We start from the raw sequence: 115,343 nt of genomic DNA, 5'->3' as shown, positions 1-115,343 counted from the left end.
GGCGCAGGTCGTCACCGTGCCGGTAGCCGCGAGGGATCACGTCGTCCTCGCCCGCCAGGGCGAGCGAACGCTGCCTGCCTTCGCCGTACCCGGCCGCTTCACCGGTGAGCCGTACCGGCGGCAGCGGTTCGGTCCTGGGGATGACGGTCAGGGTGTCGTGCGAACTGAACGAGCGGGTCAGCTCGCACATCCCGAACGGGTCGCTCAGCCGCAGCTGGAGCGGGCCCAGCGGATAGCGCCCGCGCAGATCCGACCGGACCCGGTAGGACACCTCACGCCGACCGCCCGCCTCCACCCGGTCGAGTACGAACCTGGGGCGCGGCCCCAGCACGTACGGCACCCGGTCCTGGAGCATCAGCAAGCCCGTGGGCAGCCGCGAGACGTTCTCCATCCGCAGATGGACACGTGCCTCGGACCCGGCGGGCACCCGGGCGGGCGAGAGCCGTCTGCTGCCCGAGACCCGGTGGCGCGTGCGGTGCAGCACGGTGACGCAGACCAGCGGCAGCACCGCCAGCAGCAGCCCCACGCGCAGCAGATCGCCCTGACCCAGGACGTACGCGCACGCTCCGGCGGCGACCCCGGCCGCCAGGAACGAACGGCCGCGCGTGGTCAGCCCGGACAGCGCCGTCCGCAGCCCGCCCCTGTCCTCGTCGACGGCGGTCCCGGCACCCCCGACGGTCATCACAGCCGCCGGGCGCCGGGCTGCTGACGGTTGTCGTGCGCGGGCACCGGGGTCTGCTGGACGATCTCCAGCACGACCTGCTCCGCGGTGCGGCGGCTCAACTGGGCCTGCGCGGTGGGCAGCAGTCGGTGCGCGAGCACCGCGACCGCCAGCGCCTGGACGTCGTCGGGCAGCGCGTACTCCCGTCCGCTCAGCGCCGCGGCGGCCTTCGCGGCGCGCAGCAGATGCAGCGTGGCCCGCGGGGATGCGCCGAGTCTGAGGTCCGGGTGGCTGCGGGTGGCCGTGACCAGCTGCACCGCGTACCGCCGGACCGCCTCGGCGACGTGGACCGCCCGTACTGCGTCGACGAGCTTCAGGACCTCGTGGGCGTGCGCCACCGGCTGGAGATCGTCCAGCGGCGAGACCGAACCGTGCACATCGAGCATCCGCAGCTCGGCCTCCGGGCTCGGATAACCGATGGAGACCCGGGCCATGAACCGGTCCCGCTGCGCTTCGGGCAGCGGGTACGTGCCCTCCATCTCCACCGGGTTCTGCGTGGCCACCACCATGAAGGGGCTGGGCAGTTCGTACGTCTGCCCGTCGATGGTGACCTGGCGCTCCTCCATCGATTCGAGCAGCGCCGACTGGGTCTTCGGAGAGGCGCGGTTGATCTCGTCGCCGATCACGATCTGCGCGAAGATCGCCCCCGGTTTGAACTCGAACTCGCGCCGTTGCTGGTCGAAGATCGACACACCGGTGATGTCCGACGGCAGCAGGTCGGGCGTGAACTGGATACGCCGTACCGAGCAGTCGATGGAGCGCGCCAGCGCCTTGGCGAGCATGGTCTTGCCCACGCCCGGTACGTCCTCGATGAGCAGATGCCCCTCAGCGAGAAGCACGGTCAGCGAAAGCCGTACGACCTCAGGCTTGCCCTCGATCACACCCTCCACCGACCTGCGGATGCGCTCCGCTGTGGTGGTCAGATCTGTGAGGCTCGCTCGATCGTCATAGGTCGTCACCCGGCCCTCCTCGGCCCTTCCCCCACGCTCCTGAGGAGCAGGGGATACCCCTTTCACGGACCAGGGCACTGCGCACGGCCCGGCCCACCCCGAACAGCGACGCCCCGTCCGGTGAGACCTGACGAGGTGCCGCCCCCGCATTCTTGTTGCCGTTACCGCTTCGTGTCACTTGCCTGTGGACAAGTGGGCGGGATATGTCGTGGGTTGCCGTGATTTCGTCCTGCGCCGATCGCTCAGACGACCGGGTCGATCTCCCTGAGCAAGCCGGTCGTCACGTCGAAGACGAAGCCCCGGACATCGTCGGTGTGCGGCAGGAACGGTGAGGTCCGGACCCGCTGCATCGACTGACGCACGTCCTGGTCCACGTCGCTGAACGACTCCACGGCCCAGGCCGGACGCTGACCGACCTCCACCTCCAGCTCCTGCCGGAAGTCCTCGGTGAGACTCTCCAGGCCGCACGTGGTGTGGTGGATCAGTATGACGCTGCGGGTGCCCATGCCGCGCTGACTGATGGTCAGTGAGCGGATCACGTCATCGGTGACCACGCCGCCCGCGTTGCGGATCGTGTGGCAGTCACCGAGTTCGAGACCGAGGGCGGCGTGCAGGTCGATACGGGCGTCCATGCAGGCGACGACGGCGACGTGCAGCACCGGACGGGAGTCCATGCCGGGGTCCGTGAACGCACTGGCGTAGCTCCGGTTGGCTCCCACGAGCCGGTCGGTCACGGTGCCGCTGTCCCCCGTGGTGGGGCGCGGACGCGGAGCGGAGGGCTCTGCGGGGAGGTTGGCAGGTGTCGACATACGTATGACGGTAGCTGTCGTGGCTCGATCGGTCCCGCGCCGAGGCAGGAAAAACAGTGTCAACTCGGTCTGTTGTGAGCTAACCCACAGGCTTGACGCCCGTTGGCCTGTCCGGGTGAAAAGTGGACTCCGCGACGCGCTGGGCGGTTGATTGACCGGCGGGACCGGTGGACTAAAGTGGCGCGAAGTGGGAGGCGTGATGCGTCCTCTCTGCTTCACGCACACACCCCGCACACCCGCGCATGCGCGGCGTACGTACGGCCCGGCCCTCTCCCGCTCGCCGGCCGGTCGACGCCCTTCCCGGCGCCGGCGGACCGTCCCCTTCCGAGCGGGCGGGGACCCGGCAGTACGTGCGACCGCGCCGTATCTGAGAGGGCGCATGAGCCAGTCCCGACATGTCCCGGTGATGCTCCAGCGATGCCTGGATCTGTTGGCCCCGGCCCTTGCCCAGCCCGGTGCGGTCGTCGTCGACTGCACCCTCGGCCTCGGCGGTCACAGCGAGGCGCTGCTCTCGACGTTCCCGGCGGCCCGGCTGATCGCTCTCGACCGGGACAAGGAAGCCCTGCGCCTCTCCGGCGAGCGCCTCGCGCCCTTCGGCGACCGGGCCACCCTGGTGCACGCGGTCTACGACGAACTGCCCGAGGTCCTGGACCGGCTGGACGTCCCGCGCGTCCAGGGCGTCCTCTTCGACCTCGGTGTCTCGTCGATGCAGCTGGACGAGGCGGACCGCGGTTTCGCCTACGCCCAGGACGCCCCGCTCGACATGCGCATGGACCAGACGACCGGCATGGGCGCCGCCGAGGTGCTCAACACCTATCCGCCGGGCGAACTGGTACGGATCCTGCGCGCGTACGGCGAGGAGAAGCAGGCCAAGCGGATCGTCTCCGCGGTCGTCCGGGAGCGGGAGAAGGAACCCTTCACCAACAGCGCCCGGCTGGTCGAGCTCATCCGCGACTCGCTGCCGCAGGCCGTCAAGCGCACCGGGGGCAACCCCGCCAAGCGCACCTTCCAGGCCCTGCGGATCGAGGTCAACGGCGAACTCGCCGTACTGGAACGGGCGATCCCGGCCGCGGTGGACGCGCTCGCCGTCGGCGGCCGTATCGCCGTCCTCTCGTACCACTCGCTGGAGGACCGGCTGGTCAAGCAGGTCTTCGCGGCGGGCGCCGCGAACACGGCACCGGCCGGACTTCCGGTCGTCCCCGAGCGCTACCAGCCCCGGCTGAAACTGCTCACCCGCGGCGCGGAACTCCCGACGGAGGAAGAGGTCGCGGAGAACCGGCGTGCGGCACCGGCACGGCTGCGGGGTGCGCAGCGCATCCGCGAGGAGGCGCTGTGAGCAAGCCGGCCACAGCACTGAAGGGGCGGGCCGCTCGGCTGGCCCGGCTGCTGCCGTCCGCACCTCCCAGGGCGGCGCGGACCCCCTTCGTCCTTCTGGTCGTCCTGCTGCTGGGCAGCGGTCTGATCACGCTCCTGGTGCTGAACTCCGCACTGAACGAAGGTTCCTTCAAGCTCAGCAGGGAACAGAAGCAGATCGGTGAGCTGACCGACGAGGAACAGGCGCTGCAACGGGACGTCGACGACCGTTCGGCACCCGGCGCACTGGCCAAGCGGGCCGGGGAGCTCGGCATGGTGCCCGGCGGCGGCCCCGCCTTCCTCGGCCGTGACGGCAAGGTCCTGGGCGTCGCCGCCGAGGCCACCCAGCCACCGGTCCCGCCGAAGCCGAAGCCCTCCGCGACACCGTCGGCGCCGACAGTGCCGGTCCCGGGTTCGGCCACCGCGACGAACACGGCCCCCTCGGGCGGTGTGTCGTCCACCGCGCTCGAAGCCCCCTCACCACCCGCCCCCGCGGGGACGACAGCAGAGCCGACCCAGACCCCCGGCAGGTGACGCAGTGCCGTCCAAGGAACCTCCGCGCCGCCGAGTTCCGCCCCCGGCACGCCAGGCGCGGGCCGCCCGCCCCGTGCGCCCGGCGCAGCGCCGCCCGCGCCCGCCGCGCAAGACCGCCCGGACGCTGCGGCTGGGCAGTCCGCGCCCCCGGCTGCGGCTCGTCGGTCTCGCGCTGACCCTGGTGATGGCGGTCTTCGTCGTACGGCTGCTCCAGGTGCAGGCCGTCGACGCCAGCGCGTACGCGGCCAAGGCCGACAAGAACCGCTACCTGAGCCATACGCTCACCGCCGAACGCGGCGAGATCACCGACCGCAGCGGCGTCGCACTGGCCGCCAGCGTCGACGCGTACGACATCACCGCCGACCCGACGATGTTCACCCCGGAGCAGAGCCACGCGGCCGACGCCCCGGAGCAGGCGGGCGCGCTGCTCGCGCCGATCCTCGGTCAGGACGCCGACGTGCTGGCGAAGAAGCTCAGGACGCCCAGGACCCGGTACGTCCTGCTGGCGAGCCGCCGGACCCCGCAGGTCTGGAACCAGATCAAGGACCTCAAGGGCGTCTTCGCGCAGAAGGCGAGCGCGGACAAGGCCAAGGGCGGCAAGGGCGCCGATGTGATCGCCGGGGTCTTCCAGGAGCCGAGCACCAAGCGGGTCTACCCGAACGGCGACCTCGCCGCCGGGGTGCTGGGCTGGGTCAACTCCGAGGGCAAGGGCGCGGGCGGTCTGGAGTCCTCGCTGGACAAGGAGCTGTCGGGCAAGGACGGCAAGATCACCTACGCGCAGTCGGGCGGCCGTCAGGTGCCCACGGCCGGGGCCAGCGAGGTGCCCGCCGTCGCGGGCTCGGACGTCGAGCTGACGCTGGACCGGGACATCCAGTGGGCCGCGCAGAGCGCGATCGCCGACCAGGTGAAGAAGTCCAAGGCCGACCGCGGCTACGTGGTCGTGCAGGACACCAGGACCGGCCAGGTCCTCGCCATGGCCAACGCCCCCGGCTTCGACCCCAACGACCTCACCCACGCCAACCCCTCCGCGCTGGGCAACGCCGCGCTCCAGGACGCCTTCGAGCCTGGCTCCACCAGCAAGGTCATGTCCATGTCCGCCATCATCCAGGAGGGGGTCGCGACACCGGGCACCCATGTGACGGTGCCCAACACCCTGCACCGCGGCGACCGGGTGTTCCACGACGACATCGACCACCCGACCTGGTCGCTGACGCTCAACGGCGTGCTGGCCAAGTCCAGCAACATCGGCACCATCCTGGCCGCCGGACAGCTCGGGAAGACCCAGCCCGAGGCGAACAAGGTCCTCTACTCGTACCTGCACAAGTTCGGCATCGGCGTGCCGAGCGGTGTCGGCTTCCCCGGTGAGACCGCGGGGATCCTGGCCAAACCCCAGGACTGGTCGACGTCGCAGCAGTACACGATCCCGTTCGGCCAGGGGCTCTCGCTGAACGCCCTGCAGGCGGCGTCCGTGTACTCCACCATCGGCAACGGCGGCGTACGCGTGGAGCCCTCGCTGATCAGCGGTACCAGGGGACCCGACGGACAGTTCACCCCGGCACCGGCCCCGAAGGAGACCCGCGTCGTGAGCGAGAGCACGGCCAGGACGGTCGCCAGGATGCTGGAGTCGGTCGTCGGCGACCAGGAGGGCACCGGGATCTCGGCCCGGATCCCCGGATACCGGGTCGCGGGCAAGACCGGAACGGCCAACCGGGTGGATCCGGAGAAGGGGGGCTACCACGGCTACACCGCCTCGTTCGCGGGCTTCGCTCCCGCCGACCAACCCCGTGTCACCGTCTACTGCGCCATCCAGAACCCGATGAGCGGCAGTTACTTCGGCGGCTCGATCTGCGGGCCCGTATACAAGAAGGTCATGGAGTTCGCGCTCAAGACCCTCCAGGTCCCACCGACCGGCCGGGAGGCCCCCGGGCTGCCGGTCACCTTCGACCCCCACCAGTGATCCAGGAACCATCAGTGACGACCATCACCCCGGATCCCGGGAACCGAAACACCCCCCGACCCTCACTTCGCGGCGAGCCCGGTGCGCCCGGTACGCTCACCGCCGTGCCACTCGCTGATCAGTACCAAAAGACCCAGAAGGACCTTTTTGTGACCTATCCGGGAGCACCCCGTCCGGCAGAGGTCCGACCGACCCCCCTGGGGGAGCTGGCAGGACAACTGGGTATCGCGTCACCGGGCGCCGGTGAGGTCACCGGCATCACCCACGACTCCCGGGCGGTCCGCCCCGGAGACCTGTACGCGGCCCTGCCCGGCGCCCGTCTGCACGGAGCGGACTTCGTCGAGCAGGCAGCCGGTCTGGGCGCGGCAGCGGTGCTGACGGACCCGGCCGGCGCCGAACGGGCGGCGGCCACCGGGCTGCCTGTCCTGGCCGTCGCCGACCCGCGTGCCGTGATGGGTCAGCTCGCCGCCGAGATCTACGGCCACCCCGGCCGTGACCTGCTCCAGATCGGCATCACCGGCACCTCGGGCAAGACCACCACCGCGTACCTCGTCGAGGGCGGCATCCGCGCGGCGGGACACCTCAGCGGTCTCATCGGTACGGTCGAGATGCGGATCGGCGACGAACGCATCAAGTCCGAGCGCACCACCCCCGAAGCCACCGATCTGCAGGCGCTCTTCGCGGTCATGCGCGAGCGCGGCGTCGACACGGTCGCCATGGAGGTCTCCAGCCACGCGCTGGTGCTGGGCAGGGTCGACGGCTGCGTCTTCGACGTGGCGGTCTTCAACAACCTCAGCCCCGAGCACATGGAGTTCCACTCCGGCATGGAGGACTACTTCCAGGCCAAGGCGCAGCTGTTCACCCCGCGGCGCAGCAGGGTCGGCGTGGTGAACTTCGACGACGAGTACGGCCGCCGCCTCGTCGACGAGGCCACGGTCCCCGTCACCACCTTCTCCGCCGAGGGCCACCCGGACGCGGACTGGCGGGCCGAGGACGTCGAAGTCTCGCTGTTCACCAGCACGTTCACCGCGGTCGGCCCGAAGGGCGAGCGCATCGCCGCCAAGTCGCCGCTGGCGGGCCCCTTCAACGTCGCCAACACCCTCGCCGCCATTGTCACCCTCACCGTCGCCGGGGCCGACCCGCAGACCGCGGCGGACGGCATCGCGGCCGTGCCCGGTGTACCGGGCAGGCTGGAGCGGATCGACGCCGGACAGCCCTATCTCGCCGTCGTCGACTACGCCCACAAGACGGACGCCGTCGAATCGGTCCTGCGCGCCCTGCGCAAGGTCACCGAAGGCAGGCTGCACATCGTGCTCGGCTGCGGCGGGGACCGCGACAAGACCAAACGCGGGCCGATGGGCGCCGCCGCCGCACGGCTCGCCGACACCGCCGTACTGACCTCCGACAACCCCCGTGGCGAGGACCCGCTCGCGATCCTCGCCGCGATGATCGCCGGCGCCGCCGAGGTGCCGGTGCACGAGCGGGGTGACGTGCTGATCGACTCCGACCGCGCAGCCGCCATCTCCGCGGCCGTCGCCCGCGCCCGGCCCGGCGACACCGTGCTGGTCGCAGGCAAGGGTCATGAGCAGGGTCAGGACATCGCCGGCGTGGTACGCCCCTTCGACGACCGCCAGGTCCTCCGCGCAGCAATCGAGCGCGCAGCAATCGAGAACAACAGTCAGGGATGACCAAGTGATCGCCCTCTCCCTCACCGAGATCGCCGAAATCGTCGGCGGGCAGCCGCACGACATACCGGATCCGTCCGTCACGGTCGCCGGTCCTGTCGTCATGGACTCCCGCGCGGTAGAGCCCGGCAGTCTCTTCGTCGCCTTCGCCGGCGAACGCGTCGACGGCCACGACTTCGCGCGGCGCGCCGTCGAAGCGGGCGCCGCCGTCGTGCTCGCCACCCGGCCCGTCGGCGTCCCGGCGATCGTGGTGCCCGACGTCACCGCCGCGCTCGGTGCGCTCGCCCGCACCGTCGTCGAGCGCCTGGGCACCGAAGTCGTCGCACTCACCGGCTCCGCGGGCAAGACATCGACGAAGGATCTGATCGCCCAACTCCTGGAGCGCAAGGGCCCGACGGTCTACCCGGCGGGCAACCTCAACAACGAGATCGGCCTGCCGCTGACCGCCCTGCGGGCCGACGAGAACACCCGGTACCTGGTCCTCGAAATGGGTGCGCGCTACATCGGCGACATCCGCTACCTCACCGGCCTCGTACCGCCGAAGACCGGTCTCGTACTGAATGTCGGGACCGCCCACATCGGCGAGTTCGGCGGCCGTGAGCAGATCGCCCAGGCCAAGGGCGAGATGGTCGAGTCGCTTCCCGAACACGGAACGGCCGTGCTCAACGCGGACGATCCGCTGGTCCGGGCCATGTCCTCGCGTACCAAGGCGAGCGTGCTGCTCTTCGGAGAGGCGGAGGAAGCGGACGTACGGGCAGAGAACGTCCGGCTCACGGACACCGGACAGGCCGCATTTACGCTGCACACACCCACCGGGTGCAGCGATGTGACCTTGCGCCTGTACGGTGAGCACCACGTGTCGAACGCGCTCGCCGCGGCCGCCGTCGCGCATGAGTTGGGCATGTCCGTGGACGAGATCGCACCGGCGCTCTCCGAGGCGGGCACGCTGTCCCGCTGGCGCATGGAGGTCACCGAGCGTCCGGACGGTGTGACGGTTGTCAACGACGCCTACAACGCAAACCCCGAGTCCATGCGAGCTGCGCTGCGTGCGCTGGCTGCCATGGGCAGGGCCGCACAGGCCAAGGGGGGACGCACGTGGGCGGTGCTCGGTCTCATGGCCGAGCTCGGTGACGAGTCGCTCGCCGAGCACGACGCGGTCGGACGGCTGGCTGTCCGGCTCAACGTGAGCAAGCTCGTGGCAGTCGGGGGCAGGGAAGCGTCCTGGCTGCAATTGGGCGCCTATAACGAGGGTTCGTGGGGTGAGGAGTCGGTGCACGTGTCCGACGCGCAGGCGGCCGTCGACCTGTTGCGCAGTGAGCTGCGTGAGGGAGATGTCGTGCTGGTGAAGGCGTCCAGGTCGGTGGGGTTGGAGCAGGTCGCGTCAGCCCTGCTCGACGGTGGTACCGAGGGCGAGGTCGCCGCCCGATGAAGCAGATTCTCTTCTCGGGAGTCATCGGACTCTTCCTGACCCTGGTCGGCACTCCGCTGCTGATCAAGCTCCTTGCGCGCAAGGGGTACGGGCAGTTCATCCGGGACGACGGACCGCGCGGCCACCACGGCAAGCGCGGTACCCCGACCATGGGTGGTATCGCCTTCATCCTGGCGACGATCATCGCTTACCTCGCCACCAAGGCGATCACCGGCGCTCCGATGACCTTCTCGGGTGTGCTGGTGCTCTTCCTGATGGCGGGCATGGGCCTGGTCGGCTTCCTCGACGACTACATCAAGATCGTCAAGCAGCGTTCGCTGGGTCTGCGGGCCAAGGCGAAGATGGCCGGCCAGCTGATCGTCGGTATCGCCTTCGCGGTGCTGGCACTCCAGTTCAAGGACTCCAGCGGTTACACCCCGGCCTCCACCAAGCTCTCGTTCGTCACGGACTTCGGCTGGTCGATCGGCCCGGTGCTCTTCGTCGTCTGGGCGCTGTTCATGATCCTGGCGATGTCGAACGGCGTGAACCTCACCGACGGCCTCGACGGTCTCGCGACCGGTGCCTCCGTGATGGTCTTCGGCGCGTACACCTTCATCGGTGTCTGGCAGTTCCAGGAGTCCTGCGCCAACGCGCAGACCCTGACCAACCCCAGCGCCTGCTTCGCGGTCCGGGACCCGCTCGACCTGGCGGTCGTCGCGTCGGCCCTGATGGGTGCCTGCTTCGGCTTCCTGTGGTGGAACACGTCCCCCGCCAAGATCTTCATGGGCGACACCGGTTCGCTCGCCCTCGGCGGCGCGCTCGCCGGTCTGGCCATCTGCTCCCGCACGGAGTTCCTGATGGCGATCCTCGGCGGCCTCTTCGTCCTGATCACCATGTCCGTCGTGATCCAGGTCGGCTCCTTCAAGATGACCGGCAAGCGGGTCTTCAAGATGGCGCCGCTCCAGCACCACTTCGAACTCAAGGGGTGGTCCGAAGTCCTTGTCGTGGTCCGCTTCTGGATCATCCAGGGCATGTGCGTGATCGTCGGTCTCGGACTCTTCTACGCGGGCTGGGCGGCCGAGAAGTGAACTGGCAGGGCAAGCGGGTCACCGTCGCGGGCATGGGCGTCTCCGGGCTTCCGGCGGCGCGTGCCCTGCACGGTCTGGGAGCGGTCGTCACCGTCGTCAACGAGTCCGACGACGAGCGCTCCCGTACCGAGGCCGCTCAACTGACGCCCCTGGGCGTCACGGTGCGCCTCGGTGACGGGGCGACGCTGCCCGAAGGCACCGAACTGGTCGTCACCGCACCGGGCTGGCGGCCCGACAAGCCGCTCTTCCGGGCGGCGGCCGAAGCGGGTGTCCCGGTCTGGGGCGACGTGGAACTGGCCTGGCGGCTGCGCCGGCCGGGCGCCGCCCCCTGGCTCGCGGTCACCGGTACCAACGGGAAGACCACGACCGTACGGATGCTCGCCTCGATCCTGCGGGCGGCCGGACTGCGCACCGAGGCCGTCGGCAACATCGGCGTCTCGCTCCTCGACGCCGTGCTCGGCGACCAGGAGTACGACGTACTCGCCGTCGAACTCTCCAGCTACCAGCTGCACTGGGCGCCCAGCCTGCGCGTGCACTCGGCCGCCGTGCTCAACCTGGCCCCCGACCACCTCGACTGGCACGGCTCCATGGAGGCGTACGCCGCAGACAAGGGCCGGGTCTACGAGGGCAACAGCGTCGCCTGCGTCTACAACGTGGCCGACCCGGCCACCGAGGAACTGGTCCGCGCCGCGGACGTCGAGGAGGGCTGCCGTGCCATCGGCTTCACCCTCGGCGCCCCCGGTCCCTCCCAGCTCGGTGTGGTCGACGGCATCCTGGTGGACCGCGCGTTCGTGGCGAACCGGCAGAAGCAGGCCCAGGAGCTCGCCGAGGTCACCGACATCGGCCGGCCCGCCGAGGACGTTCCGGGCCCTCGCACGGTCGCCCCGCACAACATCGCCAACGCCCTCGCGGCAGCCGCCCTGGCCCGCGCGTACGGCGTCCCGCCCACCGCCGTACGGGACGGGCTCCGGGACTTCCGTGCCGACCCGCACCGTATCGAGCAGGTCGCCCGGATCGCCGATGTCACCTATGTCGACGACTCCAAGGCCACCAACACCCATGCCACCGAGGCTTCCCTGGCCGCCTACGACCCGATCGTCTGGATCGCGGGCGGCCTCGCCAAGGGGGCGAGCTTCGACGATCTCGTCATCGGGTCGGCGAAGCGGCTCCGCGGGGTCGTACTCATCGGCGCCGAGCGCGCCCTGATCGCCGAAGCCCTCGCGCGACACGCCCCGGAAGTCCCGGTGGTCGACCTCGACCGGACCGACACTGGGGCGATGTCGGCTGCGGTCCGGGAAGCGGCGCGCCTCGCCCGGCCGGGAGACACGGTTCTGCTGGCTCCGGCCTGTGCCTCCATGGACATGTTCGCCAACTACAACAAGCGCGGCGAGGCATTCGCCGACGCGGTGCGCGAGTTGGCCGCCGAGAGCTGCTAGGAAGGCGTCTCCTGGTCGGCCGTACGGCCCCGCGCCGGGACCCGGCGGAGCCGGGCACGAGTGGAGGGGACAGACATGCCGGTCAAGGACAGAGGCGGGCGTGGTGGCACCGGGACGGCCCGCCGTTCCGCGGCCACGGGGCGGGGCCCCGGGCCGCGCGGCTCGCAGAGCAGCGGGATCGGCCAGCTGCGACGGGCGTACGAACAGGCGAGAAGCGCCTGGGACCGGCCTCTGACGGCTTACTACCTCATCGTGGGCTCCGCCTTCCTGATCATCGTACTGGGCCTTGTCATGGTCTACTCAGCCTCGATGATCAAGGCTCTGGAACTCTCCGAGCCCGGCACGTACTTCTTCCGCAAGCAGTTGTTCGCCGCGGCCCTGGGCGGCGGCCTGATGTTCGTCGCGACCCGGATGCCCGTGAAGCTGCACCGCGCCTTCGCGTACCCGCTCCTCGCGGGAACCATCTTCCTGATGGTGCTCGTGCAGGTGCCGGGGATCGGCCGGTCGGTCAACGGAAACCAGAACTGGATCTCGCTGGGCGGCCCGTTCATGCTCCAGCCGAGCGAGTTCGGCAAACTCGCCCTGATCCTCTGGGGCGCCGATCTGCTCGCCCGTAAACAGGACAAGAAGCTGCTGACCCAGTGGAAACACATGCTCGTGCCGCTCGTTCCCGGCACCTTCGTGCTGCTCGGACTGATCATGCTCGGCGGCGACATGGGAACTGCGATCATTCTCACCGCGATCCTCTTCGGCCTGCTCTGGCTCGCGGGGGCGCCCACCCGGATGTTCGCGACCGTGCTCGGCGTCGCGGCCTTCCTGGCCTTCGTGCTGATCAAGACCAGTCCCAACCGGATGGGCCGGCTCGCCTGCATCGGCGCGACCGACCCGGGCCCGAACGACCAGTGCTGGCAGGCGGTGCACGGAATCTACGCGCTGGCCTCGGGCGGCTGGTTCGGATCCGGACTGGGGGCGAGTGTGGAGAAATGGGGTCAACTCCCCGAACCCCACACCGACTTCATCTTCGCCGTGACGGGTGAGGAGCTGGGTCTCGCGGGGACTCTGTCGGTACTCGCCCTCTTCGCGGCTCTAGGCTATGCGGGTATCCGCGTGGCCGGACGCACGGAGGACCCCTTCGTGAGGTACGCAGCGGGAGGTGTGATCACCTGGATTCTGGTCCAGACAGTGATCAACGTCGGTGCGGTGCTCGGTCTGCTGCCGATCGCCGGTGTCCCGCTCCCGCTGTTCTCCTACGGGGGCTCAGCCCTGCTGCCGACCATGTTCGCCGTCGGGCTGCTGATCGCCTTCGCGCGGTCGGACCCCGCAGCGAGAACGGCTCTGGCCTTGCGGAGGCCCGGGGTGAGATGGAAGTCGATGAGACGGCGCGTCAAGAAGCGTCCGTCCGGAGAGCGGTGAATTTCGGTGCATGTCGTACTCGCCGGCGGGGGGACCGCCGGCCACATCGAGCCGGCGCTCGCCCTTGCGGATGCCCTGCGCAGGCAGGACCCGACCGTAGGCATCACGGCCCTCGGCACGGAGCGCGGACTCGAAACCCGTCTCGTGCCCGAACGGGGCTACGAGTTGGGGCTCATCCCCGCCGTACCGCTGCCCCGCAGGCCCACGCCTGAGCTGATCACCGTCCCCGGACGGCTGCGCGGCACCATCAAGGCGGCCGAGCAGATCCTTGAGCGGACAAGGGCCGACTGCGTCGTCGGGTTCGGCGGCTACGTGGCCCTCCCCGGCTATCTCGCGGCCAAGCGGCTCGGGGTGCCGATCGTCGTGCACGAGGCCAACGCCCGGCCCGGACTGGCCAACAAGATCGGCTCCCGGTACGCCGCCGCGGTGGCCGTCTCCACGCCGGACAGCAAGCTCCGGGGCGCCCGCTACATCGGCATCCCGCTGCGCCGCACCATCGCCACCCTCGACCGCGCCCGGGTCCGCCCGGAGGCGCGCGCCGCCTTCGGGCTCGACCCCAACCTGCCGACGCTGCTGGTCTCCGGCGGCTCGCAGGGCGCCCGCCGCCTCAACGAGGTGGTCCAGCAGGTCGCTCCGGTGCTCCAGCGCTCCGGGATCCAGATCCTGCACGTGGTCGGCCCGAAGAACGAACTGCCGCGTGTCGACAACATGCCCGGAATGCCGCCCTACCTCCCGGTACCGTACGTGGACCGGATGGACCTCGCGTACGCCGCGGCCGACATGATGCTCTGCCGCGCGGGCGCGATGACCGTGGCCGAGCTCTCCGCCGTCGGGCTGCCCGCCGCGTACGTCCCGTTGCCGATCGGCAACGGCGAACAGCGGCTCAATGCCCAGCCGGTGGTGAACGCGGGCGGCGGCCTGCTGGTGGACGACGCACAGCTGACCCCCGAGTGGGTCCAGGGCAACGTCCTTCCGGTACTCGCCGACCCGCACCGGCTGTTCGAGATGTCCCGCGCTGCCGCCGAATTCGGCCGCCGGGACGCCGACGACCTGCTCGTCGGCTTGGTGTACGAGGCGATTGCCGCACGCCGCCAGGCGTGACCCCCTAAGGAGCGAGCGTGGCCGGACCGACGACCGCACAGCGCGGTGGACGCAAACCAGCGGCGGAGTCCGGCCGCACCCGCCCCCCGGGAGCCGGCGGCCCAGGCCGTCTGCGGCTGCGCGGCAGACGACTGCTGATCCTGGTACTCGCTGTCGCTGTCGTGCTGGTGTCCGGCGGAATCTGGGCGCTCTACGGCTCGACCTGGCTGCGCGCCGAGCGGGTTCGTACCAGCGGGGTGCGCGTTCTGACCCGGGACCAGGTGGAGTCGGCGGCAGCCGTTCCGATCGGTGCACCGCTGATTTCCGTCGATACGACCGCCGTGGAGAACAGACTCCGGAATAAATTGCCGCGAATCGACTCGGTGACCGTCACCCGTTCATGGCCGCACACCATCAGCCTGAAAGTGACCGAGCGAAAGCCGGTACTGCTCATGAAGTCGAGCGGTAAGTACACCGAAGTGGACGCGAAGGGCGTCCGTTTCGACACGGTGGACAGCGCACCCAAGGGAGTGCCGCTCCTCGAATTGACGGCCGATCAGTCACCGAGCCATCTGCGTTTCGGTACGGACCGGCTACGGGTCGAGGCGGTCCGGGTGGCCGGAGAACTTCCGTCCGCTGTAGCCGCGGAAACCCTTTTCGTCCGGGTCCGTTCGTACGACTCCGTCTCGCTGGAGCTGACCGGGCACCGCGTGGTGACATGGGGGAGCAGCGAGTTCGGCCCCGCGAAGGCGCACACGCTCATTGCGCTGATGAAAGCGGATCCGAAGGCCTCGCACTTCGATGTGAGTGCCCCCACCGCCCCTGCTGCGTCAGGGAGTTGACGTACATCCTTGCTGGCCAGCACCCTGGTTGGTCAGCGCAACGGCTGATCACATAGGGTGAAAAGAAAAACGGGAGGTTCGGCGTGTTCGTTGAACGTGCGCCACTTGTCGACTTAGTGTCCTGTTCGGAGAGTCCAAGGAGCAGACACACTGGTAACCCTGAACTTCACAGTTAGGGTTCGGGTCGGCGTTCGGACCGTCCCATCGGCATCCGTCGTCGCGACGCGACAAGCGCGCAGCGGCGACACGTAACTCGAGGCGAGAGGCCTTCGACGTGGCAGCACCGCAGAACTACCTCGCAGTCATCAAGGTCATCGGTGTCGGCGGCGGTGGTGTCAATGCCATCAACCGAATGATCGAGGTCGGCCTCAAGGGCGTCGAGTTCATCGCGATCAACACCGACGCACAGGCCCTGTTGATGAGCGACGCCGACGTCAAGCTCGACGTCGGTCGTGAACTGACCCGCGGCCTCGGCGCCGGGGCCAACCCGGCAGTCGGTCGCAAGGCGGCAGAGGACCACCGTGAGGAGATCGAGGAGGTCCTGAAGGGGGCCGACATGGTCTTCGTCACCGCAGGAGAAGGCGGCGGCACCGGCACCGGTGGCGCACCCGTCGTCGCCAACATCGCCCGTTCGCTGGGCGCACTCACCATCGGCGTGGTCACCCGCCCCTTCACCTTTGAGGGCCGGCGCCGCGCCAACCAGGCGGAGGACGGCATCGCCGAACTCCGCGAAGAGGTCGACACCCTCATCGTCATTCCCAACGACCGGCTGCTGTCCATCTCGGACCGCCAGGTCAGCGTGCTGGACGCGTTCAAGTCCGCGGACCAGGTACTGCTGTCCGGTGTCCAGGGCATCACCGACCTGATCACCACCCCGGGCCTGATCAACCTCGACTTCGCGGACGTCAAGTCCGTGATGTCCGAGGCCGGATCGGCGCTCATGGGGATCGGCTCGGCCCGCGGCGACGACCGCGCGGTGGCCGCCGCGGAGATGGCGATCTCCTCGCCGCTCCTCGAGGCGTCCATCGACGGCGCACGCGGGGTGCTGCTCTCCATCTCCGGCGGTTCGGACCTCGGTCTCTTCGAGATCAACGAGGCCGCGCAGCTGGTGAGCGAGGCCGCCCACCCCGAGGCCAACATCATCTTCGGTGCCGTCATCGACGACGCCCTCGGTGACGAGGTACGGGTGACGGTCATCGCGGCGGGCTTCGACGGCGGACAGCCGCCCACCCGCCGGGAGAACGTGATCGGTTCGAGCTCCGCCAAGCGCGAGGACCCGACTCCGGTCCGGGTCAACGAGCCCCCGCGTTCGCTCGGCGGTCTCGGCGCGGTCACCCAGCGGGAGGAGACCCCGGCACCCGCCGAGGCGGAGCGTACGCACGAGGCTCCGGCCGCGCCGTCCGCCCCGCTGCAGGTCCCGCCGGCCCGTCCGTACCAGGACTCGCAGGCCGAAGAGCTGGATGTCCCGGACTTCTTGAAGTGATGCGGCGTCCCATAACCGCGTACGACACCGCGATGTCCACGAACGGCGCGCACTTCGCTTTCACCGACAGGTGGGGCGGAGTGAGCGCCGTTCCGTACGAGGAGCTCAATCTCGGCGGAGCGGTCGGCGACGACCCGGCCTCCGTCCTCAGGAACCGCGAACTGGCCGCCCGTTCGCTCGGCCTCGACCCCGCACGGGTCGTCTGGATGAACCAGGTGCACGGGCGCGAGGTGGCGGTGGTCGACGGGCCGTGGAGTTCGACCGTCAGCAGCAATCAGGACATTCCGGCCGTCGACGCCGTGGTGACGGCCCGGCGGGGACTGCCCCTCGCGGTTCTCACCGCGGACTGTGTACCCGTACTCCTCGCCGATCCCGTCGCGGGCGTCGTGGCCGCGGCCCACGCGGGCCGTCCCGGCCTGGTCGCCGGGGTCGTTCCGGCCGCCGTCGAGGCGATGGTCGCGCTCGGTGCCGATGTGGCCCGGATCGCGGCCCGTACCGGACCGGCGGTCTGCGGCCGTTGCTACGAAGTCCCCGCGGAGATGCGGGCCGACGTCGCCCGGTCCGTTCCGGAAGCCTGGTCGGAGACGAGCTGGTCCACCCCGTCGGTGGATGTCACCGCCGGAGTGCTTGCCCAACTGGAGGCGCTCGGCGTCGTGGACCGGCAGCAGTCGCCGGTCTGCACCCTGGAGTCTCCCGACCACTTCTCCTACCGCCGCGACCGCACCACTGGGCGGCTCGCCGGATATGTCTGGCTGGACTGATAGGACATGACGGACCGTAAGTGTCAACTCGCCGCAAATCTGGCGCGGGTGGAGGATCGTATTTCCTCCGCCTGTGCGTCCGCCGGGCGCGACCGCGAGGAAGTGACCCTGATCGTGGTCACCAAGACCTACCCCGCGAGCGATGTGCGACTTCTCTCGGAACTGGGCGTACGTCAAGTTGCCGAGAATCGCGATCAGGACGCCGCACCCAAGGCTGCAGAGTGTGCAGATCTTGTATTGAAGTGGCACTTTGTTGGTCAACTTCAGACCAACAAGGTTCGTTCTGTGGCGAGTTATGCCGATATGGTGCAATCGGTCGACCGCACCAAGCTGGTCACCGCGCTGTCCACGGCCGCGGTCCGGGCCGGGCGTGAGCTGGGTTGTCTGATCCAGGTCGCACTGGACGCGGAGTCCGGCGAGCGGGGTGCGCGCGGTGGTCTCGCGCCGGACGGCGTCGAGGAGTTGGCCGATCAGGTGGCCGGTGCGGCAGGGTTGCGGCTCGACGGTCTGATGACCGTCGCACCGCTGGCCGGTCCGTACGCGGGTCGGCAACAGGCGTCATTCGAGCGGCTGATGGAAATCTCATCCCGCCTGCGCGCGGCTCATCCTGCTGCCACCATGGTGTCGGCAGGGATGAGCGCGGATCTCGAAGAGGCGGTTGCGGCGGGTGCGACACATGTCCGCGTCGGCACTGCGGTACTCGGTGTCCGTCCCCGGCTCGGGTAACGTCGCGAAGCAAGTCGGACCACAGCAGAAAATATGGTCATTCCCGCCGATCGGCGGGCAGACCCAGTGGATCGCGGGCACTTGGTGACGCTGCGAAATTGGCACAAGGGCGATCCACCACAGAGCGGAGGACTCAGAGCATGGCCGGCGCGATGCGCAAGATGGCGGTCTACCTCGGCCTCGTGGAGGACGATGGGTACGACGGCCCGGGGTTCGACCCCGATGACGAGTTCGAGCCCGAGCCCGAGCCCGAAAGGGACCGACGGCGGCACCAGCCCCCTCATCAGTCGCACCAGTCCCAACAGGACGAACCGGTGCGAATGGTGCAACCCCCCGCCCAGCGCGAGCCAGTTGCGCTTCCGGCGGAAAGCGGACGACCCGCCCGAATCGCCCCCGTGGCGTCCATCACACCTGAACGTCCGAGTATGGAGAAGAACGCCCCGGTGATCATGCCCAAGGTTGTGTCCGAGCGGGAGCCCTACCGCATCACCACGTTGCACCCCCGGACCTACAACGAGGCCCGTACCATCGGGGAACACTTCCGCGAAGGCACTCCGGTGATCATGAATCTGACGGAGATGGACGACACGGATGCGAAGCGACTTGTCGACTTTGCCGCAGGGCTCGTCTTCGGTCTGCATGGCAGCATTGAGCGGGTGACGCAGAAGGTGTTCCTGTTGTCGCCTGCTAACGTCGATGTCACGGCGGAGGACAAGGCCCGTATCGCAGAGGGCGGTTTCTTCAACCAGAGCTGAGACGAGACACCGGGACAACCCCGGCCGGAAGGCCGGAAGAACGAGAGCATCAGGGGAGAGGGAAGCGCTAGATGGGCATCGCATTGGATGTGGTCTACATCGCGCTGATGTGTTTCCTCATCGTGTTGATCTTCCGGCTTGTCATGGACTACGTCTTCCAGTTCGCCCGTTCATGGCAACCTGGCAAGGCGATGGTGGTCGTTCTGGAGGCCACTTACACTGTCACCGATCCACCGCTCAAGCTTCTGCGGCGGTTCATTCCGCCGCTGCGTCTCGGGGGCGTGGCACTCGACCTGTCCTTCTTCGTTCTGATGATCATCGTCTACATCCTGATCAGCATTGTGAGCCGGGTGTGAACGATTCGGTCCTGCCGACTGCCGACGACTACGTAGAGGTGAAGAAGAGATGCCGCTGACCCCCGAGGACGTGCGGAACAAGCAGTTCACGACCGTCCGCCTCCGAGAAGGCTATGACGAGGACGAGGTCGATGCCTTCCTCGACGAGGTCGAAGCCGAACTGACGCGATTGCTCCGCGAGAACGAGGATCTGCGCGCCAAGCTCGCGGCTGCCACACGTGCCGCCGCACAGAACCAGCAGCAGGGCATGCGCAAGCCCGAGCCGCAGGACGGTCGGGGCGGTCCGAACGCACCTGTGCCCGCCGCCATATCTGGCCCGCCGCAGGTCCAGCAGCAGCCGCAGATGGGTCCGCCCCAACTGCCGGGCGGTCAGCCCCAGCTGCCTGCAGGACCTGGCGGTCACGGCCCTGGTCCCCAGGGCCAGCACGGTCCCGGCCCGCAGGGTCAGCACGGCCCCGGTCCGCAGGGCCAGCACGGTCCCGGCCCGATGGGGCAGGGCCCGATGGGCGGTCAGGGCCAGCTCGGCCAGGGCCCCATGGGCCAGGGTCAGCTCGGTCAGGGGCAGCTCGGTCAGGGTCCCGGCCCGATGGGTCAGGGCCCCATGGGTCAGGGTCCGATGGGCCAGGGTCAGCTCGGTCAGGGTCAGCTCGGACAGGGCCCCATGGGCGGTCAGGGCCAGCTCGGTCAGGGGCCCGGCCCGATGGGCGGCCACGGTGGTCCCCCGCAGATGCAGCAGCAGGGCCCCGGTGGCGACAGCGCCGCCCGTGTTCTCTCGCTCGCACAGCAGACCGCCGACCAGGCGATCGCGGAGGCCCGTTCCGAGGCCAACAAGATCGTCGGCGAGGCGCGCAGCCGCGCCGAGGGTCTGGAGCGGGACGCCCGTGCCAAGGCCGACGCGCTGGAGCGGGACGCACAGGAGAAGCACCGCGTCGCGATGGGCTCGCTGGAGTCCGCCCGCGCCACGCTGGAGCGCAAGGTCGAGGATCTGCGCGGCTTCGAGCGTGAGTACCGGACACGGCTGAAGTCGTACCTGGAGAGCCAGCTCCGTCAGCTGGAGACGCAGGCCGACGACTCGTTGGCGCCGCCGCGGTCCCCGGCCGCTGCTTCGCTGCCGCCGTCGCCCTCGATGGCTCCGGCCGGTGCGGGCGCGATGGGGCACACCCAGCACGCGATGGGTGGCAACCCGTCCATGGGTGGCCAGTCGTCGATGGGAGCACCGTCGTACGGCGGCCAGCAGCAGATGTCCCCGGCGATGACACAGCCGATGGCACCGGTGAGGCCGCAGGCTCCGCAGCCGATGCAGCAGGCGCCTTCGCCGATGCGCGGCTTCCTGATCGACGAGGACGACAACTGACGGCGGGCGCGTCGAGCGCAGCGCAGTCGGCAGACTGAGGGCCGGGCCCCGGGGATCTCCCCGGGGCCCGGCCCGTTTGTGCGGGCGGGACCCCGAGAGGCAGGACGCGAAGGGGACTTGGGAGGGGGACGGGAGGGGGGAACGGGAAAGGTCCGGCCGGGGTGATCCAGGCCGGACCTTTCTGTGCTGCGGGTTACGGCTCGGGGCGCGGCAGGGAGCAGGCTCCCCACCGCGCCCCGAGTCGTTATGCCTGCGTCTTGTGGAGCCGGAACGTGAGCGAAAGCCCTTCGTCCGTGAACTCCGCCCCGTACGCGGTGTCTCCTTCGCCCTCCGCGTAGTCCAGCGCGAGCACCTCGTCCGCGATGAGTTCCGCGTGCTCGGCCAGCGCCTCGGTGGTCGCGGGGTCGGTGGCCCTCCAGCGGACGGCGATACGGTCCGCCACGTCCAGGCCGCTGTTCTTGCGGGCCTCCTGGATCAGCCGGATCGCGTCACGGGCCAGTCCTGCCCGGCGCAGCTCCGGTGTGATCTCCAGGTCCAGGGCCACCGTCGCGCCCGAGTCGGACGCCACCGACCAGCCCTCGCGCGGCGTTTCGGTGATGATCACCTCGTCCGGGGAGAGCGTGACCTCTTCGCCGTCCACCGTCACCGACGCCGTACCCGCGCGCAGTGCCAGCGAGAGCGCTGCCGCGTCCGCCTCGGCGACCGCCTTGGCCACCGCCTGCACGCCCTTGCCGAAACGCTTGCCCAGCGCACGGAAGTTGGCCTTGGCCGTGGTGTCCACCAGGGAGCCGCCGACCTCGGAGAGGGAGGCCAGCGAGGAGACGTTCAGCTCCTCGGTGATCTGGGCGCGGAGTTCGGCGGACAGCGCCTCGAAGCCCGAGGCCGCCACCAGGGCGCGGGAGAGCGGCTGCCGGGTCTTGACGCCCGACTCGGCACGCGTCGCACGGCCCAGTTCGACCAGCCGTCGGACCAGCGCCATCTGCTGGGAGAGCGTCGGGTCGATCGCGGCGAGGTCCGCCTTCGGCCAGGTGGAGAGGTGCACCGACTCGGGGGCGTCCGGGGTCACCGGAGCCACCATGTCCTGCCAGACCCGCTCGGTGATGAAGGGGGTGAGCGGGGCCATCAGCCGGGTCACCGTCTCGATCACGTCGTGCAGCGTGCGCAGCGCCGCCGCGTCGCCCTGCCAGAAGCGGCGGCGGGAGCGGCGTACGTACCAGTTGGACAGGTCGTCCACGAAGGCGGAGAGCAGCTTGCCGGCCCGCTGCGTGTCGTACGCGTCCAGGGCCTGGGTGACCTGGTCCGTCAGCGCGTTGAGCTCGCTCAGCAGCCAGCGGTCCAGCACCGTGCGGTCCTCGGGCGCCGGATCGGCGGCCGACGGGGCCCAGTTGGACGTACGGGCGTACAGCGCCTGGAAAGCCACCGTGTTCCAGTACGTGAGGAGCGTCTTGCGGACCACTTCCTGGATCGTGCCGTGTCCGACCCGGCGGGCCGCCCACGGGGAGCCGCCGGCTGCCATGAACCAGCGCACCGCGTCCGCCCCGTGCTGGTCCATGAGCGGGATGGGCTGGAGGATGTTGCCCAGGTGCTTGGACATCTTCCGGCCGTCCTCGGCGAGGATGTGGCCCAGGCAGACGACGTTCTCGTAACTCGACTTGTCGAAGACCAGGGTGCCGACCGCCATCAGCGTGTAGAACCAGCCGCGCGTCTGGTCGATGGCCTCGGAGATGAACTGCGCCGGGTAGCGCCGCTCGAAGAGCTCCTTGTTCCGGTACGGGTACCCGTACTGGGCGAACGGCATCGAACCGGAGTCGTACCAGGCGTCGATGACCTCGGGGACCCGGGTCGCCGTCTTCGCGCACTGCGGGCAGGGGAACGTGACCTCGTCGATGTACGGGCGGTGCGGGTCGAGTTCCGACTGGTCGGTGCCGGTCAGGTCGGTCAGCTCGGCGCGCGAGCCGATGACGGTGAGGTGGTTGTCCTCGCAGCGCCAGATCGGCAGCGGGGTGCCCCAGTAGCGGTTGCGGGAGAGCGCCCAGTCGACGTTGTTGTTCAGCCAGTCGCCGAAACGGCCCTGCTTGACCGAGTCGGGGAACCAGTTGGTCTTCTCGTTCTCCCGCAGCATCGCGTCCTTGACCGCGGTGGTCCTGATGTACCAGGAGGGCTGCGCGTAGTAGAGCAGCGCGGTGTGGCAGCGCCAGCAGTGCGGGTAGCTGTGCTCGTACGGGACGTGCCGGAAGAGCGCCCCGCGTTCCTGGAGATCGGCGACCAGGAGTTCGTCGGCCTTCTTGAAGAAGATGCCGCCGACGAGCGGCACGTCCTCCTCGAACGTTCCGTCGGGGCGGACCGGGTTGACGACGGGCAGGCCGTAGGAACGGCAGACCTTGAGGTCGTCCTCACCGAAGGCGGGGGACTGGTGGACGAGGCCGGTGCCGTCGTCCGTGGTGACGTACTCGGCGTTGACCACGTAGTGGGCCTCGGCGGGGAACTCCAGGAGTGAGAACGGGCGCTGGTACGTCCAGCGCTCCATCTCCGCACCCGTGAAGCTCTGGCCGGTGGCCTCCCAGCCCTCGCCTAGGGCTTTCTCCAGGAGCGGCTCCGCGACGACGAGCTGCTCGTTGCCGTCGGTGGCGACGACGTAGCGGACATCGGGGTGGACGGCGACGGCCGTGTTGGAGACCAGCGTCCACGGGGTGGTCGTCCAGACCAGGAGTGCGGCCTCGCCGGCCAGCGGGCCGCCGGTCAGCGGGAAGCGTACGAACACGGAGGGGTCGACGACCGTCTCGTACCCCTGTGCCAGCTCGTGGTCCGAGAGGCCGGTACCGCAGCGCGGGCACCAGGGGGCGACGCGGTGGTCCTGGACCAGCAGGCCCTTGCCGAAGATCTCCTTCAGCGACCACCAGACGCTCTCGACGTAGCTGGGGTCCATCGTCCGGTAGGCGTTGTCGAGGTCGACCCAGTAGCCCATCCGGGTCGTCAGCTCGGTGAAGGCGTCGGTGTGCCGGGTCACCGAGGCACGGCACTTGGCGTTGAACTCGGCGATGCCGTACGCCTCGATGTCCTGCTTGCCGTTGAACCCGAGCTCCTTCTCGACCGCGAGCTCGACGGGCAGGCCGTGACAGTCCCAGCCGGCCTTGCGGGGGACGTGGTAGCCCTGCATCGTGCGGAAGCGCGGGAAGACGTCCTTGAAGACACGCGCCTCGATGTGGTGGGCGCCCGGCATGCCGTTCGCGGTGGGCGGGCCCTCGTAGAAGACCCACTCGGGGCGGCCCTCGGACTGTTCGAGGCTCTTCGAGAAGACCTGGGCCTCGCGCCAGAAGTCGAGCACGGCGTGTTCGAGGGCGGGCAGGTCGACCTGGGCGGGTACCTGGCGGTACTGCGGCGCTGTCATGGACGGAACTCCTCCAACGGACGTTTCTCTCTCCGTCGGAGGGACGAGAGCCCAGTCGCTCCCGCGGTACCACCCTCCTTGGCCCCGGGTGTGTGCCCGTGGCCCCCTCATTGGGGTCGCGTAGCCGGTTCTACTCGCCCGCTGGGCTTTCTTCCGACGGCTCCGGGGTGATCTTCACGTCGTGCCTGCCTCCGGGCTCGCACCGTCCCCGGATCGCTCGTGGCCGCCTGCGACGCTACTCGTCCCATCCATGCCTTCCGCTGGGGCCAGTGTACGGGGCCGTTCCCGGGATGTCGGACCGTTTTCCGGGCGCGCGCTCCGGCACGCTCCGCTGACCCGAATGGCCATACGCGCCCCCCGGGAATGCCGGGGAGGCCCAGGTGGCGGATTACCGGGCGGGGAGCTGGGCACAACGCATGGAGGCTCGGCTTGGCACGGACGTGAGGAGGGCTGAATCGGCGGCGTGCCCCGTTGCCGCGGGGCTGGGGTCGACTTATCGTCCCAGCAGATTCGCGAGCAAGATCACAAAATGTGAAGGGGCCGCGGCCATGGTGGCGAAGAAGACCGCCGAATCGAGATCGGCGTCCGCAGAATCCACCGGCGCGACGGCCGAGGAAGCGGCGGGCGAGCAGAGCGCCGCCGCGGACGGAACCGTCGCCGGGAACACCACCGCGAAGAAGGCGGCGGCGAAGAAGACCGCGGCCGGGAAAGCGGCAGCCAAGAAGGCGTCGGCCCACGAGGCGCCTGCGAAGAAGACCGCAGCAAAGAAGACCGCAGCGAAGAAGACCGCGGCCAAGAAGACGGCAGCGAAGAAGGCGCCGGCCCACGAGGCAGCGGCCAAGAAGGCCGCAGCCGCGGCCCAGGGGGCGGCCCAGGCCGCGGAACAGACGGGAGCCGAGACGTTGGTTGCGAAGAAGAGTGCGGGGGGAAGCGCGGCGGCCAGGAAGCGTGCCGCGGCCTCCGCCGTGCCCAAGGCCGGTGTCACCGCACCCGTGGCACCCGGTGAGCTGCCCGTACGGCCCGGAGAGGACCCCTGGACCCCGGACGAGGTCGCGGACGCCCGCGCCGGGCTGCAGAGCGAGGACCTGCGGCTGGCCGCGGAGATCGCCGCGGCCGAGACGGCACTCGCCGGGCTGATGCGTGATTCCGGCGACGGAGCCGGTGACGACCAGGCCGACACGGGAACCAAGAACATCACCAGGGAGAGCGAACTGGCACTGGCGGCCAACGCCCGGGAGATGCTGGAACAGACCGAGCGCGCGCTGGAGCGGCTGGACGCCGGCACCTACGGGCTCTGCGAGAACTGCGGCAATCCGATCGGGAAGGCGCGGATGCAGGCGTTCCCGCGGGCCACCCTCTGCATGGAGTGCAAGCAGAAACAGGAGCGCAGGTACTGAGGGCTTCGGTACCCGTGTGTCGTACCCTCGTCTCAGTCAGGTACTAGGGCGAGGGAATCACGTGGCAGAGGCGGAGCGCATCATCGGTACGCCGGACATTCCCAAGGCCGCGGGGGCCGGGGAGCACTCCACCGAGGAGCGCTCCACCGAACCCGTGTCCGCCGGGAAGCCGTCCGCGGAGGAGAAGTCCGCGGAGGAACCGCCGGCGGAGGAGTCGGCCTCCGCGGCGGGGGCGTCGCCTGCCGCGCCGCCCAGGGGTAAACGCCGGCTCACGGTGCTGCTGGCCGTGGCCGTCTTCGCCTATCTGCTCGACCTCGTGAGCAAGATGATCGTGGTCGCCAAGCTGGAGCACCACGCGCCCGTCAAGGTCGTCGGCGATCTGCTCCAGTTCGAGGCGATCCGGAACGCGGGCGCGGCCTGGGGGGTCGGATCGGCCTACACCGTGATCTTCACCGTGGTCGCGGCGTCCGTGATCGTGGTGATCGTCCGGCTCGCCCGCAAGCTCTACAGCCTGCCCTGGGCCGTCGCGCTCGGTCTGCTGCTCGGCGGTGCGCTGGGCAATCTGACCGACCGCGTCTTCCGCTCGCCCAGTGCTTTCCAGGGCGCGGTCGTCGACTTCATCGCCCCCGCGCACTTCGCGGTCTTCAACCTCGCCGACTCCGCGATCTGCTGCGGCGGCGTCCTGATCGTGCTGCTCTCCTTCAAGGGACTCGACCCCGACGGGACGGTCCACAAGGACTGAGCGGGGCCGCCCGGACCCTCCGCCGGACCGGCGGCTCCTCCGGGCAAGGCATACTCGACGAGTGAGTACAGTTCCCGAGATCCGCACCCTGCCCGTTCCCGATGGCCTTGAGGGCGAGCGCGTAGACGCCGCCATCTCCCGTATGTTCGGGTTTTCCCGTACCAAGGCGGCCGACCTCGCCGCTGCGGGAAAGGTGCAGGTCGACGGGTCAGTGGTCGGGAAGTCCGATCGGGTCCGGGGCGGTGCGTGGCTGGAGGTCGAGATGCCGCAGGCCGCCGCTCCGGTGCAGATCGTCGCCGAGCCCGTCGAGGGCATGGAGATCGTCCATGACGACGACGACATCGTGGTGATCGTGAAGCCCGTCGGCGTCGCGGCCCACCCGAGCCCCGGCTGGACCGGGACGACCGTCATCGGTGGCCTCGCCGCCGCCGGGTACCGGATCTCCACCTCGGGTGCCGCCGAGCGCCAGGGCATCGTGCACCGGCTGGACGTCGGTACGTCCGGGCTGATGGTCGTCGCCAAGTCGGAGCGGGCGTACACCCTGCTCAAGCAGCAGTTCCGTGAGCGCACGGTCGACAAGCGTTACCACGCGCTGGTGCAGGGCCACCCCGACCCGATGAGCGGGACGATCGACGCCCCCATCGGGCGTCACCCGCAGCACGACTACAAGTGGGCCGTGACGGCCGAGGGCAAGCCGTCCGTCACGCACTACGACCTGATCGAGGCGTTCCGTGCGGCCTCGCTGCTGGACATCAAGCTGGAGACCGGGCGTACGCACCAGATCCGGGTGCACATGTCCGCCCACCGGCACCCCTGCGTGGGCGACCTGACCTACGGTGCCGACCCGACGATGGCGAAGCGGCTCGGCCTGACCCGGCAGTGGCTGCACGCGATGCGGCTGGGCTTCGAGCACCCGTCCGACGGCCGGTGGGTCGAGTTCGAGAGCGCGTACCCGGCGGATCTGCAGCACGCGCTGGACGCGATCCGGGCGGAGAGCGAGTAACGATGACCCGCGGGTACGAGGTGCGGGTCGTCGGCACCCCGGACGAACTGGAAGCGTGCTTCGCGGTCCGCAACGGAGTCTTCGTCGTGGAGCAGGGTGTGTCTGCCGCGATCGAGTACGACGCGCACGACGCGACGGCGGTGCATGTGCTGGCCGTTGACGCGGAAGGACCGCTGGGCACCGGCCGGTTGCTGCTGCCGGATCCCGCTTCGGGCGAAGCGGTGGGCTCCCTCGGGCGGCTGGCCGTGACCCCCGTGGCGCGCGGCAGGGGGGTCGGCGCCGCGCTGGTGCGGGCCATCGAGGACACGGCGCGCGACCGCGGCCTGAGCGCGGTCGATCTGCATGCGCAGACCCACGCGCTGGGGTTCTACGAACGGCTCGGGTACGAGGCGTACGGCCCCGAATTCCTGGACGCGGACATCGAGCACCGGGCGATGCGCCGGGCGATCTGAACGCCCCTCCGCGCTCCTCGGAGGGCGGGCGGGGCGTGCTGACGGACACGGACGGTTAGGAAAGTTTCCTGTTGGTATTGACGGCCTGCAGGGAACCCCTCTAGCTTTTTCCGCACCGCCACCGTCCTTCCCTCACGGAGTTCGGCATGAAGCACCGCAGGAACCGCCCTGTCATGGCCATGGTCTCCGCCGTCGCCGCAGCCGCCGCGCTCACGCTCGCCGGAATGTGGCACGCATCCGCCGGGCAGGAGACGCCGACCGCTTTCGCCGCCCGGACCCCGCACACCGCGGCCCCGCTCTGGCGGGCCGACCCGGCCAGGGGGACCACCGTCTTCGAGGGCACCGAGACCAAGCCGGGCGCGGTCTCCGTCGTCGCCGATCCCCGGGGCAGGTACGGCAGTACCTACCGCCTCACCACCTCCGGGCAGAAGATCTCCGACACCGACCGCGTCCGGGTCGAGACCCGCGGCCACCGGACCCCCGACGGGAAGGCGCTGCGCTTCACCGAGGGCGACACCGTGTACGTGGGCTGGCGGTCGATGTGGGGGCCACTGCCCACCACCCCCGCCGACTGGGTCGTGCTCTGGCAGCTCAAGGACTACGGAACCGGCGCCGCCACCCCGCCCCTCTCACTGCGGGCACGGGGCGACGGCACCGTCGATCTGGAGTACTGCGACCCGGACCTGAAGACCACTCAGCTCTGGCACGCCCCGCTGCGGACCGGCCAGTGGCACTCGTTCGTCGTCGGGATCACGGTCTCCGCGTCACCTTCCAAGGGTGCGGTGCGGTTCTGGTACGACGGCAAGCAGCAGAAGGTGAACGGCGGTTCGGCCTTCAGAGGTGCGACGCTGCGCGGCGACTGGGTCACCGACAAGTGGGGCGTCTACCGCTCCGACGGAGTCAAGGGTGCGGCCACCGCGTACCTCAACGGCGCGAAGGTGGCGACCAGTTACGCCCTGGCCGCCCCCTGACCCTCCGTCACATCACCTCGCTCAGAGCGGAAGCCCCCACGGAACTGCCGTACCGTTCGCCGGTACGTCCCGGGGGCCGCGCCCCGCCTGCTTCCCGCGGGGTGTGATCACGGCGGTCGCGCCGCGCTCCAGGCGTACGGAGATCCGGCCCGGCCCGCTCTCCCGCCAGGACAGCGCGCGGCCGTGCTCGTTCCGTACGTCCACCGCGCCCGCGATCCCGTGCTCCAGGGTCAGCGGCTCGCCCGCCTCGCTCCGGATCCGTATCCACCGGGTGGCACCGGCCGACCGGTCCGCGTCGACGAGGAACGCGCCCTGGGTGCGCAGCGAGGCGATCGACGCGTCCGCCCAGCGGTCGGACACCGAAGGGAAGACCTTCAGCACACCGTCATTGCCCTGCACCGCCATGTCCAGCATCGACTGGACGGCGGCCAGCGGGGTTTCGAGCGCGAGGTTGCTGCCCTCGCGGTACATCGTGTTGGCCGTCAGTTCGCAGTCCGCGACGACGTTCCGGTCGGTGAAGAAGTAGGTCAGCTGGTCGAGGGCCTTCTCCGGTTCGCCCGTCACCGAGTACATGGACGACAGGTTGGCGTAGCTGTAGCCGTGCCAGGCGCTCTGCATGCCGGACCAGTGGTTCATGGACCGGCGCATCACCTCGCGGTCCTCCGGCCGGTCCCAGTTCCGCTCGCGCAGCGGGTAGATCCAGAGCAGGTGCGAGTGGTGGCGGTGCGAGTCCGCCAGCGGGACGTCCTTGCCGATCATGACTCCGTCCACCGGGTCCTCGGCGTACGGGGTCAGCCGCGCCACGATGTCCCGCCACTGCCCGGCCCGCGGGTCGTCGACGCGCAGCAGCCGGGCGGAGTCGAGGAGGGTCCGGGCGCCCCAGCGGATCAGTGAGAGGTCGTACGTGCAGTCGGCGGCGTTCGCGTACTCGGGGGAGCGGGTGGTCAGCAGGTGCAGCTTGCCGTCGCCTCCCTCGTGGAGGAAGTGGGCGTAGAAGTTGATCGCCTTCGCGAGGATCGGGTACACGACGTCGCGCAGGATCCGCAGATCCATCGAATGACGGTACGACTGCCAGACGTTGTGCAGCGCCCAGGTGAGATTGCCGAAGTTGTCGGAGATGTGGTCCGAGCCCGGCGCCCCGACGTCGTAGGTGTCGCCCGCGCGCAGCTGCCAGTCGGAGGGGTGGCCCAGCGCGTAGCTCCGGCCGTCGCGGTAGGCGGCGGGGACGGACATCGGGAGGTTCTTCTCGAAACGCCGGAAGGCGTTCGTCACCGAGTCCAGCTCGGGATGGTTGGTGCCGTGGATCGGGGCCATGCCGATCTGCACGTTGAGGTTCCACCACACCGCGGTCCAGTTGTTGCCGACCTCGGGGAACCACGGCCCCCACTCGGAGATCGTCGGACCTTCGGCGCGGGTCGACGACGCCAGCTTGTAGAGCTGGATGACGTAGAAGGACTGGAGCCGCTTGTCCGGTACGGAGAGGAAACTGCGCCGGTAGTACGCGTGCCACCACGCGCGGTGCCGGGCGATCAGCCGGTCGGGCCCGGTGGCGAGGGTCCGGTCCACCGCCCGTACGGCGTCCGCGGTCGCCCGCGACACGTCCCCGGGGAAGCGGTACACCAGGTGCGCGGCCAACAGTCTCCCGGTTCCCTCGCGTTGCTCACGCCAGGCGGTGGTCCAGCCGCCGCCCGCGAGCAGCGGCTGCTCCACGAAGCCGTCACCGACCCGGGGGTCCGGGTTGGGGGTGTAGTCGTCGGGCTTGCCGCTGGTGCGGGTGGAGGACGCCTGCAGCCACTGGAAGCTCCAGGCGGCGGCCTCCTCGCCCGCGCTCGGCCGGGTCGAGATCAGCAGGGCGCCCGTGTCGTTCTGGACGAGTGCGGAGAAGGCGAGGGAGCCGCGGGTGGTGGTGAGGGTGCCGTGCAGCTCCGCGTCGTAGGGGTCGAGCGTCCAGTCGACCGCGGTGATCTCCCCGGCCAGGGTGAGCGTGAAGTACCCGATGGGCAGCCGCGAGTACCCCGTCCCGCCGCGCCACTGGCCGCGCTGGTCCTGGACCTCGGAGTGGCTGAGCATCACCTTCAGGGTGTTCGCCGTCGCACCCCGGTAGAGCTGGGCGCCGAAGTAGCCGTTGGCGAGGAACGGGGCGTCCTGCCAGCCCGTCGGAAGCCGCCGCCACTTCATGGCCGCGGCGCGGACCGACTCCTCGTACGCGTCGGCTCCGTGCCCGCTGCCCCGGGCGGCGGCCGCCCAGGCGGTACGGGAACCCGCCAGCCAGAGCGCGGCGCTGGTGCCGGCCGCCGTACCGACGAAACGTCTCCGGGAGAATTCAGTCACCTTGGTAGCTCCTGTTCCAGATGGGGCCGGGCGGTCGGTGGCGCGGGTCGTGAGTGGCGCCGGTCGTGGGAGGTGCCGGTCGTGAGTGGCGCCGGTCGTGGGAGGTGCCGGTCGTGAGTGGCGCCGGTCGTGAGTGGCGCCGGTCGTGAGTGGCGCCGGTCGTGGGAGGTGCCGGTCGTGGGAGGTGCCGGGAGGGCGTTCCGCGTGCGGCGCTTCATGCGGCGAGCAGCTTGCGGCAGGCATCGACGGACGGGCCCATCCCGTGGTCGGGGTCCGCGTCGTACACCCCGTCGGCATCCTTCTGGCCGAAGCCCAGGGGCTGGTAGAGCGTGGCGCAGGACGGCCGGCTCGTCGCGAGCCGCTGCCAGGAGGTCCAGGCGTCGTCGTACGCCCGCAGGTGCCGGGCCATCAGGCTGCTCCGCTCGCCCGCGTAACCGCGCAGCATCACCTGCCAGCCGTGGTGGATGACCGAGTAGAGGTGCAGGCCGTAGCGGGACGAGACGCGCAGGTAGTCGCGGTCGTCGTGGTCGCGCAGCGGCAGCCGGTCGGAGAGCGCGCTGATCTCCTGCCAGATACGGGCCGCCTGTTCCTTCTCGGCCAGTACCTCCTCGACCCGGCCCGCGGCGACGATCGCCCGGTAGTCGCCCGCCAGATCCTTGTCGGAGCCGCCGAGGAACTGGTCGCGGGTCCAGGTCGTCCTCGTGACCGGGGTCGGGACGAGCGCGCTGTAGTGGCCGCGCAGGGTGCCCGCCGCCGAGAGCAGCGCCAGCCGGTGGAAGCGCTCGACGGCGTTGCCGGAGAGCCCGGCGCGGTGGGCGTACGCGCGGAAGGCGCCCGCCTCGCCGAGGCCGGTGTTCCGTGTCCAGCGGGCCATGACCCACATGTTGAGGTCGCACCACAGCTCGTTGGAGATGTACGGGCCGCGCCAGCCGCCGCCGCGCGACCAGGTCCACACACCGGCGAGCAGCGGGTTCTCGGCGAGGGCCGCGAGCCCCTGGGGGCCCGGCCGTCCCGCGTACTCCTCGAAGCCGTTGATCACTCCGTCACCGATGTAGTCCGGGCAGGCGCCCTTCGCCTCGTACTCGCGGGCGCACTCCACCTCGACGATCTGCCGGTGCGTCCCGACGCCGAGCGTCGGGTTGAAGGCGACGGTCCGCCAGAAGTCGGTGGCCGTGTGCTTGACCGAGAAGAGCAGGTTCTGGTGCGGCTCGACGGCGCCGGTGACGGTGCGGTAGTAGTCCGGGTCGTTGGTGAGCGGGTCGCCGCCGGTGGACCAGGTGCGGTAGAAGAGCCGCTTCCCGGCGCGTACGCACACCTCCTCACGCAACAGGTCGATCAGCAGGAGGTGGCTGGCCTGCCCCTCGGTGATCGGGTTGTTGCCGGTGTGGAACGGCACGTTCTGCAGATACGTCTCGCCGGTGCGGATCACCAGGCCGTCGATCCCGGGGAAGCGGGCGAAGACCTCACGGAGCATCAGCCGGTGGATCTCCAGGGTGCGCGGGCGGTGCAGACTGATCCGGCCCTGGTCGTCGAGCACCTCGTCGCCGTACAGCTCCACCAGCCGCTCGGGCAGCACGATGATGTCGGTGAAGAAGTACGAGTCGATGCCGGCCGCGTGCGCGCGGCTGATGTGTGCGTCGATGCCCCGGGCGTTCTCCTCCACCCAGGCGCGGGCGTCCGAACCCGCCGGAAAGATCCGATCGTCGACGGTGTCGAAGGTGACGCCGGTGTGCGGCGGCCGGAACTCGTTGATGACCTGGCCGTCGTAGTCGTACGCGGCGAGCGTGCGCGGGTCGGTGTAGCGGGACTCGGTCATCGGCTCGCCCGGGTTGGCCTGAACCATGTCGAGCAGGAAGGGCAGTCGTCTGCCCCGGTGGTGCGTCGGTGCGGTGGAGGCGTACGCGTGCGGGGCGGCGCCCAGGGTCAACAGCGCGCCCGCGCCGGCCGCTGCGGTGCCCAGAACCCTTCTCCTGGACGGCGGTTGGTGCGCGGAGGGCATATGAACTCCAGTCAGGTATGTGTCGACAGTTCTCGTCCCTGAATCCATGCACCCCGCATAGTGCCCTCGCTCGGAGCGGACGGGAAGACCTCGCGCACCACAAACATCGGATGAAAAGGTCATCGAGGGGAAAGGGAAGCCCGATAGCGTGGGGCTATTGAGTCGATACACGCCAATTGCATGGCACGCTTGAGTCATTGATCGTCAAGGTTTCGACCGACCGCCCCCCATGTGCCGGTCGGTCTTGGACAGCCCGGAGGGCACCCCTGTGGACCAATTGGCACTGCTGCTCGCGTTGTTGATCGGGGCGGTGGTCTCGGTGCCGATCGGGGAGCGGCTCGGGCTGCCCGCCCCCGTGCTGATGACGCTCGGCGGGGTCTGTCTGGCGCTGCTCCCGTTCGTACCGAATGTCGACATCCCCTCCGGTCTCATCCTGCCGCTGGTGCTGCCACCGTTGCTGTACGCGGCCGTACAGCGCACGTCCTGGCGGCAGTTCACCGCGAACTTCCGGCCGATCCTGCTGCTCGCCGTGGCACTGGTGTTCGTGACGACAGCCGCGGTGGCCGCCGTCGCGAGTGCGATCGTGCCCGGTCTGCCGATCGCCGCCGCCGTCGCGCTGGGCGCGCTGGTGGCGCCGCCCGACCCGGTGGCGGCCACCGCGGTCGCGGGCGCGCTCGGGCTGCCGCGGCGACTGGTCTCGATCCTGGAGGGCGAGGGGCTGTTCAACGACGTGACGGCGATCGTCCTCTACCACGTGGCGATCGCGGCGGCCCTCACCGGGACGTTCTCCTGGCCGGTCGCCGCAGGGCAGTTGGTGCTCTCCGCGGTCGTGGCGGTGGTGGTGGGTCTTGCGCTCGGCTGGCTCACCAACAAGCTCATGGGGCTGCTGGGGGACACCACCCTGCAGATCGGGCTGACGCTGCTGGTGCCCTTCCTCAGCTATGTCCTGGCCGAAGAGCTGCTGGGGTCCGGGGTGCTCGCGGTGCTGACGTCCGCGCTCTTCCTCGCCGAGCACACCGCCGACGCCGACGACGTACGCGGCCGTCTGGAGGGGAACGCCTTCTGGGAGATCGTCGACACCCTGGTGACCGGGGTGACGTTCGGGCTCATCGGACTCGAACTGCACGTCGTGTTCGGCACGGCCAGCGGTCATGTGGGGCAGATGTTCGGCTGGGGCGCGGCGATCGTCGGGGTGGTCCTCGCCGTACGGCTGGTGTGGCTGCTGCCCGCCACCTGGCTGGCGAAGCGGCTGCACTCCATGCGGGACTACGACGAGGAGATCCCCACCAGTTGGCGTGAGACCGTCGTCATGTGGTGGGCGGGCATGCGCGGGGTGGCCTCCGTCGCCCTGGCGCTCGCCATCCCGCTGACGAAGGACAACGGGGAGCCATTCCCGGGGCGCAGCGAGGTGGTCTTCATCGCCTTCGCCGTGGTCATGGCCACCCTGGTCTGCCAGGGGCTGACGCTGCCCTGGCTGGTGCAGAAGCTCGGTGTCCGGTCGGACACGAACGCCGAGCGCGAGCTGGAACGGACCCTGGCGATCCGGGCGGCCAAGGCCGCCAGACACCGGCTCAAGGAGATCCAGGAGGTCGAGGAACTGCCCGAGGACCTCGCCGAACGGATGGCGCGCGGCGCGTTCGAGATCGGTGCCCGGATCAGCCCCGACATGGTCGACGAGGAGCGGCACGCCGCGTATCTGCAGCGAGCCGAGCGGATGAAGACCGTGCAGCGGATCCAGCGGGAGATGATGTCGGCCGCCCGCCACGAGGTGCTGTCCGCCCGTAGCGAGCCCGGCGCGGACCCGGAGATCGTGGACCGGGTGCTGAGACATCTGGACGTGCGGAGCCTGCGGTAGCCGGTCGGGTGCGGTCGGGGTGTGTGCTGTCGTCACGCGTGTGGACTGTTCACGTGCGTGGGCCGGTCACGTCGTGCCGGGAACCGTTGCGGGCGCGGCCGGTTCGGCGCGGTCGGGCCGGGCGCGGGGCAGTCGGCGCACGGCGGTGGAGGCCAGCGGGAGCACGGCCGCGGCGGCGGACAGCACACCGGCGACCGCGACCACCCGGAAGCCGCCGAACGCCTGGGCCAGCGGGCCGACGGACAACTGGCCGACCGGGACCGCGAGGTAGGACAGCAGGTCGTCGTAGGAGGCGACCCGCGACAGCACCTGTGCGGGAACGTGCTCCTGCAGGGAGGTGTCCCAGCTGACAGCGGTGACGGAGGAGCCCAGCCCCGCCACGAACGCGCCCGCGATCAGCCACGGCGCGTCCAGGTGCGCGCCGAGCACCAGCAGCGGCAGCGCGGCCAGCGCGCTCGTCAGCTGTCCCAGCCGCAGCAGGTGCCTGACCACCAGCCGGTACATCAGCAGGCTCGCCGCCAACAGGCCGACCCCGCGGGCGCTGAGTACGAATCCCCAGGTCGCCTCGCCACTGAGCTGCCGGGTGAGCTGGGGGCCCAGGATCTGCCAGCTGCCCGTCTGGACCAGGTTCATCAGGCAGAAGGACAGGGTGCCGATCCAGACCCAGGGGAGTGCGCGGAACTCGGTCCACCCCTCACGGATGTCGCGCAGGACCGTGGTCCGCCGGGCCGTGGCCGTGTCCGTGTCCGTGTCCGTGTCCGTGTCTGTGCGGTCGGCGAGGGTGAGCCGCGCGAGGAGACCGGCCGCGAGCAGATAGGTGAACGCGTCGAAGGCGATGGCGGGTCCACTGCCGGCCACCACGACGAGCACGCCCGACAGGCTCGGCCCGAGGATCTTCGTGGCGTTGCGCGCCGAACCGAGCAGCGAATTCGCCTGCTGGAGCAGGGTCTTGTCGACGAGCTGGGGCACGACCCCGCGCAGGGCCGGAGTGGTGAAGGCGCCGAGTACGCCGTTGAGGAACTCCAGTACCGCCACCGGCGCCAGCGCGTAGTGCCCGGTCAGCAGGAGCGCCGCGACGCCGCCCTGGGTGAGCGCCGAACCCAGATGTGCGGCGATCAGCACGGTCCGGCGCGGGAACCGGTCGGCGACGGCCCCGCCCACCAGCAGGAGCGCCAGTAGCGGCAGCATGTGGGCGGCGAGGACGATACCGAGGTCGTGCCCGTTGCCCGAGGCGTCCAGTACCGCGAACGCCAGCGCGACCGGAGCCATCGAACTGCCGAGCAACGACACCAGGCGTCCGGCGAAGAACCAGCGGAATTCTGCTTGTTGGAAGAGGGAGGAGTGCACCGGCCGGAGTCTGCTCGGCCGCTGCCGGGCACGCTAACGTTTCGGCAGGAGGCGAAAGATGGTGTTGCTGCGGTTGAGTTCGATGGCCCTGTCACAGTCCCGGTTCGCGCTGTCGCCGATCGCCGAGACCCTGGGCTCGATGAGCGTGCTGACCAAGCCCTGTTCCGACCCGTGGCTCGACCCCTGGTACGCCCGCCACCATGCCGCGTTCGGCGCGGCCCTCGACGCCGATCCCTTCGCCAGGGGGCTGGTCGAGCTGATCGGTTCGACCAAGTACCTGCCCGGGTTCGTCACCCGCCCGCCGGCCGGCGGGATGCGCACCGCCCTCGCCGAAGAACTGGAGGCGGTCACCGCCACGCGCGACGAGGACGTACGCGCCGACCTCGAAGCGGCGGTGGCCCGCAGCTGGAAGCGGCACGACCTCAACTGGCTGACCGGGCGCGGCTGGGGAGCCCGCACGGCCGACCTCTTCCGGTACGCGTGGACCACCCATGTGGTCCCGGACTGGCCGCGCCGCCGGGCCCTGCTGGAGCGGGACGTCACCCACCGCGCCGGACTGCTGGCCGCCTACGGCTGGCCGCGCGCCCTCCAGCACATGAACCGCCGCAGCGCCTGGGTCGGTACCGACGCGATCCGGTTCAGCGACCAGCCGGGGCCGGACGAGATCGTCGGCGACGAAGGAATGCTGTTCGTGCCGGTCGGCGTGACCAGCGGCACCTGGCTGTGCGAGGCGCCGCCCGGCCGGTACGCCCTGGTCTACCCGGCCCGGGGTTCGGCCGCGACGGACGGGCGGCCCGCACCGGCGCGCGCCCTGGAGCGGCTGATCGGCACCGGCCGCGCCGCCCTGCTCCACGCACTCGAACGTCCCGCGACCAGCAGCGAACTCGCCGCACAGTTCGGCCAGTCGCTGGGTACCGTCGGCGGTCACCTGGCCGTCCTGCGCGACGCGGACCTGGTCACGGGTACGAGGGTCGGGCGGCGCGTCGTGTACCGGCGTACCGGGACCGGCGATCTCCTCGCCGGTACGGGCGGCGAAGCGGTACCAGAGGCCTGAGCGGCACGCTCCGCAAGCCGCCATGGGCCGGTGCCGTCAGCCCCGGTCCGTCCGTGGCCCCGTCCCGCCGGGCTTCGACAGGTCGGCCCCCCGCTCGGCCTCCCACGCGTTCCTCGGCGCGGGCACCGCGGGTCCGGTGGCGACGCGCGGCAGGGCGTACGGGTGGTGCTCGTTCAGCCAGGCGATCAGCTGCTCCCGCACCGCGCACCGCAGGGTGAAGATGTCCGAGGCGTCCTTCGCCGTCACCACGGCCCTGACCTGGAGGGTGCTCGGGGTGGTGTCGGTGACCGCGAGCGACCAGCTCCGGCCGTCCCACGAGGGGCACTCGTGCAGGATGTCCTGCAGCTTCTCGCGCATCAGGGGCAGCGGCGCCGAGTGGTCGAGGTGGAAGTACACCGACCCGGTCATCTCCGCACCGCCGCGCGACCAGTTCTCGAACGGCTGGCTGGTGAAGTACGAGACGGGCATGGTGATCCGGCGCTCGTCCCAGGTGCGTACGGCGAGGAAGGTCAGCGTGATCTCCTCGATCGTGCCCCACTCGCCGTTCACCACCACCGTGTCCCCGAGCCGGACCATGTCGCCGAACGCGATCTGCAGCCCCGCGAAGAGATTGCCGAGCGTGGACTGGGCGGCGACACCGGCGACGATGCCGAGGACACCGGCGGAGGCGAGCAGCGAGGCGCCCGCGGCGCGCATCGCGGGGAAGGTCAGCAGCATCGCCGCGACGACCACCGTCCCGACGATCGCGGTCACCACCCGCTGGATCAGGGTGACTTGGGTGCGGACCCGGCGGACCCGGGCCGCTTCGTGGGTGGACGCGGCATAGCGGGCGTAGGACGACTCGACGACGGCCGCGGCGATCCGGAGCACCAGCCAGCCGGTGGACCCGATGAGCACGAGTGTCAGGACCTGCCCGATCCCTGCCTCGTGCCGCTGGAGCCAGTCGACCCCGGTCTGCCGGAAGGACCCGCGCAGCAGGGCGGAGCACAGGACGAGCTGCAGCGGCACTCTGCACCGGCGCAGCATGCCCCACAGCGGAGTCTCGTGGTGGCGGGCGTCGGTCTGCCTGAGCATGCGGTCGGCCAGCGCGCCGACCAACAGCGTGAGCACGACCGAGCCGCCGAGGACGATCAACGGACGCAGTACGTTCTCCATCCCCCGACCGTAGCTGGCACCATGGCCGGGTGAATATTCTGCTCTTCCATTCGACGTTCGGCCTGCGCCCCGCGGTGCACGCCGCAGCTGAGCGGCTGCGCGCCGCCGGACACCAGGTGCAGGTGCCCGACCTCTTCGACGGCCGGACCTTCGAGACCGTCGAGGAGGGCATGGCCTTCAAGGAGGAGCTCGGCTCGGAGGAGCTGCTCAAGCGCGCCGTGACGGCCGCCGCGCCCTACTCGGACCAGGGACTCGTCTACGCGGGGTTCTCGCTGGGCGGTTCGCTCGCACAGAATCTGGCCCTCGCCGACGAGAAGGCCCGCGGGCTGCTGCTGTTCCACGGCACTTCGGACATCGCGGACAACGCATCGGTGGACGACCTGCCCGTACAGCTCCATGTCGCGGACCCCGACGCCTTCGAGCCGCACGACTGGCAGACCGCCTGGTACCTGCGGATGCGGCAGATCGGGGCCGATGTGGAGGTGCACCGCTACCCGGGTGCGGGCCACCTCTACACCGACCCCGATCTCGCGGACTACGACGAGGAGGCCGCCGAGCGGACCTGGCAGGTCGCGCTCGGCTTCCTCGAAACGCTCTGACGCCGCGCTGGAGCCGCCAGGAACTAGGCCTTCAGCGCCTTGTCCAGCACGGTGTTGAAGTCGGCGACGGTCATGGGCGCGTTGTCACTGCCCTCACTGGTCAGCTTCTTGCCGTCCATCTTGAGGCTGGGCGTGCCCGTGACCCCGCTCTTGTCGAACTTCGCGGACATCTTCATCGCCCACGCGTCATAGGTACCGTCGTTGACGGCCTTCTGGAAGGCCTTGTTGTCCTTCAGCTCGGGCACGGTCTGCGCGATCTTGATCAGATACGCGTCGTCCTTGAACTTGTCGTCCGTCTCCTCCGGGTGCCACTTGGCGGAGTACATCGCGGTCTTGTAGTGCTCGAAGGCGGCGGGGCTCACATCGAGTGCGGCGCCCAGCGCGCTCAGACCGTTCTTCGAGCCCTCGCCGCCGTTGTTGTCGAGGAACGTCGCACCGATGTACTGGATCTTGTACTTGCCCGCGTCGACATCCTTCTGCACCGTCGCCCCGACCGTCTGGTCGAACGTGGCGCAGATCGGGCAGCGCGGGTCCTCGTACATCTCCAGTGTCTTCTTGGCGGACGCCTTGCCGATGACGACCGTGGTGCCGTTCTCGCCCGTGGCGTTCTTCGGGACGACGACCTTGTCGCTCTTCGCGGCCTCCCAGTGGGAGGGCTTGTTCAGCTGCATGACGCCGTAGCCCACCCCGGCGGCTATCGCCAGGACGACGACGATCGACCCGGCGACGAAGACCTGCCGGCGGGTCTTGTCCTTCTTCGCCTGACGCTCGCGCTCGGCGCGCAGCCGGTCGCGGGCCGCTGCCTTGTTGGCCTGGTTGTTGCGTGCACTCATGGTGATATCTCCGTAGGGACTTCTGGGACTTCCGGGAACTGCCGTACTCAGGCGAGGGCGAACGCCTGGCGCGGAGGTCCGCGAAGACCCACGGAGTGCACGAGGAGCTGCGTGCGGGAAGTGCGCGGGCGGTGCGCGGGAAGCGCCCCGCAGCGTGCGGCGGGGCGCGCCGCAGCGACGACCGCGACCGCGATCAGCAGCGGCCGGAAGGCGAAGGCGCCGACCGAGCGCAGGAGCGAGGCCAGCGCGCTCTCCCCGCGCCGCAGCCAGAGCGCGGCCAGCAGTCCGACCGTCACATGCGCGGCGAGCAGCAGCCAGGGCAGGGCGGGCGCGGGCGAGTCGAGGAGCGCCGCCGCGCCCTTCCCCGGGCCCGCCACGGAGGCCAGTGGTGTCCCGACCTGGCCGCCGCACAGCACGTCCACCCCGACCGAGCGCAGCGCCCCCGCGACGGGGCCGCCGGAGGGGCCGTAACAGACGTGCTGGCCCGTCGTGAAGACGGTGTCGGCGGCCAGCTCCAGCGGAACGAGTACGCCCGCGATCGCCCCGAAGCCGCGCTCCCGTCCGGCCAGCGCGAAGGCGACGGCGAAGACGGCGGCCGTCAGCGCGGCGACGGTGGGCAGCGGCAGCGGGACCTGCGAGAGCAGGACATGGGACCCGGCGGACAGCGTCACGACGAGCGCGGTGAAAAGCGCCGCGCGAACCGCTCTGAGCTGCGTCCCTGATATGTCCATCGGGCCAGAGTCTGTCATGCGCCGGGGTAAGGGTCCCTTAAAGGTTCATGAGACCGGATTCAGGACCGGATCACGGGGCCGGATTCAGGACCGGATTCAGAGTGAGATTCAGGACGGGGTTCAGGACCGGATCACGGGGCCGCGTTCCGGTCGGCCGGGTTCACGAGACCGGGGCCGCCCGCCCCGGCCGGTCGTTCGCCCGGAGGCCGGGGACGCGGCCGTTGCGGAACAGCTCGACGAAGATCGCGTGGTCGGCCCGGGTCCGCTCGCCGTACGCGTGCGCGAAGTCCACCAGCAGCCTGCCGAACCCGTCCTCGTCGGCGGCGATCGCCGCGTCGATGGCCCGCTCCGTCGAGAACGGCACCAGCGAGTGCCCGCTCTCGTCGTCCGCGGCGGCGTGCATGGTCGCGGTGGCCCGCCCGAGGTCGGCGACCACGGCCGCGATCTCCTCCGGGTCGTCGATGTCCGACCAGTCCAGATCCACCGCGTACGGCGAGACCTCCGCCACCAGCTGCCCGGCCCCGTCCAGCTCGGTCCAGCCCAGCCACGGGTCGGCGGCGGCCTGGAGCGCGCGCTGCGAGATCACCGTGCGGTGGCCCTCGTGCCGGAAGTAGCCGCGGACCGCCGGGTCGGTGATGTGCCGGGAGGCCGCCGGGGTCTGCGCCTGCTTCATGTAGATGATCACGTCGTTCTCCAGGGCGTCGCTGTGGCCCTCCAGCAGGATGTTGTACGAGGGCAGCCCGGCCGAGCCGATCCCGATGCCACGGCGGCCCACCACGTCCTTGACGCGGTACGAGTCGGGGCGGCCCAGGCTGGACTCGGGCAGCGTCTCCAGGTAGCCGTCGAAGGCGGCCAGGATCTTGTACCGGGTGGCGGCGTCCAGTTCGATCGCGCCGCCGTCGGCGGTGAACCGGCGCTCGTGCTCCCGTATCTCGGTCATCGAGTCCAGCAGCGCGAACCGGGTGCGCGCACGGGCCGAACGCAGGGCGCCGAGCAGCGGCCCCCCGGCGGTGTCCAGCATGAACGGCGGTACGTCGTCGTCCGGGGCGCCCGACGCCAGGACGTGGATGCGCTCGCGGTAGGCCGCCGCGTAGATCTCCACCAGCTCGGTGATCTGGGCGTCGCTGAGCGCCTTGGCGTGGCCGAGCAGCGCCAGGGAGGCGGCGAAGCGCTGGAGGTCCCAGGTGAAGGGACCGACGTAGGCCTCGTCGAAGTCGTTCACGTTGAAGACCAGCCGGCCGTTGGCGTCCATGTAGGTGCCGAAGTTCTCGGCGTGCAGATCACCGTGCACCCAGACCCGGCCCGTACGCTCGTCCAGGTACGGTCCGCCCTCGGCGCTCCCGCGCAGGTCCTGGTAGAAGAGGCAGGCCGAGCCGCGGTAGAACGCGAACGCCGAGGCCGCCATCTTCCGGAACTTGACCCGAAAAGCGGCCGGATCGGCGGCCAGCAGCTCACCGAAGGCGGTGCCGAAAACGGCGAGTATCTGCTCGCCGCGCTCCTCGGAGCTGGACTGCGGGACCGACATCGCGAGTGCCTCCAGGTACATGACATTTGGGACAGCTGTTCCACCGGGCTCAACGCACGGCGTGGTGCGGGAGTGCCCCACCGTTGTCAGTGGGTCGACGTAGACTTCCACGCTGTTCCCTCACTCAGCTCGCCGGAGGCATCCACCGTGACCAAGCCGCCTTTCACGCACCTTCACGTCCACACGCAGTACTCCATGCTGGACGGTGCCGCGCGGCTCAAGGACATGTTCGACGCCTGCAACGAGATGGGGATGTCGCACATCGCGATGTCCGACCACGGCAACCTCCACGGGGCCTACGACTTCTTCCACTCGGCGAAGAAGGCGGGTGTGACGCCGATCATCGGCATCGAGGCGTACGTCGCACCGGAGTCCCGGCGGAACAAGCGCAAGGTCAAGTGGGGCCAGCCGCACCAGAAGCGCGACGACGTGTCCGGTTCGGGTGGATATACGCATAAGACGATCTGGGCGGCGAACAGCACGGGTCTGCACAACCTCTTCAAGCTGTCCTCGGACGCGTACGCGGAGGGCTGGCTGCAGAAGTGGCCGCGTATGGACAAGGAGACGATCTCCCAGTGGTCCGAGGGCCTGATCGCCTCCACCGGCTGCCCGTCGGGCGAGGTGCAGACCAGGCTGCGGCTCGGCCAGACCGACGAGGCGCTGCAGGCGGCGTCGGACTACAAGGACATCTTCGGTGAGGGCCGGTACTTCCTGGAGCTGATGGACCACGGCATCGAGATCGAGCGCCGGGTCCGCGAAGGCCTGCTGGAGATCGGCAAGAAGCTCGGCATCCCGCCGCTGGTGACGAACGACTCGCACTACACGTACGCCCACGAGGCGACCGCGCACGACGCCCTGCTCTGCATCCAGACCGGCAAGAACCTCTCGGACCCGGACCGCTTCCGCTTCGACGGCACCGGCTACTACCTCAAGACGACCGACGAGATGTACGCCATCGACTCGTCGGACGCCTGGCAGCAGGGCTGCGCCAACACCCTGCTGGTCGCGGAGCAGGTCGACACCACGGGGATGTTCGAGAAGCGCGACCTGATGCCGAAGTTCGACATCCCGGACGGCTTCACCGAGATCACCTGGTTCCAGGAAGAGGTCCGGGTCGGCATGGGCCGCCGCTACCCGGGAGGTGTCCCCGACGACCGCCAGAAGCAGGCGGAGTACGAGATGGACATCATCATCCAGATGGGGTTCCCGGGGTACTTCCTCGTCGTCGCCGACTTCATCATGTGGGCCAAGAACAACGGCATCGCGGTCGGCCCCGGCCGTGGTTCGGCCGCCGGTTCGATCGTCGCGTACGCCATGGGCATCACCGACCTCGACCCGATCACGCACGGGCTGATCTTCGAGCGGTTCCTCAACCCCGAGCGCGTCTCCATGCCCGACGTCGACATCGACTTCGACGAACGCAGGCGCGTCGAGGTGATCCGGTACGTGACCGAGAAGTACGGCGCGGACAAGGTGGCCATGATCGGCACCTACGGAAAGATCAAGGCCAAGAACGCGATCAAGGACTCCGCGCGGGTGCTGGGCTACCCGTACGCGATGGGCGACCGCCTCACCAAGGCGATGCCCGCCGACGTCCTCGGCAAGGGGATCGACCTCAGCGGTATCACCGACCCGAAGCACCCCCGGTACAACGAGGCGGGCGAGATCCGGGGGATGTACGAGAACGAACCGGACGTGAAGAAGGTCATCGACACCGCCAAGGGCGTCGAGGGCCTGGTCCGGCAGATGGGTGTGCACGCGGCCGGCGTGATCATGTCCAGCGAACCCATCGTCGACCACGCCCCGGTCTGGGTCAGGCACACGGACAACGTCACCATCACGCAGTGGGACTACCCCCAGTGCGAGTCGCTCGGCCTGCTGAAGATGGACTTCCTGGGCCTGCGCAACCTGACGATCATGGACGACGCCGTCAAGATGGTGAAGGCCAACAAGGGCGTCGACCTGGAGATGCTGGCCCTCCCGCTGGACGACCCGAAGACCTTCGAACTGCTCTGCCGCGGTGACACGCTCGGGGTGTTCCAGTTCGACGGCGGCCCGATGCGCTCCCTGCTGCGCCAGATGCAGCCCGACAACTTCGAGGACATTTCCGCCGTCTCGGCCCTCTACCGGCCGGGCCCGATGGGCATGAACTCGCACACCAACTACGCGGAGCGCAAGAACAAGCGCCAGGACATCACCCCGATCCACCCGGAGCTGGAGGAGCCCCTCCAGGAGGTCCTCGGTCTCACCTACGGCCTGATCGTGTACCAGGAGCAGGTGCAGAAGGCCGCCCAGATCGTCGCCGGTTACTCGCTCGGCGAGGCCGACATCCTGCGCCGCGTGATGGGCAAGAAGAAGGCCGACGAACTGGCGAAGAACTTCGTGCTCTTCGAGACCGGGGCCAAGAACAAGGGCTTCTCGGACGCGGCGATCAAGGCGCTCTGGGACGTGCTGGTGCCGTTCGCCGGATACGCGTTCAACAAGGCGCACTCCTCCGCGTACGGCCTGGTCACCTACTGGACCGCCTACCTCAAGGCCAACTACCCGGCCGAGTACATGGCGGCGCTGCTCACCTCGGTGCGCGACGACAAGGACAAGTCGGCGATCTACCTCAACGAGTGCCGCCGCATGGGCATCAAGGTGCTGCCGCCCAACGTGAACGAGTCCGAGGCGAACTTCGCCGCCCAGGGCGACGACGTGATCCTCTTCGGCCTCACCGCGGTCCGCAACGTCGGTACGAACGTGGTGGAGTCGATCATCCGCTCGCGCAAGGCCAAGGGGAAGTACAGCTCCTTCCCCGACTACCTCGACAAGGTCGAAGCGGTCGCCTGCAACAAGCGCACCACGGAATCCCTCATCAAGGCGGGCGCCTTCGACGAGATGGGCCACACCCGCAAGGGCCTCACCGCGCACTTCGAGCCGATGATCGACAACGTGGTCGCGGTCAAACGCAAGGAGGCCGAGGGGCAGTTCGACCTCTTCGGCGGCGGCGAGGAGGACAGCAGCGAGCCGGGCTTCGGGCTCGACGTCGAGTTCTCCGACATCGAATGGGAGAAGTCGTACCTCCTCGCCCAGGAACGGGAGATGCTCGGGCTCTACGTCTCCGACCACCCGCTCTTCGGCCTGGAACACGTCCTGTCGGACAAGAGCGACGCGGCCATCGCGCAACTGACCGGCGGTGAGCACTCCGACGGCGCCGTGGTCACCATCGGCGGCATCATCTCCGGCCTCCAGCGCAAGATGACCAAGCAGGGCAACGCCTGGGCCATCGCGACCGTCGAGGACCTGGCGGGCTCCATCGAGTGCATGTTCTTCCCGGCGACCTACCAACTGGTGTCGACCCAGCTGGTCGAGGACACCGTGGTGTTCGTGAAGGGCCGCCTCGACAAGCGCGAGGACATCCCGCGCCTCGTCGCCATGGAACTCCAGGTCCCCGACCTGTCGTCGGCGGGCACCAACGCCCCGGTGACGATCACCATTCCCACGGTGAAGGTCACCCCGCCCATGGTCAGCAGGCTCGGCGAGATCCTCTCCCACCACCGCGGCAACTCCGAGGTCCGGATCAAGCTCCAGGGCTCCCGGAAGACCACGGTCCTCCGGCTCGACCGGCACCGGGTCCAGCCCGATCCGGCCCTGTTCGGAGATCTGAAGGTGCTGCTCGGCCCGGCATGCCTGGCCGGATGACCGACCGCTTCACCTGACCGACCGCTTCACATGACCGAGGGGCGCGCCGTGCACGGCGCGCCCCTCGACATCATTACGGCGAAGATCAGTTGTGGCCGAATCGCCTCTGGTGCTTACGCGCAACATCAGCCGGGCTGCCCTGCGGCGTCGACTGCGAGGACTGGTTCTCGGACTCGAAGGAGCTGGACTGCGCGTCCTGGCTGCCGCGTTCCGCGGCGGACGAGCGATCATGCTGACTGCCCTGCTTGTTGCGGTTCTTGTGCTTGGCCATGGTGATGCCTCCTTGACGGGGATCAGGGCCGGCCCGGCGGATCGGTGCCGGGCGGACCCCAGGGGCCAGGGTCGCGATCAGATTCACATACCGCCCGGACCGCCGCATTTTGGATCATTACCGTGCGTAATGAGGGCTTGTGCAAGGCCACTTCGGACCAACTTCGGGTGGCGCCACGCCGATGATCGAGTTCCGGCCGTTAACCCTCGCGCGGTCGGGCAGACTCGAAGGAAACCCGAAACACTTCCCCTTCTCCCGAGGTACCCGAAAGAGGGTGGATCGCGTGGACCGCTGCGTAGTCCTGGTGGACGCCGGATACCTGCTGGGCGCCGCCGCGAGTCTCCTCGCGGGGGAGCCCGCCCGCTCCCGGATCACCGTCGACCACGCCGCCCTCATCCAGGGGCTGCGCGAGCGGGCCGAGGGCGACACGGAGCAGCCGCTGCTCCGGATCTACTGGTTCGACGGCGCCCCCGACCGCGTACCGCAGCCCGAGCACCGCAGGCTGCGGGTCATGCCACGGGTGACCGTCCGGCTGGGGGCACTGACCAGGAGCGACGGGCGCTGGGCACAGAAGGGCGTCGACGCCGCGATGCACGCCGAGCTGACCGAACTGGCCAGAAACCGCGCCTGTTCGGACATCGTGCTCGTCACCGGCGACGGTGATCTGCTGCCGGGGCTGATGTCCGCCAAGGAACACGGCGTCGCCGTGCACCTGTGGGCCGTGCAGGCCGCCGACGGGGACTACAACCAGTCCGAGGACCTGGTGGCCGAGGCCGACGAACGCCGGGTCCTCGACCGGGCCTGGATCACCAAGGCGGTCCGGGCCAGGGATCTCGGCGGGGTCTGCGCGCCCCCTCCCGTGCCCCGCCCGGAGATCGCCGCGATCCTCTCCGCCCCGCTGCCCGAGTCCGCGCTCGCCGCGTCGGCCGAGCGCGCGGCCCAGGCCGCTGCCGTGCACAACGCCTCGACGACAGGACCGGCCCCCCAGGCACCGACCGAGGCGGAGCACGAACACGCCGCGGCCAAGGGCGGCGTACCCACCCCCAAGGACCTGGCGGGCCTGCGCGGCCCCGGCCCGCAGCCCCCCGCCCCGCAGCCGGCCAACGCGACCCTGCGCTGGTCCTCCGAACGGGGTTGGGTGGAGCGTCCCGGCAGCCAGATCGGCGAGCCCCCGGAGACCGCGTCCCTGCTGACACTCGCCCAGCTCACCAGCGCCGAGCAGCGGTGGGCGGACCGCGAGGAGGACATCACCACGGTCGGCGGCGACCCCTTCGAGGTCGGACAGGTCTTCGCCAGGCGGTGGATGGAGCGCCTGCCCGACCCGGGCCACGTGCAGAAACTCTCGACGATGTACCCGCGCATCCCGCACCGGATCGACGGCGAGCTGCTGCGGTACGCGGCCCGGTTCGGCCTGCTCGCCCACAAGGACGACCAGATCGACGAGCACGACCGTTATGCGATCAGGGCCGGATTCTGGCGTGAGATCGACGTGCGGGCCGCGGCGGAGCACGCACCGGCCGGGGAGTAGGCCCTGTCCGGGGCGCCGAACCGGCCCCGGGGGCGTTCGGGGCCGCGGAACCCCGTAGGCTCGTCCCTCGTGAGTACGGGCAATGTGTGCGTGGTGCGCGATCTGGTGAAGACGTACCCGGCCGCGCGCGGCAGGCGCGGGACCCCCGCCACGCCCGAAGTACGCGCCACCGACGGGATCTCCCTCACGGTGCGGCGCGGCGAGATCTTCGGACTCCTCGGGCCCAACGGCGCGGGCAAGTCCACCCTCGTACGCCAGCTCACCGGCCTGATGCGCCCCGACTCGGGCAGCGTCGACGTCCTCGGCCACGATCTCGTACGGCACCCCGAGCGGGCCGCGCGGCTCCTCGGGTACCTCGGGCAGGAGTCGACGGCGCTCGACGAGCTGACCGTCGCCCTCGCCGCCGAGACCACCGGACGGCTGCGCGGACTCGCCACCCGGGACGCGCGCAGGGAACGGGACGCGGTCCTGGAGGAGCTCGGCATCACCGACATCGCCGGACGGCCCCTGAAGAAGCTCTCCGGCGGACAGCGGCGGCTCGCCTGCTTCGCCGCGACGCTCGTCGGGGACCGCCGGCTGCTCGTCCTGGACGAGCCGACCACCGGTATGGACCCGGTCGCCCGGCGCGCGGTGTGGGCCGCGGTCGACCGGCGGCGGGCCGAGCACGGGGCGACCGTCCTGCTCGTCACCCACAACGTCATCGAGGCCGAGACCGTGCTGGACCGGGTCGCCGTGATCGAACGCGGACGGGTGATCGCCTGCGACACCCCCGCCGGACTGAAGGCCGAGATCGCGGGCGAGATCCGGGTCGAACTGGTCTGGCGGGAACGGGCGCCGCTCGACATCCCCGAGGTCGCCGCACTGCGCGAGGCCGCCCAGGAGTCGGGGCGCCGCTGGGTGCTGCGGCTGCCCCCCGACGAGGCGCGCGCCGCCGTCGCGGCCGTGACCGGCGGGCCCGCCTTCACCGCACTCGACGACTTCACGCTGTCCACGCCGAGCCTGGAAGACGTCTACATGGCGCTCGGCGGCCGTACGAAAGGGCTGGTCAAAGCGTGACCACCGTAGTCTCCGCGCAGCCGGTGACCCCGGCGCGCAGCGAGCCGGAGGGCTCCCCGGCGCCGCTCGCGCCACGGGCGCGGCTGCTGCCCGCGCTCGCCGCCGTCTACCGGGCGCAGCTGTCCCGCGCCCGGGTGGCCCGTATCCCGCTGCTGTTCGTCGCGACCTTCCAGTCCGTCGGGATCATGGTCCTGATGCGCGGGGTGGTCGACGGGGGAGACGAGGCGCGGGCCGTGGTGGCGGGCTCGTCCGTCCTGGTCGTGGCCTTCGTCGCGCTCAATCTGCTCGCGCAGTACTTCGGGCAGTTGAGGGCGAGCGGCGGACTCGACCACTACGCCACGCTCCCGGTGCCGCCCGCGTCCGTGGTGCTGGGTACGGCCGGGGCGTACGCCTCCTTCACCGTGCCGGGGACGGTGGTCACCGCCGTCGTGGGGTCCGTGCTCTTCCAGCTGCCGCTGGCGCACCTCTGGGTGCTCGCCGCGGTGATCCCCCTGTCGGGGGCGGCGCTCGCCGGTCTCGGCGCGGCGCTGGGGCTGCTCGCGCCGCGCCAGGAACTGGCCACGCTGCTCGGCCAGTTGGGCATGTCGGCCGCACTGCTGCTGGGCGTACTGCCGGCCGGGCGGCTGCCCGAGCCGATCGCGTACGCACGTGATCTGCTGCCCTCGACCTACGGTGTGGAGGCGCTGGCCCGTACGTTCGGCGACCACCCCGACTGGTCCGCGACCGGGATCGACCTCGCGGTCTGCGCGGCCGTCGGCGTCGTGTCGCTGGCCGTCGCGACCTGGGCGTACCGGCGGGCGGCGGTCCGGTGAGGCGGCACACAGGGCTGCCTGGCACGATGGCAGAGTGACCGCGCCACTGACACCTCCGCAGCCGCCGCCGAACGACGACCCGTGGCACCGGGGTCCTACGGGAGCCACCCCCTGGCCGGGTCCGGCCGAGGACGAAGGGCCCGGGACCTGGGCGGAGCTGGGACAGGCGGCTCTCGTCGCCCTCCTGGTGACGGTCGCGGGCATCCTGCTCGGCGTCCTGTGGCTGTGGCTCGCGCCGCGCGTCCCGCTGATCTCCGACGGCAAGAACGTCTACCTCAAGGACTCCGAGGGCGAGCAGGCGATCGGCGCGGACGGCACGTTCGCCCTGCTCGGCCTGGCGTTCGGGGTGGTGAGCGCGGCCGTCGTCTTCCTCTGCCGCAAGCGCGGCGGGGTACTGCTGGTGCTCGGCCTCGCGCTGGGCGGACTGCTCGGCTCGCTGGTCGCCTGGGGCATCGGCACCTGGCTCGGACCGACGCACGACGTGGTCGCGGCGGCCAGGGCGGCGGGCAAGGGCGTCACGTTCGACGCACCGCTGAAGCTGGCGGCCAAGGGGGCGCTGCTGGCCTGGCCGGTGGCGGCGATGGTCGTGCATCTGGGCGTCACCGCGGTGTTCGGGCCGCGGGACCCCGAGCCGGTGTGGACGCACCCGTACGGAGGACCGGACGGGACGCCGCCGCCCGCGCCGGACGCAACGCCGCCGCCCGCGCCGGTGCCACCGGGCGCGGGGGACGGGCCCGCAGGGGCGTAGTACGCGTCGGCCCGGCGGGCGCCTCGCACCGCGCGGCACCCGCCCCGGTCCGCCCCCGGGCCTGCCCCCGCCCTGGCCCGTCCGCGTCCGGCGACCGCCTACGCGCGCCCGATCGGCGCGACCACCGCTGCCGTCAGCCCCGCCAGATCACCCGGCGCCAGCTCGACCTCCAGGCCCCTGCGCCCCGCCGAGACACAGATCGTGGTGTGCGCGGAAGCGGAGGCGTCCAGCACCGTCCGCAGCTGCTTGCGCTGGCCCAGCGGGGAGATGCCGCCCCGGACGTACCCCGTGGTGCGTTCCGCGGCCACCGGATCCGCCATCGCCGCACGCTTGCCCCCCACCGCCGAGGCCAGTGCCTTCAGGTCCAGGGAACCGGCCACCGGCACGACGGCCACGGTCAGCTCGCCGTCCACATCGGCCACCAGCGTCTTGAAGACCCGGTCCGGGGTGACCCCCAGCGCTTCGGCCGCCTCCTCGCCGTAGGACGGCGCGGCCGGGTCGTGCTCGTACGTGTGCAGGGTGTACGCCGTGCCCGCCGCGGTCAGCGCGACCGTGGCGGGGGTGCCGCCCGACTGCTTCTTCGCCTTCTTCGCCACGGGGGCTGCTCCTCGGATCGGTGATGCGGTGATGCGGTGATGCGGTGATGCGGTGATGCGGTGACGCGTGTTGCGGTGACGCGTGTTGCGGTGACGCGTGTTGGGGTGGCGCGGTGATGCGCGATGCGGTCGTCCGGAGGCGATCGGTGCGTCAGTTGAGGTTCGTGGGCGACCGGGTCAGATCCGTGGCGGGCAGCGAAGGCAGGTGCCGGATCATCGCGGTCTCGGCCCGCAGCAGTTTCAGCTCCTCGCGCAGCCGCGTCGCGATGTCCGGTGCCTCCAGCAGCCGCTGCTTGGCGGGTACGTCGAGCACGGTCGCCGCCGCCACCAGGTACGAGACCACCGAAGGCTCGTCCGGCAGTTCGGCGCCGGTGGTGAGGGTGCGCTCACGGGCCCCCGCCAGCCGCTTCTGGTACGCGCGGAAGGCCTGCAGCACGCCGTCCGCGAGCGCGCCCGCGTCGTCGCCGGACTCCTCCGGGAGCTCCTCGACCTCAGCCGTCAGATACGGGCCACTGGCGTCCACCGAGTGCAGCCGGACCCGGGCCGTGCCGGTGGCCAGCACCTCGAAACTGCCGTTGTCGCGCTCACGGATCGTCGCCGCGTCCGCGATGCAGCCGATGCGGTGCAGCGCCTGGATCGGGTCGTCGCCGAATCCGGCCGCCGGTCCGGGCTCGGGGACCGCGGCCCCACCCGGCAGACCGGGCAGCGTCGGCGCGACCTCCCGCCCGTCCCGGATGGCGACCACCGCGAAACGGCGTGGCTCCGCCTCGTCGTCCACCTTGAGCAGGTCGCGCATCATGGCGCGATAACGCTCCTCGAAGATGTTCAGAGGCAGTACGAGGCCCGGGAACAGCACCGTGTTCAGCGGGAACAGGGGGAGGCGCGCGGTGGTCACAGCGGTCAAGCGTAATGGCCGCGAGGGCGGGCGCGCCCCGGCCGCCCGCGCTGCGGACCCCCCGGGGCGGCCAGCAGGCGTGCCCTGGCGCGCAGTTCGAGGAAGCGGCCCAGCGGATCGTCGCTGAGCTGCGCCCACGGGAACGAGGTCACCTCGGGGCCGATCAGCCGGAACTGCTCCGCCGCGTCGGCCCACCGCTCCTGGCTGATCAGCACGTACACCAGGAGATTGCGTACCTCGGCGTACCGGATGTCGCCCGCCTCGTGTCCGGCGGACAGCGCGACGGCCCGGTCGGCCGCCGCCTCGATCCGCTCCCGGGCGACCGCGAGGTGCCCGCCGCCGAGGAGATAGGCGAAGGCCGCCCGTACCGGCAGCGCCTGTACCAGCGACCCGGGCGGGGCGTCGTCCGCGGCCTGTTCGGCGAAGTCGAAGCATTCCCGGTGCGATCCGTACCACTGCGCCGAGAGGTACTGGAGCGCGGCGACATGGCAGCCGTAGTGCCGGGACGAGCGGCGCAGCGCCTGTTCCCAGAGGGACTCGAACGCCGAGTGCGTCGCATGCACCCCGCGCGCGTGGTCCAGGGCGATACGCCAGGGCACCGGGTCGCGCGGATCGCCCGCCGCGGCCGAGTCGATGAGCGGACCCACCTCCCGCAGCCGCTCGGCGCGCGCGGGCGAGTCCCAGGCCTTGAGCACGGCCAGCTCGGCCTTGACGAGCAGCGCGTCAGGGTCGTACGGCGCGGTGCGCAGCCAGTCCGCCAGCCACTCGGGCCGGCTGTGCGTGAACACCGCCAGCCGGGCGGTGAAGCGGTCCCGGTCCTCCCACTCGGCGGCGTCCCGCGTGGCGGCCAGCAGCTCGGCGGCCGGCCGGTGGTCACCCACCGCGGCGGCCACGAGCGCGGGCGCCAGCCGCGCGCCGGGGTCGTCGAGCAGCACCTCGTTGTCGTCACGCGCCCCGACGGCAGGCTCCGCCCGCCCGTGCCGCAGTCTGCGCGACGCGGAACCGGTCAGGGAGCGAAGGGACGTCAGATACGGCAGCCGAGGCAGATGAGGCAGATAGGACATGGTGCGGACCATTGAAATCCGCAGGTGAGGAGGGAGCCAGGGGCAAGCTGTGAAGCTTTGGTATCGGCGTGGTGGTTGTACGGGCGGAGGTCAAGGCAAGGCAAAGCCCCGCCGGATCGGGCCGGTGCCGCACCGCCCCTGTCCTGCCCCTGTTCCGCCCTGCGCGATCCCTCTGCGGGATCCCTCCCGCGCGCGATCCTCTGCGGGATCCCCCTGCTATCCCCTGCGCAGCAGCCGGGTCGCGCCGGTCGCGACCGTCGTGGCCAGGATCCAGCCCAGCACGATCAGCGCGGCGGCGGCCCACTGCCAGCCGCCGCACAGTTTCCAGTAGCCGTCCTGGCCGAGATTGATCACCGGGATCAGCAGATCCAGCGCGTACAGCGCGGCGTTCCACTGCGGGTGCCCGTCCGCGTTCATCGGCGCGGGGTCGTAGTGCGAGAACGCCAGGGTGCCCGCCGCCCACAGCACCGCCATCCACAGCGCGGCCCGCCCGGGGCGGTAGCCGTACGCCACCGTCCAGTCCTGGAGGTAGCCCCATATCTTGGCGGCGAGCGGCAGCGTCTCGCGCCGCCTGCGCTGTTTGGCCAGCAGCACCTCGCGGGCGTCCGCGTCCTCGCCGCTGTTGCGGAGCACCGACGCCAGCCGTTCGTACGGCTCCGGCGCGTACTCCGGGGTCGCGGCCGACACCCACTCCAGGCGGCTGGCCAGCGGGAAGTGGCCGACCGGGATGAGGTTCTCGTAGGTGAAGCCGCCCATCGCCAGCCCGCCGGGGCCCGGCCAACTCGCCGACATGTCGACCAGGTTGACGACCTTGGCACCCGAGAGCACCACCCGCCCCCGCTCCGGGCGGTCCCCGAGGAAACGCAGCTCGGGCGTCTGGATCCGGCGCAGCGAGAGCTCCTGGTCGCTGCGCATCCGGAACTTCGCGCTCCGTAGATCCACGGCGTCGCCGAACCGCCCGTCGTCGAGCCGTACCCCGCCGACGCACTCGAAGGGCTGGAGCCGGGTGCCGAACTCCGGGGTCGGCCCGATGCCGTACGGGGGAGTGGTGCTGGTGCCCGCGCCGTCCGGTGCCACCCCGGCCGCCGTCAGATAGAGCGTGCGCTCCACCGACAGCTGGGGAGCGTTCAGCGCCCGCCGCCCGTCCGGATTGAACAGCCTGCTGCCGTTCAGGCTCAGCGAGACGCCGATCCGGGCCGCCCGCAGACTCACCTCGCCGTACGACTCGATCATCTCGGCCTGCAGGTCCTGCGCGACGTACAGCCCGTCGGCCGCGATCGAGCGGCCCTTGCGGTCCGGGTGCACCACGATCATGTTGATCAGCAGGTCCGTGCCGATCTGCGCGTCGGTCAGCCGGATGCCGTGGGCCACCCGGCAGCGCGGCAGATGCAGATCACCCTCGGTGTGCAGCCGGGCCGCCTCCAGCCGGGGAACGGCGCAGCCGACCATGCGGACCGTGGTGACCCGGCACTCGGGCAGCAGCACCTCGTCCTCGAAGCGGCAGTTGGTCAGCTCCACGTACGGCTTGACCGTGCCGCCCGCCAGATCCAGCGCGCCGGTGATCTGGACACCGCTGAGCTTGAGCGCGGCGACCCGGCCCGCCAGCGCCTGCGGCCCGCTGAGCAGCAGCAGGGCCACGACACGCGCACGGACGGTGCGTTCCGGGCCCCAGGTGCGCTCCGAGAACGGGTTGTCCATGACCGGGTTGCGGGTGCGCAGATCGTAGGTGGACCCGTTCCGGAACGCCTGCCACATGCCCAGCTCGGCGCCGGTCAGCCAGTCGGGCGCGTCGTTGTCGTACTGCGCTTCGGTCACTGCCGCCCCCTCCTGCCCACGAGTGATGGAGTGAACGCTAATGGTCACCTTCGGGGGGCTGGGTGTGTATCAGCCACTGATACAGGCGACCGGACGCCCCGGGCGGTCTGAGAGAATTGGTTGCATGATCTCCCGAATCGATCTGCGCGACGGTGCCCTCCCCGAGGGTGGCGCCCTGCGTGACCTGCTGCCCCGTGCCGACTTCGACGTGAGCGCCGCCCTGGAAAAGGTGCGGCCGATCTGCGAGGACGTGCACCATCGCGGTGACGCGGCGCTGGTCGAGTACGCGGAGCGGTTCGACGGAGTGCGTCTGGCACAGGTACGGGTGCCCGCCGAAGCGCTGCGGACCGCCCTGGAACAGCTCGACCCGGAGGTACGGGCGGCGCTGGAGGAGTCGGTCCGGCGCGCCAGGCTGGTGCACGCCGCGCAGCGCCGCAGCGAGCACACCACCCAGGTCGTTCCCGGTGGCAAAGTGACCGAGAAGTGGGTACCGGTCGAGCGTGTCGGGCTGTACGCGCCGGGCGGACGCTCCGTCTACCCCTCCTCCGTGATCATGAACGTGGTCCCCGCGCAGGAGGCGGGCGTCGAGTCCATCGCGCTCGCGTCCCCGGCCCAGGCCGAGTTCGGCGGGCTGCCGCACCCCACGATCCTGGCGGCCTGCGCGCTGCTCGGCATCGACGAGGTGTACGCGGCGGGCGGCGCCACGGCCGTCGCGATGTTCGCGTACGGCACCGAGTCCTGCCCCCCGGTCAACATGGTCACCGGCCCCGGGAACATCTGGGTCGCCGCCGCCAAGCGGTACTTCACCGGCCGGATCGGGATCGACGCCGAAGCGGGCCCGACCGAGATCGCGGTCCTCGCCGACTCCACCGCCGACCCCGTGCACGTCGCCGCCGACCTGATCAGCCAGGCCGAGCACGACCCGCTGGCCGCCGCCGTCCTGGTCACCGACTCGGCGGAGCTCGCCGACGCGGTCGAGAAGGAGCTCGCCCCGCAGGTCGCCGCGTCCAAGCACATCGAGGACCGGATCGTCCCCGCCCTGGAGGGCAGGCAGTCCGCGATCGTCCTGGTCGACTCGGTCGACGACGGCCTGCGGGTCGTCGACGCGTACGGCGCCGAACACCTGGAGATCCAGACCGCCGACGCCGCCGCGGTGGCCGCCCGGGTCCGCAACGCCGGAGCGGTCTTCGTCGGCCCGTGGGCCCCGGTCTCGCTCGGCGACTACTGCGCCGGGTCCAACCACGTGCTGCCCACCGGCGGCTGCGCCTGCCACTCCTCGGGCCTCTCCGTCCAGTCGTTCCTGCGCGGCATCCACATCGTCGACTACACCCGCGACGCACTCGCCGAGGTCACCCACCACGTGGTGACGCTCGCCGAGGCCGAGGACCTGCCCGCGCACGGCGCGGCGCTCAAGGCCCGGTTCGGATGGCAGGTGCCGACCGCATGACCCGCATCGACGACCTGCCCGTACGCGACGAACTGCGCGGCCAGTCGCCTTACGGGGCGCCCCAGTTGGACGTCCCGGTACGGCTGAACACCAACGAGAACCCGTACCCGCTGCCCGAGGCGCTGGTCGACCGGATCGCCGAACGCGTCCGGGAGGCGGCCCGCACCCTCAACCGCTACCCGGACCGGGAAGCGGTCGAGCTGCGCACCGAGCTGGCCAAGTACCTCAGCCGCACCGCCGGACACGAGGTCACCGCCGCCCACGTCTGGGCGGCGAACGGCTCCAACGAGGTCATCCAGCAGCTGCTCCAGACCTTCGGCGGACCGGGGCGCACGGCGATCGGCTTCGAGCCCTCGTACTCGATGCACGCGCTCATCGCGCGCGGCACCGGCACCGGCTGGATCTCCGGCCCGCGCCACGAGGACTTCACCATCGACGTCGCGGCGGCGACCCGCTCCATCGCCGAGAACCGGCCGGACGTCGTCTTCATCACCTCGCCGAACAACCCCACCGGCACCGCGGTCGACGCCGGTACGGTCCTCGCGCTGTACGAGGCCGCGCAGGCGGCGGGCCCCTCGATGGTCGTGGTGGACGAGGCGTACGGCGAATTCAGCCACGCTCCCTCGCTGCTCCCGCTGATCGAGGGCCGCCCGAACCTGGTGCTCTCCCGCACCATGTCCAAGGCGTTCGGCGCCGCCGGACTGCGGCTCGGCTACCTCGCCGCGGACCCCGCGGTCGTCGACGCCGTCCAGCTGGTGCGGCTGCCGTACCACCTCTCGTCCGTCACCCAGGCCACCGCGCTCGCCGCCCTGGAGCACACCGATACGCTGCTCCAGTACGTCGAGCAGCTGAAGGCGGAGCGCGACCGGATCGTCGTCGAGCTGCGCGCGGCCGGATACGAAGTCACCGCGTCCGACGCGAACTTCATCCAGTTCGGCCGGTTCGACGACGCCCGTGCCGCCTGGCGGACCATCCTCGACCACGGGGTCCTCATCAGGGACAACGGGGTTCCCGGGTGGCTGCGGGTCTCCGTGGGCACCCCGGCTGAGAACGACGCGTTCCTCGAAGCGGCACGCGCACTGCACAAGGAGATCACCGCATGACCCGCGTGGGCCGCATCGGACGGGTGGAACGCACCACCAAGGAGACCTCGGTCGTCGTCGAGATCAATCTCGACGGCACCGGCAAGGTCGATGTGTCGACAGGCGTCGGCTTCTACGACCACATGCTCGACCAGCTCGGCCGCCACGGCCTCTTCGACCTCACGGTCAAGACCGACGGCGACCTGCACATCGATTCCCACCACACCATCGAGGACACCGCCCTCGCGATCGGCGCCGCCTTCAAGCAGGCGCTCGGCGACAAGGTCGGGATCTACCGCTTCGGCAACTGCACGGTGCCGCTGGACGAGTCGCTCGCCCAGGTCACCGTGGACCTCTCGGGCCGCCCGTACCTGGTGCACACCGAGCCGGAGAACATGGCTCCGATGATCGGCGCGTACGACACGACGATGACCCGGCACATCCTGGAGTCCTTCGTCGCCCAGGCGCAGATCGCACTGCACGTCCACGTACCGTACGGGCGCAACGCCCACCACATCGTGGAGTGCCAGTTCAAGGCCCTGGCGCGGGCGCTGCGTTACGCGTCCGAGCACGACCCGCGAGCAGCGGGCATCCTTCCTTCTACCAAGGGCGCGCTGTAAGCATGACTGGCCTCAACACCATTCTCATCGTCGTCGGCCTCTTCCTCGCCGGCGGCGTCTACTCCTTCGCCAAGCAGAAGATGCCCGCGGGCCTCATTGTGCTGCTCTCCATCGGCGCCGTGATGTGCCTGGCCGCGGGTGTGATGCGCATCCAGGGAATCTGGACGACATGAGCACACCGAAGAAGGTCGTCGTACTCGACTACGGCTTCGGCAATGTCCGCTCCGCGGAGCGGGCGCTCGCGCATGTCGGCGCGGACGTCGAGATCACCCGTGACTTCGACCGGGCGATGAACGCCGAGGGGCTGCTGGTCCCCGGCGTCGGCGCGTTCGCCGCCTGCATGAAGGGCCTCAAGGAGGCCCGCGGCGACTGGATCGTGGGCCGCAGGCTCTCCGGTGGCCGCCCCGTCATGGGCATCTGCGTCGGGATGCAGATCCTCTTCGAGCGCGGCATCGAGCACGGCGTGGAGACCGAGGGGCTCGACGAGTGGCCCGGCACGGTCGGCCCGCTCAAGGCCGACGTCGTACCGCACATGGGGTGGAACACCGTCGAGTCCCCTGCCGACTCGCAGCTCTTCGCCGGGCTCGACGCCGAGGCGCGTTTCTACTTCGTGCACTCCTACGCGGCGCACGACTGGTCCCTCGAAGTCACCAACGCCCGGATCCGCTCGCCCCGCGTCACCTGGGCCACCCACGGGGAGCGCTTCGTGGCGGCGGTCGAGAACGGCGCGCTGTGGGCCACCCAGTTCCACCCCGAGAAGTCCGGCGACGCCGGCGCCCAGCTGCTGACCAACTGGATCGGAACCCTGTGATGTCCGCCTTGCAGAAGAAGCTCGAACTCCTCCCGGCCGTCGATGTCCGTGACGGCCAGGCGGTCCGCCTCGTCCACGGCGAGTCGGGCTCCGAGACCTCCTACGGCTCGCCCCTCGAAGCCGCGCTCGCCTGGCAGCGCGCGGGCGCCGAGTGGCTGCACCTGGTGGACCTCGACGCCGCCTTCGGCACCGGCGACAACCGGAAGCTGATCGCCGAGGTGTCGGCGGCCATGGACATCAAGGTCGAGCTGTCGGGCGGCATCCGCGACGACGCCTCGCTGGCCGCCGCGCTCGCCACCGGCTGCACCCGGGTCAACCTGGGCACCGCCGCGCTGGAGACCCCCGAGTGGGTCGCGAAGATCATCGCCGAGCACGGCGACAAGATCGCGGTCGGCCTCGACGTACGCGGCACGACCCTGCGCGGACGGGGCTGGACCCGGGACGGCGGAGACCTCTACGAGACCCTCGCCCGACTCGACTCCGAGGGCTGCGCCCGCTACGTCGTCACCGACATCGCCAAGGACGGCACACTCCAGGGCCCCAACCTGGAGCTCCTGAAGAACGTCTGCGCCGCCACCGACAAGCCCGTCGTCGCCTCCGGCGGCGTCTCCTCGCTCGACGACCTGAGGGCCATCTCCGCGCTCGTCCCCACCGGCGTGGAGGGCGCGATCGTCGGCAAGGCGCTGTACGCCAAGGCGTTCACCCTGGAAGAGGCCATCGAAGCGGTGTCGTCATGACGGAGGTCCGCAGGATCGCGTCGGGTGGCCCCTGGGAGGATTCCATCGGCTACTCCCGCGCGGTGGAACTCCCCAACGGCCTGGTCCTGGTCGCCGGCTGCACCGCCATGGCCAACGGCCGGATCGCGGAGGGCGGCCCCTACGAACAGGCCGTCGCCGCGTTCGGCACGGCCTTCGACGCGCTCAAGGAACTCGGCCTCGGCGTCGCGGACGTGGTCCGTACCCGGATGTACGTCACCCACGCCCGGGACGTCCAGGACGTCGGCCGCGCCCACAAGGAACTGTTCGACGAGGTGCGCCCGGCCGCGACGATGGTCATCGTCGCCGGCCTCATCGACCCCAGCCTGGTCGTCGAGGTCGAGGTCGAGGCGTACCGGGGAGGAGCGGCATGACACTCGCCGTACGGGTCATCCCCTGCCTGGACGTGGACAACGGCCGCGTCGTCAAGGGCGTCAACTTCCAGAACCTGCGCGACGCGGGCGACCCCGTCGAGATGGCCAAGCTGTACGACGCCGAGGGCGCCGACGAGCTGACCTTCCTGGACATCACCGCGTCGTCCGGCAACCGCGAGACCACGTACGACGTGGTGCGCCGCACCGCCGAGCAGGTCTTCATCCCGCTCACCGTCGGTGGCGGGGTGCGGACCGCGGAGGACGTCGACAAGCTGCTGCGCGCGGGCGCGGACAAGGTCGGGGTGAACACCGCGGCCATCGCCCGCCCCGAACTCATCCGCGAGATCGCCGAACGCTTCGGCCGCCAGGTGCTGGTCCTGTCGGTCGACGCCCGCCGCGGCGCCGACGGATCCTTCGAGGTCACCACGCACGGCGGTCGCCGGGGCACCGGCATCGACGCCGTCGAATGGGCGCACCGGGCCGCCGAGCTGGGCGCGGGCGAGATCCTGCTCAACTCGATGGACGCCGACGGCACCAAGGACGGCTACGACACCGAGATGATCACTGCCGTACGCAAGCACGTGACCGTCCCGGTCATCGCGAGCGGCGGCGCGGGCACCCTGGACCACTTCCCGCCCGCGATCGCCGCCGGCGCCGACGCGGTGCTCGCCGCGTCCGTCTTCCACTTCGGTGACCTGCGGATCTCGCAGGTCAAGGACGCACTGCGGGAAGCCGGTCACCCGGTGCGGTAGAGCTGCCGCTGTCGCGGAGAAACCCCCTGGTCCCTCGGGCCAGGGGGTTTTCGTTCGGAGAATCCGCAACAGAAGTTGCGCAACATTTATTGCACAACTTTTCTTTCCCACCTACCGTGAGGGCATGGCCGACACACCGCAGGAACCGCGCAGGATCACCGACCTCGACACCCTCAAGGCCTTCGGGCACCCGCTGCGCATGCGGCTCTACCGCGCGCTCTACATCGCCCGTACCGCCACCGCCTCCCAGCTCGCCGACCAGGTCGACGAGGCCGTCTCGCTGGTCAGCTACCACCTGCGCAAGCTCGCCGACCACGGGCTGATCGAGCCCGCCGAGACGCAGAGCGGCGACGCCAGGGAGCGGTGGTGGCAGGTCGCCTCGCAGTCCCTGACCTACCGGGACGAGGACTTCAGCGACGCCCCGGAGCGGGCCGCCACGCATGCGGCCGTCAGCCGGCTCTCCTTCGACCAGCACAGCGAGATGTACCGGGGCTACCTCGACGCCCAGTCCGTCTGGCCCGCCGAGTGGCGCAGCGCCGCCTTCAGCAGCGAGTACCTGCCCCGGTTCACCGCCGGTGAACTCGCCGCGCTCAGCCGGGAGATGGACGAGCTGATCCAGAAGCACAGCGACAGCGCCCGCGCGGCCGAGCGGGCCGGTGAGACGGACGGACGGGAGAACGTCGCCCTCCACCTGTACGGCTTCCCGTTCCGCAACTGAGCCCCTGCACCTGAGCCCCCGCAGCTATGCCCCCGCACCTGAGCACCCGACGCTGAGCACCCGAGAGGACCCCGGCATGCACGCGACCACCGCAGCCGTCCCCACGGCCCCCGTGGAACGGCCCGCCCACCGCGACGGCAACATCATGCGCTGGCTCGGCGCCTACACCGCGTCGACGGTCGGCGACAACGTCTACTACCTGGCACTGGCCTGGGCCGCGGCCCGCTCCGGCAGCGCCGCGCAGGCCGGTCTGGTCCTCGCCGTCGGCGCTGTCCCCCGCGCCCTGCTGATGCTCGGCGGGGGAGTCGTCGCCGACCGGTTCGGCCCGCGCCGGGTCGTCATCGGCAGCGACGCGGCCCGCACCGTGATCATCCTCGGGACGGCCGCCTGCCTGCTGCTCACCGGACCCGCACTCGGGCTGCTGATCGCGATCGCGCTGGTCTTCGGCGTGGTGGACGCACTGTTCCTGCCCGCCGTCGGCGCGCTGCCGCCGCGCATCACCACACCCGGCCAGCTCGGCCGCGTCCAGGGCCTGCGCGGACTCGCCTCCCGCGTCGCCGATGTCACCGGGGCGCCGATCGGCGGGCTCGCGGTCGCCCTCGGCGGATCCGTCGCCGCCTTCACCGTCGCGGGCGGGCTCTTCGCCGTCTCCCTGGTCCTGCTGCTCGCGGTACGGATGGCCCCGCTGCCCGCCACCGCCGCCGACGCCACCGCCACCGCCGACGCCGCTCCGGCCGAGGACGGCGGCGAGGTGACGGCCTGGCGAGAGCTGGTCGGCGGACTGCGCTACATACGCCGGCACCACGTACTGGCCCCGCTGATGCTCGTCATCGCCGTCGGCGAACTGGGCTTCACCGGGCCGCTCAACGTCGGCCTCACCCTGCTCGCCAAGGAGCGCGGCTGGGGCGCGTCCGGGATGGGCTGGATCGTCGCCGCCTTCGGGATCGGCGCGGGAGCGGCCTCGCTGCTGCTCGCGGTACGGGGGCGAATACCGCGCGCCGGGCTCGTCCAGTCCTTCGCCCTGGTGGGCGGGGCGGCAGCCGCCACCGGACTGGCCTTCGCGCCGTCGGTGGCCCTCGCCGCCCTCGCCGGGGTGTTCGTCGGGGCCCTGGCCGGGCTCAGCGGGGCGATCTGCGGAGCGCTGCTCCAGTCGGTGACCGAGCCCGCCTACCTGGGCCGCGTCACCTCGGTCGCCACCCTCTTCACGCTCGGCATCGCACCGCTCAGCTACCCGGTGACCGGTGTGGCCATCGGGGCCTGGGGGACCGGCCCGGTCTTCGTCGCCAGCGCGGCCGTCTGCGCCTCGGGAGGGCTGATCGGACTCGCGTCGCGGGTACTGCGACGGGTGGAGCTCCCGCGCTGACCGGCCACGGCCAGGCCGACGTGCCGAAGCCGCTGACCGGCCCGCGGCTCACGTCCCGATCCGCAGACCGGCCCCCGGCTCGCAACCCCGAGCCGCTGACCGGCCCGCGGCTCACATCCCGAGGTTCGCCTCGATCGCCTTGGCGGACGCGTCCTTGTCGCCCTCCACCTCGACCTTCGCCGCGTCCTGCCGACCGAAGGCGAACATCAGCAGCTCACCGGGCTCCCCGGTCACCGTCACCACCGGCGTACCCCGGTGGGCCACGGCCGTCTGACCGTCCGGACGGCGCAGGACCAGACCCACCGGGGCCTTCCGGCCCATCAGCCGGGCCGCCTTCTCCAGCCGCTTCCACAGCGTCTCGGCGAAGACCGGGTCCAGCTCACGCGGCGACCACTCGGGCTGGGCCCTCCGGACGTCCTCGGCGTGCACGAAGAACTCGACGGTGTTGGCGCCCTCGTCGACCTGCTTGAGCGCGTACGGGGAGAACTTCGGCGGACCCGTACGGATCAGCTGGATCAGCTCCTCGTACGGCTTCGAGGCGAACTCGCCGTGCACCCGGTCCAGGCGCCCCTTGAGCGCGCCGATCACGATCCCGCCCGCCGCGTCGAGACGGCGCTCGCGCACCACCACATGGGCGGCGAGATCGCGGGTCCGCCACCCCTCGCAGAGCGTCGGAGCATCGGGCCCCGCCGCCTCCAACAGGTCGGCGAGGAGAAGACGTTCGCGTTTGGCATGGGTCGACATGCCCGCCAGCGTACGACCGCCGGACCCGTTCCGCCCAGTGGACGGCGACCTGCGCGGCCCCACCGGCACGGCACAATGAACACATGACCCGTACGCCCGGCACGCCGCCCCCCAGCAATCTCGACCCCGCCGTAGCCGCCCGCCTCAAGCGCGACGCCGACGGCCTGGTCCCGGCCGTCGCCCAGCAGTACGACACCGGCGAGGTACTGATGCTCGGCTGGATGGACGACGAGGCCCTGCACCGGACGCTCACCACCGGCCGCTGCACGTACTGGTCCCGCAGCCGCCAGGAGTACTGGGTCAAGGGCGACACCTCCGGGCACACCCAGCAGGTGAAGTCGGTGGCACTGGACTGCGACGCGGACACGATCCTGGTGAAGGTGGACCAGACCGGAGCGGCCTGCCACACGGGCGACCGGACGTGTTTCGACGCGGACGTGCTGCTCGGGTAGCGGGCAGGCGTCCCGGAGCCCCGCAGGCTCGGAGACCGCTCGAAGGTGTGGGAACAGGGACGGCATGGATCCCCCCGGCGCAGCGGCACCTAAGCTTTCCGCCATGGATCTTGAGACCTTCCGCCAGCTCGCCGCCGACCGCCGCGTCATCCCCGTGAGCCGCAAACTCCTCGCCGACGGGGACACCCCGGTGGGTCTCTACCGCAAGCTCGCCGCGGAGCGCCCCGGCACCTTCCTGCTGGAATCCGCGGAGAACGGCCGCTCCTGGTCCCGTTACTCCTTCATCGGCGTACGGTCCGCCGCCACCCTCACCGAGCGCGACGGCCGCACCCACTGGGAAGGCACCCCGCCGGTCGGCGTCCCCGTAGACGGAGACCCGCTCCAGACGCTCCGCGCCACCGTCGACGCGCTGCACACCCCGCGCGACCTGGCGGGCGGACTGCCGCCCTTCACCGGTGGAATGGTCGGCTACCTCGGATACGACATCGTGCGGCGGCTGGAGAAGGTCGGCCCCGGCGAGCGCGACGACCTGAAGCTGCCCGAGCTGACCATGCTGCTCACCTCGGACCTCGCGGTGCTCGACCACTGGGGCGGATCCGTCCTGCTGATCGCCAACGCGATCAACCACAACGACCTCGACACCGGGGTCGACGAGGCGTACGCCGACGCGGTCGCCCGGCTCGACGCGATGGAGGCGGACCTCGCCCGCCCCACCGAGACCGCGCCGGTGGCCCTTCCCGCCTCCGAGCTGCCCGAGTACACCGCGCTCTGGGGCGGCCCCGACTACCAGAACGCCGTCGAGGACATCAAGGAGCGCATCAGGGCCGGTGAGGCCTTCCAGGTCGTGCCGTCCCAGCGCTTCGAAACCCCTTGCACGGCAAGCGCGTTGGACGTCTACCGGGTGCTGCGGGCGACCAACCCCTCGCCGTACATGTACCTCTTCCGCTTCGACGGCTTCGACGTCGTCGGATCCAGCCCCGAAGCGCTCGTCAAGGTCGAGGACGGCCGGGCGATGGTCCACCCGATCGCCGGGACCCGGCACCGCGGCGCCACCCCGCAGGAGGACCAGGCCCTCGCCGAGGAACTGCTCGCCGACCCCAAGGAGCGGGCGGAGCACCTGATGCTCGTCGACCTCGGCCGCAACGACCTGGGACGGGTCTGCGCCCCCGGCTCCGTCGAGGTCGTCGACTTCATGTCCGTCGAGAAGTACTCCCACGTCATGCACATCGTCTCCACCGTCACCGGCCGCGTCGCCGACGGACGCACCGCCTTCGACGTCCTCACCGCCTGCTTCCCCGCGGGCACCCTCTCCGGTGCGCCCAAGCCCCGCGCGATGCAGATCATCGACGAGCTGGAGCCGTCGCGGCGCGGACTGTACGGCGGGTGCGTCGGCTATCTCGACTTCGCGGGCGACTCCGACACCGCCATCGCCATCCGTACCGCGCTGCTCCGCGACGGAACGGCGTACGTGCAGGCCGGAGCCGGTGTCGTCGCCGATTCCGATCCGGTGTCCGAGGACAACGAATGCCGCAACAAGGCGGCGGCCGTCCTCCGCGCGGTCGGATCGGCGAACCGCCTCGCGGGGTAATCGAGGCGTAAGGGATAGTGGGGTACGTGAGTGCCGTACCCCCGCCCCGATCCGAAGCAGGACCGGCCGCAGCCTCGTCGGGCAGCCGCCGCAGTCTTGCCACCGCCCTGCTGCTCGGCGCAGCCGGAGCCGCCGTCGTCCTGCTCGCCTCCGGGCAGACGTGGTCCGAGGGCAAGGCCTCCGTCGGCGGCGGCGCCCTGCCGCTCACGGCCGACGGCGGCGACGTCACCGGCGTTCCCACGGCCCTCGCGATCGTCGGTCTGGCCGCGCTCGTCGCGGTCTTCGCCGTCCGCAGCGCCGGCCGGCTGTTCGTCTCCGCGCTGCTCGCCCTCTGCGGAGCCGGAGCGGCAGTCGCCGCCTTCCTCGGTGCCGGGGACCACTCCGCGCTGGACGAGAAGGCCGCCACCACGGCCGGGAACACCGCAGCGACCATCCACGCGCTCTCCCACACGGCGTGGCCCTACGTGGCCGCGTTCGGCAGCCTGCTCATCCTCTTCGCCGGCCTGCTCGCGCTCCGCTACGGCAAGCAGTGGCCCGCCATGTCCAGCCGCTACGAGCGTGACGGCACCCCGCGCCCCCGCCAGGTCCGCAGGGCACCGGACCCCGAGCGGCCCGAGGAGATCTGGAAGGCGCTCGACCGCGGCGAGGACCCCACCCGCGAAGCGTGACGGACAGCTCACCCCCCAGCTCATCCTCCGGGGTCGCCGTGCGCGACAATGGAAGCGAGCTTCGACACAGGGCTTCGACACACAGCAACGAGGAGCAACTCATGGCGGGCACCAGCCACGGACACACCCCGGCCGCCTGGACCGGCGTCATCATCGCGTTCATCGGCTTCTGCGTCTCGGGCGCCTTCATGGTGATGGCGAGCCCGGTGGGGGTCGTTGCCGGACTGGTCGTGGTGGCTCTCGGCGGGGTCGTCGGCCTCGCGATGAAGGCCGCGGGCCTGGGCATGCCGAAGGAGTCAGCGGCCAGCGCGGCGGCCAGGCTGCAGGCCTCCGAGGCGCAGGCGGGCTGAGACCGGATTCCGATGTGAGGCGCAGTCCGGTCACGGGCTGCGCCTTCTCGCACGAACGGGGACAATCACCGGGTGGATCCCTACGCAGCGCCTGCCGCCCTCCGCGCTCCCGTGCCCGCTCCCGGGCCCGCGGCCCCCGAGCCCCTGGCCCGGCGTCTCCTCGTCCCGCTCGGCACCCTCGCCGCCGTCGCCGCCGCGTTCACGTACGTCGGCTCGGTCGACCCCAACCACCCCGGGCACTACCCGGTCTGCCCGCTCTACGCGCTGACCGGCATCTACTGCCCCGGCTGCGGCGGGCTGCGCAGCGCCCACGCCGTCGCCCACGGCGACCTGGTGGCGGCGCTCGGTGACAACGCGCTGGCCGTCGTCGGGTACGGCGTCTTCGCCGTGGTGATGGTGGGGTGGCTGATTCGCGCCGTACGGGCCAGACCGACGCAGGTCACGCTCAGGCCCGTGTACTGGTGGGGGATCGGCGCCGTGGTCCTGGCCTTCTCGGTCGTACGGAACCTCCCCCTGGGTTCCTTCCTGGCCCCGTGAACGCCCGGCGCGAGCGCCCTCCGAGCGCCTTCCGAGCGCCCCCCGGGTGTCCCGGGGAGGTCCGCGGAGTGAACTCACTTCGGCCGGATGCGGGGCCCGGCGCCTTCTACGGATACCATCGCCATGGCTGATCCTGATCCATCCACACCGTCCCGGAAGGGGGCCGCTCGCGTGAGTGTGCTCGACGAGATCATCGAAGGCGTACGCGCCGACCTCGCGGAGCGGCAGGCGAGCGTCAGCCTCGACGAGCTCAAGGCGCGCGCCGCGAAGGCCCCGCAGGCCAAGGACGGCGTCGCCGCGCTGCGCGGTGACAGCGTCAAGGTCATCTGCGAGGTCAAGCGCTCCAGCCCCTCGAAGGGCGCGCTCGCCGCCATCGCCGACCCCGCCGCGCTCGCCGCCGACTACGAGGCGGGCGGCGCCGCGGTCATCTCCGTGCTGACCGAGCAGCGGCGCTTCGGCGGCTCGCTGGCCGACCTGGAGGCCGTCCGGGCCAAGGTCGACATCCCCGTGCTGCGCAAGGACTTCATCGTCACCGCGTACCAGCTCTGGGAGGCGCGCGCGTACGGCGCCGACCTGGTGCTGCTGATCGTCGCCGCCCTGGAGCAGGAGGCGCTCGTCTCGCTGATCGAGCGAGCCGAGTCGATCGGCCTCACCCCGCTGGTCGAGGCGCACGACGAGGACGAGGCCGAGCGGGCCGTCGCGGCCGGTGCCCGGATCATCGGGGTCAACGCGCGCAACCTCAAGGACCTCAAGGTCGACCGCGGCACCTTCGAGCGCGTCGCGCCCGAGATCCCCGCGCACATCGTCAAGATCGCCGAGTCCGGTGTCCGCGGCCCGCACGACCTGATCGCCTACGCGAACGCGGGCGCCGACGCCGTCCTGGTCGGCGAGTCCCTGGTCACCGGCCGCGACCCCAAGGCCGCCGTCGCCGATCTCGTCGCCGCGGGCGCCCACCCGGCGCTGCGCCACGGACGGGACTGACCCCACATGGCCATCGCCCGTCTCTCGCGTGGGTGCAAGCCCCGCGGCTGCCGTGCGCCCGCACGGCGGGTGCACGGGCGACGGGTGCGCTACCACATCGGCTCCGAGCCCGGCCAGATCAACGGCATGCGATGGCGTCGCTGAGCGGACAGCTCAGCAACACCTTTCACCTCCTGCGTACCACCCCTTACGTACCTGCGGAGATCACGCATGTCTTCAGAATTCTTCATTCCGGACCCCGAGGGCCGGATCCCCAGCGCCGAGGGCTACTTCGGTGACTTCGGCGGCAAGTTCATCCCCGAGGCGCTCGTCGCCGCGGTCGACGAGGTCGCCGTCGAGTACGACAGGGCGAAGGCCGACCCGGCGTTCGCGGCCGAGCTGAACGACCTCATGGTCAACTACACCGGTCGGCCGAGCGCCCTCACCGAGGTGCCCCGTTTCGCCGAACACGCCGGTGGCGTACGGATGTTCCTCAAGCGCGAGGACCTCAACCACACCGGATCCCACAAGATCAACAACGTGCTCGGTCAGGCGCTGCTCACCAAGCGGATGGGCAAGACCCGCGTCATCGCCGAGACCGGCGCCGGACAGCACGGCGTCGCCACGGCGACCGCCTGCGCCCTGTTCGGCCTCGAATGCACCATCTACATGGGCGAGATCGACACCGAGCGCCAGGCGCTCAACGTCGCCCGGATGCGCATGCTCGGCGCCGAGGTCGTCGCCGTGAAGTCCGGCAGCCGCACCCTCAAGGACGCCATCAACGAGGCGTTCCGCGACTGGGTCGCCAACGTGGACCGTACGCACTACCTCTTCGGCACCGTCGCGGGACCGCACCCCTTCCCCGCCATGGTGCGTGACTTCCACCGGGTGATCGGTGTGGAGGCCCGTCGGCAGATCCTGGAGCGGACCGGACGGCTGCCCGACGCCGTCGCCGCGTGCGTCGGCGGCGGTTCCAACGCCATCGGACTCTTCCACGCGTTCATCCCGGACACCGGGGTACGCCTGGTCGGGTTCGAGCCCGCCGGGCACGGCATCGAGACCGGCGAGCACGCGGCCACCCTGTCCGCGGGCGAACCGGGCATCCTGCACGGCTCACGCTCGTACGTGCTCCAGGACGAGGAGGGCCAGATCACCGAGCCCTACTCGATCTCGGCGGGCCTCGACTACCCGGGCATCGGCCCGGAGCACGCGTATCTGAAGGACGTCGGCCGCGGCGAGTACCGCGCGATCACCGACGACCAGGCCATGCAGGCGCTGCGGCTGCTCTCCCGCACCGAGGGCATCATCCCGGCCATCGAGTCCGCGCACGCGCTGGCCGGTGCGCTGGACCTCGGCAAGGAGCTGGGCGAGGACGGACTGATCGTGGTCAATCTGTCCGGCCGTGGCGACAAGGACATGGACACCGCCGCCCGGTACTTCGGGCTGTACGACGCAGATGCCGAGGTGGCAGCCAAGTGAGCGGGAACACAGCGTTGTTGAGTGCGGTACTCGCCGGGGCGAAGGCCGAGGGGCGCGCCGCGCTCATCGCCTATCTGCCGGCCGGATTCCCCACCGTCGACGGCGGGATCGCCGCCGTCAAGGCCGTCGTCGCGGGCGGCGCCGACATCGTCGAGGTGGGGCTGCCGCACAGCGACCCGGTCCTCGACGGACCCGTCATCCAGACCGCCGACGACATCGCGCTCAAGGGCGGGGTGAAGATCGCCGACGTCATGCGCACGGTGCGCGAGGCGTACGAGGCGACGGGCGCGCCGATCCTCGTCATGACGTACTGGAACCCCATCGACCGGTACGGCGTCGAGCGCTTCACCACCGAGCTCGCCGAGGCGGGCGGCGCCGGCTGCATCCTGCCGGACCTGCCGGTCCAGGAGTCCGCCCTGTGGCGCGAACACGCCACGAAGCGCGGTCTGGCGACCGTCTTCGTCGTCGCGCCGAGCAGCAAGGACGAGCGGCTGGCGACGATCACCGCAGCCGGGTCCGGCTTCGTCTACGCGGCCTCGCTGATGGGCGTCACCGGCACCCGGACCTCGGTGGGCGAGCAGGCCCAGGAACTGGTGGAACGCACCCGCGCCACCAGCGACCTGCCGGTCTGTGTGGGCCTCGGGGTGTCCAACGCCGAACAGGCCGCGGAGGTCGCCGGGTTCGCCGACGGAGTGATCGTCGGATCCGCGTTCGTCAAGCGGATGCTGGACGCGGAGGACGAAGCCGCAGGTCTCGAAGGCGTACGCGAACTGGCGGGCGAACTGGCCAAGGGCGTACGCAGAAGCTGACGCCGTCGCTCGTACGGGTGGAACTGGGACCGGGGAGGCACGCTCGTGCCTCCCCGGTTCGTTGCTGCGGGTGTGAGCGAGAAGAACCGAGACGCGAAGAGGGCCGCCCGAGAGCGGCTCATCGAAGAGCGCGAGAAGCAGAAAGCCCGTGACCGGCGCAAGCGGGGAGTGATCGTCGGCGCCGCGGTGGTGGCCGTCCTGGCCGTGGCCACCGTGATCGGCGTGTTCGCGTCCCAGACGGGCAAGCACAGCAGCAGCGACAGCGCGAGCCCGGTCGTCGCGCCGAGCGGAGCGACCGGGAAGGACAGCCTGGCGGTCCCGGTGGGCGCGAGCGACGCGCCGTCCACGCTCACGGTCTGGGAGGACTTCCGGTGCCCGGCCTGCGGCCAGTTCGAGAACGGCTTCCGCAGCACCATCCACGAGTTGGAGAATTCGGGGCAGCTCAGGGTCGAGTACCACCTCGCCACGCTCATCGACACCAACATGGGCGGCTCGGGCTCACTGCGCGCGGCCAACGCCGCCGCGTGCGCGCAGGACGCCGGGAAGTTCCCCCAGTACCACGACGTGCTCTACGAGAACCAGCCCGAGGAGACCCAGGACCCCTATGCCAAGAACAGCCAGTTGATCGCGCTCGCGGGCAAGGTCAAGGGGCTGACGACGGCCGCCTTCACCTCCTGCGTCAACAGCGGCAAGCACGACAGCTGGGTGAAGAAGTCCAACACGGCTTTCCAGCAGGGCGGTTTCAGCGGCACGCCGACCGTCCAGCTCAACGGCGAATCGGTCTTCCCGAAGAAGGGGAACGAGCAGATCTCGCCCGACAGCCTGAAGAAGTGGGTCACCGAGGCGAACAAGGGCAAGAAGGCGGGCACGGTCTCGCCGACCCCCTCCGCCTGACCGCCTCCGGGGCGGCCCTCCGGGGCCGGTCCCCGAGCCCGGTCCGGCGGGGCTCGTTACTCATACGTTGCCGGGTGGGTTGCCCGATGACCCGCCCGGCAATGTAGCGTCGGCGATGCCATGAACCTTGCCTACATCCCCAGTCCGTCGACCGGCGTGATCCATCTCGGACCGATCCCGCTGCGCGGCTATGCGTTCTGCATCATCATCGGTGTCTTCGTTGCCGTCTGGTACGGGAACAAGCGCTGGGTCGCCCGGGGCGGCAGAGCCGGCACGGTGGCCGACATCGCCGTGTGGGCAGTGCCCTTCGGCCTGGTCGGCGGTCGGCTCTACCACGTCATCACCGACTACGAGCTGTACTTCAGTCCGGGCCGGGACTGGGTCGACGCCTTCAAGATCTGGGAAGGCGGCCTCGGCATCTGGGGCGCGGTCGCGCTCGGCGCGGTCGGCGCCTGGATCGCCTGCCGCCGCCGGGGCATCCCGCTGCCGGCCTGGGCCGACACACTGGCCCCCGGGCTCGCCTTCGCGCAGGCGATCGGCCGCTGGGGCAACTGGTTCAACCAGGAGCTGTACGGCAAGCCGACGGACGTGCCCTGGGCGCTGAAGATCAGCGAGGGGACGAACCGGGTCGCCGGGACGTACCACCCGACCTTCCTCTACGAGTCGCTCTGGTGCGTCGGTGTCGCCCTGCTCGTCATCTGGGCCGACCGCCGCTTCAAGCTCGGACACGGGCGGGCGTTCGCGCTGTACGTCGCCGCGTACTGCGTGGGGCGCGGCTGGATCGAGTACATGCGGGTCGACGACGCGCACCACATCCTCGGACTGCGGCTCAACGACTGGACCGCGCTGATCATGTTCCTGCTGGCCACCACGTACTTCGTCGTCTCGGCGAAGCTCCGGCCGGGCCGTGAGGAGATCGTCGAGCCCGCCGCGGTGGCCGACGCCGAGAACGTGGCCGACACGGAGAGCGTGGCCGACGCCGAGGACGCCGCACCGGCCAAGGACGCTGCCGACGCCGAGGACGCCGCACCGGCCAAGGACGCTGCCGGCAGCGAGGACGCTGTGCACACCGAGGCCGCTGCCGACAGCGAGGACACGGCGGAGGCAGCGGACACCGCCGATGTGGTGGCCGCCGGAGCCGAGACCGGTGGGGGCGGCGCGGAAGCGAAGGCCGAGAAGGCCTGACACACCCCACGCAGCTGCGACGCAGAGGGCCGCCCGGCCGTGCACGAGCCGGGCGGCCCTCTGCGTTCTCCCCGCCGGGGCAGGACCGGCCCGCGTCAGGCGCTCTCCCGCCGGCCCGCCAGCTCCAGCGTGCGCCGCGCGCCCGCCACCACCGCCGCGTCCACGAAGCGCCCGTCCGGGAGCGCCAGCGCACCCTCGTCCGTGACCGCCGCCAGCACGATGTCCTCCGCCGCGCGGATCTCCGCCGGGGTGGGCAGATAGGCCTGCTCGATCACCGGCAGCTGCCGCGGATGGATCGCCGCGCGCCCCAGGAACCCGAGCGCCCGGCCCCGTTCGCAGGACGCGGCCAGCCCGTCCAGATCGCGTACGTCGGTGAACACCGACTGGGCGGGCGGGGCCAGGCCCGCCGCCCGCGCGGCCACCACCGCACGGCTGCGCGGCCAGGCCAGACCCGACTCGTCCCGGATGCCCAGATCCGCCCTGAGGTCCGCCTCGCCCAGGGCCAGGCCGCGCACCGTGGGGGTCGCCGTGGCGATCTCGTAGGCCCGCTCCACTCCCAGCGCCGACTCCAGAATCGGATACAGGGCCAGGCCGGACCGGCCTCCCGCCCCGGCCGCCCAGCGGGCCACCCGGCGTACGTCCGCCGCGCTGTTGGCCTTGGGCAGCCGCAGTCCGGCCAGACCGGGGAGTCCGGCGACGGCGCGGACATCGGCCTCGGCGAGCGGGCCGTCCAGCGCGTTGATCCGGACATGGACCGGGGTGGGCCCGGGGGCCACGTCGGCGAGCAACTCGACGGTGGCGTCCCGTGCGTACGCCTTGCGGTCCGGCGCGACCGCGTCCTCCAGGTCGACCAGCACCACATCGGCGCCGCTGAGCAGCGCCTTAGCCACCACCTCGGGCCGGTCACCCGGTACGTACAGCCAGGTCAGGGGCGTGTTCATCGGACCGCTCCGGACGCGCGCAACCCGGCTATGTCGGAGGCCGCGAGACCGAGCCCGGACAGCACGTCATCGGTGTCGGCGCCGTGCGGCCGGCCCGCCCACCTGATGGCGCCCGGTGTCTCGGAGAGCCGGAAGAGGACGTTCTGCATCCGGATCGTGCCCAGCTCCTCGTCCGGCACCTCGGTGATCGTGCCCAGCGCGCGGTACTGCTCGTCCTCCATCACGTCCCCGATCTCGTAGACCGGCGCGATGGCCGCCTGGGCCTCCTCGAACGCCGCCACCACATCGGCCCTGTCGTGCCGGCCGATCCAGCTGCTGACCGCCTCGTCCAGCTCGTCGGCGTGCCGGGCGCGCTGCGCCCCGGAGGAGAACCACGGCTCGTCGATGAACTCGGGGCGTCCCACCAGCCGCATCACCCGCTCCGCGATCGACTGCGCGGAGGTCGACACGGCGACCCACTTGCCGTCCCGGGTGCGGTAGGTGTTGCGCGGCGCGTTGTTGTTGGAGCGGTTGCCGGTGCGCGGCTGTACGTAGCCGAGCTGGTCGTACCAGAGCGGCTGCGGCCCCAGCACCGCCAGCATCGGCTCGATGATCGCCATGTCGACGACCTGCCCGCGCCCGGTGCGGTCCCGCCCCGACAGGGCCGCCATCACGGCGTACGCGGTGGAGAGCGCGGCGATCGAGTCGGCGAGGCCGAAGGGCGGCAGAGTCGGCGGCCCGTCCGGCTCGCCGGTCATCGCGGCGAAACCGCTCATGGCCTCGGCGAGCGTACCGAAGCCGGGACGCCGGGAGTACGGGCCGAACTGGCCGAAGCCGGTCACCCTGGCCAGTACCAGCCGCGGGTTCGCCGCCGACAGCTCCGCCCAGCCCAGATCCCACTTCTCCAGGGTGCCGGGACGGAAGTTCTCGATGATCACGTCGGACTCGGCCGCCAGTTTGAGCAGCACCTCGCGACCGCCCGGCGACGAGAGATCGAGGGTGATGTTCCGCTTGTTCCTGCCCAGCAGCTTCCACCACAGCCCGGTGCCGTTCTTGCTGGGACCGTGCCCGCGTGAGGGATCGGGTTTGCGGGGGTGTTCGACCTTGATGACGTCGGCGCCGAAGTCGCCGAGCATCGTCGCGGCCAGCGGCCCCGCGAAGAGCGTGGCGAGATCGAGGACGCGCAGCCCCTCCAGGGGAGCGGGCCGAGGAGTGTCGGTGGGCAGGGTGTCGGTCGGCAGGGTGTCGGTCGGGTCGTCGTTCATCCGTCGTTCCTTACTCGCAGCGCGTGTCCCGGGAGTGGGTGCTCCGGTACGTGGCGCAGTGTGCGTTCGGCGAGTTCGTCGAAGCCGATGCCGTCCAGACCGCCGACCGTGGTCGCCAGCCGGTTCTTCAACGGAGCGGTCCAGCGCGCGGGCAGGGCCCGGGGGCCGCCCGCGAGCAGCCCGGCGACACTGCCCGCCGTCGCACCGTTCGAGTCGGTGTCCCAGCCACCGGACACCGCCCGGCAGACGGAGCCGGTGAAGTCCCCGTCGGCATGGGTCAGCGCGGCGGCCAGCAGCGCCGCGTTGGGCAGGACGTGCACCCAGTGGTGGTCGCCGTACGCGGCGTGCAGTTCGTCGACGACCGTCTCGAACCCCTCGGCGGTGCCCAGCGGTTCGGCGGTGGCCCGCTCGATGCCGAAGCGCACCGCGGCGGCGTACCGCGAGCGCGGCGGCACGACCGCGAGACCGGCCCGCAGACAGCTGTGCACGTCGCGGTCCCCGCCGGTGGCCGACGCGATCACCGCGGCGGCGAACATCTCGCCGTACACACCGTTCGCCGTATGGGTGAGCACCGCGTCCCGCCAGGCAGCCGCCGCGGCCCCCGCCGGATCGCCCGGATGCGTCCAGCCGAAGATGTCGGCCCTGATCTGCGCGCCGATCCACTCACGGAACGGATTGCGGTACACCGCCGTGTGCGGCGGCTCGATCCCGGAGAGCAGATTGCGGTACGCGACCCGCTCGGCGGTGAAGGTACGCCCCGCGGGCAGCTCGTCCAGCCACAGCTGTGCCACGTCGGCGGTGCTGAAGCCGGGCCCGTACCGGTCGAGCAACAGCAGCCCGAGCAGCGGGTAGTTGAGGTCGTCGTCCTCGGGCGCGCCGTCGATGTTCTCGGCGAGCGAGGTGGGCCGCGAGCGGCGGTTCCAGGGGTGGGCCGCGGCGGTCTCCGGATCGAGACCCACCTCGGTGAACCAGGTGTCCAGCGGCCAGTTGCCGGTGGAGCGGGCGAGCGCCCTGATCCCGTCGAGCGGCAGTTTCTCGACCGGCTTGCCCAGCACACAGCCCGCCGCGCGGCCCAGCCAGGACGCTTCGAGGCGGGAGCGCAGCTCCTTCCGGTCCGGCGAAGTCACCGGCGGCGCGGGCCAGTCGGAGCACAGTGCCCTGATCGCCTCCAGGTCCGTGGGCTCGTCGGTGGCCGACGGGGCGTCCAAGCAGGCCAGTTCGTCGAGGATCTCCTCGGCGAGCACCCGCAGCGCGGGAGCGGTGGGCCCGGCCGAAGCCCCCGCCCGCTCGGGGGCCGGATGGCCGCCCGCAGCCGTCCAGCGCCGTTCGACCGCCGCGGCGTCCCGCCCGTCCTGAGCGGCCTGGCGCAGCTCGTGGCCCACCAGGTCCTCGGCCTGGACCCAGGTCAGCCGCACGGCACGGCCGGTCATCGGGGCCTCGCGATGGCGTGGAACAGCGCCTCGTGCTCGCGGCGCCGCTCCAGATCGTGGGCGAACACCTCACGGGTGACCGCCGCGAGCACGGCGGCCGGGGCATGCAGATCGAGGCGGCTCGCGGTGGCCACCTCGGTCGCCCACTCGGCGGGCACCGCACTCTCTCCGTACAGCGCACCGACGATCGCGCCGCTCATGGTGGCGATGGAGTCGCAGTCGCGGCCGTAGTTGACGGAACCCAGGACCGTCTCACGGAAGTCTCCGCGGCCCGCGATCAGCATGCCGAGCGCCACCGGGAGCTCCTCGATGGAGTGCAGCCTCGACGGGCGGCGGGCACCCAGCGACGGTTTGCGGTACTCGGGGCCGACCGTGTCGAACGGGGCCACCGCCTCCCTCAGCGGCTTCAGCGCCGACTCGAACCCGTGGTGCCCGGCGGCGACTTCACAGACCGCCTCGATGGCCGAACGGGTGCCGTCCTTGGCCAGCGCGAGAACGTCCTCGACGACCGACTCGGGGTTCGCCCCCGGCTTGCAGGCGGCGGCGACCGCGGCGGCGAAGACCGCGGCGGCCTCCCGGCCGTAACTGGACTGGTGGGCGCCCGCGACGTCCAGCGCCTCGGCGTACGCCTGCGCCGGGCTGCCCGCGTTGACCAGACCGACCGGCGCCATGTACATCGCGGCGCCGCAGTTGACGATGTTGCCGACGCCGGCCTCGCGCGGGTCGATGTGCCCGTAGTGCAGCCGCGCCACGATCCACTTCTCGGCGAGGAAGATGCGCTGCAACGGCAGTGCCTCCGCCTCCAGTTCGGGGATCCAGCGGGGGGTGCCCATCAGATCGGGCACCAGGTGGTCGGCGACCGCGTACGCGTCCAGGTGGCCGCGCACCGTCTCGTAGACCCGGATCAGCGCATGGGTCATCAAGGTGTCGTCGGTGACGTGGCCGTCGCCCTTGTGGTACGGCGCGATGGGGCGGGCGGTCCGCCACTCCTCCTTGTAGAAGGGCTCCACGATGCCCTGGACGCGGCCGCCGTGCCGCTCGCTGATCGCCTCGGGTGTCCAGCCCTCCACCGGGCCGCCGAGGGCGTCCCCGACAGCCGCGCCGATCAGGGCGCCGGTGGTGCGGTCCTCCAGAGAGGGGATGGGCGCGGTCATGAGCGAGTTCCTTCCGGGGTGGTGTGCAGGGGAGAGGCCAGCCGGGCGGCGACCTCGACGAGGTCCGTGCCGGCGAGCTGGGGCAGGGCGCAGCCGACGAGGGTGCGGCAGCTGTCCCGCCAGGTGTCGGGCAGGGCTTCGGCGCCGCCGATGGCACCGGTGAGAGCGCCCGCCAGCGCGGGCGCGGAGTCGGCGACCCGGGACAGACACGCGGCGCTGGGCACCGCCTCGGCGAGCGCGCCGCCCGCCGCGAGGGTCATCGCCAGCGCGACGGGAACCGTCTCGGCCGCGGCGATCCCGTAGCTGTAGACGTGGTCGACGATCTCGTGCTCCAGGACGGGGACCAGCGCGAACGCGACTCCCGGCCGGCCCGGCCCGGCAGCAGCCGTCGCGGCACGGGCCAGGGCCACCGCGTGCAGTGCGTTGCGCCGGATCTCGCTGCCCTCGGGCAGCTGGGCCAGCGCCTCGTCCACGCAGGTCTGCACGGACGCCCCGCCCAGCGCGGCAGCCACCGCGGCGGCCATCGCGCGGGCGCCGTGCACCCCGTCGCCGTCCTGGGTGTAGCGGGCGTCGAACTCGGCGAGATCGGCGGCGGCGGCCGGATCGCCCGGGTGCACCACGGCGAGGACGGCGGCCCGCACACAGGCGGCGTCGTCGAAGTGGTGCGGGTTGTCGTGGCCGGTGGCCGGGGGCCGCAGCCCCGCGGCCAGATTGCCCAGCCCGGCCCGTACGGAGATCCGGGCCCGCAACGGCATCAGCGCCGACTCGATCTCGTCCGCCCGCGCGGACGCGGCGGCCACCTCGTCGGCGAGCGCGCTCCAGGCCAGCGCCAGCGCGGACCGCACCCGCTGCTGGGCGGGGAGGTCACTGCGCCCGGACGCCGCGGCGGACAGGATCGCCTGCGCGGTGAACGTCGCCCACTCCGCGTCGTCGGAGGGCCCCAACTGCAGGGGAGCGGGCGGCTGGTTGAGCGCGATGGGCACCGGCAGGGTGGTGGTCGCGTTCTGCTCGGCGAAGGTGTCCAGCTCCCGGGTGAGCCGGCGCGTCCAGTTGGGCAGCAGCGCGGCGCGGTGCCGCCCGGCAGGCCAGCCCGCCGCGTCACCCGCGGCGATGCCGAGGAGGAGACCTTCCACCCGGCGGAGCGGAGGGCGCGCGGCGGGGCCGGGGCCGGAGGGTTCGGTGGCGGGCGGGGTCAGCTGGGTGGTCACGAGGCGGCCTGCCTGTCGTCGTACTGGATGCCGTGCTGCTTGTCGTGCGGTGTGCCGTCCCGGGGGACGAGGCGGTCGGCGACATCGAGGATGTGGCGCCCGGCCATGGCGGGCAGACAACTGCCGAGTACCGGGCCGATCGCGTCCGCCCAGTGCGCCGGGATACCGGCCGCCCCGCCGAGCGCCCCCGCGAGCGCCCCCGCCACGGCCGCCGTCGTGTCGGCGTCGCGGCCCATGTTGACGGCCGTGAGCACGGACCCCCGGAAGTCACCGCGGGCCGCGATGAACGCACCGAAGGCGAGCCCCACCGCCTCGGGCGCCAGATCGGTCCACGGGTACCCGCCGATCACCACGGCGGAGCGCACCGCGCGCTCGACGGGCAGCGGGTTGCCGTCGGGAGCGGGCACCGCGCGGCGGGCCGCGCTCACCGCCCGGTGCAGCGAGCGCGCGGTCCAGGAGTCCTCGGGAACCACCGAGAGCGCGGCCTGCACCACCGCGTCCGGGCTGTCGCTCACCATCGCGGCGGCCACCCCCGCGGCGACGGCCTGCCCGCCGTAGATCCCCTCGCCGTCGTGGCTGACCGTGCCGTCCACCGCGACCAGCCTGGCGGCCTCGGCGGGCCGCCCCGTCGCGTACACCCCGAAGGGCGCGGCCCGCATCGCCAGCCCGTCGCTCCACGCGTGCCGGTGCTGCGCCGAGATGGGCGCGGCCAGCCCGCGCCGCAGGTTCTCCAGGGTGCCGCGCTCACTGAACCCGGCGCCCCGGAACGGCCCTTCGTCGCGGTCCGCGATCCACAGGTGCCACGCCGCCTCGACATGCGCGACGGTGAGCGCCGAGCCGTGCTCGGCGAGCAGCAGCCCCGAGAAGATCGCGTACTCGGTGTCGTCGGTACCGGCCGGTTCGTCCAGGACGAACCCTTCGATACGGCCCCAGCGCTCCCGGATCTGGGAGGGCTTCATGTTCTCCGCCGGGGCGCCCAGGGCGTCGCCCACGGCGAGACCCAGGAGCGCGCCGCGCGCACGGTCGCGCAACGAACGCGGGACGTCGGCCCGTTCGGCCCGGAGCCGGGTCACGGGTGGTTCGCCTGCTGCGGGGGAGGGATCGGGGCTGCCGCTCATGCTGCTGATCGTGCTCATTTCTGGGGTTGTACGAGGGGCGGGCGCGGGAGGCGTCAGCGTTGGTACCGGTCGAGGACCCGCTGGCCGTCACCGGCGAGCTTCGAGCGCAGCGAGCCGAGACCGATCGAGCCGTTGTAGTACTCCTGGAAGGCCGGAGTGGCGATCTTGTCCTTCCACTCGGCGTAGCCCCGGACCCCGAGTACGGGGGAGGGGACCAGCTCGCCGAAGAGCTGACTGCCCGTGCGCCAGCCGTTCTCGGGGGTGTTCAGCGCCGGATCCTTCAGCGCCGTGCGGCTGTTGGGCAGCAGCCAGTCACCGAGGGCGAGCCGGGCGGCGTTCTTGCCCTGGGTCAGGAAGGAGATGAAGTCGACGGCGGCCTGCTTGTGCCGGGAGTCCTGCGAGACCGAGAGGGTCTGCGGGACGACACCCTGCGTCCGTCCCTCGGGCCCGCTGCCCGCCGGCAGTGGCAGTACGGTCCAGCCGAAGCCCTTCGGCGCCTGCTGCTCGATCTGCTGCCGGTAGGAGAAGTTCACCGGCACCATGGCGTACTTGCCGGCGAAGAAACCGGGCAGCGTATCGGCGCCGCCCATGCCCAGGCTGCTCTTCGGCGCGGTGTGGTCCTGGTTGATCTGGCGGTTGATGATCTGGGCGACGGCCGAGTCGGCGGCGTCGAAGCTCACCTTGTTCTTGCCGTCCACCCGCTCGAAGATCTTCCCGCCGGTGGAGACCGAGCCGTTGACCGACTGGGTCACCGGCTCCTTCATCGACCAGGCGACGCCGTACTGCTTCGTCCTGCCGTCGGCCCCCTGGACCGTGAGCCTCTTCGAGACCTGCTGGAACTCCGACCAGCTCCACGGGTGGGCGGCGGTCGGGATCCGTACGCCGGACGCCTTGAGGAGCTTCGTGTTGGCGACCAGGACACGGGGCTCCTGGAGGAACGGCACCCCGTAGACGCCGCCGTCGAAGGTGGTGGTCCCCCACGACTGCTGGGGGATGTCCTCCTTCAGCGACTTCGGCAGCATCGTCCGCAGATCGGCGAGGTAGCCGCCGTACGCGAAGTCGGTGAGGTCGGAGGCGTCGTCATGGATGATGTCCGGCGCCTGACCGCCCTCGAAGGAGGTCAGCAGCTGGTCGTGGATGCCGTCCCAACTGCCCTGCACGTACTTCACCCGGACGTCGGGGTGCTGCTTGTTCCACTCGTCGACGAGCGCCTTGTTGGCGGCGACGGAGTCCTTCTGCCAGGCCAGGCTGAGGAATTGGAGCGTGATGCGGCCCGAGGAGCTGTCACTGCTCCCGCTGCCGCAGCCCGCGACGAAGGTGAGAGCGGCAGCGGCGGCCAGCGCCGTGACCGCGGTACGGACCCGGTTGCGGCCCCGGCTGCGAGTAGGGGTACGCATCAGCCCTTCACCGCCCCTGCGAGCATGCCGCCGACCAGCCGGCGCTGGAGCAGCGCGAAGAACAGCAGGCTGGGGATGGTGGCGATGACGGAGGCCGCGGCGAGCGGTCCCAGGTCCGCGACGCCCTCGGCGCCGAGGAAACGGGTGAGGATCACGGACATCGTCTGGTTCTCCGGGGACTTGAGCAGCACGAGGGCGAAGAAGAACTCGTTCCACGCGGTGACGAAGGTGAACATCGCCGTCGCGACCAGACCCGGCGTCAGCAGCGGGAACACCACGCTGACCAGGGTCCGCAGCCGGCTCGCGCCGTCGACGGACGCGGCCTCCTCCAGGGTGATGGGCACGGCCTTGACGTACCCCTGGAGCATCCAGAGCGAGAACGGCAGGTTCCAGACCACGTACACCGCGATCAGCCCGGCCAGCGAGTTGATCAGGTGCAGGTTCTTCAGCACCAGGAACAGCGGGATGATGATCAGTACGAACGGGAACATCTGGCTGACCAGCACCCAGCCGTTGGCGACCTTGGTCATCCGGCTGCGGAAGCGGACCAGTGCGTACGCCGCGGGCACCGCGAGCGCCACCGAGATGACCGTGGCACTGCCCGCCACGATCAGGCTGTTGAGCGCGGAGTGCAGCAGTGGCTGCGCGTCGAAGGCCGCCCTGAAGTTGTCCAGGGTCGGGTGCCGGGGCAGCCAGGTGGGGTCGATCGCGCCCAGTTCCCGGGGGGACTTGAACGCGGTGGACACCAGCCACAGCAGCGGGAAGGCCAGGAAGACCAGGTAGCACAGGAGCGCGAGGTACTGGCCGGTGCGACCGGCCGTCCGCCGGGCGCGGAGCCGCGTGGGGACACTCATGCCGTCTCCTCCTTCAGCTTCTTGCGCAGGAACAGGGTGAGGAAGACAGCGATGAGGGCGACCATCACCAGGCCCATGGCGGCGGCGTAGCCGAACTGGCCGTACTTGAAGGCCTCTTCGTAGGAGAAGAGCATCGGCAGCCGGGTCTTCCCGCCGGGTCCGCCCTGCGTCAGCACGTAGACCAGGCCGAACGAGTTGAAGTTCCAGATGAAGTTCAGCGCGGTCACGGCGATCACCACCGGCTTGATCGCCGGCCAGGTGACCGTGGTGAAGCGGCGCCACATCCCGGCGCCGTCGAGGTTCGCGGCCTCCTTCAGCTCGACCGGCACGTTCTGCAGTCCGGCCAGCAGCACCACGGTGGTCTGCGGCATCCCCGCCCACACGCCGACCACGATCACGGCCGGGAGCGCGACCGAGAGACTGGTCAGCCAGTCGACGTTCTCGCTGATCAGGTGCAGCTGCATCAGGGTCTTGTTGAGGATGCCCGCGTCCGGGTGGTAGACGAGCCGCCACATGATGCCGACGACCACCTCGGGCATCGCCCACGGCACCAGCGCGAGGGTCCGGGCCAGCCAGCGGAAGCGCAGGTTCTCGTTGAGCAGCAGGGCCAGGCCCAGCGCCAGCACGAACTGCAGCGCGGTGACGCTGACGGCCCAGATGATCCCGATCCGGAACGACTCCCAGAACAGCGAGTCGTGCAGCAGATCGGTGAAGTTGGCCAGGCCGGTGAACTGCGTCGACGTGGTGCGCCCGGCCTGCGAGTCGGTGAAGGCGAGCGAGAAGCCGTACAGCAGGGGGCCCACGCTCAGCACCAGGATCGGGATCAGGGCGGGCGCCAGCAGGAACCATGCCCCCCGGTCCAGACCGAGCGCGCGTTTGCGCTGCTCGGGTGTGCGGGGCGGTGGGGTGCCGCGGTGCTCCGGGGCCTCGTTGCCCCGGGCTGCGGTGAGACTCATGCGGACCTCGGGTTCTCCAGGTCTGTCGCCGGCGCGGTGGACGCGCGTACGACAAGGCGGGGTTGGGCGGTGCTGTGCTGGGGGGAATCGGGTGCCGAGCCCTGGCCGAGCCGGGCGAGCAGCAGCTCGGCGGCGCGCCTGCCGCGCTCGACGGAACCCAGGTCGACGCTGGTCAGCGGCGGCCAGGCGGCCTGGGCGAGGGTGCTGTCGTCCATCCCGGCGACGGCGATGTCGTCGGGGATGCGCAGGCCGTGGGCGTGCAGCGTCCGGACGGCGCCGACCGCCAGCTGGTCGTTGGCGCAGAACAGCGCGTCGGGGGAGGCGGCCAGCACCTGCTCGGCGGCGTCGGCGCCCGCCTCGGTGTCGAAGTCGGTGCTGACCACGAGCGACTCGTCGTAGGGCAGGCCGAGAGCGGCGAGGGCCGCCCGGTAGCCGGTCGCCCGGTTGCGTCCAGGAACGGTGTCGAGCGGGCCGTTGACGAAGGCGATCCTGCGCCGCCCCGTCTCGTACAGATGCCGTACGGCGAGGCCGACCCCCTGTACCGAGTCCGCGCGCACGCTGTCGACGGGGCCGTGTCCGGGCAGCGAGCCGATGATCACCACCGGGGCCGCGGCGGCGTTCAGGGCCTGGGTGTAGGCGTCGGTGATCCGGATCGGGCAGAGGATGAGGCCGTCGCTGGTGCGGTCGCCGAGGCTGTGGATCGCGGCGAGCTCGTCCTCGACGACCGCGTCCGTGGAGTGCAGCAGCAGCCGGTAACCGGCCGCCCTGGTGACGGCCTGGATCCCGCGGACCATCGCGACGTACACCGGGTTGCCGATGTCCTCCATCGCGAAGGTGACCTGCCGGGTCCTGCCGCCCTTGAGGGACCGGGCCACCGCGTTCGGTACGTAGCCGAGCTCCGCCACGGCGCTTTCGACCCTGCGCACGGTGTCGGGACGGGCACCCACCCCGTTGAGCACCCGGGAGACGGACGCGATGGAAACCCCCGCGTGCTCGGCGATCGACACGATGGTCGGCGGCCCGTTCTGCGTCATTCCTGTCCCCTGAGCATCTGTGGAGTGAATCGCTGTAAAGGTTTTCAGTAACTGGAAACGTTTACAGATATTGGTGATGCCCACCCCGGACGTCAATGAGCCAGTGGTGTGATCCATGTCTCGACGGCACTCCCCGAAGATCACGTCGGGCCTGGTCCGAGGTCTCGTCGCCCCTGGTAAGTACGGCCTTCCTTGCTGGCGGGAGTCATTTTTCGTGCGTACTTTCGACCCTGTTCGCGGGAACGACCGTGTTCGCGGGAACGACGAGGTGCCGTGACGGCAGAAAGAGGGTGGGGGCCGGTGTCCATCATGGAGAACGAGGCCGCGCTGCACGAGGCGCACCGCGACAACCACACGCACCGGGACGTCAACGGCGGCTGGCTGCGCCCCGCCGTCTTCGGAGCGATGGACGGGCTGGTCTCCAACCTCGCCCTGATGACCGGCGTCGCGGGCGGCGACGTCTCGCACCGCACCCTCGTGATCACCGGGCTCGCTGGGCTCGCCGCCGGGGCGTTCTCGATGGCCGCGGGCGAGTACACCTCGGTCGCCTCGCAGCGCGAACTCGTGGAGGCCGAACTCGACGTCGAGCGACGGGAGTTGCGCAAGCACCCGCTGGACGAGATGAAGGAACTGGCCGCGCTGTACGTATCGCGCGGCGTGGAGCCCGAGCTGGCGGCGGCGGTCGCCGAGCAGCTCTCCCGGGACCCCGAGCAGGCTCTGGAGATCCACGCCAGGGAAGAGCTGGGCATCGACCCCGACGACCTCCCCTCGCCGCTCGTCGCCGCGCTCTCCTCGTTCGGCGCCTTCGCGCTGGGCGCGCTGCTGCCCCTGCTGCCGTACCTGCTCGGCGCCACCACCCTGTGGCCCGCGCTGCTGCTCGCACTGGTCGGGCTCTTCGGCTGCGGTGCGGTGGTCGCGAGGGTCACCGCGCGCTCCTGGTGGTACAGCGGGCTCCGCCAGCTGACACTGGGAGGAGCGGCTGCCGGTATCACGTACGCACTGGGCGCACTGTTCGGCACCGCCGTAGGGTGAGGCGGTATGTGCAGTTCGGCACAACCAGTCGACTGCCTGCGGTTTTGAGCGAAGAGCCACCGGGCATAAGGCGAAGACGCTGCGGGCAACGTCGCCTGCTCCGCTCCGGGCACACGGACACCGATACGGCCGTACAGCCCCGCCTTCACCGCCTGTCCGGTGTCCGCATGTTGGAATGAAACATCCGCTTTTCGAGAAGCGTCCCATCATGTAACCTGCTCGAAATTTCGCAGAGGGCCAACGTCGTCCCTGTGCCATTGCATATGCCACGACGACGACGGGAGAGCCGATGCGCACCCACGCCTGGTCGCCCATGGACGGTCGCCCCGCCCAGCAGGGGCTGTACGACCCCCGCAACGAACACGACGCCTGTGGTGTCGGGTTCGTGGCCACTCTTACCGGTGTGGCCGGTCACGAACTGGTCGAGCAGGCGCTGACCGTACTGCGCAACCTCGAACACCGCGGCGCCACCGGCTCCGAGCCGGACTCCGGCGACGGCGCGGGAATCCTGCTCCAGGTACCGGACGCCTTCCTCCGCGAAGCCACCGGATTCGACCTCCCTGAGGCGGGCGCGTACGCCGTCGGCATCGCGTTCCTGCCGCTCGACGACAGCCCCGCAGCCGTCTCACGGATCGAGACGCTGGCCGCCGAAGAGGGCCTCACCGTCCTCGGCTGGCGCGAGGTCCCCGTCACCCCGGACCTCCTCGGCAGCGGCGCCCGCGCCACCATGCCGGAGTTCCGCCAGCTCTTCGTCGCCGACGCCCCGGACGGCGACGGCGCCCCCGCGACGGGCATCGCCCTCGACCGCAAGGCCTTCGTGCTGCGCAAGCGCGCCGAGCGCGAGGGCGGCGTCTACTTCCCCTCGCTCTCCGCCCGCACGATCGTCTACAAGGGCATGCTCACGACGGGGCAGCTGGAGCCGTTCTTCCCGGACCTCTCCGACCGCCGCTTCGCCACCACCGTCGCCCTGGTGCACTCGCGCTTCTCGACGAACACCTTCCCCAGCTGGCCGCTGGCCCACCCGTACCGCTTCGTCGCGCACAACGGCGAGATCAACACGGTCAAGGGCAACCGCAACTGGATGAAGGCCCGCGAGTCCCAGCTCGCGTCCGACCTCTTCGGACCGCAGAAGCTGGACCGGATCTTCCCCCTCTGCACCCCGGACGCCTCCGACTCCGCCTCCTTCGACGAGGTCCTCGAACTGCTCCACCTCGGTGGCCGCTCGCTGCCGCACTCGGTGCTGATGATGGTCCCCGAGGCGTGGGAGAACCACGACTCCATGGACCCGGCCCGCCGCGCGTTCTACCAGTACCACGCCACACTGATGGAGCCCTGGGACGGCCCGGCCTGCGTCACCTTCACCGACGGCACCCAGGTCGGCGCGGTCCTCGACCGCAACGGTCTGCGCCCCGGCCGCTACTGGGTCACCGACGACGGCCTCGTCGTGCTCTCCTCCGAGGTCGGCGTCCTCGACATCGACCCCGCGAAGGTCGTCCGCAAGGGCCGCCTCCAGCCCGGCAAGATGTTCCTCGTCGACACCGCGGAACACCGCATCATCGAGGACGACGAGATCAAGGCGGGCCTCGCCGCCGAGCAGCCGTACGCGGAATGGCTGGAGACCGGCGAGATCGAGCTGGAGGACCTCCCCGAGCGCGAGCACATCGTGCACACCCACGCCTCGGTCACCCGCCGCCAGCAGACCTTCGGCTACACCGAGGAAGAGCTGCGCGTCATCCTCGCCCCGATGGCCCGCACCTCCGGCGAACCCCTCGGCTCCATGGGCACCGACTCGCCGATCGCCGCGCTCTCCGCGCGCCCCCGGCTCCTCTTCGACTACTTCACCCAGCTCTTCGCCCAGGTCACCAACCCCCCGCTGGACGCCATCCGCGAGGAGCTCGTCACCTCGCTGCGCTCCACGCTCGGCCCGGCAGGCAACATCCTGGAGCCCAACGCCGCGTCCTGCCGCAGCGTGACACTGCCCTTCCCGGTGATCGACAACGACGAGCTGGCCAAGCTCATACACATCAACGCCGACGGCGACATGCCCGGCATGAAGGCCGCCACGCTCTCCGGCCTCTACCGGGTCGGCGGGGGCGGCGAATCCCTCGCCGCCCGGCTGAAGGAGATCTGCGACGAGACGGACGCCGCCATCGAGGCCGGCGCCCGGCTGATCGTCCTCTCCGACCGGCACTCCGACGCCGAGCACGCCCCGATCCCCTCGCTGCTGCTCACCTCCGCCGTCCACCACCACCTCATCCGTACCAAGCAGCGCACCCAGGTGGGCCTGCTGGTCGAGGCCGGTGACGTACGCGAGGTCCACCACGTCGCGCTGCTGATCGGATACGGCGCCGCCGCCGTCAACCCGTACCTCGCGATGGAGTCCGTCGAGGACCTCGTCCGCGCGGGCACCTTCATCGAGGGCCTGGAGCCCGAGCAGGCCATCCGCAACCTGATCTACGCGCTCGGCAAGGGCGTACTGAAGGTCATGTCCAAGATGGGCATCTCGACCGTCGCCTCGTACCGCGGCGCGCAGGTCTTCGAGGCCGTCGGCCTGGACCAGAGCTTCGTCGACACGTACTTCAACGGCACCGCCACCAAGATCGGCGGCGCCGGGATCGACATCGTCGCCACCGAGGTCGCCGCCCGGCACGCCAAGGCGTACCCGGCGTCCGGCATCTCCGCCTCGCACCGCAAGCTGGAGATCGGCGGCGAGTACCAGTGGCGCCGTGAGGGCGAGCCGCACCTGTTCGACCCGGAGACGGTCTTCCGCCTCCAGCACGCCGCGCGCTCCGGCCGCTACGACATCTTCAAGAAGTACACGGACCGGGTGAACGAACAGTCCGAGCGGCTGATGACCCTCCGCGGCCTCTTCGGCTTCAAGTCGGACCGGACGCCGATCTCCGTCGACGAGGTCGAGCCGGCCGCCGAGATCGTCAAGCGCTTCTCCACCGGCGCCATGTCGTACGGCTCCATCTCCAAGGAGGCGCACGAGACCCTCGCCATCGCCATGAACCAGCTGGGTGCCAAGTCCAACACCGGTGAGGGTGGCGAGGACGCCGACCGGCTCTACGACCCGGCCCGCCGCTCCTCCATCAAGCAGGTCGCCTCCGGCCGCTTCGGTGTGACCAGCGAATACCTGGTCAACGCGGACGACATCCAGATCAAGATGGCCCAGGGCGCCAAGCCCGGTGAGGGCGGCCAGCTGCCCGGCCACAAGGTCTACCCGTGGGTCGCGAAGACACGTCACTCGACGCCGGGCGTGGGCCTCATCTCCCCGCCGCCGCACCACGACATCTACTCGATCGAGGACCTGGCCCAGCTGATCCACGACCTCAAGAACGCCAACCCGGCGGCCCGCATCCACGTGAAGCTGGTCTCCGAGGTCGGCGTCGGCACGGTCGCCGCGGGTGTCTCCAAGGCACACGCGGACGTCGTCCTCATCTCGGGACACGACGGCGGAACGGGCGCCTCCCCGCTCACCTCGCTCAAGCACGCGGGCGGCCCCTGGGAGCTCGGCCTCGCCGAGACCCAGCAGACCCTGCTGCTCAACGGGTTGCGCGACCGCATCGTCGTGCAGACCGACGGCCAGCTGAAGACCGGCCGCGACGTGATCATCGCCGCGCTGCTCGGCGCCGAGGAGTTCGGCTTCGCGACCGCGCCGCTCGTCGTGTCCGGCTGCGTCATGATGCGGGTCTGCCACCTCGACACCTGCCCGGTCGGCATCGCCACCCAGAACCCGGTGCTGCGCGAGCGCTTCTCCGGCAAGGCCGAGTACATCGTCAACTTCTTCCGGTTCATCGCCGAAGAGGTCCGCGAGATCCTCGCCGAGCTGGGCTTCCGCACGGTCGAGGAGGCCGTCGGCCACGCCGAACTGCTCGACACCGAGCGGGCCGTGAACCACTGGAAGGCGCAGGGGCTCGACCTCAAGCCGCTCTTCCATGTACCGGATCTGCCCGAGGACGCGGCACGCCACCGGACCGCGGCGCAGGACCACGGCCTGGCGAAGGCGCTCGACAACCAGCTGATCAAGCTGGCCGCCGACGCGCTGGCCGCCGACTCCGCCGAGTCGGCCCAGCCGGTCCGCGCGCAGGTCGCCATCCGTAACATCAACCGCACCGTCGGCACCATGCTCGGCCACGAGGTGACCAAGAAGTTCGGCGGTGCGGGCCTGCCCGACGACACCATCGACATCACCTTCACCGGCTCCGCGGGCCAGTCCTTCGGCGCCTTCGTCCCGCGCGGGGTCACGCTCCGGCTGGAGGGCGACGCCAACGACTACGTGGGCAAGGGCCTCTCCGGCGGCCGGATCGTCGTCCGTCCGGACCGCGGCGCCGACCACCTCGCCGAGTACTCCACCATCGCGGGCAACACCATCGCCTACGGCGCGACCGGCGGCGAGCTCTTCCTGCGCGGACGCACCGGTGAGCGGTTCTGCGTCCGCAACTCCGGCGCGACCGTCGTCTCGGAAGGCGTGGGCGACCACGGCTGCGAGTACATGACCGGCGGCCGTGCCGTGGTCATCGGCGAGACCGGACGCAACTTCGCGGCAGGCATGTCGGGCGGTGTCGCGTACGTCATCGACCTGGACCGCGACAACGTCAACATCGGCAACGCCGGGGCCGTCGAGGCCGTGGACGACACCGACAAGCAGTGGCTGCACGACGTCGTGCGCCGCCACCAGGAGGAGACCGGGTCCACCGTGGCCGGGAAGCTCCTCGACGAGTGGCACACCGCCGCGGACCGCTTCAGCAAGATCATCCCGACCACCTACAAGGCAGTGCTCGCCGCCAAGGACGCCGCTGAGCTGGCAGGTCTCACCGAGAACGAGACCACCGAGAAGATGATGGAGGCGGCGACCAATGGCTGACCCCAAGGGCTTTCTGACCACGGGACGTGAGGTCGCACGGACCCGCCCCGTCGACGAGCGGGTGAAGGACTGGAACGAGGTCTACGTTCCGGGATCCCTGCTGCCGATCATCAGCAAGCAGGCCGGCCGCTGCATGGACTGCGGGATCCCGTTCTGCCACAACGGCTGTCCGCTGGGGAACCTCATCCCCGAGTGGAACGACTACGCCTACCGCGAGGACTGGTCGGCGGCGAGCGAGCGGCTGCACGCCACCAACAACTTCCCGGAGTTCACCGGCCGCCTCTGCCCGGCGCCCTGCGAGTCGGCCTGTGTGCTCGCCATCAACCAGCCGGCCGTCACCATCAAGAACGTCGAAGTCTCGATCATCGACAAGGCCTGGGACAGCGGCGACGTCACCCCGCAGCCGCCCGAGCGCCTCTCCGGCAAGACGGTCGCCGTCATCGGTTCGGGCCCGGCGGGCCTCGCCGCCGCCCAGCAGCTGACCCGCGCCGGTCACACGGTCGCCGTCTACGAGCGCGCGGACCGCATCGGAGGACTCCTCCGGTACGGCATCCCCGCGTTCAAGATGGAGAAGTCGCACATCAACCGCCGTATCGAGCAGATGCGCGCGGAAGGCACCAAGTTCCGCACCGAGACGGAGATCGGCCGCGACATCGACGCGGCGAAGCTCCGCCGCAGGTACGACGCGGTGGTCATCGCCGCCGGCGCCACCGTCTCCCGCGATCTGCCCGTACCGGGCCGCGAGCTGAACGGCATCCACTTCGCCATGGAGTACCTGCCGCTCGCCAACAAGGTGCAGGAGGGCGACCTCACGGTGGCCCCGATCACCGCCGAGGGCAAGCACGTCGTGGTCATCGGCGGCGGCGACACCGGCGCGGACTGCGTCGGCACGGCCCACCGGCAGGGCGCCGCCTCGGTGACCCAGCTGGAGATCATGCCCCGGCCCGGCGACGAGCGGAACGCCGCCCAGCCCTGGCCGACCTTCCCGATGCTCTACAAGGTCACCTCCGCGCACGAGGAGGGCGGCGAGCGGATCTACGCCGTGTCGACCACCCACTTCGAGGGCGATGAGGAAGGCAACGTCCAGTACCTGCACCTCGTCGAGGTGGAGTTCAAGGACGGCAAGCTGGAGCAGCAGCCGGGCACCGAGCGCCGCATCCCCGCCCAGCTGGTCACCCTGGCCATGGGCTTCACCGGAACCGACCAGGCCAACGGTCTGGTGCAGCAGTTCGGCCTGGAACTCGACACCCGCGGCAACATCGCCAGGGACGCCGACTTCGCGACCAATGTCCCCGGCGTGTACGTTGCTGGGGACGCGGGCCGCGGCCAGTCGCTGATCGTCTGGGCGATCGCCGAGGGCCGCTCGGCGGCGCGTGGTGTGGACCGTTTCCTCACCGGCGCCAGCGAGCTGCACGCCCCGATCAAGCCGACGGACCGCGCACTGGTCGTCTGACGGCCCACCGATACGTCCCGCACAATGGTGTGCGGGCCGGGAACATCCGGGGGACACCTCCGGACCCCCGGCACCCGGCGCCTGCCTTGTCCCCGACCGGACACTGGGTGGGCGCCGTGGCGCGTCCCGGGCCGTGTCGTAATCTCGGCTGCTCCGGCCCACCTGAGCGAGCGGAGCGTCGTATGGCCATCAGCCTCCAGAAGATGCAGGAGACGGCGCCCGCGCTGGTCAGCCTGTACAAGACCGCGGGGATATCCCTGCGCAAGAACGGGCTCCAGGGGGAGCGCGCCGCGGTCTACCTGGTGCTCGACTACTCGGGCTCGATGAAGCGGTACTACGACGACGGCAGCGTCCAGGCCCTCGCCGACCGGGTGCTCGGCCTCTCCGCCCACCTCGACGACGACGGGAGCGTCCCCGTCGTCTTCTTCTCCACCGAGGTCGACGCGGTGGAGGAGATCGGACTCGGCGACCACGCGGGCCGCGTCGCGGAGATCGCCGCAGGGCTGGGCCACATGGGCGTGACCAGCTACGACGCCGCGATGGACGCGGTCATCGACCACTACCTCGACAGCGGCCCGACGGCGCCCGCGCTCGTCGTCTTCCAGACCGACGGCGGTCCGGCCGTCAAGAGCCTGGCCGAACGGTACGTCTGCAAGGCGGCGAAGCTCCCGCTGTTCTGGCAGTTCGTCGGCTTCGGCAACCCGAAGAGCAAGCAGTTCGACTTCCTCCGCAAGCTCGACGAACTCTCGGTGCCCGAGCGCCGGCCCGTCGACAACGCCGGTTTCTTCCACGCGGGCAAGGACCCCCGGAAGGTCTCCGACGAGGAGCTGTACGACCGGCTGACAGCGGAGTTCCCGCTCTGGCTGCGGGCCGCGCGGGCGAACGGGACGGTGCGGGCATGACGGTACGGATCCTGCGGGCGGCCGACCGGACGGCGGCCCCCTGGAAGAACGGCGGCGGAGTGACCCGTGAGATCGCCGCCCGGCCCGAGGGCGCGGGGACGGACACCTTCGCCTGGCGGGTGAGCCTCGCGGAGGTCGGCGCCGACGGGCCGTTCTCCGTGTTCCCCGAAGTCGCCAGGACCCTGACGGTGGCCGAGGGCGCCGGGATGGAACTCACGGTGGGCGGTGAGCGGCGCCGGGTCGCCGAGCGGTTCGCGCCGCAGGACTTCGCCGGTGACACGGAGACGTACGGCAGGCTGCTGGACGGCCCCGTCGTGAACTTCAACGTGATGTACCGCAGGGCACTCACCGAGGCGCTCACCTCGGTCGTACGGGGCAGGACCGCCGTCGGCGTCCCGCCGGGTGCGACCGTACTGATCGTGGCGCTGGACGGCGCAGCGGTCCTGGAGGACGCCGGGGTCGCCCTGGGGCCGGGGGACGCCGCGCTGGTCACCGGGGACGCCCCGGGCGTACTGCGGGCCGACGGGCACACCGCGCTCGTCACCCTGCGGGACCGGGTCCCGGACGCCTGAATTCCCTTGCGCCGCAGGCGTGTTGCGGCATGATGCGATCATGACTTCGTTTGTACGCCATGTGACGGTCGACTGCGCCGACGCCTACCGGCTCGGCAGTTTCTGGGCCAAGGTGCTCGACATCCCGTTGACCGACGAGGACAAGCCCGGTGACCCCGAGGCGCTCATCCAGGCCCCCGGCTTCGGCCTGTTGTTCATCCAGGTCCCGGAGCCCAAGGCGGTGAAGAACCGGCTGCATCTGGACCTTCAGCCGACGGACCGCACCCGCGAGGAAGAGGTCGAGCGGCTGCTGGAGCTGGGGGCCACCCTCATCGAGGACCACCGGCGGCCGGACGGCCGGGGGTGGGCGACGCTCGCCGACATCGAGGGCAACGAGTTCTGCGTCGAGCGCAGCACGGGCGAGCGGTCCGCCGGCTGAGCCCGCCCGTGGTCCCGGCTCAGTGCCGGACCAGGCAGAAGGGGTGTCCGGCGGGGTCCGCGTAGATCCGCCAGTCCGCTGCGCTGTCGTCGAGCAGATGGGCACCCGCGTCGAGCACCTCGACCTCGGCGCGGTCCAGGTCGGGGACGCCGAAGTCCAGATGGAACTGCTGGGGCCGGGTCGGGTCGGGCCAGGCCGGCGGGTGGTAGTTCTCCGCGCGCTGGAAGCAGAGGACCAGCCCGGCCGTGGTGTGCAGCGTCGACCAGTCCGCGCTGAGCGCCCAGCGGGGGTCGGGCCGGTTGACGCTGCCGCCGAGTACCGACTCGTAGAACGCGGCCAGGCCGGCGGGGTCGGGGCAGTCCAGCACTATGCACTGCAGTTCGGCGATCATGCCGGGAATCCTAGGCTGCGGAGGCTCCCGCCCGGCACGCGGAGTGGGGTGCCGGGCACCCCACCGGCCGGACGCGTCCCGAGGGCCGTGCCCGCCGCCCCGTGCGGCCGGAGGGAATGGCCGAAAAAGAGCGAGGATCCTTCGCACGGATGAACGTCAACAGAACGGCGATTGTGTCGTCACCCGTAGGGGAACCGGCCCGCGCGGCGGACGGGCCGGAGTTTCGGCCGGTGCCGCACGCGGGCGAATACTTTTTTCCGGTACCCCCTGGGTGGGCCGCACCGATACGCACGGCTGCCGGAAGAGCCGGGACTTCGAGGCCAACTGCGCTTCCGGAAGGACCGAGTTGAGCTTCGGCCGAGGTGGGAGCACGGACCCGGGCCGGTCGGCGCCCCGGGTCGGAGATCGTTTGACTCCGCCCCGCGTCCACACATCCGGGCGGCAGACGTGCTAGGCTAGCGTTGTTGCAGTTTTGGTACCCATGAACTTTATGTGCGCCTGACGGGAATGCTCCGACAGGCGCATTATTGTTTTCCGGCTTTCTCCGGATGGGGTTCAATGCGGCGACGCGGAATTCGTAAAGTGCGAATTTCCGGCACTGCACCTGTTGAGGAGAATGTTATGGCCACCGGTACCGTGAAGTGGTTCAACTCGGAAAAGGGCTTCGGCTTCATCGAGCAGGACGGCGGCGGCGCCGACGTCTTCGCCCACTACTCCAACATTGCCACCCAGGGCTTCCGTGAGCTCCAGGAGGGCCAGAAGGTCTCCTTCGACGTCACGCAGGGCCAGAAGGGCCCGCAGGCGGAGAACATCGTCCCGGCCTAATTGTCGGACGCGTACCTCGCTGACCGGGGCCCGCACCTCCATGGTGCGGGTCCCGGTTTGTGCTGTCCTACACCTGGCAGGAAGGCTAGAACTGCATGACCCGCTCCGCTGAACGCCCGGCACGCCCCGCACGCAACAGTCCGCCGAGGGGCCGAGGCAAGGCCCCCGCAAAGTCTCCGGCCCGCAAGGCAGCTCCCAGGCCTGCCGAATTCACGCTGCCGGACACCATCACCCCCGCGCTGCCCGCCGTCGAGGCCTTCGCCGAGCTGGACATGCCCGCCGCACTCCTGAAGACCCTCGCGGCCCAGGGCGTGACCGACCCCTTCCCGATCCAGGCAGCGACCCTGCCGAACTCCCTCGCGGGCCGCGACCTCCTCGGCCGCGGACGCACGGGATCCGGCAAGACCCTCGCCTTCGGACTCGCGCTGCTCGCCCGGGTCGCGGGCCGCCGCGCCGAGCCGAAGGCACCGCTCGTCCTCGTCCTGGTCCCCACCCGTGAACTGGCGCAGCAGGTCACCGACGCCCTGACCCCGTACGCCACCGCGGTGAACCTGCGGCTCGCCACGGTCGTCGGCGGCATGTCCATCGCCAAGCAGTCCGGCACCCTGCGCCGCGGCGCCGAGGTGCTCGTGGCCACCCCCGGGCGGCTCAAGGACCTCATCGAGCGCGGCGACTGCCGCCTCGACCAGGTCGGCATCACGGTGCTCGACGAGGCCGACCAGATGGCCGACATGGGCTTCATGCCGCAGGTCACCGCGCTGCTGAAGCAGGTCGAGCCGGGCGGCCAGCGGATGCTGTTCTCCGCGACCCTGGACAAGAACATCGACCGCCTGGTCAAGATGTTCCTCACCGACCCCGTCGTGCACTCCGTCGACCCGTCCGCGGGCGCGGTCACCACGATGGACCACCACGTGCTGTACGTCGCCGACGAGACCGACAAGAAGGCCGTCACCACGCGCATCGCCGCCCGCGACGGCCGGGTGATCCTCTTCCTGGACACCAAGCGGTCCGTGGACCGGCTCGTGAAGCGGCTGCTCGCCAGCGGTGTACGGGCGGGCGGACTGCACGGCGGCCGTTCCCAGCCGCAGCGCAACCGCACCCTCGACCAGTTCAAGAACGGGCAGGTCACCGCGCTCGTCGCGACGAACGTCGCAGCGCGCGGCATCCACATCGACGACCTCGACCTGGTCGTGAACGTCGACCCGCCCACCGACCACAAGGACTATGTCCACCGCGGCGGGCGCACCGCCCGCGCCGGTGAGTCCGGCAGCGTCGTCACACTTGTACTCCCGGAGCAGAAGCGGGAGATGACCCGGCTGATGTCGGACGCGGGCATCACCCCGCAGACCGCCCGGGTCAAGTCCAGCGACGAGGAACTCACCCGGATCACCGGGGCGCAGGAGCCCTCCGGGGTGGCCGTCGTCGTCGACGTGCCGCAGCAGGCCACCGCCCCGCAGCGGCGCTCCCGGCCCAGCAGGCCCGCGGCGGGTGCCGCCGGGTCGTCCGGCCAGGCGCGCGGCAGCCGCGGACGCCGTGGCGGTCAGGGCCGCGCAGGCCAGGCCCAGGCCGGCGGCCAGGGCCGTGGCGCACAGAGCCAGGGCGGTCAGGGCCGCGGCGGAGCAGGCCGTGGCGCACAGGGCCGCGGCAGCAGCCAGGGCGGACAGGGCGGTCGCAGGGCCGCCGCCTGATCTCGTCCGGGGCGGAGGCGGGGTGCACACTCACCCTGCCTCCGCTTTCGTGTGTCCGCCCTCCGGGAACGAGGCGGCGCGGTCAGCGGCAGCGGGGCAGCGTCCGCTCCAACCGGCTCCGCACCGCCGGATCGGCCACATCGCCGACCGCCTCCAGCGCCGTGCCGTGCGCGTAACCGTCCGGGTCCTCGTCCGCCAGGATCCGGATCAGCGTGTCCGTGGCGCGCGGATCCCCGCGCATCACCAGACCGCGGGCCGCCTCGGCCGCCGTGTCCGGATCGGCATCGTCCAGCCGGGCCGCCAGCGCCTCCCGCAGCCGCGGGGTGTCCGCGTCCACCGTCGCCAGACCCAGCGTGGCCCAGTCCCGCACCCGGGGATGCGAGTCCTCACTCAGTACGATCAGCGCGTCCACCGCGGCACTGTCCGCCGCCTCGACCAGACCGTGCAGCGCGAGCGCCACCCGCAGCCGTACCTCCGGGTCCGGGTGCCCGGCGTGACGCAGGATCGCGGGGAGCGCGGCCCGGTCATCGTGGTGGCCCAGCGCCTGCACCACCGACGCGATCAGCACGTCGCCCCCGGCCGAATCCGCTGCCTGCGCCGTACGGTCGGCCAGATCCAGCAGCAACGGCAGACTGCGCGCGACGAACGGCCTGTTCTGCGTGGCGAAGCCCAACTGCCCCAGCACATCCGCCGCGAACGCCCGCTGCAGCGGATCCGCGCTCGCCGCCCGGGCCACCGCCGCCTGGAAGGTCTCCTCGTCCCCCCGCAGCTGCAGCGCGTGCATCGCCTCGGCCCAGTCGTCGTCCGCCGGATCCCCGCAGCGCAGCGCCCGGTCGGCCAACTCCTCGAACGGCGCCCGGATCCCCAGCTCCGCCTCCAGCAGCGTGGCGATCGCCGCATGGCCGCTCTGCTGCTCGGCGCCCGCCCAGGGCGCACCCGCACCGACCAGCTCGACCAGGACCGTCACCCCGCCCTCCTCGACGACCCGGCGCGCGACCGAACCGAACGCGCCCCCGTAACTCTCCTCCAGCTGCCGACGTGCCTCCTGCTCGGTGTCCAGCGCGAGCCACCGCCGCGCCTCGTCGAGAGCGGCCCGCTGCGACCCGGCGTCCGCACCGTGCCGCAGCAGCACCCGTACGGTCTCCGCCGACCCGCGCGTCACCGCCGCCACCAACGGCAGCACCCCGCCGGGACCCGGCGCACCAGGATCGGCGCCGGCTTCGAGCAGCGCCTCCGCCGTCCTCGCGTACCCCGCCCGGACCGCCCACGACAGCGCCGTGAAGTCGAACTCCTCCCGCCGGTCCGGCTCCGCGCCCGCCGCGAGCAGCGCCCGCACGACCTCGGTGTGACCACCGCTGGCGGCCCCGCACAGCGGCAGATCCACACCGTCACGGCCGCTCGCCCCGTCAGGATCGGCGCCCGCCGCGAGCAGCAGCCGTACGATGCCGGGCTCGTTGCTGACCGACGCCCGGTAGAGCGCCGTCTCCCCGCTCTCCCCGTCGGTCGTACCGGCCGGGACCCCCGAGCGCAGCAGCCGCACCACGGCGTCGTCGTCCCCGCCGTGCACCGCCTCGAACAGTTCCTCGCACCCGGTCGCCCGCTCCTGCGTCATGACGCGACCCTCCCCCCTGCGCGCGCCGTCCCGCAAGGCGGTTTCGCCCACCGGAACCCACGGGAACTCACCGGAACCCACTGGAACCGGAGCGCTACGTGTCACATTCCAGCACCGTGCGGCAGAGCCCGCAGCGCGCCCGCACCCGCCCCCGCACGGGCACCCGGATGCGCTGACAGCAGGTGGGGCAGGGGAAGCTGACGCGCAGTCCGTCCGCACCCTGCTCGAAGGCGTACGGCGCACCGGGGGAGCTGTGCCCGCCGTGCTTCAGCGCAGCCGCGCGGTTCCTGGCGTAGGCCCGGCGGCCCGACCGGCCCGCCGCGGTCAGCGGCGGCTGCCGCCCGTCCTGCCCGGCCAGGGCCGACCCCTTGGTGTAAGCCACATACGCCTGCGGGCTGGTGAACCAGATCGCCGGGTCCTCGTCGAAGACCAGCGCCCGCTTGGCCAGCACGTACCCGAACTCCTCCGGAGTGAGATACCCGAGCTTCTGGCTGGACACCCCGTCCTCGCGGAACGCGTCCAGCAACAGCCAGCCCGCACCCAGATACGTCGTCACGGTGTCGGTGAGGATCTCGTTGTCCCGGGTACCGGGGAAGGCCAGGTCCAGCCGGTGCAGCAGCACATGCGCGACCTCGTGCGCGAGGGCCGCGCCGATGTCCTCGCGGTGCGTGCGGAAACGGTCGTTGAGCTCGATGAAGTACTCCGGCCCCGCGGCCAGTTCGACCCCGGCCGCATGCTGCATCTCACGGAAACTGACGATCAGGCGGGCATCCGGCAGCCGGAAGTGCTGGACCAGCGCACGGGCCACCCGCTGCGCGCCCGGATACAGGTCGTCCAGATCGGAGAAGGCCACATCGACCGGCGCGACACTCGGCGCGTAACCGCGGATGCCGTCGTACGAGAGGCGTTTGTGGAGCGCCGTGATGGCCGCCCGGACCGTGTCCAGGTGCGGAAAACCGTGCACGACCTCGCTGCCGCCCGTCACGGACCCCACTGTAACGACCTCACCCGCGGGCCGGGTGAGGTCGTACGGCCGGGCGGAAACCCCGCGCAGCGGCCATGGTCGTGGGAACGATCCCTTCCGGACCGCGGGATCACGAATCCCGAGCCCCCCACGAGAGGAAGCCCGTTGAACCAGCGCATGCGCCACCTCGGCCGAGGCGCGGCCACAGCCGCCGCGGCCCTCGCCGCTCTCAGCCTGCAGCCCGCCCCGTACGCGACCGCGTCCGCCTCACCCGTGCCCGTCGTCGGCGGCACCCGGGTGGCCGAGGGCCAGTTCCCCTTCATGGTGCATCTCTCCCGGGGCTGCGGCGGCGCCCTCTACGCCAAGGACATCGTCCTGACCGCCGCACACTGCGTACCCGCGACGGGGAACAACACCTCCATCACCGCCACCGCCGGCTCCATCGACCTGCAGAGCCCCCGCGCCGTCCACATCACCTCCACCAAAGTCCTCCGCGCCCCCGGCTACCACGGCAAGGGCAAGGACTGGGCACTGATCAAACTGGCCCGGCCGTTCGAGCTCCCCAGGCTCCCGATCGTCACCGATACGGCCTACGACCAGGGAAATTTCACCATCGTGGGCTGGGGATCGACGAGCGAGGACGGCGGCCAGGAACGCTACCTGCGCAAGGCGACCGTGCCCTACGTCCCGGACGACCAGTGCCAGAAGGCGTACGGAACGGGGCTCACCCCCACCGACGAGATCTGCGCCGGATACGTCGACCAGGGCGGCACCGACACCTGCCAGGGCGACTCCGGCGGACCGATGTTCCGCAAGGACGACCACGGGGCGTGGATCCAGGTCGGGATCGTCAGCTGGGGCCAGGGCTGCGCCGAGCCCGGATACCCGGGCATCTACACCCAGCTGTCCACCTTCGCCGCGGACATCGAGGCAGCGGCGGACACACTCAAGTGACGCCACGGCAGCCCTCCCGGTCGACAACCCCGGTAAAGGGCCGGTCAAAGCGCCGGACGTGAACGGCGGGCAAAGCGGCGGATAACGCTTTAGTCCAACACCTGTTCCTCCTTTGTCCATAGGCGCACACGCCCCGCCCCTCCATCGTGACGTGCACGGATGATCGTCGCGATGGAGGAGCGAGCGTGCACGAACAAGACCGAGGGCCCAGCCGCAGGACAGTTGTCGCCGCCACCGCACTGGCCGGTGTCGGTGCGGCATTCGTCACCCCGTCCGCCTTCGCGGCGGACGCCGGGACCAAGGGCTCCGGGAACGCCGGTCCGGCCGAGGCCGTACTGCGCTCCGACGCCCTCGACGTGCGCGTCGACCGGGCCTTCCCGCGCATCGTGTCCTACACCGACCGCAAGACGGGCGCCCTGCTGCACGGGCAGGAGGACCAGGTCACCTCCGTACTCATCGACGGAACGGCACACACCCCGCGCGTCACCTCGGCCCCCGGCCGGGACCGCATCACCTACACCCTCACCTTCGACGGCGGCACCCGCATCGACATCACGATCGCCGTCGACGGCTGGCAGACCGACTGGCGGGTGACCCGGATCGCGGACACCGCCGCGCTGCGCGTCGGAACGCTGGAGATCCCCGGACTCGCGTTCCTCTCCGTACGCAGCGACCAGCCCGGCGCCGCACTCCTCGCCGCCAAACTCGACCTGGACAAGGCGAAGAGCGGCGACACCCTGGTCAAGGTCACCGCGGACAGCCCGGCGGACGCGGCGCCCGTCGGCTGCGCCTACGCGGTACTGGCACACGACCACCTCGGGGCAGCGGTCGAGACCAACACCGTCTACGACAACCCCAGCGCCACCCCCGGAGCCACCTGGGAGAACGGCCGCCTCTGGCGGCAGACCCTGCACCGGGACGGCTACGTCAAGGCGCAGCTGGCCTGCGGGCAGTGGACCCACCGGGCCGCCACCTCACCCGTCGACGCCACCGAACCGCTGCCCTACGCGACCGTCGTCCTCACCCGGGACCGCAACGGCGACGGGATCGTCGACTGGCAGGACGCCGCCATCGCCTTCCGCGACATCATGGTGACCCCGCTCGGCGCGGACGACACCCACCTGCGGGTCGTCCCGCACATCCCCTTCAACTTCGCCTCGCAGGCCACCAACCCCTTCCTGGCGACCCTCGACAACGTCAAGCGGATCTCGCTCGCCACCGACGGACTGCGCCAGTACACCCTGCTCAAGGGCTACCAGTCGGAGGGCCACGACTCCGCCCACCCCGACTACGCGGGCAACTACAACAAGCGCGCCGGAGGCCTCGCCGACCTCAACACCCTGGTCAAAGAAGGCCGGAAGTGGAACAGCGACTTCAGCGTCCACGTCAACGCCACCGAGTCGTACCCCGTGGCGAACGCCTTCTCCGAGAAGCTCGTCGACAAGACCAACGAGCAGTGGGACTGGCTCGACCAGTCCTACCGCATCGACTCACGGCGTGACCTGGTCTCCGGCGACATCATCAAGCGCTTCAAGGACCTGCGCAAGGAGACCGACCCCGCGCTCAACACGATCTACATCGACGTGTTCCGCGAGTCCGGCTGGAACTCCGACCGCCTCCAGCGCGCCCTGCGCGAACAGGGCTGGCTCGTCTCCAGCGAATGGGGCCACGGCCTTGAGCGCTCCTCGCTCTGGTCGCACTGGGCCAACGAGACCGACTACGGCGGCGACACCTCCCGCGGCATCAACTCCCAGCTGATCCGTTTCATCCGCAACCACCAGAAGGACGTCTTCTCCAACAAGTGGCCCACCCTCCTCGGTGCGGGCCGCATGGGCAACTTCGAGGGCTGGACCAACAAGGTCGACTGGAACACCTTCTACGACATCGTCTGGACCGAGGGCCTGCCCGCGAAGTACCTCCAGGCCTACCCGGTCAAGCGGTGGACCGAGCACGAGATCAGCTTCTTCGGCCCCACCGGCACCGTCGTCGACGACACGGCCGGCCGGCGCATCACCACCGACGGACGCGTCGTCTACGCCGACGGCAGCTACCTGCTGCCCTGGGAGCCCCGCAAGGCCACCGACCCGGACAAGCTCTACCACTACAACCCCAAGGGCGGCACCACCAGTTGGCAGCTGCCGCGCGGCTGGTCCGGCTCCTCCCGCGTCGCCCTGTACAAGCTCACCGACCAGGGCCGGGTCCACACCGGTGACCTGACGGTCCGCTCCGGCAAGGTCACCGTCGACGCCACCGCCGGACAGCCCTACGTGCTGTACCGCTCCCGCGCCGCAGCCCTCGCCGCCCCCCAGTGGGGCCAGGGCACCCCCGTCTACGACCCCGGGTTCAACTCCGGCTCCCTGAAGGGCTGGCAGACCCAGGGCCCCGCCTCCGTCGTCCGCAACGAGATCGGCGACTACGAACTCGTCATCGGCGCGGGCGCCGCCACCACCGTCGGCCAGCGCCTCGGACGCCTGCGCGCCGGCACGTACGTCGCCTCCGTACAGGTCGAGGTGGGCAGCACGGCGGGGGAGCAGCGCCGGGCCGCACTGGAGATCCGCACCGCCGACGGGGTCACCGCCACCAACTGGACCGACACGTCGAGCGCGGGCAACTACGTCGCGGCCGACCGCAAGCACGACACCCGCTTCCAGCGGATGTTCACGTACTTCACCGTGCCGGAGAGCGGCGGCCGGGTCGACCTGACGCTGCGGGCCGCGGCGGGCGACGCACGGGTGCGGTTCGACAACGTCCGGATCGCCGAGGCCGTGCCCACCACGAAGACCGGCACGCTGGCCTTCGAGGACTTCGAGAACGTCCCGCAGGGCTGGGGCGTCTTCGTCAAGGGCGACGCGGGCGGCTCCACCGACCCCCGCACGCACATCGCGCAGCGCCACGCGCAGTTCACCCAGCGCGGCTGGAACGGCAAGGCCATCGACGACGTCATCGACGGCGGCCAGTCCCTCAAGTCCCGCGGCGAGAACGACGGCCTCGTCTACCGGACCGTGCAGCACACCGTCCGCTTCGAGGCGTCCAAGCGCTACCGCGTCTCCTTCCGGTACGAGAACGACACGGCCGGCCAGTACGCCTGGATCACCGCCGTCGACGAGCCCGCGGCACGTGAACTGGACCGCAAGGAACTGCCGGTCGCCACCGAACCGACCTTGCTGAGCTACGAGTTCACCGCACCGGCCGGGGGCGACACCTGGGTGGGCCTGCGCAAGGTCGGCGACGACGGAGTCGCCGAGTTCGCACTCGACGCCTTCGAGGTCCGCGAGGTGTAGCAGAGGCGCACGAGAGACAACACGCACACACACGGATGGCCGGTCCTCACCGAGGACCGGCCATCCGTCTCACTCACCCACCGTACGGAACCGGGCCCTGCGCCCGGCGGCCCCGCGTCAGCGGAACCTCAGACGCGGCGCACCCGCGGACCCCGCACCGGAACCCGGCTCGGCGCCCGCCAGTTCGAGCACCCACACCTCGTTCTCCCCCTCACGCAGCACCGGCCCCGGCACGAACAGCGAATCCTGCGGACCTGCCGACCAGTAACGGCCCAGACAGAAACCGTTCACCCACACGAACCCCCGTTCCCAGCCCGGCAGTTCCAGCGTCGCGTCACCCGCACCGGACACCTCGAACGTGCCCCGGTGCAACCCCCGCCCCCCGGACTCCGCCGCCCGGAACGGCAGCTTCGCGACCGCCCCCGCGTCGTCGAACGCGTCCAGCCGCAGGCCACGCGCACGCACCCCGTGCAGATACTGCCGCTCGTGCAGCACCCCGCCCGTGAGCCCCTTCGCCTCACCCACCAGCGGACCGTAGTTGACCCGCCCCAGCGACTCCACCCACAACTCCACCGAAGCGGGCCCCGCCACCGGAGCACCCAGCTCGGTCCGCACCCCGTCGACGAACATCAGCGCCGTGTCACGCAAGCCCGGCACCGTCAGCGGATACGGACGGCGCGGACCCGGCACCTTCACCCGGTAGCGGACCAGACCGCGGTCCACGTCCAGCTCCTCGAACGTCGGCGGCACCCCCGTCTCCTCCTCGGGACCACCCAGCGCGTCCGTCACCTCCCCGAGCGGCACCCACTCGGGCAGCACGGCGTCCACCGGCGCCCCGAGCGCGTCCGGCGCCGCGGGCAGCTCCGGCAGCGGACCGTCCGCGTACTCGGCGAGCACCTCACGGAACAGCCAGAACTTCTCCGTCGGCCGCCCGTACTCGTCGACCGGCGCACCGTAGTCGTACGACGTCACGGTCGGCTGCAGCTCACCGTCGTGCAGGTCACCGGAGCGGTTCGCGCCCGCCCACCCCGCGAAGTTCGTCCCCCCGTGCGCCATGTACACATTCACCGAGGCGCCGCACTCCAGGATCTCCCGCAACGCCCGCGCCGCGTCCGCCGGATCCCGTACGACCGGCTCGGCCGCCCAGTGGTCGAACCAGCCGCACCAGAACTCCATGCACATCAGCGGGCCCTTCGGCTGATGGCGGCGCAGCACGTCGAAGCCCTCCCGCGCGCCCGCCCCGAAGTTCGCCGTGGCCAGCACACCCGGCACCGAACCACCCGTCAGCATGTGATCCTCGGGCCCGTCCGACGTGAACAGCGGCACACTCACCCCCAGCCGCCGCAACAGCCCCGCGAGATGGCGCAGATACACCTGGTCGGAGCCGTAACTGCCGTACTCGTTCTCGACCTGCACCATGATCACCGCACCGCCCCGGTCGATCTGCCGGGGCACCACCTCACGCAACAGACGGTGGAACCAGCGATCCACATGACGCAGATACTCAGCGTCACGCGTCCGCACCCGCCGGCCCAACGACCCGGTCAGCCAGTGCGGCAGCCCGCCGTTCTCCCACTCGGCGCAGATGTACGGACCCGGGCGCACGATCGCCCACAGCCCGGCCTCGTGCGCCGCGTCCAGGAACCGGCCCAACGCCTGCACATCATGGAATCGTCCCTGCTGAGGCTCGTGCAGATTCCATGGGACATACGTCTCCACAGCATTGAGCCCCATGGCCCGGAGCATCGCCAGCCGATGCCCCCACTGCCCCTCGTGCACCCGGAAATAGTGCAATGCCCCCGACAGCAGCCGCACCGGCCGCCCGTCCATCCGGAAATCCTCGTCACCCACCGTGAAATCAGCCACGTTGCCACCTTGACCCCTGGCGGCGATCCGGTCCATGGACAAAGATCAGCACTCATTGGACGCAAGGGAACACACCCGCCGCGGTACGGACGCAGCGTCACGAAACATGACGGATCGCACATGACGGATAGCCATGGATGACAACGGATCACGCAGGGAGGCCGGAAAAGGGATGTACCACACCTGGATGCGCTACTTCACCCCCAGCCCCGTCCACCACAAACTCGGCCTCGTCTGCCTCGGCGTCGGCCTCCAGCACGGCACCCTGCCCCCGGTCGGCCCCCGCACCCTCGACCACCACGTCGCCGTCGTCGTCAGCGCCGGCACCGGCTGGTACCGCGGCGCCGACGGACGCCGCACCCCCGTCACCGCGCCCGCACTGATCTGGATCACCCCCGGCACCACCCACCACTACGGCGCCGACCCCGCCACCGGCTGGGACGAATCCTTCGTCGACTTCACCGGCCCCGCCACCACCACGTACACCGAACTCGGCTACATCGAACCCGACCGGCCCGTCGTCCCCCTCACCGACGTCGCAGCCGCCCGCGCCGCCGTCGGACGCATCGCCCGCGCCGCCCGCCGCGGCAACCCGCTGCTCGAAGTGGAGACCGGCGCCGCCGTCCACGAACTCCTCGTCGCCCTGCGCCGCGCCCGCGCCGACACCGACGCCGAAGGCGCCCCCGTCCTCCAGGCACTCGCCCGCGACGCCTTCCAGCCGCTGACCGTCGCCGAACACGCCTCCCGCCACGGCATGACCCCCGCGGAACTGCGCCACGCCGTACGGCAAGGAGCGGGCTGCAGCCCCAAGGACTACCTCCTGGGCATCCGCCTGGGCCGCGCCAAGGAACTCCTCGCCGCCACCGACCTCCCGGTGGCCGCCGTCGCCCGCCGCGTCGGCTACGACGACCCGGCGTACTTCTCCCGGCTGTTCACCCGCCGCGTCGGAAAGGCCCCCGTCATCTTCCGCCAGCAGCAGGGACACACCGTCCCCGGCGGCTGGAGTGACCAGATACCGGACCCCGACGACCCGCCGACGATCACGACGTAAGCTCGACGACCATGACCGAGACAGCCCCGTCCGTACAGGCCGAACTGGACCGCCTCCGCGGATCCATCGACAACATCGACGCCGCCGTCGTCCATATGCTCGCCGAACGCTTCAAATGCACCCAGCAGGTCGGCCACCTCAAGGCACAGAACCACCTGCCGCCCGCCGACCCGGCCCGCGAGGCCCGCCAGATCGCCAGGCTGCGCAGCCTCGCCGAGAGCGCCAGACTGGACCCGGCCTTCGCGGAGAAACTCCTCAACTTCATCGTCGCGGAAGTCATCCGCCACCACGAACAGATCGCGGACGGCTCCGAGAACAACACCTGAGCCCCACACACCCGGCAGGGGCGGGCCACCGACGGCCCCACGCCGTCCGCCCGCCCCACCCGCCGCTCAGCCCGCCGCCGCCCACAGCGTCAGATACTTCGCGAACTGGCCCCGGTCGAAGACGACACTCTGCTGATCCTGCGGAATCGCCGCACCGTCCAGCAGCACCGTCGGCGTCCCCTCCGCCCCACTGCTCTCGAAAGCCGCCTCGGACCGCGTCACGAAACTCCGGTACGTCATGTCCTCGACCGCCTTGTCGAACCGCGCACCCCGCAACCCCGGCACCTTCGACGCAAGCTCCAGCAACCGCGCAGTGGTGAAACCGTCCACCGACTCCTCGGGCTGATCCCGGTACAGCACCGCGTGGTACTCCGCGAACTTCCCCTGCTCCAGGGCCGCCCGCAGCGCGTTGACCGCCCGGACCGAACCGTGCCCCCCGAGCGACTTGTCCAGGAACGACGCGAGCGTGTACTGCATCTTCACCGTCCGCTCCCGCGCCAGATCCAGCGCCGCAGGCGCGCCACCCGTCTCCTCGAACGTCCTGCAGACCGGGCACCGCGGATCCTCGTACAGCGCGACCGTCCTACGGGCAGCGGGATCACCCACGGTGATCGTGGTGCCGTCGCTCTCCAGCCGCTCGGGCAGCACCTTGTACGGAGTCGTCACCGGCGCGGGCTTCCCCGCCGGCTTCTCCGCCGCACTCTCCTCCGGCCCGCACCCCACAGCGACCAGCGCCACCACCGCGCCCACCGCGACCCCGGCAACCCGTCTCCACCTGCGCACCCGCATCCTCAACCCCACCCCAGCGTCGCCCTGCCCACCCGCCGACCAGCACATTCCCGCGCTCACCGACGAACCGGAACCCAAGGGACCTAGGGTAAGTGCGCATGACACCCGCCGATCCCACGGGCCAACAGCGCCGCCCCCCTGCCGACCTCACCACCACCCACACCCTCGACATCGGCCCCACCACCGTCGTCAAGCGCTACCGGTCCTGGGACCGCGACGAACCCCGCCGCGAATGGCAGACCCTCACCCTCCTCGCCCGGCACGCCCCCGGCCTCGCCCCACGCCCACTCGACCGGTCGGCCCACCCACCGGCCGTCACCATGGAACGCGTCCCCGGCACCCCCCTGCGCGGCACCCACGTCGGCCCCGCACAGACCACCGCACTCGCCGCAGCACTCACCCGCCTCCACGAAGCCGTCCCCCGCACCCAACTCGACGCCCTCCCGCCACGACTCTGGCCCCCGGCCCTCATCCTGCGCGGCGTACGCGACCAGTGCGCACAACCCTCACCCACCGCACCGGACACCGACCCCACCGAACAGGCCGCCCTCAGCGCAGGCACCGCCTGGATCTCCGCACCCCACCTCGACACCCTCGCCGCCACCGAACCCACCACCCCCGTCCTCGGCTTCGCCGACGGCAACCTCGCCAACTACCTGTGGGACGGCACCCGCATCCGCCTCGTCGACTTCGAGAGCGCGGGCCGCGCCGACCGCATCCACGAACTCGCCGAGATCACCGAACACATATCGGCCTGGTCCGACAGCGAACTCGACACCGACACCCTCCTCGGCCACTTCACCCTCACCCTCGCCGAAACCCGCCGCCTGCGCGAACTCCGCCGCCTCACCGCCCTCATGTGGCTCTGCATGCTCACCCTCGACCGCGCCACCGCACACCCCCGCAACCCACCCGGAACCGTCACCCGCCAAGCACGCCGGCTGCTCCACCTCCTGAACTGACGCCGAGGGACGCGAGGTTCTTCTCCTCCAGGTCCGCCCGCACGCCCTCGCGGCGCCGCCGACCAGCGGGCCACTACCCGTCACGAACCAAGAACCGCCGCACATTTCCCGTCAGGTCATGTTCGAGCGAAATTCATTCGATCACTACAGGCATCGGACGTCGTGGATGCCTATGGTGCGGGTTGCCACGGACAGACACGGAAATGCAAAGGAAAATACCCGGCGGTAGGTATTCCGAGGGGTTTTCACCGATGCCGGCCCGTGTTCTGCCGACTGGCTCTCCGCGAATCGACAAGAAGACGATCCGCGGACCTTTCAGAAGAACCTCAGAGCAAATACAAAGGAAACGCTGGGATGCAGATACCACGCGCGAGAATCCGAAGTCTGATGGTCGCGGCCCTGCTGGCATGCGCCGCCCTTCCGGGGACGGCTTCCGCGACCGCGGCGACCTCGGACACCACACCCGCGAACACCGGCTCCTCGGTCGTCGTGGGATCCACCGCGGTCCCCAAGCCGGACCACGTGGTCATGGTGATGATGGAGAACCACGGCTACGACGACATCCTCAACAACACGTCCGACAAGCCGCAGGACCAGGCCCCGTACATCAAGTCCCTGGTCGCGCAGGGCGCGTCGTTCACCAACTCGTACGGCATCACCCACCCGAGCCTCCCCAACTACTACGCGCTGCTGTCCGCCTCGGACACCGTCAGGACCAGCGACTTTCCCGCGCCGTCGTCCGTCGACGCCGACAACCTCCCCAACCAGCTGATCACCCACGGGTACAGCTTCGCCGACTACGCCGACCAGGCCCTCCCCACCCAGTGGCTCCGTTACAAGACCACCCCCGGTGTACCCGGCAACCTGAACCCGATGGACAAGCGGCAGGAGGAGTTCCCGACCACCCAGGACGGATTCGCCGAACTGCCCACCGTCTCCTTCTACGTGGGCAACGGCATGCAGAGCATGCACGACGGCTCCATCGCCCAGGGCGACGCCTTCGTCAAGAACACCTTCGGCTCGTACATCCAGTGGGCCAGGACCCACAACAGCCTCTTCGTGCTGACCTGGGACGAGGACGACTTCACCCCGGCCAACCACATCCCGACGATCATGGTCGGGCCGATGGCCGAGGCCGGCGAGTACAGCGAGAAGATCAACCACTACAGCGTCCTGCGCACCCTGCTGGACATGTACGGCCTGGACCACATCAACCACACGGCCGACGCGGACGTCTCGACGATCACCGACACCTGGGACATGTCGAAGACCGCCCGCCTGCAGGGCACGGCCGGGCGATGCCTGGAGAACCACCGGACCAACCCGGCAGAGACGGACCCACCCGGCCTGTGGCACTGCGAATCAGCCGCCGACCAGAAGTGGATCAGGCACGCGGACGGCACGATCCGCCAGTCCGGCACATGCCTGACCGCCACCACGAACGGAAAGACCGACCTCGCCGACTGCGACGGCACCCCCACGCAGACCTGGCAGCCCGCAGCCGACGGCTCCCTGACCAACCCGGCATCCGGCCGCTGCCTCACCGTCCCCGCCGCGAACCCCGCCAACGGAACCCCGGCCGAACTCCAGGACTGCGACGGCAAACTCCACCAGAAGTGGATCGTGCCCGGCTACCACGCGCACCACTCACTCACAGTCGACACACCCTCGACCGTCAAGCCCGGCGCCGCCACCACCGTGACGACCACCTACACCAACGACGGCAGCCCGGTAGCGCTCACCGACGCCTCCGTCAGCCTCGCAGCGCCCAGCGGCTGGACCGCCAGAGCCACCTCGCCCACCACATTCACCACCGTCAAGCCCGGCCAGTCCGTGAAGACCACCTGGACGCTCACCACCCCCGCCGACGAAACACCCGGCGCCAAGACACTGTCCGCGCAGGCCACCTACAAGAACGCGAAGAGCAGCGACGAGGGCACCGGCTCCGTCGACGTCCCCTACACGTCTCTGACAGCGGCGTTCAACGACGTCGGCATCACCGACGACCAGAACGCCTCCGCAGGAGCCTTCGACGTCACCGGCCACAGCTACTCCGCCCAGGCACTCGCGGCGCAGCACCTGACCCCGGGAAGCAACGTCACCGCAGAAGGAACCACCCTCACCTGGCCGAACGTGCCGGCCGGCACCTCGGACAACGTCAACTCCACCGGGCAGAAGGTCGAGTTCTCCGGCAAGGGATCAAAGCTCGCCTTCCTGGGCTCCGGCGTCTACGGGCCGCTGACCGGCACCGGCACGGTGACGTACACCGACGGCACGACGCAGACGTTCTCCCTCGGCTTCAGCGACTGGACCCTGAACGGCGGCGGCAGCGTCCCGCCCGCCGGCAGCACCGTGGCGAAGACGACCTACCGCAACAAGGCGTCCGGCCCCGAGAACGTCACCACCTACGTCTTCTCCGCCTCGGTGCCCATCGACCCGAACAAGACCACGGAGATGATCCAGCTGCCCAAGCCGGCCTCGGGGTACCTCCACCTCTTCGCCATGGCCACTTCCTCCTGACAGCCCCTCCGCTGACGCCCCGCCACAGGAACAGCGAGGCAACCGCCACCTGAGAACCCCACCGAGCCGCCCCACGGACCGTGCAGAACCAGGACACCGTGGCGCGGACGGCTCCGCACGGGAAACCCCGCCGGCCGGGGGGATCAACGACGATCCCCCCGGCCGGCGCGACCCGCTCACCGGCACCCCGCACACCCGGCAAGAACCCCGAACACCCCGAGCCCCCACGGCGACCCGCACCACCACACCGCCGCCCGCCACCTCCCCGACTCCCTCGGACCCGTACACACGATCAACGCCTTACGGCACGATGGGTCCATGTCCGTACTGACGCGCGACGAAGCGCAGCTCCGAGCCCAGCTCCTCGATGTCCAGCGGTACACGATCGACCTCGACCTCACCCGGGGCGACGACACCTTCGACTCCCGGACCGTCATCCACTTCACCGCACGCACCGCCGGCAACACCTTTGTCGAGCTCAAGCCCGCAGAACTGCGCTCCATCACCCTCGACGGACAACCCCTCGACCCCGAAACCCTCACCGAGAACCGGCTCCCCCTCACCGGCCTCACCGAAGGCGACCACGAACTCCACGTCGACGCCTCCATGCGCTACTCCCACACCGGCGAAGGCATGCACCGCTTCACCGACCCCACCGACGGCGAGACCTACGTCTACACCCAGCTGTTCATGGAAGACGTCCAACGCCTCTTCGCCGCCTTCGACCAGCCCGACCTCAAAGCCGTCTTCGACGTCACCGTCACCGCACCCGAAGACTGGAGCGTCCTCGCCAACGGCATCACCCGGCAGAACACCCCCGGCCACTGGCAAGCCGCACCCACCCCACCCATCTCCACCTACCTCGTCGCCATCGCCGCAGGCCCCTGGCACTCCGTGACCACCGAACACGCCGGACTGCCCTTCGGCATCCACTGCCGCCGCTCCCTCGCCGCCCACCTCGACACCGACGCCGACGAAATCCTCGACATCACCCGCGCCTGCTACGACCGCTACCACGAAAAATTCGACGAACCCTACCCCTTCGACTCCTACGACCAGGCCTTCGTCCCCGAATTCAACGCAGGCGCCATGGAAAACCCCGGCCTGGTCACCTTCCGCGACGAATTCATCTACCGCTCCGCCGTCACCGACACCGAACGCCAGACCCGCGGCATGGTCATCGCCCACGAAATGGCCCACATGTGGTTCGGCGACCTCGTCACCCTCCAATGGTGGGACGACATCTGGCTCAACGAATCCTTCGCCGAATACATGGGCTACCAGACCCTCGCCGAAGCCACCCGCTTCACCGACACCTGGGTCGACTTCGCCATCGCCCGCAAGAGCTGGGGATACGACGCCGACCAACGCCCCTCCACCCACCCCGTCGCACCCGACCCCGCCGCCGTCCCCGACACCGCATCCGCGATGCTCAACTTCGACGGCATCTCCTACGCCAAGGGCGCATCCGCCCTGCGCCAACTCGTCGCCTGGCTCGGCGAAAAAGACTTCCTCGCCGGAATCAACAACCACTTCGCCCGCCACCGCTTCGGCAACGCCACCCTCGCCGACTTCATCGACAACCTCGCCTCCGCCACCGACCGCGACGTCCACACCTGGGCCGAACAGTGGCTCACCACCACCGGAGTCGACACCCTCACCCCCCGCATCACCGAAACCGACCACACCTGGTCACTCGCCGTCACCCGCGACGGCACCCGCCCCCACCGCATCGCCGTCGGCGCCTACGACCACGACCCCGTCGACCCCGCCCACCTCGTCCTGCGCGAACGACTCGAACTCGACGCCCCGGCCCCCGACACCACCCACACCTTCCAAGGCCGCCGCCCCGACCTCCTCCTCGTCAACGACAGCGACCTCACCTACGCCAAGGTCCGCCTCGACCCCCCCTCCTGGAACACCGCACTGCACGCCCTCTCCGGCATCCCCGACCCCCTCACCCGCGCCGTCATCTGGAACGCCGCCCGCGACATGGTCCGCGACGGCGAACTCCCCCCCACCGCCTACCTCGAAGCCGCCCACACCCACCTCCCGCACGAAACCGACCTCGCCGTCGTCCAAGGCGTCCTCAGCTTCGCAGCCACCCAGATCACCGACCGCTACCTCCCCACCGAGGACCGCACCACCGCCCTCACCACCCTCACCACGACCTGCCGCGCCCTCATCCGCCGCACCGAGGACGGCACCAACCCCGGACTGCGCCTCACCGCCGTACGCCACTTCATCGACGCCGCCACCCAGCCCGACGGCATCCAGGCCTGGCTCACCGACGGCAGCGTCCCCGGCGGACCCGAACTCGACCCCGAACTCCGCTGGCGCATCCTCACCCGCCTCGCCGCCCTCGGCGCCACCGACGAAACCGCCATCACCGCCGAACTCGACCGCGACAACAGCGCCACCGGCCAGGAAGGCGCCGCCCGCTGCCGGGCCGCCCTCCCCACCCCCCAGGCCAAAGCCACCGCCTGGCAGCAGATGTTCCACACCGACGACCTCTCCAACTACCTCTTCACCGCCACCGCCCAAGGCTTCTGGCAACCCGAACAGACCGACCTCCTCAGCACCTACGTACCGCGCTACTACCAGGACGCCGTCACCCTCGCCGACCGCCGCGGCCCCGCCATCGCCGAAGCCGCAGGCCGCTACGGATTCCCCGCCTACGACATCACCCCCCAAGCCCTCGACCACGGACAGACCTGCCTCCGCGACGCCGACATGATCCCCGCCCTGCGCCGCAAACTCACCGACCAACTCGACGACCTGCGACGCGCCCTGGACATCCGCGGAAACTGAAACCCGCACACAGAACAAGAACCGAACCCCCCGCACACAAGACCGAACACCCCCCATAACACCCGGACACCGCCCAACAACCCCTCCGGCGAAGGCAATACCACTTCCGGGTCGACATCGTTGTGCTCAACGGGCACGCCACCTGTTCCCCGTACAGGCCGGCCCCCGAACAGGCTGGTACCCCACCCAGGCCGGGGCCACAGCCCCACGCGCAACGAAGGACACCCGCATGAGCACGCCGCCCCTCGCCGGAGGGGCCACAGGCCCGAGCGCCCTGCGGCCCCTCATCGGCACCGTCCTCGACGCGCTCCACCAAGGCGCAACCGACCGCGCCGGCCCCCTCCCCGCCGGCGGACCACAAACCGTCGCCGCACGCGTACGAGCCACCGCCCACCCCGTACTGCCCCACACCGGAACCGGCGCCGAAGAAGCCCTCCACACCCTCGTACACGCCCTCACCCAAGGCGCCGCAGACCCCGCAGACCCCCACTGCGCAGCCCACCTGCACTGCCCCCCACTCGCCCTCGCAGCCGCCGCCGACCTCGCCGCGTCCGCACTCAACCCCTCCATGGACTCCTGGGACCAGGCACCCGCCGCCTCCGAACTCGAAGCCCTCGTCACCCGCACCATCGCCGCCGAGATCTACCCCACCGGCGACGCCCTCATCACCACCGGCGGCACCGAATCCAACCAACTCGCGCTGCTCCTCGCCCGCGAACGGCACGGCGCCCTCCGCATCATCTGCGGCGCCAACGCCCACCACTCACTGCCCCGCGCCGCCTGGCTCCTCGGCCTCCCCCCACCCCTCACCATCCCCGCACCCGCCGGAACCATCGACCTCGCCGCCCTCGATGAAGCCCTCACCGTCGGAAACACCCCCGGACTCCGCCCCCGCGGCGGACCCGTCCTCGTCACCGCCACCGCAGGCACCACCGACGCAGGACTCATCGACCCCCTCCCCGAAATCGCCGACCTCTGCGACCGCCACGGCGCCGAACTCCACATCGACGCCGCATACGGCGGCCCCCTCCTCTTCAGCGAAACCCACCGACACCAGCTCAACGGCATCGAACGCGCCGACTCCGTCACCCTCGACCTCCACAAACTCGGCTGGCAACCCGTCGCCGCCGGGCTCCTCGCCGTACCCCGACCCGCCACCCTCGACGCCCTCAACCACCAAGCCGACTACCTCAACGCCGACGACGACACCGAAGCAGGCCACCCCGACCTCCTCGGCCGCTCCCTCCGCACCTCCCGACGCCCCGACGTACTCAAAATGGCCGTCACCCTCCGCGCCCTCGGCCGCACCGGACTCGCCGCACTCATCGACGACACCTGCGCACTCGCCCAGGAACTCGCCGACCTCATCGAAACCCACCCCCACCTGGAGCTCTACGACCGCCCCACCATCTCCACCGTCCTCTTCCGCCCCACCGGAGCAGACGACGAAACCATCGCCACCATCCGCCGCACCCTCATCGACGAAGGCCGCGCCGTCCTCGGCCGCGCCCGCGCCGACAACCGCCTCTGGCTCAAAGTCACCCTCCTCAACCCCCACACCACCACCGGCGACCTCAAAGCGCTCCTCGCACTCCTGGAAGGCACCGCACCCCGATGACCCTGCCCCCCCAACACCTCCCCGAAGGCCAGCCCCACGACCTGGTGGGCGTCGGCATCGGCCCCTTCAACCTCTCACTCGCCGCCCTCGCCCACCCCCTCACCCAACTCCGAACCGCCTTCTACGAACAACGCCCCGCCTTCCACTGGCACCCCGGACTCCTCATCGACGACGCCACCCTCCAAGTCCCCTTCCTCGCCGACCTCGTCACCCTCGCCGAACCCGCCAGCCCCTGGTCCTTCCTCAGCTACCTCAAAGCCCGCGAACGCCTCTACCCCTTCTACTTCGCCGAGCACTTCCACATCCGACGCACCGAATACGACGCCTACTGCCGCTGGGTCAGCGAAAACCTCCCCGGCCTCCACTTCGCCCACCAGATCGACTCCATCCGCTGGAACACCCGACGCGCACTCTTCGAAGTCGACTACACCCAACTCGACACCGACGGAGAAGCCCGCGCCCTCGGCCGCACCCACACCCGCAACCTCGCACTCGGCGTCGGCACCGAACCCCACATCCCCGAACCCCTCAAACCACTCGCCGAAGCACCCACCGTCCCCGTCGTCCACTCCGCCCAATACCTCGACAACCGCGAACGCCTCATCTCCGCACACCACATCACCGTCATCGGCGCAGGACAATCCGGCGCCGAAATCTTCCTCGACCTCCTACGCGCCCGCCCCGAAGGCCAAGAAAAAATCACCTGGCTCGCCCGCACCGAAGCCTTCGCCCCCATGGAGTACTCCAAACTCGGCCTCGAACACTTCACCCCCGACTACACCCGCTACTTCCACCAACTCCCCGAATCCGTACGCGACACCCTCGCCCCCCAACAATGGCAACTCCACAAAGGCATCGACGCCGACACCATCGCCGCCATCCACGACGAGCTCTACCGCCGCACCCAACACGGCGGCTGGCCCGACGCCGTCCTCACCCCCGGCGTCACCGTCCG

The 115,343-nt window shown here is 70.7% G+C and carries 99 protein-coding genes (2 of these 99 only partly in view); 67 read left to right on the top strand and 32 right to left on the bottom strand.

From position 1 onward, the window contains the following. The 3 genes from OG709_RS08490 to OG709_RS08480 all read right to left on the bottom strand — a co-directional run. On the bottom strand, positions 1-682 hold the 5' portion of the coding sequence (locus tag OG709_RS08490; RefSeq protein WP_329165462.1) for a DUF58 domain-containing protein. 686 nt of this gene lie to the left of the window's left edge; 682 of the gene's 1,368 nt are visible here — the first part of the coding sequence; its start codon is at positions 680-682; its stop codon lies beyond the left edge, outside the window. Beyond that, positions 682-1,680, bottom strand: coding sequence for an AAA family ATPase (locus OG709_RS08485; RefSeq protein WP_250303695.1), 999 nt, complete (start codon positions 1,678-1,680; stop codon positions 682-684). The genes OG709_RS08490 and OG709_RS08485 overlap by 1 nt, the downstream gene beginning before the upstream one ends. A 233-nt stretch (positions 1,681-1,913) precedes the next feature. Beyond that, entirely contained in the window at positions 1,914-2,480 is a 567-nt protein-coding gene (locus tag OG709_RS08480) for a beta-class carbonic anhydrase (protein ID WP_329165460.1), read from the bottom strand. A 379-nt stretch (positions 2,481-2,859) separates the two neighbouring features. Here OG709_RS08480 and rsmH point away from each other — a divergent pair, with 379 nt between their 5' ends. From rsmH to OG709_RS08400, 16 genes are all read left to right on the top strand, one after another. Further along, a complete protein-coding gene (gene rsmH / locus OG709_RS08475; RefSeq protein ID WP_250303697.1) occupies positions 2,860-3,816 on the top strand; it encodes a 16S rRNA (cytosine(1402)-N(4))-methyltransferase RsmH in 957 nt (318 codons plus the stop codon). Then, on the top strand, positions 3,813-4,367 hold the full coding sequence (locus OG709_RS08470) for a hypothetical protein (RefSeq protein ID WP_250303698.1): 555 nt from the start codon (positions 3,813-3,815) through the stop codon (positions 4,365-4,367). The genes rsmH and OG709_RS08470 overlap by 4 nt, the downstream gene beginning before the upstream one ends. A gap of 4 nt (positions 4,368-4,371) precedes the next feature. Beyond that, positions 4,372-6,324, top strand: coding sequence for a peptidoglycan D,D-transpeptidase FtsI family protein (locus tag OG709_RS08465; RefSeq protein WP_329165458.1), 1,953 nt, complete (start codon positions 4,372-4,374; stop codon positions 6,322-6,324). Between the two features lie 14 nt (positions 6,325-6,338). Next, complete coding sequence (locus OG709_RS08460) at positions 6,339-8,012, top strand: UDP-N-acetylmuramoyl-L-alanyl-D-glutamate--2,6-diaminopimelate ligase (RefSeq protein WP_250303700.1); 1,674 nt, start codon at positions 6,339-6,341, stop codon at positions 8,010-8,012. 4 nt (positions 8,013-8,016) lie between these two features. After that, complete coding sequence (locus OG709_RS08455; RefSeq protein WP_250303701.1) at positions 8,017-9,438, top strand: UDP-N-acetylmuramoyl-tripeptide--D-alanyl-D-alanine ligase; 1,422 nt, start codon at positions 8,017-8,019, stop codon at positions 9,436-9,438. After that, entirely contained in the window at positions 9,435-10,505 is a 1,071-nt protein-coding gene (mraY, locus tag OG709_RS08450) for a phospho-N-acetylmuramoyl-pentapeptide-transferase (RefSeq protein ID WP_250303702.1), read from the top strand. Before OG709_RS08455 ends, mraY begins: the two co-directional genes overlap by 4 nt. A gap of 32 nt (positions 10,506-10,537) precedes the next feature. Then, the gene (murD, locus tag OG709_RS08445) at positions 10,538-11,941 is read left to right on the top strand and encodes a UDP-N-acetylmuramoyl-L-alanine--D-glutamate ligase (protein ID WP_443068570.1); all 1,404 of its coding nucleotides are present in this window, start codon (positions 10,538-10,540) and stop codon (positions 11,939-11,941) included. Between the two features lie 75 nt (positions 11,942-12,016). Further along, positions 12,017-13,354: a putative lipid II flippase FtsW gene (ftsW, locus tag OG709_RS08440; protein WP_250303703.1), complete on the top strand. Its 1,338-nt coding sequence runs from the start codon at positions 12,017-12,019 to the stop codon at positions 13,352-13,354. Positions 13,355-13,360: 6 nt separating this feature from the next. Beyond that, a complete protein-coding gene (gene murG, locus OG709_RS08435; protein ID WP_250303704.1) occupies positions 13,361-14,455 on the top strand; it encodes an undecaprenyldiphospho-muramoylpentapeptide beta-N-acetylglucosaminyltransferase in 1,095 nt (364 codons plus the stop codon). Positions 14,456-14,472: 17 nt separating this feature from the next. After that, positions 14,473-15,276: a cell division protein FtsQ/DivIB gene (locus OG709_RS08430; RefSeq protein WP_329165452.1), complete on the top strand. Its 804-nt coding sequence runs from the start codon at positions 14,473-14,475 to the stop codon at positions 15,274-15,276. A gap of 274 nt (positions 15,277-15,550) precedes the next feature. Further along, positions 15,551-16,759 (top strand): cell division protein FtsZ, encoded by a 1,209-nt coding sequence (gene ftsZ, locus OG709_RS08425; protein WP_250303706.1) that lies wholly within the window; start codon positions 15,551-15,553, stop codon positions 16,757-16,759. Next, positions 16,759-17,520: a peptidoglycan editing factor PgeF gene (gene pgeF, locus OG709_RS08420; RefSeq protein ID WP_250303707.1), complete on the top strand. Its 762-nt coding sequence runs from the start codon at positions 16,759-16,761 to the stop codon at positions 17,518-17,520. The genes ftsZ and pgeF overlap by 1 nt, the downstream gene beginning before the upstream one ends. A gap of 6 nt (positions 17,521-17,526) precedes the next feature. Next, positions 17,527-18,246: a YggS family pyridoxal phosphate-dependent enzyme gene (locus tag OG709_RS08415; RefSeq protein WP_329165449.1), complete on the top strand. Its 720-nt coding sequence runs from the start codon at positions 17,527-17,529 to the stop codon at positions 18,244-18,246. Positions 18,247-18,386: 140 nt separating this feature from the next. Further along, positions 18,387-19,001 carry a cell division protein SepF gene (locus OG709_RS08410; protein ID WP_164264969.1) on the top strand — a complete coding sequence of 205 codons (615 nt, stop codon included), beginning with the start codon at positions 18,387-18,389 and terminating at the stop codon, positions 18,999-19,001. A gap of 71 nt (positions 19,002-19,072) precedes the next feature. Next, positions 19,073-19,357 (top strand): YggT family protein, encoded by a 285-nt coding sequence (locus OG709_RS08405; protein WP_250303709.1) that lies wholly within the window; start codon positions 19,073-19,075, stop codon positions 19,355-19,357. Between the two features lie 49 nt (positions 19,358-19,406). Continuing rightward, positions 19,407-20,711 carry a DivIVA domain-containing protein gene (locus OG709_RS08400; RefSeq protein ID WP_250303710.1) on the top strand — a complete coding sequence of 435 codons (1,305 nt, stop codon included), beginning with the start codon at positions 19,407-19,409 and terminating at the stop codon, positions 20,709-20,711. Positions 20,712-20,955: 244 nt separating this feature from the next. On the opposite strand, the gene ileS is transcribed toward OG709_RS08400, so the two are convergent. After that, positions 20,956-24,099 carry an isoleucine--tRNA ligase gene (gene ileS, locus OG709_RS08395; protein WP_250303711.1) on the bottom strand — a complete coding sequence of 1,048 codons (3,144 nt, stop codon included), beginning with the start codon at positions 24,097-24,099 and terminating at the stop codon, positions 20,956-20,958. Between the two features lie 548 nt (positions 24,100-24,647). Here ileS and OG709_RS08390 point away from each other — a divergent pair. The 5 genes from OG709_RS08390 (at position 24,648) to OG709_RS08370 (ending at position 28,664) form a co-directional block, all read left to right on the top strand. Further along, a complete protein-coding gene (locus OG709_RS08390; protein WP_250303712.1) occupies positions 24,648-25,496 on the top strand; it encodes a TraR/DksA family transcriptional regulator in 849 nt (282 codons plus the stop codon). 61 nt (positions 25,497-25,557) lie between these two features. After that, the gene (lspA, locus tag OG709_RS08385) at positions 25,558-26,238 is read left to right on the top strand and encodes a signal peptidase II (protein WP_250303713.1); all 681 of its coding nucleotides are present in this window, start codon (positions 25,558-25,560) and stop codon (positions 26,236-26,238) included. A gap of 61 nt (positions 26,239-26,299) precedes the next feature. Beyond that, the gene (locus OG709_RS08380) at positions 26,300-27,241 is read left to right on the top strand and encodes an RluA family pseudouridine synthase (RefSeq protein ID WP_250303714.1); all 942 of its coding nucleotides are present in this window, start codon (positions 26,300-26,302) and stop codon (positions 27,239-27,241) included. A gap of 2 nt (positions 27,242-27,243) precedes the next feature. Continuing rightward, positions 27,244-27,693 carry a GNAT family N-acetyltransferase gene (locus OG709_RS08375; protein WP_250303715.1) on the top strand — a complete coding sequence of 150 codons (450 nt, stop codon included), beginning with the start codon at positions 27,244-27,246 and terminating at the stop codon, positions 27,691-27,693. 146 nt (positions 27,694-27,839) lie between these two features. Further along, on the top strand, positions 27,840-28,664 hold the full coding sequence (locus OG709_RS08370) for a heparin lyase I family protein (protein ID WP_250303716.1): 825 nt from the start codon (positions 27,840-27,842) through the stop codon (positions 28,662-28,664). A 21-nt stretch (positions 28,665-28,685) separates the two neighbouring features. Here OG709_RS08370 and OG709_RS08365 read toward each other — a convergent pair whose 3' ends face one another. Continuing rightward, the gene (locus tag OG709_RS08365) at positions 28,686-30,995 is read right to left on the bottom strand and encodes a glycosyl hydrolase family 95 catalytic domain-containing protein (protein WP_329165441.1); all 2,310 of its coding nucleotides are present in this window, start codon (positions 30,993-30,995) and stop codon (positions 28,686-28,688) included. Between the two features lie 214 nt (positions 30,996-31,209). Then, positions 31,210-32,994 (bottom strand): hypothetical protein, encoded by a 1,785-nt coding sequence (locus OG709_RS08360; protein WP_326695063.1) that lies wholly within the window; start codon positions 32,992-32,994, stop codon positions 31,210-31,212. A 268-nt stretch (positions 32,995-33,262) separates the two neighbouring features. On the opposite strand from OG709_RS08360, the gene OG709_RS08355 reads away from it, so the two are divergent. Further along, positions 33,263-34,849, top strand: coding sequence for a Na+/H+ antiporter (locus OG709_RS08355; protein ID WP_250303718.1), 1,587 nt, complete (start codon positions 33,263-33,265; stop codon positions 34,847-34,849). 66 nt (positions 34,850-34,915) lie between these two features. Here OG709_RS08355 and OG709_RS08350 read toward each other — a convergent pair whose 3' ends face one another. Beyond that, on the bottom strand, positions 34,916-36,196 hold the full coding sequence (locus tag OG709_RS08350) for an MFS transporter (protein WP_329165438.1): 1,281 nt from the start codon (positions 36,194-36,196) through the stop codon (positions 34,916-34,918). Positions 36,197-36,254: 58 nt separating this feature from the next. On the opposite strand from OG709_RS08350, the gene OG709_RS08345 reads away from it, so the two are divergent. Then, positions 36,255-37,250 (top strand): ArsR/SmtB family transcription factor, encoded by a 996-nt coding sequence (locus tag OG709_RS08345; protein ID WP_329165437.1) that lies wholly within the window; start codon positions 36,255-36,257, stop codon positions 37,248-37,250. Positions 37,251-37,286: 36 nt separating this feature from the next. Here the strand turns inward: OG709_RS08345 and OG709_RS08340 are convergent, their stop codons facing one another. After that, positions 37,287-38,405 carry a mechanosensitive ion channel family protein gene (locus OG709_RS08340; RefSeq protein ID WP_266643577.1) on the bottom strand — a complete coding sequence of 373 codons (1,119 nt, stop codon included), beginning with the start codon at positions 38,403-38,405 and terminating at the stop codon, positions 37,287-37,289. A 29-nt stretch (positions 38,406-38,434) separates the two neighbouring features. On the opposite strand from OG709_RS08340, the gene OG709_RS08335 reads away from it, so the two are divergent. Next, positions 38,435-39,004, top strand: a complete 570-nt coding sequence (locus tag OG709_RS08335; protein WP_250303722.1) for a dienelactone hydrolase family protein — start codon at positions 38,435-38,437, stop codon at positions 39,002-39,004. Between the two features lie 23 nt (positions 39,005-39,027). Here the strand turns inward: OG709_RS08335 and OG709_RS08330 are convergent, their stop codons facing one another. From OG709_RS08330 to OG709_RS08320, 3 genes are all read right to left on the bottom strand, one after another. Beyond that, on the bottom strand, positions 39,028-39,837 hold the full coding sequence (locus OG709_RS08330; RefSeq protein WP_329165433.1) for a DsbA family protein: 810 nt from the start codon (positions 39,835-39,837) through the stop codon (positions 39,028-39,030). Between the two features lie 47 nt (positions 39,838-39,884). Continuing rightward, a complete protein-coding gene (locus OG709_RS08325) occupies positions 39,885-40,568 on the bottom strand; it encodes a hypothetical protein (RefSeq protein WP_250303724.1) in 684 nt (227 codons plus the stop codon). Between the two features lie 160 nt (positions 40,569-40,728). Beyond that, positions 40,729-42,093 (bottom strand): DUF2252 domain-containing protein, encoded by a 1,365-nt coding sequence (locus OG709_RS08320; protein ID WP_266645091.1) that lies wholly within the window; start codon positions 42,091-42,093, stop codon positions 40,729-40,731. A gap of 147 nt (positions 42,094-42,240) precedes the next feature. Here OG709_RS08320 and dnaE point away from each other — a divergent pair, with 147 nt between their 5' ends. Beyond that, a complete protein-coding gene (dnaE, locus tag OG709_RS08315) occupies positions 42,241-45,777 on the top strand; it encodes a DNA polymerase III subunit alpha (protein WP_250303725.1) in 3,537 nt (1,178 codons plus the stop codon). Positions 45,778-45,862: 85 nt separating this feature from the next. Here the strand turns inward: dnaE and OG709_RS08310 are convergent, their stop codons facing one another. Then, on the bottom strand, positions 45,863-46,048 hold the full coding sequence (locus OG709_RS08310; protein WP_250303726.1) for a hypothetical protein: 186 nt from the start codon (positions 46,046-46,048) through the stop codon (positions 45,863-45,865). A gap of 274 nt (positions 46,049-46,322) precedes the next feature. Between OG709_RS08310 and OG709_RS08305 the strand changes: the two genes are divergently transcribed. From OG709_RS08305 to OG709_RS08290, 4 genes are all read left to right on the top strand, one after another. After that, positions 46,323-47,576: an NYN domain-containing protein gene (locus tag OG709_RS08305; RefSeq protein ID WP_250303727.1), complete on the top strand. Its 1,254-nt coding sequence runs from the start codon at positions 46,323-46,325 to the stop codon at positions 47,574-47,576. An 84-nt stretch (positions 47,577-47,660) separates the two neighbouring features. Then, the gene (locus tag OG709_RS08300; protein WP_250303869.1) at positions 47,661-48,632 is read left to right on the top strand and encodes an ABC transporter ATP-binding protein; all 972 of its coding nucleotides are present in this window, start codon (positions 47,661-47,663) and stop codon (positions 48,630-48,632) included. Continuing rightward, on the top strand, positions 48,629-49,444 hold the full coding sequence (locus OG709_RS08295) for an ABC transporter permease (RefSeq protein ID WP_374211329.1): 816 nt from the start codon (positions 48,629-48,631) through the stop codon (positions 49,442-49,444). The genes OG709_RS08300 and OG709_RS08295 overlap by 4 nt, the downstream gene beginning before the upstream one ends. 34 nt (positions 49,445-49,478) lie before the next feature. Further along, positions 49,479-50,192 carry an ABC transporter permease gene (locus OG709_RS08290; RefSeq protein ID WP_250303728.1) on the top strand — a complete coding sequence of 238 codons (714 nt, stop codon included), beginning with the start codon at positions 49,479-49,481 and terminating at the stop codon, positions 50,190-50,192. Between the two features lie 98 nt (positions 50,193-50,290). Here the strand turns inward: OG709_RS08290 and ybaK are convergent, their stop codons facing one another. The 4 genes from ybaK to OG709_RS08270 all read right to left on the bottom strand — a co-directional run bounded on the left by ybaK (position 50,291) and on the right by OG709_RS08270 (position 54,502). Beyond that, positions 50,291-50,788 carry a Cys-tRNA(Pro) deacylase gene (ybaK, locus tag OG709_RS08285; RefSeq protein WP_250303729.1) on the bottom strand — a complete coding sequence of 166 codons (498 nt, stop codon included), beginning with the start codon at positions 50,786-50,788 and terminating at the stop codon, positions 50,291-50,293. Between the two features lie 151 nt (positions 50,789-50,939). Continuing rightward, entirely contained in the window at positions 50,940-51,683 is a 744-nt protein-coding gene (locus tag OG709_RS08280) for an LON peptidase substrate-binding domain-containing protein (RefSeq protein WP_250303730.1), read from the bottom strand. A 5-nt stretch (positions 51,684-51,688) separates the two neighbouring features. After that, positions 51,689-52,747: a hypothetical protein gene (locus OG709_RS08275; RefSeq protein WP_329165431.1), complete on the bottom strand. Its 1,059-nt coding sequence runs from the start codon at positions 52,745-52,747 to the stop codon at positions 51,689-51,691. Positions 52,748-52,963: 216 nt separating this feature from the next. After that, complete coding sequence (locus OG709_RS08270; RefSeq protein ID WP_374211337.1) at positions 52,964-54,502, bottom strand: oxidoreductase; 1,539 nt, start codon at positions 54,500-54,502, stop codon at positions 52,964-52,966. A gap of 184 nt (positions 54,503-54,686) precedes the next feature. Between OG709_RS08270 and hisD the strand changes: the two genes are divergently transcribed. From hisD to OG709_RS08220, 10 genes are all read left to right on the top strand, one after another. After that, entirely contained in the window at positions 54,687-56,009 is a 1,323-nt protein-coding gene (hisD, locus tag OG709_RS08265; protein ID WP_250303733.1) for a histidinol dehydrogenase, read from the top strand. Then, complete coding sequence (locus OG709_RS08260) at positions 56,006-57,112, top strand: histidinol-phosphate transaminase (protein WP_250303734.1); 1,107 nt, start codon at positions 56,006-56,008, stop codon at positions 57,110-57,112. Before hisD ends, OG709_RS08260 begins: the two co-directional genes overlap by 4 nt. 5 nt (positions 57,113-57,117) lie before the next feature. Further along, positions 57,118-57,711: an imidazoleglycerol-phosphate dehydratase HisB gene (gene hisB, locus OG709_RS08255; RefSeq protein ID WP_250303871.1), complete on the top strand. Its 594-nt coding sequence runs from the start codon at positions 57,118-57,120 to the stop codon at positions 57,709-57,711. A 2-nt stretch (positions 57,712-57,713) separates the two neighbouring features. Beyond that, entirely contained in the window at positions 57,714-57,884 is a 171-nt protein-coding gene (locus OG709_RS08250) for a hypothetical protein (protein WP_250303735.1), read from the top strand. Continuing rightward, positions 57,881-58,522 carry an imidazole glycerol phosphate synthase subunit HisH gene (gene hisH, locus OG709_RS08245; protein WP_250303736.1) on the top strand — a complete coding sequence of 214 codons (642 nt, stop codon included), beginning with the start codon at positions 57,881-57,883 and terminating at the stop codon, positions 58,520-58,522. The genes OG709_RS08250 and hisH overlap by 4 nt, the downstream gene beginning before the upstream one ends. Then, on the top strand, positions 58,522-59,259 hold the full coding sequence (gene priA, locus OG709_RS08240) for a bifunctional 1-(5-phosphoribosyl)-5-((5-phosphoribosylamino)methylideneamino)imidazole-4-carboxamide isomerase/phosphoribosylanthranilate isomerase PriA (protein WP_250303737.1): 738 nt from the start codon (positions 58,522-58,524) through the stop codon (positions 59,257-59,259). Before hisH ends, priA begins: the two co-directional genes overlap by 1 nt. After that, on the top strand, positions 59,256-59,651 hold the full coding sequence (locus OG709_RS08235; protein ID WP_250303738.1) for a RidA family protein: 396 nt from the start codon (positions 59,256-59,258) through the stop codon (positions 59,649-59,651). Before priA ends, OG709_RS08235 begins: the two co-directional genes overlap by 4 nt. Further along, entirely contained in the window at positions 59,648-60,403 is a 756-nt protein-coding gene (hisF, locus tag OG709_RS08230) for an imidazole glycerol phosphate synthase subunit HisF (RefSeq protein WP_250303739.1), read from the top strand. Before OG709_RS08235 ends, hisF begins: the two co-directional genes overlap by 4 nt. Positions 60,404-60,527: 124 nt before the next feature. After that, positions 60,528-61,121, top strand: coding sequence for a winged helix-turn-helix domain-containing protein (locus OG709_RS08225; RefSeq protein WP_250303740.1), 594 nt, complete (start codon positions 60,528-60,530; stop codon positions 61,119-61,121). A gap of 76 nt (positions 61,122-61,197) precedes the next feature. After that, positions 61,198-62,484, top strand: a complete 1,287-nt coding sequence (locus OG709_RS08220) for an MFS transporter (RefSeq protein WP_266643592.1) — start codon at positions 61,198-61,200, stop codon at positions 62,482-62,484. Positions 62,485-62,595: 111 nt separating this feature from the next. Here OG709_RS08220 and OG709_RS08215 read toward each other — a convergent pair whose 3' ends face one another. Next, complete coding sequence (locus OG709_RS08215) at positions 62,596-63,228, bottom strand: TIGR03085 family metal-binding protein (RefSeq protein ID WP_266643593.1); 633 nt, start codon at positions 63,226-63,228, stop codon at positions 62,596-62,598. Between the two features lie 83 nt (positions 63,229-63,311). On the opposite strand from OG709_RS08215, the gene hisI reads away from it, so the two are divergent. The 11 genes from hisI (at position 63,312) to lgt (ending at position 72,150) form a co-directional block, all read left to right on the top strand. Then, on the top strand, positions 63,312-63,680 hold the full coding sequence (hisI, locus tag OG709_RS08210; protein WP_266643594.1) for a phosphoribosyl-AMP cyclohydrolase: 369 nt from the start codon (positions 63,312-63,314) through the stop codon (positions 63,678-63,680). Positions 63,681-63,783: 103 nt separating this feature from the next. Then, positions 63,784-65,268, top strand: a complete 1,485-nt coding sequence (locus OG709_RS08205) for an anthranilate synthase component I (protein WP_266643596.1) — start codon at positions 63,784-63,786, stop codon at positions 65,266-65,268. A gap of 17 nt (positions 65,269-65,285) precedes the next feature. Then, positions 65,286-65,936: a TIGR02234 family membrane protein gene (locus tag OG709_RS08200; RefSeq protein WP_250303745.1), complete on the top strand. Its 651-nt coding sequence runs from the start codon at positions 65,286-65,288 to the stop codon at positions 65,934-65,936. A gap of 101 nt (positions 65,937-66,037) precedes the next feature. Beyond that, the gene (locus tag OG709_RS08195; protein WP_250303746.1) at positions 66,038-66,286 is read left to right on the top strand and encodes an HGxxPAAW family protein; all 249 of its coding nucleotides are present in this window, start codon (positions 66,038-66,040) and stop codon (positions 66,284-66,286) included. A gap of 72 nt (positions 66,287-66,358) precedes the next feature. Continuing rightward, on the top strand, positions 66,359-66,823 hold the full coding sequence (locus tag OG709_RS08190) for a DUF2752 domain-containing protein (RefSeq protein ID WP_374211330.1): 465 nt from the start codon (positions 66,359-66,361) through the stop codon (positions 66,821-66,823). A 171-nt stretch (positions 66,824-66,994) separates the two neighbouring features. Beyond that, entirely contained in the window at positions 66,995-67,804 is an 810-nt protein-coding gene (gene trpC / locus OG709_RS08185) for an indole-3-glycerol phosphate synthase TrpC (RefSeq protein WP_250303747.1), read from the top strand. Between the two features lie 6 nt (positions 67,805-67,810). After that, a complete protein-coding gene (trpM, locus tag OG709_RS36030) occupies positions 67,811-67,948 on the top strand; it encodes a tryptophan biosynthesis modulator TrpM (RefSeq protein WP_368078203.1) in 138 nt (45 codons plus the stop codon). A 66-nt stretch (positions 67,949-68,014) separates the two neighbouring features. Next, a complete protein-coding gene (gene trpB, locus OG709_RS08180) occupies positions 68,015-69,262 on the top strand; it encodes a tryptophan synthase subunit beta (RefSeq protein WP_266643597.1) in 1,248 nt (415 codons plus the stop codon). Next, complete coding sequence (gene trpA / locus OG709_RS08175) at positions 69,259-70,071, top strand: tryptophan synthase subunit alpha (protein ID WP_250303749.1); 813 nt, start codon at positions 69,259-69,261, stop codon at positions 70,069-70,071. The genes trpB and trpA overlap by 4 nt, the downstream gene beginning before the upstream one ends. Before the next feature lie 72 nt (positions 70,072-70,143). Beyond that, positions 70,144-70,965 carry a DsbA family protein gene (locus tag OG709_RS08170; protein WP_329165422.1) on the top strand — a complete coding sequence of 274 codons (822 nt, stop codon included), beginning with the start codon at positions 70,144-70,146 and terminating at the stop codon, positions 70,963-70,965. A gap of 120 nt (positions 70,966-71,085) precedes the next feature. Next, positions 71,086-72,150: a prolipoprotein diacylglyceryl transferase gene (lgt, locus tag OG709_RS08165; protein ID WP_329165421.1), complete on the top strand. Its 1,065-nt coding sequence runs from the start codon at positions 71,086-71,088 to the stop codon at positions 72,148-72,150. Between the two features lie 95 nt (positions 72,151-72,245). Here the strand turns inward: lgt and OG709_RS08160 are convergent, their stop codons facing one another. The 10 genes from OG709_RS08160 to OG709_RS08115 are packed head-to-tail and all read right to left on the bottom strand — an operon-like array spanning position 72,246 to position 83,486. After that, positions 72,246-73,091: an HpcH/HpaI aldolase/citrate lyase family protein gene (locus tag OG709_RS08160; protein WP_250303752.1), complete on the bottom strand. Its 846-nt coding sequence runs from the start codon at positions 73,089-73,091 to the stop codon at positions 72,246-72,248. Next, positions 73,088-74,335: a CaiB/BaiF CoA transferase family protein gene (locus OG709_RS08155; protein WP_329165418.1), complete on the bottom strand. Its 1,248-nt coding sequence runs from the start codon at positions 74,333-74,335 to the stop codon at positions 73,088-73,090. The genes OG709_RS08160 and OG709_RS08155 overlap by 4 nt, the downstream gene beginning before the upstream one ends. After that, positions 74,332-75,765 carry an ADP-ribosylglycohydrolase family protein gene (locus tag OG709_RS08150; protein WP_266643602.1) on the bottom strand — a complete coding sequence of 478 codons (1,434 nt, stop codon included), beginning with the start codon at positions 75,763-75,765 and terminating at the stop codon, positions 74,332-74,334. The genes OG709_RS08155 and OG709_RS08150 overlap by 4 nt, the downstream gene beginning before the upstream one ends. Then, positions 75,762-76,919 carry an ADP-ribosylglycohydrolase family protein gene (locus tag OG709_RS08145; protein WP_266643604.1) on the bottom strand — a complete coding sequence of 386 codons (1,158 nt, stop codon included), beginning with the start codon at positions 76,917-76,919 and terminating at the stop codon, positions 75,762-75,764. Before OG709_RS08145 ends, OG709_RS08150 begins: the two co-directional genes overlap by 4 nt. After that, positions 76,916-78,115 carry an ADP-ribosylglycohydrolase family protein gene (locus OG709_RS08140; protein WP_250303873.1) on the bottom strand — a complete coding sequence of 400 codons (1,200 nt, stop codon included), beginning with the start codon at positions 78,113-78,115 and terminating at the stop codon, positions 76,916-76,918. The genes OG709_RS08145 and OG709_RS08140 overlap by 4 nt, the downstream gene beginning before the upstream one ends. 8 nt (positions 78,116-78,123) lie before the next feature. Continuing rightward, positions 78,124-79,263: an ADP-ribosylglycohydrolase family protein gene (locus OG709_RS08135; RefSeq protein WP_374211331.1), complete on the bottom strand. Its 1,140-nt coding sequence runs from the start codon at positions 79,261-79,263 to the stop codon at positions 78,124-78,126. Between the two features lie 35 nt (positions 79,264-79,298). Beyond that, positions 79,299-80,642 (bottom strand): ABC transporter substrate-binding protein, encoded by a 1,344-nt coding sequence (locus OG709_RS08130; protein WP_250303756.1) that lies wholly within the window; start codon positions 80,640-80,642, stop codon positions 79,299-79,301. Beyond that, entirely contained in the window at positions 80,642-81,496 is an 855-nt protein-coding gene (locus tag OG709_RS08125) for a carbohydrate ABC transporter permease (protein WP_250303757.1), read from the bottom strand. Before OG709_RS08125 ends, OG709_RS08130 begins: the two co-directional genes overlap by 1 nt. Further along, a complete protein-coding gene (locus OG709_RS08120; RefSeq protein ID WP_250303758.1) occupies positions 81,493-82,452 on the bottom strand; it encodes a carbohydrate ABC transporter permease in 960 nt (319 codons plus the stop codon). The genes OG709_RS08125 and OG709_RS08120 overlap by 4 nt, the downstream gene beginning before the upstream one ends. Further along, complete coding sequence (locus tag OG709_RS08115) at positions 82,449-83,486, bottom strand: LacI family DNA-binding transcriptional regulator (RefSeq protein ID WP_250303759.1); 1,038 nt, start codon at positions 83,484-83,486, stop codon at positions 82,449-82,451. The genes OG709_RS08120 and OG709_RS08115 overlap by 4 nt, the downstream gene beginning before the upstream one ends. Positions 83,487-83,786: 300 nt before the next feature. Here OG709_RS08115 and OG709_RS08110 point away from each other — a divergent pair, with 300 nt between their 5' ends. The 6 genes from OG709_RS08110 (at position 83,787) to OG709_RS08085 (ending at position 92,730) form a co-directional block, all read left to right on the top strand. Further along, positions 83,787-84,518: a VIT1/CCC1 transporter family protein gene (locus OG709_RS08110; RefSeq protein WP_250303760.1), complete on the top strand. Its 732-nt coding sequence runs from the start codon at positions 83,787-83,789 to the stop codon at positions 84,516-84,518. A 289-nt stretch (positions 84,519-84,807) separates the two neighbouring features. Next, positions 84,808-89,385, top strand: a complete 4,578-nt coding sequence (gene gltB / locus OG709_RS08105; RefSeq protein WP_266643608.1) for a glutamate synthase large subunit — start codon at positions 84,808-84,810, stop codon at positions 89,383-89,385. Next, a complete protein-coding gene (locus OG709_RS08100) occupies positions 89,378-90,838 on the top strand; it encodes a glutamate synthase subunit beta (protein ID WP_266643610.1) in 1,461 nt (486 codons plus the stop codon). The genes gltB and OG709_RS08100 overlap by 8 nt, the downstream gene beginning before the upstream one ends. 182 nt (positions 90,839-91,020) lie before the next feature. After that, entirely contained in the window at positions 91,021-91,740 is a 720-nt protein-coding gene (locus tag OG709_RS08095) for a VWA domain-containing protein (protein ID WP_250303763.1), read from the top strand. Continuing rightward, positions 91,737-92,312 (top strand): HutD/Ves family protein, encoded by a 576-nt coding sequence (locus OG709_RS08090; RefSeq protein WP_250303764.1) that lies wholly within the window; start codon positions 91,737-91,739, stop codon positions 92,310-92,312. The genes OG709_RS08095 and OG709_RS08090 overlap by 4 nt, the downstream gene beginning before the upstream one ends. Before the next feature lie 40 nt (positions 92,313-92,352). Beyond that, entirely contained in the window at positions 92,353-92,730 is a 378-nt protein-coding gene (locus OG709_RS08085; RefSeq protein WP_266643613.1) for a VOC family protein, read from the top strand. A gap of 19 nt (positions 92,731-92,749) precedes the next feature. Here OG709_RS08085 and OG709_RS08080 read toward each other — a convergent pair whose 3' ends face one another. Then, positions 92,750-93,121, bottom strand: coding sequence for a VOC family protein (locus OG709_RS08080; protein WP_250303766.1), 372 nt, complete (start codon positions 93,119-93,121; stop codon positions 92,750-92,752). A gap of 621 nt (positions 93,122-93,742) precedes the next feature. Here OG709_RS08080 and OG709_RS08075 point away from each other — a divergent pair. Beyond that, positions 93,743-93,946, top strand: a complete 204-nt coding sequence (locus OG709_RS08075) for a cold-shock protein (protein ID WP_015607926.1) — start codon at positions 93,743-93,745, stop codon at positions 93,944-93,946. Between the two features lie 95 nt (positions 93,947-94,041). Continuing rightward, complete coding sequence (locus OG709_RS08070) at positions 94,042-95,634, top strand: DEAD/DEAH box helicase (protein ID WP_266643615.1); 1,593 nt, start codon at positions 94,042-94,044, stop codon at positions 95,632-95,634. Positions 95,635-95,716: 82 nt separating this feature from the next. Here OG709_RS08070 and OG709_RS08065 read toward each other — a convergent pair whose 3' ends face one another. Together OG709_RS08065 and OG709_RS08060 are read right to left on the bottom strand one after the other, a co-directional pair. Then, positions 95,717-97,246 (bottom strand): ankyrin repeat domain-containing protein, encoded by a 1,530-nt coding sequence (locus OG709_RS08065; protein WP_329165409.1) that lies wholly within the window; start codon positions 97,244-97,246, stop codon positions 95,717-95,719. A gap of 94 nt (positions 97,247-97,340) precedes the next feature. Then, positions 97,341-98,231 (bottom strand): hypothetical protein, encoded by an 891-nt coding sequence (locus tag OG709_RS08060; protein WP_326695075.1) that lies wholly within the window; start codon positions 98,229-98,231, stop codon positions 97,341-97,343. A gap of 144 nt (positions 98,232-98,375) precedes the next feature. Between OG709_RS08060 and OG709_RS08055 the strand changes: the two genes are divergently transcribed. Together OG709_RS08055 and OG709_RS08050 are read left to right on the top strand one after the other, a co-directional pair. Beyond that, positions 98,376-99,164 carry a S1 family peptidase gene (locus tag OG709_RS08055; protein WP_405684636.1) on the top strand — a complete coding sequence of 263 codons (789 nt, stop codon included), beginning with the start codon at positions 98,376-98,378 and terminating at the stop codon, positions 99,162-99,164. A gap of 185 nt (positions 99,165-99,349) precedes the next feature. Beyond that, complete coding sequence (locus OG709_RS08050; protein ID WP_266643619.1) at positions 99,350-102,445, top strand: endo-alpha-N-acetylgalactosaminidase family protein; 3,096 nt, start codon at positions 99,350-99,352, stop codon at positions 102,443-102,445. A gap of 117 nt (positions 102,446-102,562) precedes the next feature. On the opposite strand, the gene OG709_RS08045 is transcribed toward OG709_RS08050, so the two are convergent. Beyond that, entirely contained in the window at positions 102,563-104,311 is a 1,749-nt protein-coding gene (locus OG709_RS08045; protein ID WP_329165406.1) for a glycoside hydrolase family 35 protein, read from the bottom strand. Positions 104,312-104,483: 172 nt separating this feature from the next. Here OG709_RS08045 and OG709_RS08040 point away from each other — a divergent pair, with 172 nt between their 5' ends. Beyond that, positions 104,484-105,362: a helix-turn-helix domain-containing protein gene (locus tag OG709_RS08040; RefSeq protein WP_250303875.1), complete on the top strand. Its 879-nt coding sequence runs from the start codon at positions 104,484-104,486 to the stop codon at positions 105,360-105,362. Between the two features lie 11 nt (positions 105,363-105,373). Then, positions 105,374-105,688, top strand: coding sequence for a chorismate mutase (locus tag OG709_RS08035; RefSeq protein WP_250303773.1), 315 nt, complete (start codon positions 105,374-105,376; stop codon positions 105,686-105,688). Positions 105,689-105,754: 66 nt separating this feature from the next. Here OG709_RS08035 and OG709_RS08030 read toward each other — a convergent pair whose 3' ends face one another. Beyond that, positions 105,755-106,477 carry a DsbA family protein gene (locus tag OG709_RS08030; RefSeq protein ID WP_374211332.1) on the bottom strand — a complete coding sequence of 241 codons (723 nt, stop codon included), beginning with the start codon at positions 106,475-106,477 and terminating at the stop codon, positions 105,755-105,757. 98 nt (positions 106,478-106,575) lie between these two features. Between OG709_RS08030 and OG709_RS08025 the strand changes: the two genes are divergently transcribed. The 5 genes from OG709_RS08025 to OG709_RS08005 all read left to right on the top strand — a co-directional run. After that, entirely contained in the window at positions 106,576-107,439 is an 864-nt protein-coding gene (locus OG709_RS08025) for a phosphotransferase (RefSeq protein WP_329165402.1), read from the top strand. 354 nt (positions 107,440-107,793) lie between these two features. Continuing rightward, positions 107,794-109,959 (top strand): alkaline phosphatase family protein, encoded by a 2,166-nt coding sequence (locus OG709_RS08020; RefSeq protein ID WP_329165400.1) that lies wholly within the window; start codon positions 107,794-107,796, stop codon positions 109,957-109,959. 318 nt (positions 109,960-110,277) lie between these two features. Continuing rightward, positions 110,278-112,770, top strand: coding sequence for an aminopeptidase N (pepN, locus tag OG709_RS08015; protein WP_329165399.1), 2,493 nt, complete (start codon positions 110,278-110,280; stop codon positions 112,768-112,770). Between the two features lie 229 nt (positions 112,771-112,999). Beyond that, on the top strand, positions 113,000-114,388 hold the full coding sequence (locus OG709_RS08010; protein WP_250303778.1) for a pyridoxal phosphate-dependent decarboxylase family protein: 1,389 nt from the start codon (positions 113,000-113,002) through the stop codon (positions 114,386-114,388). Continuing rightward, on the top strand, positions 114,385-115,343 hold the 5' portion of the coding sequence (locus OG709_RS08005) for a lysine N(6)-hydroxylase/L-ornithine N(5)-oxygenase family protein (protein WP_250303779.1). It continues 451 nt past the right edge of the window; the window shows 959 of its 1,410 coding nt (coding positions 1-959); it begins with the start codon at positions 114,385-114,387; its stop codon lies beyond the right edge, outside the window. Before OG709_RS08010 ends, OG709_RS08005 begins: the two co-directional genes overlap by 4 nt.

The sequence above is a fragment of the Streptomyces sp. NBC_01267 genome (genome assembly GCF_036241575.1).
Lineage (GTDB): Bacteria > Actinomycetota > Actinomycetes > Streptomycetales > Streptomycetaceae > Streptomyces.
Note: the sequence above shows the minus strand (reverse complement) of the source record. Positions and strands in the feature narration are given on the sequence as shown.

Coding starts and splice junctions, on each gene's coding strand:
- lgt (WP_329165421.1), top strand. CDS start 71,086: ATGAACCTTGCCTACATCCCCAGTCCGTCGACCGGCGTGATCCATCTC.
- OG709_RS08480 (WP_329165460.1), bottom strand. CDS start 2,480: ATGTCGACACCTGCCAACCTCCCCGCAGAGCCCTCCGCTCCGCGTCCG.
- OG709_RS08215 (WP_266643593.1), bottom strand. CDS start 63,228: ATGTCGACCCATGCCAAACGCGAACGTCTTCTCCTCGCCGACCTGTTG.
- OG709_RS08370 (WP_250303716.1), top strand. CDS start 27,840: ATGAAGCACCGCAGGAACCGCCCTGTCATGGCCATGGTCTCCGCCGTC.
- OG709_RS08090 (WP_250303764.1), top strand. CDS start 91,737: ATGACGGTACGGATCCTGCGGGCGGCCGACCGGACGGCGGCCCCCTGG.
- OG709_RS08205 (WP_266643596.1), top strand. CDS start 63,784: ATGGATCTTGAGACCTTCCGCCAGCTCGCCGCCGACCGCCGCGTCATC.
- OG709_RS08250 (WP_250303735.1), top strand. CDS start 57,714: ATGACTGGCCTCAACACCATTCTCATCGTCGTCGGCCTCTTCCTCGCC.
- OG709_RS08375 (WP_250303715.1), top strand. CDS start 27,244: ATGACCCGCGGGTACGAGGTGCGGGTCGTCGGCACCCCGGACGAACTG.
- trpM (WP_368078203.1), top strand. CDS start 67,811: ATGGCCATCGCCCGTCTCTCGCGTGGGTGCAAGCCCCGCGGCTGCCGT.
- OG709_RS08040 (WP_250303875.1), top strand. CDS start 104,484: ATGTACCACACCTGGATGCGCTACTTCACCCCCAGCCCCGTCCACCAC.
- OG709_RS08325 (WP_250303724.1), bottom strand. CDS start 40,568: ATGGACATATCAGGGACGCAGCTCAGAGCGGTTCGCGCGGCGCTTTTC.
- OG709_RS08120 (WP_250303758.1), bottom strand. CDS start 82,452: ATGAGTCTCACCGCAGCCCGGGGCAACGAGGCCCCGGAGCACCGCGGC.
- gltB (WP_266643608.1), top strand. CDS start 84,808: ATGCGCACCCACGCCTGGTCGCCCATGGACGGTCGCCCCGCCCAGCAG.
- OG709_RS08195 (WP_250303746.1), top strand. CDS start 66,038: ATGGCGGGCACCAGCCACGGACACACCCCGGCCGCCTGGACCGGCGTC.
- trpB (WP_266643597.1), top strand. CDS start 68,015: ATGTCTTCAGAATTCTTCATTCCGGACCCCGAGGGCCGGATCCCCAGC.
- OG709_RS08270 (WP_374211337.1), bottom strand. CDS start 54,502: ATGTGGCAGGCGTTCCGGAACGGGTCCACCTACGATCTGCGCACCCGC.
- OG709_RS08075 (WP_015607926.1), top strand. CDS start 93,743: ATGGCCACCGGTACCGTGAAGTGGTTCAACTCGGAAAAGGGCTTCGGC.
- OG709_RS08145 (WP_266643604.1), bottom strand. CDS start 76,919: ATGACCGCGCCCATCCCCTCTCTGGAGGACCGCACCACCGGCGCCCTG.
- hisF (WP_250303739.1), top strand. CDS start 59,648: ATGACACTCGCCGTACGGGTCATCCCCTGCCTGGACGTGGACAACGGC.
- ftsW (WP_250303703.1), top strand. CDS start 12,017: ATGCCGGTCAAGGACAGAGGCGGGCGTGGTGGCACCGGGACGGCCCGC.
- hisD (WP_250303733.1), top strand. CDS start 54,687: ATGATCTCCCGAATCGATCTGCGCGACGGTGCCCTCCCCGAGGGTGGC.
- OG709_RS08130 (WP_250303756.1), bottom strand. CDS start 80,642: ATGCGTACCCCTACTCGCAGCCGGGGCCGCAACCGGGTCCGTACCGCG.
- OG709_RS08070 (WP_266643615.1), top strand. CDS start 94,042: ATGACCCGCTCCGCTGAACGCCCGGCACGCCCCGCACGCAACAGTCCG.
- mraY (WP_250303702.1), top strand. CDS start 9,435: ATGAAGCAGATTCTCTTCTCGGGAGTCATCGGACTCTTCCTGACCCTG.
- OG709_RS08340 (WP_266643577.1), bottom strand. CDS start 38,405: ATGGAGAACGTACTGCGTCCGTTGATCGTCCTCGGCGGCTCGGTCGTG.
- OG709_RS08220 (WP_266643592.1), top strand. CDS start 61,198: ATGCACGCGACCACCGCAGCCGTCCCCACGGCCCCCGTGGAACGGCCC.
- murD (WP_443068570.1), top strand. CDS start 10,538: ATGGGCGTCTCCGGGCTTCCGGCGGCGCGTGCCCTGCACGGTCTGGGA.
- OG709_RS08235 (WP_250303738.1), top strand. CDS start 59,256: ATGACGGAGGTCCGCAGGATCGCGTCGGGTGGCCCCTGGGAGGATTCC.
- OG709_RS08065 (WP_329165409.1), bottom strand. CDS start 97,246: ATGACGCAGGAGCGGGCGACCGGGTGCGAGGAACTGTTCGAGGCGGTG.
- OG709_RS08275 (WP_329165431.1), bottom strand. CDS start 52,747: ATGTCCTATCTGCCTCATCTGCCTCGGCTGCCGTATCTGACGTCCCTT.
- OG709_RS08155 (WP_329165418.1), bottom strand. CDS start 74,335: ATGAACGACGACCCGACCGACACCCTGCCGACCGACACCCTGCCCACC.
- OG709_RS08095 (WP_250303763.1), top strand. CDS start 91,021: ATGGCCATCAGCCTCCAGAAGATGCAGGAGACGGCGCCCGCGCTGGTC.
- OG709_RS08345 (WP_329165437.1), top strand. CDS start 36,255: ATGGTGTTGCTGCGGTTGAGTTCGATGGCCCTGTCACAGTCCCGGTTC.
- OG709_RS08025 (WP_329165402.1), top strand. CDS start 106,576: ATGACACCCGCCGATCCCACGGGCCAACAGCGCCGCCCCCCTGCCGAC.
- OG709_RS08010 (WP_250303778.1), top strand. CDS start 113,000: ATGAGCACGCCGCCCCTCGCCGGAGGGGCCACAGGCCCGAGCGCCCTG.
- OG709_RS08405 (WP_250303709.1), top strand. CDS start 19,073: ATGGGCATCGCATTGGATGTGGTCTACATCGCGCTGATGTGTTTCCTC.
- rsmH (WP_250303697.1), top strand. CDS start 2,860: ATGAGCCAGTCCCGACATGTCCCGGTGATGCTCCAGCGATGCCTGGAT.
- OG709_RS08085 (WP_266643613.1), top strand. CDS start 92,353: ATGACTTCGTTTGTACGCCATGTGACGGTCGACTGCGCCGACGCCTAC.
- OG709_RS08260 (WP_250303734.1), top strand. CDS start 56,006: ATGACCCGCATCGACGACCTGCCCGTACGCGACGAACTGCGCGGCCAG.
- OG709_RS08115 (WP_250303759.1), bottom strand. CDS start 83,486: ATGACGCAGAACGGGCCGCCGACCATCGTGTCGATCGCCGAGCACGCG.
- OG709_RS08415 (WP_329165449.1), top strand. CDS start 17,527: ATGACGGACCGTAAGTGTCAACTCGCCGCAAATCTGGCGCGGGTGGAG.
- OG709_RS08035 (WP_250303773.1), top strand. CDS start 105,374: ATGACCGAGACAGCCCCGTCCGTACAGGCCGAACTGGACCGCCTCCGC.
- hisI (WP_266643594.1), top strand. CDS start 63,312: ATGACCCGTACGCCCGGCACGCCGCCCCCCAGCAATCTCGACCCCGCC.
- OG709_RS08080 (WP_250303766.1), bottom strand. CDS start 93,121: ATGATCGCCGAACTGCAGTGCATAGTGCTGGACTGCCCCGACCCCGCC.
- OG709_RS08125 (WP_250303757.1), bottom strand. CDS start 81,496: ATGAGTGTCCCCACGCGGCTCCGCGCCCGGCGGACGGCCGGTCGCACC.
- OG709_RS08330 (WP_329165433.1), bottom strand. CDS start 39,837: ATGAGTGCACGCAACAACCAGGCCAACAAGGCAGCGGCCCGCGACCGG.
- OG709_RS08410 (WP_164264969.1), top strand. CDS start 18,387: ATGGCCGGCGCGATGCGCAAGATGGCGGTCTACCTCGGCCTCGTGGAG.
- OG709_RS08100 (WP_266643610.1), top strand. CDS start 89,378: ATGGCTGACCCCAAGGGCTTTCTGACCACGGGACGTGAGGTCGCACGG.
- OG709_RS08310 (WP_250303726.1), bottom strand. CDS start 46,048: ATGGCCAAGCACAAGAACCGCAACAAGCAGGGCAGTCAGCATGATCGC.
- hisH (WP_250303736.1), top strand. CDS start 57,881: ATGAGCACACCGAAGAAGGTCGTCGTACTCGACTACGGCTTCGGCAAT.
- OG709_RS08020 (WP_329165400.1), top strand. CDS start 107,794: ATGCAGATACCACGCGCGAGAATCCGAAGTCTGATGGTCGCGGCCCTG.
- OG709_RS08135 (WP_374211331.1), bottom strand. CDS start 79,263: ATGAGCACGATCAGCAGCATGAGCGGCAGCCCCGATCCCTCCCCCGCA.
- pepN (WP_329165399.1), top strand. CDS start 110,278: ATGTCCGTACTGACGCGCGACGAAGCGCAGCTCCGAGCCCAGCTCCTC.
- OG709_RS08225 (WP_250303740.1), top strand. CDS start 60,528: ATGGCCGACACACCGCAGGAACCGCGCAGGATCACCGACCTCGACACC.
- OG709_RS08390 (WP_250303712.1), top strand. CDS start 24,648: ATGGTGGCGAAGAAGACCGCCGAATCGAGATCGGCGTCCGCAGAATCC.
- priA (WP_250303737.1), top strand. CDS start 58,522: ATGTCCGCCTTGCAGAAGAAGCTCGAACTCCTCCCGGCCGTCGATGTC.
- OG709_RS08150 (WP_266643602.1), bottom strand. CDS start 75,765: ATGACCGGCCGTGCCGTGCGGCTGACCTGGGTCCAGGCCGAGGACCTG.
- OG709_RS08320 (WP_266645091.1), bottom strand. CDS start 42,093: ATGTCGGTCCCGCAGTCCAGCTCCGAGGAGCGCGGCGAGCAGATACTC.
- pgeF (WP_250303707.1), top strand. CDS start 16,759: ATGCGGCGTCCCATAACCGCGTACGACACCGCGATGTCCACGAACGGC.
- OG709_RS08160 (WP_250303752.1), bottom strand. CDS start 73,091: ATGAACACGCCCCTGACCTGGCTGTACGTACCGGGTGACCGGCCCGAG.
- OG709_RS08360 (WP_326695063.1), bottom strand. CDS start 32,994: ATGCCCTCCGCGCACCAACCGCCGTCCAGGAGAAGGGTTCTGGGCACC.
- OG709_RS08400 (WP_250303710.1), top strand. CDS start 19,407: ATGCCGCTGACCCCCGAGGACGTGCGGAACAAGCAGTTCACGACCGTC.
- OG709_RS08030 (WP_374211332.1), bottom strand. CDS start 106,477: ATGCGGGTGCGCAGGTGGAGACGGGTTGCCGGGGTCGCGGTGGGCGCG.
- ileS (WP_250303711.1), bottom strand. CDS start 24,099: ATGACAGCGCCGCAGTACCGCCAGGTACCCGCCCAGGTCGACCTGCCC.